Source organism: Rhodococcus sp. 05-2254-5 (genome assembly GCF_002258575.1).
GTDB lineage: Bacteria > Actinomycetota > Actinomycetes > Mycobacteriales > Mycobacteriaceae > Rhodococcoides > Rhodococcoides fascians.
This window is the reverse complement of the sequence record NZ_NOZG01000006.1, coordinates 1-115,343: the sequence shown is the minus strand read 5'-3', so window position 1 is coordinate 115,343 and position 115,343 is coordinate 1. Positions and strand designations below refer to the sequence as shown.

The 115,343-nt window shown below is 64.3% G+C and carries 99 protein-coding genes and 3 tRNA genes (1 of these 102 running past the window's edge); 44 read left to right on the top strand and 58 right to left on the bottom strand.

The features are described 5' to 3' along the window. Positions 1–433 carry the 5' portion of a response regulator transcription factor gene (locus CH278_RS04615; protein WP_094621295.1) on the bottom strand. Its footprint begins 251 nt before the window's first position, so 433 of the gene's 684 nt are visible here — the first part of the coding sequence; it begins with the start codon at positions 431–433; its stop codon lies off the left edge, out of view. Positions 434–560: 127 nt separating this feature from the next. Here CH278_RS04615 and CH278_RS04610 point away from each other — a divergent pair, with 127 nt between their 5' ends. Continuing rightward, on the top strand, positions 561–1,097 hold the full coding sequence (locus CH278_RS04610; protein ID WP_143536212.1) for a hypothetical protein: 537 nt from the start codon (positions 561–563) through the stop codon (positions 1,095–1,097). Between the two features lie 83 nt (positions 1,098–1,180). Here the strand turns inward: CH278_RS04610 and CH278_RS04605 are convergent, their stop codons facing one another. From CH278_RS04605 to CH278_RS04580, 6 genes are all read right to left on the bottom strand, one after another. Further along, complete coding sequence (locus tag CH278_RS04605) at positions 1,181–2,014, bottom strand: LLM class F420-dependent oxidoreductase (protein ID WP_027494828.1); 834 nt, start codon at positions 2,012–2,014, stop codon at positions 1,181–1,183. Between the two features lie 61 nt (positions 2,015–2,075). Further along, positions 2,076–2,534, bottom strand: a complete 459-nt coding sequence (locus CH278_RS04600; RefSeq protein WP_052053248.1) for a nitroreductase family deazaflavin-dependent oxidoreductase — start codon at positions 2,532–2,534, stop codon at positions 2,076–2,078. Positions 2,535–2,927: 393 nt separating this feature from the next. After that, complete coding sequence (locus tag CH278_RS04595) at positions 2,928–3,521, bottom strand: DinB family protein (protein WP_051365305.1); 594 nt, start codon at positions 3,519–3,521, stop codon at positions 2,928–2,930. A gap of 5 nt (positions 3,522–3,526) precedes the next feature. Then, positions 3,527–4,270, bottom strand: a complete 744-nt coding sequence (locus tag CH278_RS04590; RefSeq protein WP_027494825.1) for a CPBP family intramembrane glutamic endopeptidase — start codon at positions 4,268–4,270, stop codon at positions 3,527–3,529. 19 nt (positions 4,271–4,289) lie between these two features. Next, the gene (locus CH278_RS04585) at positions 4,290–5,588 is read right to left on the bottom strand and encodes a YhgE/Pip domain-containing protein (RefSeq protein WP_373557319.1); all 1,299 of its coding nucleotides are present in this window, start codon (positions 5,586–5,588) and stop codon (positions 4,290–4,292) included. Between the two features lie 51 nt (positions 5,589–5,639). Beyond that, positions 5,640–6,233 (bottom strand): TetR family transcriptional regulator, encoded by a 594-nt coding sequence (locus CH278_RS04580; protein WP_032366746.1) that lies wholly within the window; start codon positions 6,231–6,233, stop codon positions 5,640–5,642. Positions 6,234–6,327: 94 nt separating this feature from the next. Here CH278_RS04580 and CH278_RS04575 point away from each other — a divergent pair, with 94 nt between their 5' ends. Next, positions 6,328–7,374, top strand: a complete 1,047-nt coding sequence (locus CH278_RS04575; RefSeq protein ID WP_032366747.1) for an NAD(P)-dependent alcohol dehydrogenase — start codon at positions 6,328–6,330, stop codon at positions 7,372–7,374. Positions 7,375–7,427: 53 nt separating this feature from the next. Here the strand turns inward: CH278_RS04575 and msrA are convergent, their stop codons facing one another. Continuing rightward, entirely contained in the window at positions 7,428–7,940 is a 513-nt protein-coding gene (gene msrA, locus CH278_RS04570; RefSeq protein WP_027494823.1) for a peptide-methionine (S)-S-oxide reductase MsrA, read from the bottom strand. A gap of 55 nt (positions 7,941–7,995) precedes the next feature. Continuing rightward, on the bottom strand, positions 7,996–9,027 hold the full coding sequence (locus tag CH278_RS04565) for an NADP-dependent oxidoreductase (protein ID WP_032392963.1): 1,032 nt from the start codon (positions 9,025–9,027) through the stop codon (positions 7,996–7,998). 75 nt (positions 9,028–9,102) lie between these two features. On the opposite strand from CH278_RS04565, the gene CH278_RS04560 reads away from it, so the two are divergent. Further along, entirely contained in the window at positions 9,103–9,939 is an 837-nt protein-coding gene (locus tag CH278_RS04560) for a Cof-type HAD-IIB family hydrolase (protein WP_027494821.1), read from the top strand. Between the two features lie 78 nt (positions 9,940–10,017). Here CH278_RS04560 and CH278_RS04555 read toward each other — a convergent pair whose 3' ends face one another. Continuing rightward, positions 10,018–12,186, bottom strand: coding sequence for an N-acetylmuramoyl-L-alanine amidase (locus CH278_RS04555; RefSeq protein WP_094621293.1), 2,169 nt, complete (start codon positions 12,184–12,186; stop codon positions 10,018–10,020). Positions 12,187–12,435: 249 nt separating this feature from the next. On the opposite strand from CH278_RS04555, the gene cobM reads away from it, so the two are divergent. The 16 genes from cobM to CH278_RS04475 all read left to right on the top strand — a co-directional run bounded on the left by cobM (position 12,436) and on the right by CH278_RS04475 (position 36,668). After that, on the top strand, positions 12,436–13,179 hold the full coding sequence (cobM, locus tag CH278_RS04550; protein ID WP_094621292.1) for a precorrin-4 C(11)-methyltransferase: 744 nt from the start codon (positions 12,436–12,438) through the stop codon (positions 13,177–13,179). Next, complete coding sequence (gene cobF / locus CH278_RS04545; protein ID WP_027494818.1) at positions 13,176–13,925, top strand: precorrin-6A synthase (deacetylating); 750 nt, start codon at positions 13,176–13,178, stop codon at positions 13,923–13,925. The genes cobM and cobF overlap by 4 nt, the downstream gene beginning before the upstream one ends. Positions 13,926–13,992: 67 nt before the next feature. Further along, the gene (gene glf, locus CH278_RS04540; protein ID WP_027494817.1) at positions 13,993–15,222 is read left to right on the top strand and encodes a UDP-galactopyranose mutase; all 1,230 of its coding nucleotides are present in this window, start codon (positions 13,993–13,995) and stop codon (positions 15,220–15,222) included. After that, the gene (locus tag CH278_RS04535; RefSeq protein WP_094621291.1) at positions 15,219–17,126 is read left to right on the top strand and encodes a glycosyltransferase; all 1,908 of its coding nucleotides are present in this window, start codon (positions 15,219–15,221) and stop codon (positions 17,124–17,126) included. Before glf ends, CH278_RS04535 begins: the two co-directional genes overlap by 4 nt. Further along, entirely contained in the window at positions 17,104–17,640 is a 537-nt protein-coding gene (locus tag CH278_RS04530) for a phosphatase PAP2 family protein (protein ID WP_176456748.1), read from the top strand. The genes CH278_RS04535 and CH278_RS04530 overlap by 23 nt, the downstream gene beginning before the upstream one ends. After that, on the top strand, positions 17,637–18,542 hold the full coding sequence (locus CH278_RS04525) for a decaprenyl-phosphate phosphoribosyltransferase (RefSeq protein ID WP_027494814.1): 906 nt from the start codon (positions 17,637–17,639) through the stop codon (positions 18,540–18,542). Before CH278_RS04530 ends, CH278_RS04525 begins: the two co-directional genes overlap by 4 nt. Further along, positions 18,520–20,385, top strand: a complete 1,866-nt coding sequence (zomB, locus tag CH278_RS04520) for a flagellar motor control protein ZomB (protein WP_306436685.1) — start codon at positions 18,520–18,522, stop codon at positions 20,383–20,385. Before CH278_RS04525 ends, zomB begins: the two co-directional genes overlap by 23 nt. 213 nt (positions 20,386–20,598) lie before the next feature. Beyond that, on the top strand, positions 20,599–21,609 hold the full coding sequence (locus CH278_RS04515; protein WP_174557192.1) for an alpha/beta hydrolase: 1,011 nt from the start codon (positions 20,599–20,601) through the stop codon (positions 21,607–21,609). Between the two features lie 331 nt (positions 21,610–21,940). Further along, the gene (locus CH278_RS04510; protein WP_094621290.1) at positions 21,941–22,954 is read left to right on the top strand and encodes an alpha/beta hydrolase; all 1,014 of its coding nucleotides are present in this window, start codon (positions 21,941–21,943) and stop codon (positions 22,952–22,954) included. Between the two features lie 219 nt (positions 22,955–23,173). Continuing rightward, positions 23,174–25,075, top strand: coding sequence for an alpha/beta hydrolase-fold protein (locus CH278_RS04505; protein ID WP_052053692.1), 1,902 nt, complete (start codon positions 23,174–23,176; stop codon positions 25,073–25,075). A gap of 83 nt (positions 25,076–25,158) precedes the next feature. Beyond that, the gene (locus CH278_RS04500; protein WP_032374174.1) at positions 25,159–25,710 is read left to right on the top strand and encodes a DUF732 domain-containing protein; all 552 of its coding nucleotides are present in this window, start codon (positions 25,159–25,161) and stop codon (positions 25,708–25,710) included. 9 nt (positions 25,711–25,719) lie between these two features. Further along, the gene (locus CH278_RS04495; RefSeq protein WP_027494808.1) at positions 25,720–26,673 is read left to right on the top strand and encodes a cutinase family protein; all 954 of its coding nucleotides are present in this window, start codon (positions 25,720–25,722) and stop codon (positions 26,671–26,673) included. 288 nt (positions 26,674–26,961) lie between these two features. After that, a complete protein-coding gene (locus tag CH278_RS04490) occupies positions 26,962–27,960 on the top strand; it encodes an LLM class F420-dependent oxidoreductase (RefSeq protein ID WP_027494807.1) in 999 nt (332 codons plus the stop codon). A 179-nt stretch (positions 27,961–28,139) separates the two neighbouring features. Then, positions 28,140–30,038, top strand: a complete 1,899-nt coding sequence (fadD32, locus tag CH278_RS04485) for a long-chain-fatty-acid--AMP ligase FadD32 (protein WP_027494806.1) — start codon at positions 28,140–28,142, stop codon at positions 30,036–30,038. Positions 30,039–30,080: 42 nt separating this feature from the next. After that, entirely contained in the window at positions 30,081–35,120 is a 5,040-nt protein-coding gene (gene pks13, locus CH278_RS04480) for a polyketide synthase Pks13 (RefSeq protein ID WP_094621289.1), read from the top strand. Between the two features lie 3 nt (positions 35,121–35,123). After that, positions 35,124–36,668: an acyl-CoA carboxylase subunit beta gene (locus tag CH278_RS04475; protein WP_027494804.1), complete on the top strand. Its 1,545-nt coding sequence runs from the start codon at positions 35,124–35,126 to the stop codon at positions 36,666–36,668. Between the two features lie 164 nt (positions 36,669–36,832). Here the strand turns inward: CH278_RS04475 and CH278_RS04470 are convergent, their stop codons facing one another. The 5 genes from CH278_RS04470 to CH278_RS04450 all read right to left on the bottom strand — a co-directional run bounded on the left by CH278_RS04470 (position 36,833) and on the right by CH278_RS04450 (position 47,247). Then, entirely contained in the window at positions 36,833–37,804 is a 972-nt protein-coding gene (locus CH278_RS04470; RefSeq protein ID WP_032366761.1) for a hypothetical protein, read from the bottom strand. A gap of 304 nt (positions 37,805–38,108) precedes the next feature. Further along, positions 38,109–41,426 (bottom strand): arabinosyltransferase domain-containing protein, encoded by a 3,318-nt coding sequence (locus CH278_RS04465; protein ID WP_094621288.1) that lies wholly within the window; start codon positions 41,424–41,426, stop codon positions 38,109–38,111. 75 nt (positions 41,427–41,501) lie between these two features. After that, the gene (locus CH278_RS04460) at positions 41,502–44,672 is read right to left on the bottom strand and encodes an arabinosyltransferase domain-containing protein (protein WP_256991760.1); all 3,171 of its coding nucleotides are present in this window, start codon (positions 44,670–44,672) and stop codon (positions 41,502–41,504) included. A gap of 10 nt (positions 44,673–44,682) precedes the next feature. After that, positions 44,683–46,452: a glycosyl transferase gene (locus CH278_RS04455; protein ID WP_094621286.1), complete on the bottom strand. Its 1,770-nt coding sequence runs from the start codon at positions 46,450–46,452 to the stop codon at positions 44,683–44,685. Positions 46,453–46,548: 96 nt separating this feature from the next. Then, positions 46,549–47,247, bottom strand: coding sequence for a nitroreductase (locus CH278_RS04450; RefSeq protein WP_052053690.1), 699 nt, complete (start codon positions 47,245–47,247; stop codon positions 46,549–46,551). A gap of 79 nt (positions 47,248–47,326) precedes the next feature. Between CH278_RS04450 and CH278_RS04445 the strand changes: the two genes are divergently transcribed. Then, positions 47,327–47,779 carry a winged helix-turn-helix transcriptional regulator gene (locus tag CH278_RS04445; protein WP_032371687.1) on the top strand — a complete coding sequence of 151 codons (453 nt, stop codon included), beginning with the start codon at positions 47,327–47,329 and terminating at the stop codon, positions 47,777–47,779. Between the two features lie 45 nt (positions 47,780–47,824). Here the strand turns inward: CH278_RS04445 and CH278_RS04440 are convergent, their stop codons facing one another. Genes CH278_RS04440 through CH278_RS04430 form a run of 3 tightly spaced genes read right to left on the bottom strand, consistent with a single transcriptional unit; the run spans position 47,825 to position 52,001 of the window. Beyond that, on the bottom strand, positions 47,825–49,783 hold the full coding sequence (locus CH278_RS04440) for a galactan 5-O-arabinofuranosyltransferase (protein ID WP_094621285.1): 1,959 nt from the start codon (positions 49,781–49,783) through the stop codon (positions 47,825–47,827). Positions 49,784–49,788: 5 nt separating this feature from the next. Then, entirely contained in the window at positions 49,789–50,553 is a 765-nt protein-coding gene (locus tag CH278_RS04435) for a decaprenylphospho-beta-D-erythro-pentofuranosid-2-ulose 2-reductase (RefSeq protein ID WP_027494796.1), read from the bottom strand. Next, the gene (locus CH278_RS04430; protein ID WP_094621284.1) at positions 50,550–52,001 is read right to left on the bottom strand and encodes an FAD-binding oxidoreductase; all 1,452 of its coding nucleotides are present in this window, start codon (positions 51,999–52,001) and stop codon (positions 50,550–50,552) included. The genes CH278_RS04435 and CH278_RS04430 overlap by 4 nt, the downstream gene beginning before the upstream one ends. Positions 52,002–52,048: 47 nt before the next feature. Here CH278_RS04430 and CH278_RS04425 point away from each other — a divergent pair, with 47 nt between their 5' ends. Together CH278_RS04425 and CH278_RS04420 are read left to right on the top strand one after the other, a co-directional pair. After that, positions 52,049–52,567 carry a GtrA family protein gene (locus tag CH278_RS04425; protein WP_080729430.1) on the top strand — a complete coding sequence of 173 codons (519 nt, stop codon included), beginning with the start codon at positions 52,049–52,051 and terminating at the stop codon, positions 52,565–52,567. Between the two features lie 174 nt (positions 52,568–52,741). Next, positions 52,742–53,770, top strand: coding sequence for a TerC family protein (locus CH278_RS04420; protein WP_094621283.1), 1,029 nt, complete (start codon positions 52,742–52,744; stop codon positions 53,768–53,770). Positions 53,771–53,832: 62 nt separating this feature from the next. Here the strand turns inward: CH278_RS04420 and CH278_RS04415 are convergent, their stop codons facing one another. Together CH278_RS04415 and rfbA are read right to left on the bottom strand one after the other, a co-directional pair. Next, on the bottom strand, positions 53,833–54,414 hold the full coding sequence (locus CH278_RS04415; RefSeq protein ID WP_032385367.1) for a dTDP-4-dehydrorhamnose 3,5-epimerase family protein: 582 nt from the start codon (positions 54,412–54,414) through the stop codon (positions 53,833–53,835). Next, entirely contained in the window at positions 54,411–55,283 is an 873-nt protein-coding gene (rfbA, locus tag CH278_RS04410) for a glucose-1-phosphate thymidylyltransferase RfbA (protein ID WP_094621282.1), read from the bottom strand. The genes CH278_RS04415 and rfbA overlap by 4 nt, the downstream gene beginning before the upstream one ends. Positions 55,284–55,430: 147 nt before the next feature. Here rfbA and CH278_RS04405 point away from each other — a divergent pair, with 147 nt between their 5' ends. After that, positions 55,431–55,949 carry a maleylpyruvate isomerase family mycothiol-dependent enzyme gene (locus CH278_RS04405; protein WP_051364928.1) on the top strand — a complete coding sequence of 173 codons (519 nt, stop codon included), beginning with the start codon at positions 55,431–55,433 and terminating at the stop codon, positions 55,947–55,949. A gap of 15 nt (positions 55,950–55,964) precedes the next feature. On the opposite strand, the gene CH278_RS04400 is transcribed toward CH278_RS04405, so the two are convergent. Genes CH278_RS04400 through CH278_RS04390 form a run of 3 tightly spaced genes read right to left on the bottom strand, consistent with a single transcriptional unit; the run spans position 55,965 to position 58,299 of the window. Then, on the bottom strand, positions 55,965–56,321 hold the full coding sequence (locus tag CH278_RS04400) for a hypothetical protein (protein WP_143536211.1): 357 nt from the start codon (positions 56,319–56,321) through the stop codon (positions 55,965–55,967). Next, positions 56,318–57,526, bottom strand: coding sequence for a WXG100 family type VII secretion target (locus CH278_RS04395; RefSeq protein WP_094621280.1), 1,209 nt, complete (start codon positions 57,524–57,526; stop codon positions 56,318–56,320). The genes CH278_RS04400 and CH278_RS04395 overlap by 4 nt, the downstream gene beginning before the upstream one ends. Further along, on the bottom strand, positions 57,523–58,299 hold the full coding sequence (locus CH278_RS04390; protein ID WP_179274354.1) for a hypothetical protein: 777 nt from the start codon (positions 58,297–58,299) through the stop codon (positions 57,523–57,525). The genes CH278_RS04395 and CH278_RS04390 overlap by 4 nt, the downstream gene beginning before the upstream one ends. Before the next feature lie 90 nt (positions 58,300–58,389). Between CH278_RS04390 and rfbB the strand changes: the two genes are divergently transcribed. After that, a complete protein-coding gene (rfbB, locus tag CH278_RS04380) occupies positions 58,390–59,394 on the top strand; it encodes a dTDP-glucose 4,6-dehydratase (RefSeq protein ID WP_032407817.1) in 1,005 nt (334 codons plus the stop codon). 12 nt (positions 59,395–59,406) lie between these two features. Here rfbB and CH278_RS04375 read toward each other — a convergent pair whose 3' ends face one another. The 5 genes from CH278_RS04375 to CH278_RS04355 are packed head-to-tail and all read right to left on the bottom strand — an operon-like array spanning position 59,407 to position 64,931. Beyond that, on the bottom strand, positions 59,407–60,243 hold the full coding sequence (locus tag CH278_RS04375) for a glycosyltransferase family 2 protein (protein ID WP_032374163.1): 837 nt from the start codon (positions 60,241–60,243) through the stop codon (positions 59,407–59,409). Then, positions 60,240–60,707, bottom strand: coding sequence for a GtrA family protein (locus CH278_RS04370; RefSeq protein WP_032374162.1), 468 nt, complete (start codon positions 60,705–60,707; stop codon positions 60,240–60,242). The genes CH278_RS04375 and CH278_RS04370 overlap by 4 nt, the downstream gene beginning before the upstream one ends. Next, a complete protein-coding gene (locus CH278_RS04365; protein ID WP_094621277.1) occupies positions 60,704–61,645 on the bottom strand; it encodes an NAD-dependent epimerase/dehydratase family protein in 942 nt (313 codons plus the stop codon). Before CH278_RS04365 ends, CH278_RS04370 begins: the two co-directional genes overlap by 4 nt. Then, positions 61,642–62,637, bottom strand: coding sequence for a glycosyltransferase (locus tag CH278_RS04360; protein WP_032367283.1), 996 nt, complete (start codon positions 62,635–62,637; stop codon positions 61,642–61,644). Before CH278_RS04360 ends, CH278_RS04365 begins: the two co-directional genes overlap by 4 nt. A gap of 41 nt (positions 62,638–62,678) precedes the next feature. Further along, positions 62,679–64,931, bottom strand: coding sequence for a hypothetical protein (locus CH278_RS04355; RefSeq protein ID WP_094621276.1), 2,253 nt, complete (start codon positions 64,929–64,931; stop codon positions 62,679–62,681). A 163-nt stretch (positions 64,932–65,094) separates the two neighbouring features. Between CH278_RS04355 and CH278_RS04350 the strand changes: the two genes are divergently transcribed. From CH278_RS04350 to CH278_RS04335, 4 genes are all read left to right on the top strand, one after another. Next, on the top strand, positions 65,095–66,882 hold the full coding sequence (locus CH278_RS04350) for an N-acyl-D-amino-acid deacylase family protein (RefSeq protein ID WP_094621275.1): 1,788 nt from the start codon (positions 65,095–65,097) through the stop codon (positions 66,880–66,882). Further along, complete coding sequence (locus CH278_RS04345) at positions 66,883–67,485, top strand: TetR/AcrR family transcriptional regulator (RefSeq protein ID WP_032388090.1); 603 nt, start codon at positions 66,883–66,885, stop codon at positions 67,483–67,485. After that, positions 67,482–68,315 (top strand): alpha/beta fold hydrolase, encoded by an 834-nt coding sequence (locus CH278_RS04340; RefSeq protein ID WP_094621274.1) that lies wholly within the window; start codon positions 67,482–67,484, stop codon positions 68,313–68,315. Before CH278_RS04345 ends, CH278_RS04340 begins: the two co-directional genes overlap by 4 nt. Before the next feature lie 137 nt (positions 68,316–68,452). Continuing rightward, the gene (locus CH278_RS04335; RefSeq protein WP_094621273.1) at positions 68,453–70,342 is read left to right on the top strand and encodes a glycosyltransferase; all 1,890 of its coding nucleotides are present in this window, start codon (positions 68,453–68,455) and stop codon (positions 70,340–70,342) included. Here the strand turns inward: CH278_RS04335 and CH278_RS04330 are convergent, their stop codons facing one another. Genes CH278_RS04330 through CH278_RS04310 form a run of 5 tightly spaced genes read right to left on the bottom strand, consistent with a single transcriptional unit; the run spans position 70,343 to position 74,489 of the window. Next, positions 70,343–71,206: a TylF/MycF/NovP-related O-methyltransferase gene (locus CH278_RS04330; RefSeq protein WP_032366779.1), complete on the bottom strand. Its 864-nt coding sequence runs from the start codon at positions 71,204–71,206 to the stop codon at positions 70,343–70,345. Positions 71,207–71,245: 39 nt separating this feature from the next. Next, positions 71,246–72,160 (bottom strand): galactofuranosyltransferase GlfT1, encoded by a 915-nt coding sequence (glfT1, locus tag CH278_RS04325; RefSeq protein WP_179274353.1) that lies wholly within the window; start codon positions 72,158–72,160, stop codon positions 71,246–71,248. Continuing rightward, positions 72,141–72,953 carry a galactan export ABC transporter ATP-binding subunit Wzt/RfbE gene (wzt, locus tag CH278_RS04320; RefSeq protein ID WP_179274356.1) on the bottom strand — a complete coding sequence of 271 codons (813 nt, stop codon included), beginning with the start codon at positions 72,951–72,953 and terminating at the stop codon, positions 72,141–72,143. Before wzt ends, glfT1 begins: the two co-directional genes overlap by 20 nt. A gap of 16 nt (positions 72,954–72,969) precedes the next feature. Continuing rightward, complete coding sequence (gene wzm, locus CH278_RS04315; RefSeq protein ID WP_094621332.1) at positions 72,970–73,851, bottom strand: galactan export ABC transporter permease subunit Wzm/RfbD; 882 nt, start codon at positions 73,849–73,851, stop codon at positions 72,970–72,972. Between the two features lie 59 nt (positions 73,852–73,910). Further along, complete coding sequence (locus CH278_RS04310) at positions 73,911–74,489, bottom strand: bacterial proteasome activator family protein (RefSeq protein WP_032407822.1); 579 nt, start codon at positions 74,487–74,489, stop codon at positions 73,911–73,913. A 175-nt stretch (positions 74,490–74,664) separates the two neighbouring features. Between CH278_RS04310 and CH278_RS04305 the strand changes: the two genes are divergently transcribed. Continuing rightward, on the top strand, positions 74,665–75,870 hold the full coding sequence (locus CH278_RS04305; protein ID WP_094621271.1) for a cysteine desulfurase-like protein: 1,206 nt from the start codon (positions 74,665–74,667) through the stop codon (positions 75,868–75,870). Between the two features lie 71 nt (positions 75,871–75,941). Here the strand turns inward: CH278_RS04305 and CH278_RS04300 are convergent, their stop codons facing one another. Both CH278_RS04300 and mgrA read right to left on the bottom strand, forming a co-directional pair. After that, positions 75,942–76,931 (bottom strand): NAD(P)H-quinone oxidoreductase, encoded by a 990-nt coding sequence (locus tag CH278_RS04300; RefSeq protein ID WP_094621331.1) that lies wholly within the window; start codon positions 76,929–76,931, stop codon positions 75,942–75,944. Positions 76,932–76,965: 34 nt separating this feature from the next. Then, positions 76,966–78,000, bottom strand: a complete 1,035-nt coding sequence (mgrA, locus tag CH278_RS04295; RefSeq protein WP_094621270.1) for an L-glyceraldehyde 3-phosphate reductase — start codon at positions 77,998–78,000, stop codon at positions 76,966–76,968. Between the two features lie 77 nt (positions 78,001–78,077). On the opposite strand from mgrA, the gene CH278_RS04290 reads away from it, so the two are divergent. The 3 genes from CH278_RS04290 (at position 78,078) to CH278_RS04280 (ending at position 79,665) form a co-directional block, all read left to right on the top strand. Further along, on the top strand, positions 78,078–78,590 hold the full coding sequence (locus tag CH278_RS04290; protein ID WP_052073810.1) for a MarR family winged helix-turn-helix transcriptional regulator: 513 nt from the start codon (positions 78,078–78,080) through the stop codon (positions 78,588–78,590). A 58-nt stretch (positions 78,591–78,648) separates the two neighbouring features. Continuing rightward, positions 78,649–78,738, top strand: a tRNA-Ser gene (locus CH278_RS04285). 114 nt (positions 78,739–78,852) lie between these two features. Beyond that, positions 78,853–79,665, top strand: coding sequence for a formate/nitrite transporter family protein (locus CH278_RS04280; protein ID WP_027494769.1), 813 nt, complete (start codon positions 78,853–78,855; stop codon positions 79,663–79,665). 16 nt (positions 79,666–79,681) lie between these two features. Here CH278_RS04280 and CH278_RS04275 read toward each other — a convergent pair whose 3' ends face one another. Both CH278_RS04275 and CH278_RS04270 read right to left on the bottom strand, forming a co-directional pair. Next, entirely contained in the window at positions 79,682–80,605 is a 924-nt protein-coding gene (locus CH278_RS04275; protein WP_179274352.1) for a pseudouridine synthase, read from the bottom strand. Between the two features lie 78 nt (positions 80,606–80,683). Beyond that, entirely contained in the window at positions 80,684–81,019 is a 336-nt protein-coding gene (locus tag CH278_RS04270) for an excalibur calcium-binding domain-containing protein (protein ID WP_027494767.1), read from the bottom strand. 160 nt (positions 81,020–81,179) lie between these two features. Here CH278_RS04270 and CH278_RS04265 point away from each other — a divergent pair, with 160 nt between their 5' ends. Both CH278_RS04265 and CH278_RS04260 read left to right on the top strand, forming a co-directional pair. Further along, complete coding sequence (locus CH278_RS04265) at positions 81,180–81,383, top strand: DUF3072 domain-containing protein (protein WP_027494766.1); 204 nt, start codon at positions 81,180–81,182, stop codon at positions 81,381–81,383. Positions 81,384–81,675: 292 nt separating this feature from the next. Beyond that, positions 81,676–82,722 carry an alpha/beta hydrolase gene (locus tag CH278_RS04260; RefSeq protein WP_094621330.1) on the top strand — a complete coding sequence of 349 codons (1,047 nt, stop codon included), beginning with the start codon at positions 81,676–81,678 and terminating at the stop codon, positions 82,720–82,722. Here CH278_RS04260 and hisC read toward each other — a convergent pair. Continuing rightward, positions 82,711–83,766: a histidinol-phosphate transaminase gene (gene hisC / locus CH278_RS04255; protein ID WP_032393023.1), complete on the bottom strand. Its 1,056-nt coding sequence runs from the start codon at positions 83,764–83,766 to the stop codon at positions 82,711–82,713. The two genes, CH278_RS04260 and hisC, sit on opposite strands and share 12 nt — an antisense overlap. 96 nt (positions 83,767–83,862) lie before the next feature. Between hisC and CH278_RS04250 the strand changes: the two genes are divergently transcribed. The 4 genes from CH278_RS04250 (at position 83,863) to CH278_RS04235 (ending at position 85,657) form a co-directional block, all read left to right on the top strand. After that, positions 83,863–84,627 carry a dienelactone hydrolase family protein gene (locus CH278_RS04250; protein ID WP_027494763.1) on the top strand — a complete coding sequence of 255 codons (765 nt, stop codon included), beginning with the start codon at positions 83,863–83,865 and terminating at the stop codon, positions 84,625–84,627. 123 nt (positions 84,628–84,750) lie between these two features. Next, positions 84,751–84,840 (top strand) — tRNA-Ser (locus tag CH278_RS04245). A gap of 55 nt (positions 84,841–84,895) precedes the next feature. Then, positions 84,896–84,968, top strand: a tRNA-Arg gene (locus CH278_RS04240). Between the two features lie 101 nt (positions 84,969–85,069). Further along, positions 85,070–85,657 carry a hypothetical protein gene (locus tag CH278_RS04235; RefSeq protein WP_094621268.1) on the top strand — a complete coding sequence of 196 codons (588 nt, stop codon included), beginning with the start codon at positions 85,070–85,072 and terminating at the stop codon, positions 85,655–85,657. Between the two features lie 329 nt (positions 85,658–85,986). Here CH278_RS04235 and CH278_RS04230 read toward each other — a convergent pair whose 3' ends face one another. Then, positions 85,987–87,066: an ImmA/IrrE family metallo-endopeptidase gene (locus CH278_RS04230; RefSeq protein WP_094621267.1), complete on the bottom strand. Its 1,080-nt coding sequence runs from the start codon at positions 87,064–87,066 to the stop codon at positions 85,987–85,989. Then, entirely contained in the window at positions 87,053–87,364 is a 312-nt protein-coding gene (locus CH278_RS04225) for a hypothetical protein (protein ID WP_094621266.1), read from the bottom strand. Before CH278_RS04225 ends, CH278_RS04230 begins: the two co-directional genes overlap by 14 nt. Before the next feature lie 147 nt (positions 87,365–87,511). Here CH278_RS04225 and CH278_RS04220 point away from each other — a divergent pair, with 147 nt between their 5' ends. Next, positions 87,512–87,934 (top strand): hypothetical protein, encoded by a 423-nt coding sequence (locus CH278_RS04220; protein ID WP_143536208.1) that lies wholly within the window; start codon positions 87,512–87,514, stop codon positions 87,932–87,934. 440 nt (positions 87,935–88,374) lie between these two features. Then, on the top strand, positions 88,375–89,871 hold the full coding sequence (locus CH278_RS04215) for a ThiF family adenylyltransferase (protein ID WP_179274351.1): 1,497 nt from the start codon (positions 88,375–88,377) through the stop codon (positions 89,869–89,871). Between the two features lie 706 nt (positions 89,872–90,577). Here CH278_RS04215 and CH278_RS04210 read toward each other — a convergent pair. The 6 genes from CH278_RS04210 to CH278_RS04180 form a co-directional block, all read right to left on the bottom strand. Then, positions 90,578–92,344 (bottom strand): sigma-54-dependent Fis family transcriptional regulator, encoded by a 1,767-nt coding sequence (locus CH278_RS04210; RefSeq protein ID WP_094621263.1) that lies wholly within the window; start codon positions 92,342–92,344, stop codon positions 90,578–90,580. 307 nt (positions 92,345–92,651) lie between these two features. After that, positions 92,652–94,301: a chaperonin GroEL gene (gene groL, locus CH278_RS04205; RefSeq protein WP_032392919.1), complete on the bottom strand. Its 1,650-nt coding sequence runs from the start codon at positions 94,299–94,301 to the stop codon at positions 92,652–92,654. A 421-nt stretch (positions 94,302–94,722) separates the two neighbouring features. Continuing rightward, positions 94,723–95,067, bottom strand: coding sequence for a propane 2-monooxygenase effector subunit MimD (gene mimD / locus CH278_RS04195; RefSeq protein WP_027494759.1), 345 nt, complete (start codon positions 95,065–95,067; stop codon positions 94,723–94,725). After that, entirely contained in the window at positions 95,064–96,188 is a 1,125-nt protein-coding gene (locus CH278_RS04190; protein ID WP_094621261.1) for an aromatic/alkene monooxygenase hydroxylase subunit beta, read from the bottom strand. Before CH278_RS04190 ends, mimD begins: the two co-directional genes overlap by 4 nt. Before the next feature lie 65 nt (positions 96,189–96,253). Beyond that, positions 96,254–97,297 (bottom strand): FAD-binding oxidoreductase, encoded by a 1,044-nt coding sequence (locus CH278_RS04185; RefSeq protein ID WP_094621260.1) that lies wholly within the window; start codon positions 97,295–97,297, stop codon positions 96,254–96,256. Positions 97,298–97,384: 87 nt separating this feature from the next. Next, a complete protein-coding gene (locus CH278_RS04180; RefSeq protein ID WP_094621259.1) occupies positions 97,385–99,016 on the bottom strand; it encodes a methane monooxygenase in 1,632 nt (543 codons plus the stop codon). A gap of 214 nt (positions 99,017–99,230) precedes the next feature. Between CH278_RS04180 and CH278_RS04175 the strand changes: the two genes are divergently transcribed. Both CH278_RS04175 and CH278_RS04170 read left to right on the top strand, forming a co-directional pair. After that, positions 99,231–99,878, top strand: coding sequence for a hypothetical protein (locus CH278_RS04175; RefSeq protein WP_143536207.1), 648 nt, complete (start codon positions 99,231–99,233; stop codon positions 99,876–99,878). Between the two features lie 61 nt (positions 99,879–99,939). Continuing rightward, entirely contained in the window at positions 99,940–100,542 is a 603-nt protein-coding gene (locus CH278_RS04170) for a hypothetical protein (protein ID WP_094621257.1), read from the top strand. A 92-nt stretch (positions 100,543–100,634) separates the two neighbouring features. Here the strand turns inward: CH278_RS04170 and CH278_RS04165 are convergent, their stop codons facing one another. From CH278_RS04165 to CH278_RS04145, 5 genes are all read right to left on the bottom strand, one after another. Then, the gene (locus CH278_RS04165) at positions 100,635–101,192 is read right to left on the bottom strand and encodes a hypothetical protein (RefSeq protein WP_094621256.1); all 558 of its coding nucleotides are present in this window, start codon (positions 101,190–101,192) and stop codon (positions 100,635–100,637) included. A gap of 189 nt (positions 101,193–101,381) precedes the next feature. After that, positions 101,382–102,158: a glucose 1-dehydrogenase gene (locus CH278_RS04160; RefSeq protein WP_094621255.1), complete on the bottom strand. Its 777-nt coding sequence runs from the start codon at positions 102,156–102,158 to the stop codon at positions 101,382–101,384. A gap of 85 nt (positions 102,159–102,243) precedes the next feature. After that, on the bottom strand, positions 102,244–103,662 hold the full coding sequence (locus CH278_RS04155) for a phytoene desaturase family protein (protein ID WP_094621254.1): 1,419 nt from the start codon (positions 103,660–103,662) through the stop codon (positions 102,244–102,246). Next, a complete protein-coding gene (locus CH278_RS04150; protein WP_094621253.1) occupies positions 103,659–105,506 on the bottom strand; it encodes a DUF3556 domain-containing protein in 1,848 nt (615 codons plus the stop codon). Before CH278_RS04150 ends, CH278_RS04155 begins: the two co-directional genes overlap by 4 nt. A 197-nt stretch (positions 105,507–105,703) precedes the next feature. Then, positions 105,704–106,987 carry a PucR family transcriptional regulator gene (locus tag CH278_RS04145; protein WP_094621252.1) on the bottom strand — a complete coding sequence of 428 codons (1,284 nt, stop codon included), beginning with the start codon at positions 106,985–106,987 and terminating at the stop codon, positions 105,704–105,706. A 94-nt stretch (positions 106,988–107,081) separates the two neighbouring features. Here CH278_RS04145 and CH278_RS04140 point away from each other — a divergent pair, with 94 nt between their 5' ends. Further along, positions 107,082–108,572, top strand: coding sequence for a class I adenylate-forming enzyme family protein (locus CH278_RS04140; RefSeq protein WP_094621251.1), 1,491 nt, complete (start codon positions 107,082–107,084; stop codon positions 108,570–108,572). Positions 108,573–108,617: 45 nt separating this feature from the next. Here CH278_RS04140 and CH278_RS04135 read toward each other — a convergent pair whose 3' ends face one another. Continuing rightward, positions 108,618–108,893, bottom strand: a complete 276-nt coding sequence (locus CH278_RS04135; RefSeq protein WP_032366628.1) for a hypothetical protein — start codon at positions 108,891–108,893, stop codon at positions 108,618–108,620. 214 nt (positions 108,894–109,107) lie between these two features. Beyond that, positions 109,108–109,566 carry a hypothetical protein gene (locus CH278_RS04130; RefSeq protein ID WP_094621250.1) on the bottom strand — a complete coding sequence of 153 codons (459 nt, stop codon included), beginning with the start codon at positions 109,564–109,566 and terminating at the stop codon, positions 109,108–109,110. A 113-nt stretch (positions 109,567–109,679) separates the two neighbouring features. Between CH278_RS04130 and CH278_RS04125 the strand changes: the two genes are divergently transcribed. Then, a complete protein-coding gene (locus tag CH278_RS04125; protein WP_032382947.1) occupies positions 109,680–110,555 on the top strand; it encodes a bifunctional methylenetetrahydrofolate dehydrogenase/methenyltetrahydrofolate cyclohydrolase in 876 nt (291 codons plus the stop codon). Here the strand turns inward: CH278_RS04125 and CH278_RS04120 are convergent. The 5 genes from CH278_RS04120 to CH278_RS04100 form a co-directional block, all read right to left on the bottom strand. Further along, on the bottom strand, positions 110,525–111,328 hold the full coding sequence (locus tag CH278_RS04120) for an IclR family transcriptional regulator (protein ID WP_027494743.1): 804 nt from the start codon (positions 111,326–111,328) through the stop codon (positions 110,525–110,527). The genes CH278_RS04125 and CH278_RS04120 overlap by 31 nt on opposite strands. A 69-nt stretch (positions 111,329–111,397) precedes the next feature. Then, on the bottom strand, positions 111,398–112,090 hold the full coding sequence (locus CH278_RS04115; RefSeq protein ID WP_218828674.1) for a GntR family transcriptional regulator: 693 nt from the start codon (positions 112,088–112,090) through the stop codon (positions 111,398–111,400). 42 nt (positions 112,091–112,132) lie between these two features. Further along, on the bottom strand, positions 112,133–113,284 hold the full coding sequence (locus CH278_RS04110; protein ID WP_027494741.1) for an aromatic ring-hydroxylating oxygenase subunit alpha: 1,152 nt from the start codon (positions 113,282–113,284) through the stop codon (positions 112,133–112,135). A gap of 94 nt (positions 113,285–113,378) precedes the next feature. Continuing rightward, positions 113,379–114,542, bottom strand: coding sequence for an NAD(P)/FAD-dependent oxidoreductase (locus CH278_RS04105; RefSeq protein ID WP_179273872.1), 1,164 nt, complete (start codon positions 114,540–114,542; stop codon positions 113,379–113,381). Beyond that, positions 114,539–114,901 carry a bifunctional 3-phenylpropionate/cinnamic acid dioxygenase ferredoxin subunit gene (locus CH278_RS04100; RefSeq protein ID WP_027494739.1) on the bottom strand — a complete coding sequence of 121 codons (363 nt, stop codon included), beginning with the start codon at positions 114,899–114,901 and terminating at the stop codon, positions 114,539–114,541. Before CH278_RS04100 ends, CH278_RS04105 begins: the two co-directional genes overlap by 4 nt. Positions 114,902–115,343 lie beyond the last annotated feature (442 nt).

Genomic DNA, 115,343 nt, shown 5'->3' with positions numbered 1-115,343 from the left:
CTCCGGCGGGCTCGTCGACCAGTAGATCACCGACCTGGACCGCGTCGGAAGAACGACCACGACGCCGCAGCACGGATTTGGCGCGGGCGACCACCTCGTCGAGTTGGAAAGGCTTGACCACGTAGTCGTCAGCGCCGTCGCTTAGGCCCCGCAATCGGTCGGCCAGCTGATCTTTCGCGGTGACCATGATGATGCCCGCGTCGCTGCTCTGCCGGACTACGTCGATGAGATCGAACCCGTCCCGTGCACCGGGCAGCATGACGTCGAGGATCACCACATCGGGACGAAAGCCTGCCATCGTGGGCTCGAAGTCGTCGCCGTCGGGCAGGGACACGGCGGTGAAACCCGCGTCCTCGAACGCGGCCACCAGCGCTTCCCTGATGGGTAACGAATCCTCCACCACCATCACCCGGGGAGCGGAACTATAAGTCATGCCTCGATTGTCACCCACCAGCTGAAGTGATCCTGAAGATGCGCCCAGCTTCAGGGTGACTTCAGCTAACGGCGGCAGTGTCGGTGACAGACCGAAACGAACGACGCAGTCCGAACAAGGAGTGAACGTGAACGATCAGACCCAACCGATTCCCGCCGCATCGAACCCCGAGCCCACCCCGAGCGCCCAGGCAACTCGGGAGAGCAAGCCCAAGCGGTGGAAGGGACGGGTACCGCTGGCAGCGACCGCAGCAGCGGGTCTTGCCGTCGGAGCGCTGGTGACGGCGGCGGTGTTCGCAGCCGCCGGACCCGACGTCTCGCCAGGCGTGTCGACCGTGGCGTCGTCGTCTGCCCTCGGACAGCGAACCGATGGCGGCGGCGGGTCGGACGTGCCTGCTGTACCGGCAAGGCCCGAGGCGACGGATTCCGGTGACGGATCGACGGTTCCCGCAGTTCCGACCCCACCGGGTGATGGCGCAACACCACCGGCACCGGGTGACGGCGCAACTCCGCCTGCCCCGCCCGCGGGTGGTCCGGGCAAGGGCGGACCGGCCGATGGTGGTCCGGGTAAGGGTGGGCCGGGCGCAGGTGGCCCGGGAGCGGTGTGCGCACCAGAAGACGGAGCGACGCCTCCCGCACCGCCGGCAGCGCCGTCCGGTTCCTGAACGCAAGCTCGGTCGGTCCCCGCACCGGATCGGTGCGGGGACCGGTGCGGGCGGAGGCGCGACTTCCGAACGCGCCGAGGGTTTTATCTCCCGCGGTACGCGGACGCCAGCGCGGCGTACTCGTCGAGGATTTTCAACGATTCGTCGTGCGGCGCGGTGGGCAGCATGAGCGCAAGCTGCCCGAATCCCAACTCTTCGCAGGCGTGCCAGTACTCGGGATCCGCGGGGGTGCCGAACTGTAGCAACGGAACGTCGTGCCCGAGTCCTTCGCGCATCGCATCGATGCGCGCGGACATGACATCGACGGGCTGTGGGTTGGCTATCCACCCGGCGTCGTGCCGGATGACGCGCTTCACCGTCGCATCGGAGGCACCGCCGATGAATATCGGGGGGTGCGGTGTCTGCACCGGCTTGGGACGGAGGTAGGAGGGTTCGATATCGACGTGCTTGCCGTGATACTCGGCCGGCTCGTTCGTCCACAGGGCTTTGATTGCTTCGATCTGCTCGTCCAACAGTGCACCCCGTGTCTTCGGGTCGGTGCCGTGGTTGCGGATCTCCTCGAGGAGCCAACCCGCTCCCACGCCGAATACGAACCGGCCCCGTGAGATCAGGTCGATACTGGCGGATTCTTTTGCAGTGGTGATGGGATCACGCTGAATGAGCAAGGTGATACCGGTGACCAGCTCGATCTTCGATGTCACCGCTGCGGCCGCTGCCAGAGTGACGAAGGGGTCGAGCGTCCGATAGTAGAAGTCGGGCATCTCTTCGCCGGTGGGAAACGCCGTCTCCCTACTGGCTGGGATGTGAGTGTGCTCGGCAACAACCAGCGAGTCGAATCCACGCTCCTCGATGGCGCGAGCCAGCGACACCGGGTCGATCCCGTCGTCGGTGACGAAGGTGGAGATTCCGATTTTCAAGGCTGTTCCTAACGTCGGGTGTCGCCCGTGCACGGGGCGTGAAGTGGGATCACAGCCGGGGTCACTCCAGGATGAAGACGGGGAGTTGCCGGTCTGTCTGGGACTGGAATTCGGCGTACTGAGCGAAGGACTCGACGGCTAGCGTCCACCATTTCTCGCGCTCGGCCCCGTCGAGCTCGCGGGCCTGGAGGGTGAGAACCTTCGTCCCGTCTTGCACCGTGACGGTGGGGTTTGCCTTGATGTTGTAGTACCACGACGGGTTCGTGGCACCGGCACCGTTGGAACCGACCATGGCGTACTTGCCGTCGGCTTCGACGCGCATCAAGGGCACGTACCGCTTCTTGCCGGACTTCGCCCCGGTGATCGTGAACAGCACGACAGGCAGACCCTGATACTCGGCCCCCTCGGTGGTGCCCTGCTCGAGAATCTGCTCGGTCAGCTCGCGGACCCAGGACTTGGGGCTCAGCTCGGTTTCGGTGGCGGTCTCGTTGTTAAGCACGTGGGCGCCAACAATCGCCATGGCCGGAAATTCCTGACACGTCTCGCTCACCGAAACTTTGCCCCTCTCCTGGTAATTCCACCCCCTTCCACACCGGGGATCGTGGCATCGATGCGTGGGCAACGCGTGGTTGGCCGCGGGCGCAGATTATTGCCGAAGACATTTTGGGGTACATCCGTGTCGGACGTGCATCCGATGCGCGATCGGGCAGGCTGGGGTCTTCGCTTCGATAGCAGGGGCGACACCGGTATCGAAGCTGCGCTCCGGGAAGGCCGTGAGAATCGAGAAAAAGAACGGTAGACGGACAGTGATCACTGCCCGGGATTTCCGCGCAGGCTGTCGTCGCGCTGAATCGGGTCATCGATCGCGGTTGGACAGGTACACCGCGAAAATAGCCGTCGAGCCGAAAATGGCTCAGTCGGCGGGACGGGCTTGATCAGCCTCTAGAGCAACGGTTTCCAACTCGGATCGGTACTCTGCCCACCATGCTGCGTCGCCGTCGGCCATGTTCTCGTTGCCGAGGCGCAGTCCGACGGAGTTGTCGATCAATTCGCGCAGTATGTCTGCGTGTCCGGCATGTCGATTCGTTTCGATGCACAGATGCACCAGTACGCGATGCAACGTCACTTCTTGTTTGTCCGCAGGCCAGTGCAGGACGCGTCCCGCTGCATCCAGGTCGAGTGAATCGATGGTCTTGTCGGCATACGTCCACGCCTCGCGGTACAGGGCGACAATGGATTCCGACGATTCTTCGGCGGTGGCCCACATGTCGGAATTCAGCCGGGCCATGCCCTCTGCTTCCAATTCCGCGAAACGAGCTGGAAATTCGCGACCGAACGTGAGGCCGAAGTAGCCGTATTCGACGATGGCGAGGTGTTTGACCAACCCCAAGAGGTTGGTTCCCGTCGGCGTCATCGGTCGGCGCTTCTGGTATTCGGTGAGGCCGTCGAGCTTCCACAGCATGTTCTGGCGAGCGATCCGAAGGTATTGGTGCAGCTCGTCTTTCATGTCGTTCAGCTCGTCGATGCGTGCCACACGAGGGCTGCGGCCAGTGCGCCGAGTCCGTTCAACGACCAGTGCAGGGCGATGGGTGCGATGAGACTCCCGCTTCGGCTGCGCAGCCAGGTGAAGACGACCCCGGCGGCGGCGGTCGCGACGACTGCGAGCGCGATCCCGACGATTTGCCCGAACAGCCCGCCGCCGAGAAATCCGCTGAGTCCCACGTTCCCGGCGGTCAGGCCGAGCGAGGATGCGATGTGCCACAGACCGAAGAGCAGGGACCCTGCCGCGAAGACTCCGCGTGCACCGTAGATGCGGCCCAACGTGCCGTGTAGCACCCCACGGAACGCGAGTTCTTCCGGGATGACCGTCTGCAGCGGAATGACGATCATCGAGGCGACCAGCGCCGCAGAGATGGTGGCATAGCGATCGGCCATGAAGAAGGGCCGCGTCATCGGTAGCAATGCACCGATGGCGATGACGGTCAGGACGATGCCGACGGCACCGAGTGCGTAGAGCGAACCCGTCTTCCACTGCTTGGGTGACAGTCCCAGCTCGGCCCATCCGAGTCCGCGACGGTTCGACAGGATCACCAGGAGAACGGCGGCGATCGGAACCGTCGCGATACTCGCCCACACCGTGGTGAAGTGTGCGATGAGGTTGGTGCCCACGAGGACGAGAACGACGATGGCGACGTCGAGATAGGCGCGGACGGCCCGTCGGGGTGCCACGCTCCCGGCTGGATTGACGGCAAGCATTGGATCGAGTGTACCGGCGTCAGCTGATGACACCCGGAGAATCGAGGCTTCTGTCGAGGCCCTTACGGTCGTAGAGAAGGGTGAACACCAGGCCGAACACGAGCCCGATGAGCAGCCCGAGGGACGTCATACCCACCGAATGCAGCAGGCCGGCGTCGGGCGAGGCGTTGAAGTACAGGATCGATCGGGTGCCGAGGAAAATCTGATGCATCGGCTCGAACTGGGCCAGCCACGTGAAAATCGGCGGGCTCGCCTCGAGAGGAATCGTGCCACCCGAGGACGGCAGGGCCAGGATGATGAAGACGACCAAGTTGACCAGCAACCCTGCTGTGCCGAATGCGGACATCACCGCCAGCGCCGTGAATCCGACGGCGGTGATCGCGAACGCGCCGTACATCCACAGGGTCCACGCATGGGTGATGGGCATGCTCAGCAAGTGGCTGATCAGTAGGTACAGGGCGGATACGAGCATGGCCAGAACGAACATCACCAGCCACTTGACCAACAGCGTCTGGAACCGGCTGATCCGGGTGGGTCCGCGGTGGATGTACTTCGGGCCGATTTCGGTTGGAGTGAACCCCAACAAGCCGTCGACGAGGGTGCTGACGATGGTCGCACCGGTGAATCCCGCCAGGACGAGCAGTAGCGCGTAGTAGAACGCAGACAGGCCACCGCCGGTACCGTCGGGCAGTGGATCGTGCTGGGCAACAATCACATTGATCGGCTGCGCCAACGTCAGAGCGCTCGCGCCCGCCAGGGGAGTGTCGCCGAGCTGCTGGCGAACCTGATCGGTGATCTGTTGGCCCACGGTCTGATTCACCGATTCGAATGCAGGAGTGGCCACTCCGGTCACGAGCGACATTCCGAAGCTACCCGCCCGCGGATTGGTGTAGACGGTGATGATCGGCTTCTCGATATCACCGGGAACGATGCTGCCCTCGGCCAGGATTCCCATTCTCTTGGTGAAATCACTGGGGATGACGATGGAGCCGTAGACCTCGGCCGTGGACAGCAACGATTCGGCCTGCGCCGGGCCTACCTCGCGGAAAGCGACCTTCTCGGAATCGACGTTCTGAATCAATCCGTCGACGATGTCGTTGCCGATATTGCGTTGCTCACCCGCGAGGGTGTCGCCCTCGTCCTGGTTGACGATCGCAATGGGCAGATCGTGCAAGTTGCCCCGTGGATCGAGAACACCGCCCAGATACAGGGCCGCGAGAAACGACATGAGGGTCGAGACGACAAGGATCGGAGCGAGCCAGAAGCGCGGCGAACGAAGGACGTCGGCCATCGACCGAGGGGTTCTGTCGGGTGTCACCGGATCAGTGTCGCAAGTTCGGCTCCCATGTGCGCGGTAGTTCGACCCCTGCTAGGAAGTCCCGCCCTTCTGGACAGGTCGGCAGAATGCACGCCGGACGGTGGCGGCGAGGGCGGCCCGGCGTCGGTCGTGGTCCGTCTCGGGCTCACTACGGTCGGCGGTGTGAATGATCGCCGCCTGAGCCCACGTGCCGGCCAACGCGATCAGCATCGACCAGATATCCGCGGGGTCTACGTCGTCCACGAGCAGCCCGGCGCGTTGAGCCTCGGCGATCATGACGAATTTCTCATCGTCGTGTCCGGGTCTGCGGTCGAACAGCGGCCCGGTCGGGGTTCGCTCCAGCCGGGCCCACGTCAGCAGACGTACCAGCGTGGGGTCGCCGAGGTACATGTCGTAGAGCTTCATCGCGTACCCGGGCAGGTCGCCGGGAGTGAAGGCGATGTTCTCGATATCGGTGTCGACTCGCGTGTCGAAGGCGGTGTCGAACAAGGTGTCCTTGTTGCCGAAGTAGCTGTAGATCAACGATTTGTTCGATGCGGCCGTCGCCGCGATTCGGTCCACTCGTGCTCCGGCGATGCCGTGCGTCGCGAACTCCTCGGTGGCGGCGGCCAGCAGCCGAGCTCGGGTAGCCGTCGAATTGCCCATGCGAGAACCATACATTTCCAACTGGTTGGTTGAAAACTGTCCCACGACCCGCTACCGTTTCCAACCAGTTGGTTATTTCTGAAGGGATACGAACATGCGGACAGCTACCGGATACAGAGCCGTCGACGAGACCGCGGCACTCGAGCGGTGGACATTCGACCGGCGGGATCTTCGCGACGACGACGTTGCCGTTCGGGTGACGTACTGCGGGGTGTGCCACACCGATCTGCACTCGACGCGGAATCCCGGTGACTTCCCTGTGGTGCCCGGGCACGAGTTCGTCGGGGAGGTGACCGAGATCGGTCCCGGAGTCACGGATTTTGCCGTCGGCGATGCGGTGGCCGTCGGAAACATCGTCGACTCGTGCGGGCGGTGCGATATGTGCACGGTGGGTCAGGAAAATTTCTGTCGAGAGTTCCCGACCCTGACCTATGGAGGGCGCGACAGACACGATGGAATTACCACTCGCGGTGCGTATTCCGACGAATACGTGGTTCGCGATCGGTTCGTCTACCACCGCCCGGAGAACCTCGACCCAGCGGCAGTGGCACCCCTGATGTGTGCCGGCATCACCGTGTGGGAGCCGTTGCGCCGCTGGAACGTCGGCCCCGGCGTGAGGTTGGGGGTGGCCGGAATCGGCGGGCTCGGCCATCTGGCGGTCAAGCTGGGCCGCGCACTCGGGGCGGAGGTCACCGTATTCACCACCAGTGCAGGCAAAGCCGCCGACGCGAAGGAGCTGGGTGCTCATCACGTGGTCGTCTCGACCGACGACGCCGCGATGAACGCACTGGCAGGTGGTCTCGATCTGATCATCGACTGCGTGCCCGTCGAGCACGATCTCGCGCCGTACCTACGTTGCCTCGCACTCGACGGAACGCTCTGCACAGTGGGCTATCTCGGCTCGACGACGGTCGATTTCCTGGATTTACTGATCGGCCGGAAGAGTCTGGCGTCGGCGGGCAGTGGTGGACGCCGATACACCCAGGAATTGCTTGATTTTTGTGGCGAACACGGCATCGTCGCCGAGGTGGAGACGATGCCGTCCGCTCGAGTGAACGAGGCTTTCGATCGGTTGGCAGCCAACGACGTTCGGTACAGGTTCGTACTCGATATGTCGGACCTGGCTGCCCTACCCATGTGAGTGGAACTTCGTAGCAGGCTACGAAGTTCCATGCACATGCGGCGCAGCCGCTCCTAGGCGGTTGCGCGACGCGGCAGCTTCCAGTCCGGGCGAACCCAGTGGCAGGTGTAGCCCTCGGGGTACTTCTGCAGGTAGTCCTGGTGCTCGGGCTCGGCTTCCCAGAAATCTCCTGCCGGGGTCACCTCGGTGACGACCTTGCCCGGCCACAGGCCCGACGCGTCGACATCGGCGATCGTGTCCTCGGCCACGCGCTTCTGCTCGTCGTTCAGGTAGAAGATGGCCGAGCGATAGCTGGCTCCGATGTCGTTGCCCTGACGATTCTTCGTGGTCGGGTCGTGAATCTGGAAGAAGAACTCCAGCAGATCCCGGTACGACGTCTGGGTGGGGTCATAGATCACTTCGAGGCCCTCGGCATGGTTGCCGTGGTTGCGGTACGTCGCGTTGGGGACTTCGCCGCCGGTGTAGCCGACGCGAGTGGAGACCACCCCGGGCAGCTTGCGGACGAGCTCCTCGGCTCCCCAGAAGCATCCTCCGGCGAGAATGGCGGTTTCGGTGGCTGCAGACATGTGCTCTCCTAGTTCTCTATCGAGCGATACGTGGGGTTCAACGAACGAGTTGTCCTCATAATTCCGAATCGTGGGTGCGTTCGCCGACCTCCAGGACGAGTTTGCCGGTATTGGCACCGTCGAACAACAGGTTGAGCGTCGATCCGAACGCCGTGATTCCGCCGATCTCGATCTGCTCGCGCGCGGTCATCTTGCCGCTGGTGAGCAACTCCGACAGAGCGTCGACGCCTTCCTGGTAGCGATCGAGATAGTCGAAGATGATGAACCCGGTCATCGACGCACGGTTGATCAGCAGGGACAGGTAGTGCGCGGGTCCGGGCTGCGGTTCGGTGGCGTTGTAGCCGGAGATGGCCCCGCACAACACCACTCGCGCACCCTTACGCAGGCGCGAGAGCGCCGCATCGAGAATCTCGCCGCCGACGTTGTCGAAATAGACGTCGATGCCCTTCGGTGCAGCGGCCTTGAGGGCCTTGTACACCGACTCGTTCTTGTAGTCGATCGCCGCGTCGAAGCCCAGCTCCTCGGTGAGCCAGGCGCATTTCTCGGGTCCGCCGGCAATCCCGATCACGGTGGCCCCCTTGGCCTTCGCGATCTGACCGCCAATGCTGCCGACGGCTCCGGCAGCCCCGGAGATGACGACGGTATCGCCCTCGGTCAGCTTTCCGACGTCCATCAACCCGAAGTAGGCCGTCAATCCTGGGAAGCCGAGGGCACCGAGCCACGTGGGTGCCGGTGCGATCGATTCGTCGACCTTCTGCACTCCCGACCCGTCCGAGATCGCATGCTCGGTGACGCCGAACGAGCCCGAAACAACCTCGCCCACAGCGTAATCCGGATGCCGGGACTCGAGGACGCGGCCGACGGCATGAGCACGCATCACCTCACCGATGCCGACGGGAGGCACATACGAGCGCGCATCGTTGAGCCAACCGCGCATGGCGGGATCGAGGGAGACGTAGTCGACGGTGACGACGAATTCGCCGTCGCCCGGGGTGGGGATGGGTTCCTCGGTGAGATCCCACGTCGACTCGTCGGGACGCCCCACGGGCCGCTGAGCCAAGCGGATCTGACGGTTCACGGATGTCATCTACCGTTCCTTCCACATCGAAGACGTGCATGTCGAAAACAGGGTCCTTCGACACTAGGGCAGAATGACGTCACGATGACCAACGCGCCGAACACCACCCGCCTCGCCCCTCGCCTCGTCGCCAGCGATGTCGACGGGACCCTGCTCGACCAGCACGAACGTGTCAGTGAACGCACCAAGCGAGCTGTCGCAGCCGTCGTAGCGGACGGAGTGCCGTTCGTGCTGTCCACCGGTAGGCCGCCGCGGTGGATCCACCCCGTCGTCGACGGTCTCGGATACGCGCCGATGTCGGTGTGCGCCAACGGTGCGGTCATCTACGACGCGGCCACCGATCGCGTGCTCAGTGCGGAGACCCTCGATGTCGAGACGTTGCAGTGGCTGGCCGACGTCGCATACCGCGCGCTACCCGGCTGCGGTCTCGCCGCCGAGCGCGTCGGCCGATCGGCGCACGACGCGGCGACGCCGCAGTTCGTCAGCTCGCCCGGCTACGAGCACGCGTGGCTCAATCCCGACAACGTCGAGATGTCCGAGGACGACGTCGTCGACGTCCCCGCGGTGAAGCTGCTGATACGGCTGTCGGGATCGACCAGCGGCCATATGGCAAACATTCTCTCGCCGCTGATCTCCGGCCGCGCCGACCTGACCTTCTCCACCGACAACGGGCTCATCGAACTGTCGGCCCCGGGCGTCACGAAGGCGTCGGGCCTGGCGAAGGTCGCCGAGACCCTGTCCGTGGACGTCGCCGACATCGTCGCCTTCGGGGACATGCCCAACGACGTCCCGATGCTGTCGATGGTCGGCCTGGGCGTCGCCATGGGCAACGCGCATCCGGCTGCCGTCGCCGCCGCGGACGAAGTGACCGTCACCAACGCAGACGACGGAGTGGCGCAGGTACTCGAACGCTGGTGGTGATTCGCTGGTATAGCGGCGCATCGAACACGACAAGGGCCGAGTCACCACGGTGACTCGGCCCTTGTCGACTGTCGAAACTCAACCCGCCGGAGCGGGCTCGGCGACAGGTGCCGGCTCCACCGGCGCGGCGACCGGCTTCTGCATTTCTGCGTTGTAGGTGTCGTTGTACGTCTTGATCACCGTGGTCACGATGCCGGTGAGCTCATTGAAGATGAGCGAACCGTTCTCGAAGTCCGTTCGGAAGCCCTCCGGCACCTTGAACTCGTCGGTGAGCGGCAGACCGAGGACGCCGTCGACACCGCCCTGCTGCAGGTACTGCTGGAAGATCTTGCCGATGACGGCCACGGCCTGGCCGGCCATGTTGGTGATGATCTCGCCGTTCTGGAACTGAGCCTTCTCGCGGCCGCCGCTGACCTGAACCAGGCCGCTGACCGGTACGCCGAGAGCGCCGGTTTCGCCGCCCGAGGACAACCACTTCTGCGCGACGGGACTCGTCGACGCCAGGCGCTGCAATTCTGCGACCAGGGCCGGGATGTTCTCGCCCAGAGTCGAACTGACGTCCGTGCCCGGTCGTGACGGTGCCGGGTCGGTCACCGCGGTATCCGGTGCGGTGGCATCGGGCGCGGTCTCGGGTGCTGCCGGTGTGACGTCGCCGCCACCGCCGAGGTTCGCGGCCGCGATGTCGCGGATCTCCCCGAGCCTGGCGTATCCGGCGTCACCGGGGCATTCGGTGTTGCCGACGTCGCGGTGACCGAAGATCACCGGCAGGTCGACGCTCTTGCCTTTGCCGATGAACGTGAAATCCGTTCCCTCGGAGGTCATCGTCGTGGTCCCCTTGGGATCCAGACCGGCCTTGCCGAGTCGCCAGCCGAGGAACTTGCCGACCGAATCGACGGTCTCCTGCGACGGATCCTGAGTGGAGTAGTCGCCCATCATGGCCACTCCGACGGTGTTCTCGTTGAATCCACCGGCGTGCGCACCCTGGACCGGCTTGTCCAAGCCGCCGGCGCGACCCTCGAAGATCTGGCCGTACTTGTCGACGAGTGCGTTGTAGCCGATGTCGCACCAGCCCAGAGTCTGTGCGTGGTAGGCGTAGATGGCGCGGACGATCTCGGCCGATTCGGACTTCGAGTAGTCGTTGCTGCCTGCGGTGTGGTGCACGGTGGCACCGCCGATGAAATCGTCGATTGTCGGGTTGGCGCAACGGATCGACTCGTCAGCGCCCCACTGGGCGCGGGTGATGACGTTGGGACCTGCATCGCCTGCCACCGGAGTAGCGAGGTCGCTCAACGCCGAATCGGCGGGGGACGTGCCGGGGGTGATGAGCACGGCGCTGATGTCGCTCACTGCCGACGCCAACTGCTCGGCCGACACCTCAGGAGCGGCGTCGGGCGCAGCGGGCTCTATCGGTGCCGGATCCTGTTGGCGCAGCGGCTTGCTCGACGACGCGGGTGTGTAGCCCAAAGGCTGCTCCGCAACGGCGGGAGCAGGTGCAGGTGCCGTGGCATCGGAAGGCAGCGGAACCACCGGGACCTCCGGAACCGGCGGCGTTGCAAAGCTTTCGGGAGCAGCGCTGCTCGTCAGCGGAGTCAACAGCACCTGCACGGCCTTGGTGAGTCCCACGAAGATCGGTTCGGTGCCCTGCTTTTCCGCAGCGGGAACGGCGTCGCTCGCAGTGGTATCCACCGGTGCGGTCTGCAGCCACGGGCCCCAGGATCCGTCCTCGAGCTGACGTCGAACCTGTGCGCTCGCGCCGTTCAGCTGGTCGGAGGTCAACGCCACCATGCTGAACGGGGTGTCCTGCGAGATTTCCTTGACTGCGGCTCCGAGCGGCGGCCCGGTGGGGTCGGCCGCTTCAGGATTGACCGGTGCCGAGGCGTCCACCCTGGGGATCGGGGCCTGCGCGGTTGCGCCACCCGGAGCCGGCGTCGTGAGACCCGGGATGTCGGGAATCTCGATCGGCGGGATCACGATGGAATCCGGCAGCGGCAGGTATTTCAGATCGGAGAGCCGCAGATCGGGCAGCGGCAGGCCGGTGAGCTCCTGCAGCGGAATGACGATGTCCGGCGCAGCGCTCAGCGCGGTCTCGACGATCTTCGTCGGCACGGTGACCGGGGTTGTCTCGTTGGCCGGTCGAACTCCGGTGGTCGTGCTGTCTGTCAGCCCTGCGACCGCAAACGGGGTCGCGACGGCGAGTAGTGCGACAGCACCGAGAACGATCGACGGCTTCGTTCGACGGTTCGGCAAGGCGGTACTCCCTGGTTGGTGGTAGGTACGCGTCGTAGAATCTCCCACTGCTGAACAACAACATTCACATCAGCAACATGAGTCCCATCAGACACAAGGCTAAACCTTAGCTTGACAGTTAGCCACAGCCGGGAAGTTCCAGTGGCGCGGCGCGTCGGGGCTTGCATTCCTGGGTCATTCCGCAGGCTCCACTCCCGCCTTCATGGGTCATTCCGCAGGCTCCACTCCCGCCCCCTACGCTTTCCACCTGTGACTGTGCACTTCATCGGAGCCGGACCCGGAGCGGCAGACCTGCTCACGTTGCGGGCCGTCGAGTTCCTGCGATCCAGTCCGGTGTGTGTCTACGCCGGTACCTACATCGACGACGCGATCCTCGAACATTGCTCGGCAGGTACTCGCCTGGTCGACACCGCGAAGCTCGATCTCGATGCCATCACCGCCGAACTCGTCGCCGCCGACCAGCGCGAGGACGACGTCGCACGCCTGTGCTCGGGTGACCCTTCCCTCTACTCCGCGATCGCAGAACAGTCGGCTCGACTCGACGCCGCGGGTGTGCCGTGGGACGTCACCCCGGGAGTGCCCGCCTACGCGGCCGCCGCGGCCACGTTGGGCGTCGAGCTGACCGTTCCCGAGGTGACGCAATCGGTGGTCCTCACTCGCGCGCAGGCCCGCTCGACGGCGATGCCGGACACCGAGGCGCTGGCCAACTTCGCGGCCACTCGCGCGACGTTGGCTTTGCATCTGGCCATCACCCGCACCCGTGTCCTCGCCGACGAGTTGGCGCAGTTCTACGGCTCGGACTGCCCCGCCGCGGTCGTCTTCCATGCCAGCAAGCCCGACGAGATCGTTCTGCGCGGCACTCTGGCCGACATCGCCGACCAGGTCGAGGCCGCCGGCCTTCGTCAAGCTGCGGTGATCCTCGTCGGTCCTGCTCTGGCTCGTCGCGTCTTCGCCGAATCCCACCTGTACGACGCCTGCCGGGACCGCTCGTGAAAATCCATCTGATCGGCATCGGCGGTGGTCACCCGGACCAGGTGACGGTGCAAGCCGTCGAGAAGCTGCGGGCCGTGGACGTGTTCGTCGTGGCAGACAAGGGCGCGTCCGTCGGGGATCTCGCAGCAGCCAGGCAGGAGATCCTCGAACGCCACCACGGTGGAAGCTACCGGGTCATCGAGGTGCCCGACCCCCCACGCGACCGGTCACCTCGGCAGTACGAGACCGCGGTCCTCGATTGGCACGACGCCCGCGCCCGGGCGTACGCCGACGTGCTCGACGGTCTCGCCGACGGCACCGTCGTGGGGTTTCTCGTCTGGGGAGACCCCGCGCTCTACGACAGCACGATCCGCGTCGTCGAGCGGATCGCCCAACTGCGCGGCGACATCGAGTTCGATGTCACACCCGGCATCTCCAGCGTGTCCATGCTGGCGGCGAGTCATCGACTCGTCCTCAATCGCATCGGGGGCCCGATCGTCATCACCACCGGCAGGAACCTGGCCGGCGACGTCGCAGCCGGGCTGGACAACCTCGTCGTCATGCTCGACGGCAACCTGGCCTGCAGTGCGCTGACCGGCGCAGGCTGGGGCATCCACTGGGGAGCCAACCTGGGTACGACCGACGAGAAGCTCGTGGCCGGGCCGCTCGACGACGTGCTCGACGACATTCGCCGCGCCCGCGCCGAGGTCAAAGAGGCACACGGCTGGGTGATGGATACCTACCTGCTCCGACGCCTGCCAGGTTGACACCGGACCGGCCGGGCGGTGCCTGGCGGGGTGGAGCCGTCACGATCGTCGGATACCCTGGTTGCCCGTGACTGCTGTAAGCCCCGAGACCACCTCTTCCGACGCCACCGCGACCGGCCGCTACGACCTCATCGTCGTCGGATCCGGGTTCTTCGGTCTGACCGTGGCAGAACGGGCGGCGTCCCAGCTGGGCAAGCGTGTTCTCGTTCTCGATCGGCGGCACCACCTAGGCGGCAACGCGTACTCGGAAGCCGAGCCCGAGACGGGTATCGAGATCCACAAGTACGGTGCGCACCTGTTCCACACGTCCAACAAGCGCGTGTGGGACTACGTCAACCAGTTCACCGACTTCACGGGCTACCAGCACCGCGTCTTCGCGCTGCACAACGGTCAGTCGTACCAGTTCCCGATGGGCCTGGGGCTGATCTCGCAGTTCTTCGGGAAGTTCTTCTCCCCGGCCGAGGCGCGGGCCCTGATCGAGGATCAGTCCAGTGAGTTCGACTCCAAGGACGCGCAGAACTTCGAGGAGAAGGCAATCTCGCTGATCGGACGTCCGCTCTACGAGGCGTTCATCCGGGACTACACGGCCAAGCAGTGGCAGACCGATCCGAAGGAACTGCCCGCGGGCAACATCACCCGGTTGCCGGTGCGCTACACCTTCGACAACCGCTACTTCAACGACACCTACGAGGGGCTGCCGGTCGACGGCTACACCGCGTGGCTCGAGAACATGACACGCGACGAGAAAATCGACGTTCGCCTGAACACCGACTGGTTCGATGTTCGCGACGAGTTGGTCGCCGAGAGCCCGGACGCCCCGATCGTCTACACCGGGCCGCTGGACCGCTACTTCGACTACTCCGAGGGCGAATTGGGCTGGCGCACCATCGATTTCGAGACCGAGGTGCTCCCGGTCGGCGATTTCCAGGGAACGCCGGTGATGAACTACAACGACGGCGACGTGCCGTTCATTCGGATCCACGAGTTCCGCCACTTCCATCCCGAGCGTGAATACCCGACCGACAAGACGGTCATCATGCGCGAGTTCTCACGTTTCGCCGAGAGCGGCGACGAGCCGTACTACCCGATCAACACCCCCGACGACCGGCAGAAGCTCGAGGCGTACCGCAACCGCGCGAAGGCCGAGACGGCCTCCAACGGTGTGCTGTTCGGTGGTCGACTCGGCACGTACCAGTACCTCGACATGCACATGGCCATCGCGAGCGCACTGAACATGTACGACAACACCCTGGCCCCGCACTTCGAGACCGGCACCGCCCTGGCGGGGGACAAATGACCGCCAAGCATCTGCTCGAGGACGGGGTGGCAGACGTCGCGCCGGTCCTCGGAATATCGCTGTTGCAGCGTGTTCTGCTGCCCCGTTCGGGTGAGCCGCTCGACGTGCGCACGCTGTACCTCGAAGAAGCGACCACCAATGCCAAACGCGCGCACTCGCTCTCGCGTACCTCGCTCACCATCGGCGGCGAGTCCGAGGTGTCGTTCTGCACCTACTTCAACGCATTCCCGGCGAGCTACTGGCGGCGCTACAGCATCCTGAAGTCCGTGGTGCTGCGCGTCGAGGTGTCCGGCCACTGCCGAATCGACGTCTACCGGTCCAAGGCCGATGCGTCGCGCATCCACGTCGAGGGCCGCGAGGCCGTGGACGGCGATGCGGCGCAAGAGTTTCTGATCGACCTCGGCCCGTTCGAGGACGGCGGGTGGATCTGGTTCGACATCACCTCCGATTCCGAGGTGGTCCTCGAGAGTGCCGGTTGGTACGCGCCGATCGACGCTCCCGGTGAGGCGACCGTCGCCGTGGGTATCCCCACATTCAACCGACCGACCGACGCCGTCAAAGCGCTTGTCGCCCTTGGCTCGGACCCGTTGGTGCTCGACGTGATCCAGGCCGTGATCATGCCGGATCAGGGCACCCGCAAGGCGAAGGACGAACCCGGCTTCGACGAGGCCGCAGCTGCGCTCGGTGGCCGTCTCGCGATCCACGATCAGGCGAACCTCGGTGGGTCCGGCGGCTACAGCCGGATCATGTACGAGGCGCTGAACAACACTGCCTGCCAACACATTCTGTTCATGGACGACGACATCGAGATCGAGCCCGACTCGATTCTGCGGGCGTTGGCGATGTCGCGTTTCGCCAAGGTGCCCACGCTCGTCGGCGGCCAGATGCTGAATCTGCAGGCGCGTAGTCACCTGCACGTCATGGGTGAAGTGATCGACCGCGGGAACTTCATGTGGACCGGCGCGCAGAACGTCGAATACGACCACGACTTCTCCGAGGACCCGCTGCGCACCAGCAAGCTGCTGCACCGCCGCATCGACGTCGATTACAACGGCTGGTGGATGTGCATGATCCCGCGCGTCGTCGCCGAGGAACTCGGGCAGCCGTTGCCCCTGTTCATCAAGTGGGACGACGCTGAATACGGCTTGCGCGCACGCGAAGCCGGCTACCCGACGGTGACGCTGCCGGGTGCCGCGATCTGGCACATGGCGTGGAGCGACAAGGACGACGCCATCGACTGGCAGGCGTACTTCCACCTGCGCAACCGTCTCGTTGTCGCGTCGCTGCACATGCCCGGCGACGGCAAGGGCCTGGTGCTCGACACGATCAAGGCCACCGTCAAGCACTTGCTGTGCCTCGAGTACTCGACGGTCGCCATCCAGAACCTCGCGATTCGTGACTTCCTGGCCGGTCCCGAGCACATCCTGGAGATCCTGCCCACGGCATTGCCGACGGTGCACGCACTGCGCAAGGAATTCCCCGACGCCGTTGTTGTCGGCAGTTCCACGGAGTTGCCGCTCGCATCGGGTGAGGAAGTCGGAGCCGTCGGCCTGCCGACCAACCCGATCTCCAAGGTCCGTCGTCTGGCCAAGGGCTTGCTGCACAACGTCAAGCCTGCGCACCAGCAGCACCACGAGCGTCCGCAGCTCAACGTGCCGACTCTCGACGCACGCTGGTTCCTGCTGTCCCAGGTCGACGGCGTCACCGTCACCACCGCCGACGGCCGAGGCGTCGTCTACCGCAAGCGCGACCGCGCGCAGGCGGCGGCGTTGCTGAAGGAAGCGCTGTCGTTGCGCAAGCAGTTGGCAGCCGAATTCCCTGCGCTCAAGGCTCGATACCGTGATGCCGTGCCGCACCTGACCAGTAAGGAAACGTGGGAACGTGTCTTTCGTTACCAGGCGTAAGAGCCAGACCGAGGCACCGACCGAAGTGCGCATCCTCGAGAAGGTGCAGGCCACGGTCGGCAGCGCCCCCGGGGCGATCACCGTCGCGCGCGGGATGTCGCACTTCGGCGAACATGCCCTCGGCTGGGTGGCGATCGCAGGTATCGGCGCTGCGCTGGACGCGCCGCGGCGACGCCAGTGGGCGTCGGTGGCCGTCGGTGCCGTCGGATCGCATGCCGCGTCCATCGTCATCAAGCGCATCGTGCGCAGGCCGCGTCCCCACGATCCGGCCGTCCGGATCAATGTCTCGACGCCGAGCAAGCTGAGTTTCCCGTCGTCGCATGCGACATCCACCACAGCGGCTGCGGTTCTCCTCGGCCGCGTGACCGGGCTACCGTTACCGGCGGTCCTCGTCCCACCCATGTTGCTCTCGCGCTTGGTGCTCGGAGTCCATTACCCCACCGACGTGCTGGCCGGATCTGCACTCGGCGCGTTGACGGCTGCTGCCGTCGTGAAGTTCGAAGGAGACAAATGAGCGAGGATGCCGCACCCGTAGGCGCACCGCCGAAGAATCTGGCGGACGGCATCGTCAAGGCGCTTCGCCCGCGGCAGTGGGTCAAGAACGTGCTGGTCCTGGCCGCGCCGTTGGCGGCAGGCTCGGTCACCGATCGCGACGTGCTGCTGTCCGTCGCGCTCGCGTTCATCGTGTTCTGCTTCGCCGCCTCCGGCGTCTACCTGGTCAACGACGCCATGGACGTCGAGGCCGACCGCGCGCACCCCACCAAGCGGTTCCGGCCGATCGCTGCAGGAGTCCTGCCCGTCACGATCGCCTACGCGATGGCCGTGGTGTCGCTCGGACTCGCCGTCGGCCTGTCGTTCTTCGCGAACTGGAAGCTCGCGCTGGTCATCGGCGTCTACATCGTCATCCAGCTGGCGTACTGCTTCGGCCTCAAGCACCAGGCCGTGCTCGACATCTGCATCGTCTCCTCGGGCTTCCTGCTCCGCGCGATCGCCGGTGGCGTCGCTGCCTCGATCCCGCTCTCGCAGTGGTTCCTGCTGATCATGGCGTTCGGCTCGCTGTTCATGGCGGCAGGCAAGCGCTACGCCGAGCTGCAACTGGCCGAACGCACCGGGGCGAAGATCCGTAAGTCGCTCGAGAACTACACCACGACATATCTGCGCTTCGTGTGGACGCTGTCCGCGACGGCCGTCGTCATCTGCTACGGCCTGTGGGCTTTTCAGCAGGACGCCGAAACGGACTCCAACTGGTTCGCCATCTCGATGATTCCGTTTACTATCGCAATCCTGCGATACGCAGTGGACGTAGACGGCGGCGAGGCAGGCGAACCCGAAGAGATCGCGTTGGGAGACAGGGTTCTCCAGCTACTCGCCATAGCGTGGATCGGAGTGGTTGGTGTCGCTGTCTACCTCGCCTGACCAGCGAGACACGCGAGAAGACACCCCGGCACCGGCGGTCTCGACCAGGGCGGTCTTCTGGGTCGGGACCGTCGTCACCGGTGCCCTGTTTCTGTGGGGTGCCTGGGAACGTCGCTGGATCGCCGACGACGGCCTGATCGTCCTGCGCACCGTCCGCAACCTGTTGGCCGGCAACGGCCCGGTGTTCAACGCGGGCGAGCGGGTCGAGACCAACACGAGCACCATCTGGACGTACCTCGTCTACGCGGGTAGCTGGCTCAGCGACGGCCGGCTCGAGTACGTGGTCCTGACGATCGCGCTCGTGCTGTCCACAGCGGCCGTCGTCATCGCGATGATCGGCACGTTCTCCCTGCGTGGGCGCACTGCGTCACGCACTCTCTTCCTCCCCGCCGGTGTACTCGTGTACATCGCGGTACCGCCGGCCCGTGACTTCGCGACGTCCGGGCTGGAGACCTGCCTGGTCATCTTCTGGCTGGCGGTTTTGTGGCTGCTGATGGTTCGCTGGGGGCAGCGCCGCGGAGGTGGCGTCGAGCTGCTGCTGCTGGCCTTCTTCGCGGGCCTGGGCCCGCTGGTGCGCCCCGAGTTGTCCATCGTGTCGGTTCTGGCACTGGCGATGATCTTCCTCGCCCCACAGACGTGGTTGTCGAGGCTGCGCGTGTTCGCATTCGCGGGCGCGGTTCCCGTGCTGTACCAAATCTGGCGCATGGGCTACTACGGCCTTCCGTACCCCAACACCGCAGTGTCCAAGGACGCCGGCGGTGCCAAGTGGTCGCAAGGGTGGGCGTATCTGACCAACCTGACGGGACCGTACCTACTGTGGCTCCCGCTGGTGCTGCTCCTGCTCGGTGCCGCCCTGTCGGTGACACGAGTGCGCCCGACGCTGCCCAGAACAGTGGGCGGCCTGCTCGCCGCGTTGCGCACGCCGACTGCTGTCGTCGTATTCGTGCTCGTCAGTGGATTGTTGCTCGCGGTCTACGCAATTCGAGTCGGTGGCGATTTCATGCACGGGCGAACATTGTTGCCCGCCCTGTTCACGCTGCTGTTGCCCATTTCGATATTGCCCGTCGCGCTCCCGCAACGATGGTCCGGTAATCGTGCGACTGCTGTTTTCGTCGCAGATGTATTCGTCTGGGGTGGGATCGTCGTCTGGGCTGTGCTTGCGGCGAACACGACGGGAATGCCCCAGGGCTCGATCGTCGGACGAAGCGGAATCGTCGACGAACGAGCGTTCTATTCGCTCAACACCGGGCACGCTCATCCGATCCTGGCGTCGGACTATCTCGACTATCCGCGGATGCGGGCAATGGTTCAGGCGATCGACGACACCCCGGACGGCGGATTGCTGCTGCCGTCCGCGCAATTCACCTACTGGGATGTCGTCCCGCCGCCCCTCCCGATCCCCGAGGGTGGATTCGGTCACACCGTCTACTTCCTCAACCTGGGGATGACGAGCATGAACGTCGGCCTCGACGTGCGGGTCATCGACCAGATGGGGCTGGCGTACCCGTTGGCATCGCACACCGAACGCCTCGAGAACGGCCGTATCGGTCACGACAAGAACCTCTACCCGGACTGGGTCGTCGCCGATCTGGGACTGGTCGGCATCCATCCGTACCTGCCCTGGTACATGGACGAGGACTGGGTGACCGAAGCTCAGGTGGCGTTGACCTGCCCGGACACCCAGGAAATGCTGACGTCCTACCGAGCACCGTTGACGAAGGATCTGTTCGTCCGGAATGTGAAACGTTCGTTGTTCTATGCCGGTTATCGATTCGACCGGGTGCCGAAATACGAAATACAGCGATGTGATCTTCCGGCACCTGTATTGAAGGCGGATAATTAGCCGACAGAACACGAGAAGATCACCGGGTTGCGCCGATTCGGTCTCGACGCGAAGATGAGCTGTCTCGATCCTGTAACGGGCGACGTACTTCGTGCGATAAGTGCGGAGGATATGTATGCGCCAGACCCTGGGTCGGGCGCATACATGATGAACTTGCGAGATCAATCGTTGATTGCGTAACCGATGTGACGAAGCTGCTGAGAGGTCGAGTGCATGCTGGGTAGATGGAAGAGCCGGTCCGGGGACAAGCGAGCGGGCTCCTGGGGACGCCGCGCCGCAACATCCATGCTGATGGCAGTGGTGCTACCACTGGGCTTGGCCGTGGCGGGCGGTGGCGCAACTGCCAACGCAGCGTTCGACGGCAACGCCATCGACGTCTGGACGGACTCGAGCATGGGCCCGATCAAGAGCCGGGTGTGGCGGGCAGCGGACGGTAACACCAACCGCGTCGTCTACCTGCTCGACGGCCTGCGCGCCACGACGGACATCTCGGGCTGGGAGCACGAGACCGACGCCGGAGCAGTTCTCGCCTCGTGGAACATCAACGTCGTCGAGCCGGTCGGTGGACAGTCGAGCTTCTACTCCGACTGGTACGCACCGTCCAACTTCAACGGTCAGAAGACCACCTACAAATGGGAAACCTTCCTGACGCAGAACCTCCGCGAGAACCTGCGCGCGAACTACGGCTTCAACCCGAACCGCAACGGTGTCATCGGCATCTCGATGGGCGGCTCCGCAGCCCTCACGCTGGCTGCGTACCACCCGGACCAGTTCAGCTATGCCGGTTCGCTGTCGGGCTACCTGAACATCTCTGCACCCGGCATGCGCGAGGCGATGCGCCTGGCCCTGCTGGACTCCGGCCGCTACAACATCGACGCGATGTGGGGCCCGCCGTGGGATCCGGCGTGGCTGCGCAACGACCCGTTCGTCTTTGCGCCTCGCTTGCGTGACAACGGCACGCGCGTGTGGGTCTTCGCAGGCAGCGGTCTGCCCGGCGGTCTCGATCGCCCACAGAGCTTCATCGATTACTACAACACCGCGAACGGTATGGGCCTCGAGGCCATCGCCCTGGCGAACAGCCGTGCCTTCCAGATCCGCATGGCGAGCATCGGTGCCAACAACGTCACGTATGCGTTCCCGGCCGTCGGTACCCACCAGTGGGGCTACTGGGGCGAGCAGATCCGCGTCATGGCACCGGACCTGAGCGCCAACATCGGTAACTGATCCACCCGGCAGCGTTTGCTGTCGCAGTCCCCGCTTTCGGCCCTGTAGTGATATTTCACGACTTTTCAGGGCTGTTCAGCGGGGACCGCGCAGGATAGTCTCCTGTTTCAGAAACTCGCAGAGGCGAAACTGGGACGCTGATCACAGTTTTGCCTTGGAACCGCTCGATGGAATAACCTCCATCGAGCGGTTCGCCTGTTATGCAGCAGAACCTCGACGTTTCGACACACCACAGCTTCACCCCGGCCTCATGGGCCGTCAGTCAGCCCTGTTCGATTGCCGGGGGCCGCTACGACAGCGGAGACCGCGTAGATGAGAGAGAGCACGATTCATGCGATTTGCCGGCCTCAGCAGTAACCCGAAGGCGTCATCACGCTGGCGTCAGCGCCTGCTCGGCGTGGGTGCTGCCGCACTCGTTCTGCCGATCGCAGCCGGTGTCGTCGGCGGCGCAGTCGCAGTCGCTGCCCCGACTGCCGTCGTCCACCAGACCCCGGCCGGTGGCCGCGAGGATCTGATCGTCCCGTCCGAGATGGGTCCGATCAAGGTCCAGGTCCAGTGGGCGGCGCGCGGCGGAAACGCTGCTCTCTACCTACTCGACGGCCTGCGTGCCCGCGACGATCGCAACGCCTGGACCTTCGAGACCAACGCGCAGGATCAGTTCGCCAACGACGACGTGACGCTGGTCATGCCCGTCGGCGGACAGTCCAGCTTCTACAGCGACTGGTACACCTCGTCGAACTTCAACGGCCAGGAAGTCACCTACAAGTGGGAGACGTTCCTGACGCAGGAGCTCCCGGCGTTCCTGGAGAACTACGGCGTCTCGCGCAACAACAACGGTGTTCTCGGACTGTCGATGGGTGGTTCGGCTGCCCTGACGCTCGCCGCGTACCACCGCGACCAGTTCAAGTTCGCCGGCTCGCTCTCGGGTTACCTGAACATCTCGGCCCCGGGCATGCGTGAGGCGATTCGTATCGCGATGCTCGATGCCGGCCGCTTCAACGTCGACTCCATGTGGGGACCGCCCTGGAACCCGGCGTGGCTGCGCAACGACCCGTTCGTCTTCGCACCCAGGTTGCAGGGTCTGTCGCTGTACATCTCCGCAGCCAGTGGCCTGCCCGGCCAGTTCGACCGCCCGGCCGCCCCGATCGATTTCTACAACACCGCCAACGGCATGGCGCTCGAGGCACTCTCGCTCGCCAACACCCGTGCATTCCAGATCCGCATGCGCACCCTCGGTATCCCGGCAACCTACAGCTTCCCGGCCAACGGAATTCACGCCTGGCCGTACTGGGGTGCCGAGCTGTGGAAGGCACGCACCCAGATCCTGGACGCGCTGAACGCCTGATTCGGTTCCGTAACGTGCTCTCCGACAATGCCGCCCCACGCTCTCGCGTCGGGCGGCATTGTCGGTTCGAGCGCCGGCTCTCCGAGCCTCCCCAATTCACATTCGCACCACCAGTCACAGCGAGTCTGCTGTTCGTGGCCATCGGGCACGTGTAGAAAGACATACGAAGCATGTCTCGAGACGAGACCTTCGGTCGTCACAGGAAAGAGAGTCACCATCATGCGCACTGGGCTTGTTCGGTTCGGTCGTACCCCATCGGCCGGCACACGGGCTCGGCGAGCGGCAGCAGCAGTGACTGTCGCCTCCGCGCTGATGATTCCCTTCGCGACGACGACGTTGGCCACTGCAGCCCCGGTTGCTCATGCCGCCCCGATGGCGCAGACCGGCCCCGCCTACACCCAGACCGGTGGAGCAACCGTCACCTCGGTGGACTGGCTCTCCGATCGCCGCGTCGCGCTGTGGATCCAGTCGCCCTCGATGGGAACGCCCATCCAGGTGCAGCTGCTGCTCGCGCGTGACTGGAACATCAACCCGCAGGCCACGTTCCCGCAGGTGTACATGTTGGACGGACTCCGGGCGACCGACCAGGAGAACGGCTGGACGGCCGAGACCGACGCCGAGGCCTACTTCGCCGACAAGAACGTCAACGTCGTGCTGCCGATCGGCGGACAATCCAGCTTCTACTCCGACTGGGTCGATCAGGACAACGGCAAGAACTACCAGTGGGAGACGTTCCTGACCAAGGAGCTGCCGCCCATCCTGGCCAAGGACTGGCGCAGTACCGACAACCGCGGCGTCGTCGGGTTGTCGATGGGTGGCACGTCGGCGATGTTCCTCGCGGCCCGCAACCCCGGCTTCTTCAAGTTCGCCGGTTCGCTGTCGGGCATCCTGACCACCACTTCGCTCGGCATGCCGCAGGCCATCCAGTACGCGATGACCGACGCCGGCGGCTACAACTCCAAGGCCATGTGGGGCGCACCGTCCAACTCGCTGTGGGCTCAGCACGATCCGTACCTGCTGGCCGACAAGCTCAAGGGCGTCAGCCTGTACATCTCGAGCGGCAACGGCTCGACCGGCCCGTACGATCAGCCGTCGCCGATTCCGGGCGTCAGCACCAACTACGCGGGCATGGGCCTCGAGATCCTCTCGCGACTCACTTCCCAGACCTTCGCCACCAAGCTCAACCAGCTCGGAATCCCCGCGCAGGTCAACTACCGCCCCTCGGGAACGCACTCGTGGCCGTACTGGCAGTTCGAGTTGCACCAGCTGTGGCCGCAGCTCGCTACGGCACTCGGCGTCGAGGTCGACAAGCCCGCCTGCAGTGTCGCGGGCATGATCGGCAATGCGAGCGGCGCGAATTCGTGGCTGGGTCCCTGCCTCACCGCGGAGTACAACGTCGCAGGCGGACGAGCTCAGGACTTCACGTTCGGTCGGGTCTTCTTCACTCCCGACACCGGGGCGCAGGTGGTTGCCGGCGCTATCGGCGGTATCTACCAGGGCAACAAGGGCCCCGAGGGTGCGCTCGGCTTCCCGAAGACCGGCGAGATCGCCACTCCCGACGGCCGTGGCCGCTTCAACGCCTTCCAGAACGGCATGGTCTACTTCACGCCGCAGACCGGAGCCCATGTGGTCAAGGGTGCCGTGCTCGACGAGTGGGCAGCCCAGGGGTACGAGGGCGGTCCTCTGGGATACCCGGTGCTCGACGAGGTGGCAACACCCAACAAGCCCGGCTCGGTGCAGGGCTTCGAGATCGGCGCGATCTACACCTCTCCCGACGCCGGCGTGCATTCTGTGCAGGGCATGATTCTCGGTAAGTACGGCGAATTGGGTTGGGAGAGTGGACCTCTCGGGTTCCCCAAGTCCAACGAGATCGGCCCCATCCGGGACGGCGGACGGTTCAATCAGTTCGAGACCGGCAACATCTACTGGAGCCCGGTCAGCGGAGCCTGGTCCATGCCGTACGGCCCGATCTTCGACGCCTGGGGATCGGTGGGCTACGAAGGTGGCCGCCTCGGCTACCCCACCAGCGATCAGTTCGACATCGACGGTGGCGGTAAGCAACAGAACTTCCAGTTCGGCATCATCACCGTCAAGGACGGCAAGGCCACGATTGCTCCGTGACCGGAGGCGGTCACGGCTTCAGAGTTCTCTCAGAGCGTGGCTGTACTCTCGCCTGCGACCCGACGACCGAAGGATTTCGATCGATGACGCGTAACTCTCTGGCCAGAACTCTGTCACTCGGCGTGCTCGCCGTGGCGGCGAGCTCGATGCTGGTGGCGTGTGGAAGTGACGACTCGACGGCCACCGGCGCGCCGACGAGCACCACCACGGCAGCTGCGACGACGACCGAGGCGAGTTCGTCGACGTCGGCGGCCGAGAGCACCACCACGACTGTCGCTCCGACCACCAGCCCGGGCGAGGCTGCGACGGCACCGCCGGAGCAACCCCAGGCCGTGCCGGACGACTTCCCGGGGCCGACGGAGAGCCAGATCGACAACCGTGGCCAGCGTTTCCTCGACGAGCTGAAGAGCAAGGGCGTCACTCCGGCGGGCAACGGCGACATCGCGGTGTCGACGGCCAACTACATCTGTGCCGCGCAGGCGCAGGGCGTCGCAGCCGACGAAATCACGACCTACGTCACCGCGAACGTCGGCGTCGAGGCGAGTGCAGCCGGAACGCAGATGAACGAGACGCAGGCCCAGCAGGCAGCCCAGACCTACATCGCCGCCGCGCAGGCGACGTACTGCACGCCGTAGTTCGCGCTGATGGCCAAACGTAAACGCAGAGTTCTGCCGGTGATCGCCTTCGCGGTGATCATCGGGCTCGTCATCGTGGCCCTGTGGTACCTCCTCGCCGGGCGTCTCGGACCCGGACCGGGACCGGTGCCGCCGCCGGGGCCCGAGCAGCCGACCTCACAACCGGCGGACTGCCCGGACGTCCAGGTCATTGCCATCCCCGGTACGTGGGAGTCGTCGTCGACCGACGACCCGTACAACCCGACCGCCAATCCGGTGTCGCTGATGCTCAACGTCACCCGGCCGCTGCAGGAGCAGTTCCCCGGATCTCGCGCGGACGTCTACACGGTGCCCTACGTCGCACAGTTCTCGAACCCCATCGCGCTGCCGCCGGACGGCCAACAGTCGTACAACAACAGCCGTACCGAGGGTAAAAACGTTGCGGTACAGAAGATGTCGGACGTCGCGGCGCGATGCCCACTGACCAACTTCGTCATGGCCGGCTTCTCTCAGGGCGCAGTCATCTCCGGCGACATCGCGGCCGACATCGGCGCGGGTAACGGACCCATCTCCGCCGATCGTGTCCTCGGTGTCACCCTCATCGCCGACGGCCGCCGCGACGGAGTGTCGGGTACCGACGTGCCGGGACCGCTCGACGGCGTCGGAGCCGAGGTCGCCCTCGGGGGACTCGACCTCCCCGGCATCACCATGACGGGGCGTCGGGACGGCGGATTCGGCGCGCTCGACGACCGGACCAATCAGATCTGTGCACCCGGCGACCTGATCTGTGCGTCCCCGTCGGATGGACTGTCGCTGCGCAACATTCCGCAGAGCATCCAAATTCTGATCGGGGCGGCGGGCAATCCGGTGCACGCGTCGTACAACAGTTTCGTCGTCGACGGTTCCGGCACGACGGCCACCCAGTGGACGGCGGCGTGGGCGGCCGATCTGATCGAGAATGCGCCGACGCCTCCGCACTCGTGATCGGGTCGTGTGGACGACGGCGTGATCGGGGTCGTGGGTAGCGCAGTGACCGGTGTCATGGATAACGGACAGGTCACAACGCGGCGTGTCGCCAACTGGTGCAGGGCACAAACCTGTGGTCTGCGACCCCCAGTCGGTGGGATCCGCTCCCGCGAGCGGCTAGAGTGACGCCTTGGACCTGCGCGGATCGGCCCCGGCCGACTGCCCCGCACGGTGTGCCCAGACCCCGGTGCCGACCACCTCAGACCCCAGGTGCCGGCCGCTCCAGACCCCAGAGGAGAGCAATAGATGAGTTCCGCCGAGGCCGCGACCCCCGGGCCGCGCAAATTCCGCTTCGCTGCAGGCGGAGAGGGAAACGCGGAGGAGGGCGGGGCTCGGAAGTTCATCAAGCTGGCTCAGCAGGCCGAGGAACTGGGTTACGACAGCTTCATGATCCCCGATCATCTCGGTAATCAGGTCGGGCCGATCGCGGCGCTCGGAGCTCTCGCCGTCGCCACCGACAAGATTCGGCTCGGCACGGCGGTGCTCGCCAACGGCTTCCGCCATCCCGCGGTGCTCGCCAAGGACGCGGCGACCATCGATGTGCTCTCCGGCGGACGGCTCGAACTCGGACTCGGCGCGGGCTGGATGCGCGAGGAATACGACAAGGCCGGCATCACCTACGACCGTCCCGGCGTCCGCATCGAGAAGCTCGCGGAGACCCTCGACATTCTCGACGTGTTGCTGCGCGGTCAGGAATGCAACTACGAGGGCAAGCACTACACGATCACCGGTCTCAAGGGCAGCCCTCGTCCGCGTCAGGGACCGCGTCCGCCGATCTGCATCGGCGGCGGCGGCCCCAAGATGCTCGCGCTGGCGGCCAAGCACGCCGACATCATCTCCGTGGTGCCGAGCACCTCGAAGGAAGGCAAGTTGCTGCTGTCGGGCATGACCATCGAGAAGACTCTCGAGCGCGTCGAGCTCATCCGGGCTGCCGCAGGGGATCGGTTCGACGACATCGAGCTGAACTGGGCGATCACCACCATCGTGGTCACCGACGATCGCGAGCAGATGGCCGAGATGGCGTTGGCCGCGCTGGACAACGGTTATCCGCCCAACGTGGACGTCGACGTCAAGCTCACGGTCGAGGACATTCTGTCGTCGCCGTACCTCGCCTTCGGAACGTACGAGGAAATCGCCGATCAGATCCGTAACGTTCGCGCGCGGACGACGATGTCCTATGTCGGGGTTTTCCCCACACAAATGGAAGCATTCGCTCCGGTTGTCGACTTGCTGAAAGGCGAGTGACGCAGGCGCGTGTCGGTAGCATGGAGTCGGCCTCGAGGTCGACCGAAACCGCCACCGCTGGAGTTACCACTTAGTAACATAAAACGCTGTTCGGGGTCTGCATCGATGAACGTCGTCAATGCAAGGCCAGGTCACGCACGATGTGTGGCAGCGATTCGTGTCGGAGGAGATTGAAGCAAATGAGCCACACGTTCGATGATTTCATCGATGAGAACGGCCACATCACCATCGGTGAAGGGCAGACACTCGTCCGCCACGTCGAGGCGAACGTCGAAGAGAACGCCGACACGCTCGCGTACCGGTTCATGGACTACTCCCGGGAACGGGACGGTGAAGCGCACGAGTTGACCTGGTCACAGTTCGGCAAGCGGCTGCGCGCTGTCGCCGCCCGTCTGCAGCAGGTCACCGAGCCCGGTGACCGCGTGGCGATCCTCGCTCCCCAGGGCCTCGAGTACGTCATCGCGTTCTTCGGTGCGATCTACGCGGGCACCATCGCGGTGCCGTTGTTCGATCCCGACGAGCCCGGCCACACCGACCGCCTGCATGCCGTCCTCGGCGACTGCAAGCCCAGCGCGATCCTCACCGCCAGCAACTCCGCGGCGGGCGTTCGCGCGTTCTTCCGCGCGCTCCCCGCTGCCGAGCGGCCCCGCATCATCGCCGTCGACGCCGTTCCCGACAGCGTCGGCGAGACGTGGGTCGAGCCCAAGGCAGGGTTGGACGACATCGCCTACCTGCAGTACACGTCGGGTTCGACGCGGACCCCGGCCGGCGTCGAGATCACGCACCGCGCGGTCGGCGTCAATGCGCTGCAGATGGTCGACAGCATGGAGATCAACTACGACTCGCGCGGCGTCACCTGGCTGCCGATGTTCCACGACATGGGTCTGCTCACCGTCATCCTCCCGGCCCTGGGTGGCAAATACATCACGATCATGAGCCCGCGCGCGTTCGTGCAGCGGCCGTGGCGCTGGATCAAGGAACTCGCCGCTGTCTCCGACGGAGCAGGCACGTTCGCCGCGGCACCGAACTTCGCGTTCGAGCACGCCGCTCAGCGCGGACTGCCCAAGAACGGTGAAAGTCTCGACCTGTCGAACGTCATCGGCCTGATCAACGGCAGCGAGCCCGTCACCACGTCGTCGATGAAGAAGTTCAACGAGGCCTTCGGCCCGTACGGTTTGCCGAAGTCCGCGATCAAGCCGTCGTACGGCATGGCCGAGGCCACGCTGTTCGTCTCGACGAGCAAGCACGCCGACGAGGCCAAGGTCGTCTACGTCGACCGTGTCGAGCTGAACGCAGGCAACTTCGTCGTCGTCGCACCCGACGCTCCCGGAGCCATCCCGCAGGTATCGACCGGAACCGTCGCCCGGAGTCAGTGGGCCGCGATCGTCGACTCCGAAACCGCCACCGAGGTGCCCGACGAACACGTCGGCGAGATCTGGCTGCACGGCGAGAACATCGGCAAGGGCTACTGGGGTCGCGAGACCGAGACCAGCGAAACCTTCCACAACAAGCTCGTCCACCGCGTCGCCGACGGGTCGCACGCCACGGGTGCCCCCGAGGGTGCCAACTGGATGCGCACCGGAGACTTCGGCGTCTATCACGACGGCGAGCTCTACATCACCGGCCGCGTGAAGGACCTCGTCATCGTCGACGGCCGCAATCACTACCCGCAGGACATCGAGTTCTCGGCGCAGGAAGCAAGCAAGGCTCTGCGGCCGGGCTTCGTGGCAGCGTTCGCGGTGCCGCTCAACCAGCTGCCCGACGTCGTGTTCGAGTTCAGTGGTGCCGCGTTGACCAAGGATTCGGACGACAGCTCCGAGCAGCTCGTCATCGTTGCCGAGCGCGCTCCCGGCTCGGGCAAGGCGGACCCGGCTCCGATCGCCGACGAGGTGCGCACCGCAGTCTCGGCGCGGCACGGCGTCACGGTCCGCGACGTCCTGCTCGTCCCGGCCGGTTCCATCCCGCGTACGTCGAGCGGCAAGATCGCCCGACGCGCGTGCAAGGCCGCCTACATCGAGGGCACCCTGCGCGGCGGTTACCAGCAGACGGCATTCCCGGACGCCGAACTACCCGACTGATCTCTGGGCCTCCCGTTCCTTCGATACATAGCTTGGTGAGTAATGGCTGAACAAGAGACAGACAAGATTCAGAGTGCCGACGGGACGGACCTCACGGTCGCCCAACTGCGGGATTGGCTACGCAACTGGGTTGCGGACGCGACGGGTCAACCCGCGTCGGCCATCTCCGACGACCGTCCGATGGAGGAATTCGGTCTGTCCTCTCGCGATGCCGTCGCACTGAGCGGTGAGATCGAGGAGCTGGTGGGGGTCACGCTGACCGCGACCGTCGTCTACCAGCACCCCACCATCGCGTCTCTGGCCAAGATCATCATCGAGGGCGAACCCGACGAGCCGGTGGGTACCGTCGACGACGCGTTCTACACCAGCGGAGTGCAGTCGGGCGACGCCCACGACATCGCGATCGTCGGACTGTCGTCGCGCTTCCCCGGCACCGGTCACACCCCCGAGGAGATGTGGTCGCTGCTCATCGAGGGCCGCGACGGCATCACCGACCTGCCCGAGGGCCGGTGGAAGGAATTCACCTCCGATCCCGTCATCGCCGCAGCCGTCGACGCGACGGTCACCAAGGGTGGCTACCTCGACGACGTCAAGACCTTCGACGCTGAGTTCTTCGCGATGTCGCCCAACGAGGTCGTCAACGTCGACCCGCAGCAGCGCCTCGCGCTGGAACTGACCTGGGAAGCGCTCGAGCACGCGCACATCCCGGCCAGCTCGGTCAAGGGCAGCCAGGTCGGCGTCTTCATCGGCAGCTCCTCTAACGACTACCAGCTCATCGCCGTCAGCGACCCGGCCGTCCACCCGTACGCACTCACCGGCACGTCCACTGCCATCGTCGCCAACCGCGTGTCGTACTTCTACGACTTCCGCGGGCCGTCGATCGCCGTCGACACCGCCTGCTCGTCCTCGCTGGTTGCTGTGCACCAGGCAGTGCGCAGCCTGCGTACCGGCGAATCCGATCTGGCCGTGGCGGGTGGCGTCAACATGCTGCTCGCGCCGCCGATCACCGTGGGCTTCGGCCAGACCGGTGTGCTGGCACCCGACGGCCGGATCAAGGCGTTCTCGTCCGACGCGAACGGCATGATCCGCTCCGAGGGCGGCGGACTCGTCGTGCTCAAGCGACTCGAGGACGCCGAGCGAGACGGCGATCAGGTGCTCGCCGTCATCGCCGGATCCGCCATCAACCAGGACGGCCGCTCCAACGGACTGCTCGCGCCGAACCCCGATGCACAGGCCGACGCACTGCGATTCGCGTACCGCGACGCCGGCATCAACCCGTCGGGCGTGGACTACATCGAAGCGCACGGCACCGGAACCATTCTGGGCGATCCCATCGAGGCCGATGCGCTCGGCCGCGTGGTCGGCCGTGGCCGCGACGCGGACAAGCCGGCACTGCTCGGCTCGGCGAAGACGAACTTCGGACACCTCGAATCTGCCGCAGGCGCAGCAGGTTTGATCAAGGTCGTGCTGGCGATGCAGGAGAACAAACTCCCGGCGTCACTGAACTACGTGGGCCCCAACCCGTACATCGACTTCGACAAGGCGCACCTGAAGGTCATCCCGGAGGCCACCGACTGGCCGCGGTACACCGGCAAGGCCGTCGCCGGCATCTCCGGTTTCGGCTTCGGCGGCACCAACGCCCACGTCGTCGTACGCGAGTACGTACCGGGTGAGACCTCGGCCGAATTCGACCCCGCTGCCGTGGATCCCGAGGCCGCGGTGGTGGAGGGCGTCTACGAGGAGCAGCTCGACGCCGAGACGACCAGCCCGGTCGCCGAGGCCGAGACCATCCTGGCGGAGTCCGACAGTGCTCCGGAGACAGTGATTCTCGCGGTGTCGGCCGCGTTGCCGTCGCGTCGTAAACGCGCGGCGTCGGAACTGGCCGACTGGCTCGAGACCGAAGAGGGCAGCACGACGCCTCTCGTCGATGTCGGCCGCACGTTGGCTCGGCGTAACCACGGGCGTTCGCGCGCAGTGGTTCTCGCGTCCACCACAGCCGAGGCCATCGCCGGATTGCGCGCAATCGCAGCAGGCAAGCCCGGACCGGGCGTGTTCTCCGCGGACTCGCCCGCGTCCAACGGCGCAGTGTGGGTGTTCTCCGGATTCGGCTCGCAGCACCGCAAGATGGCATCGCGGCTGTACCGAACCAATGCCGTGTTCGCCGCCGAGGTGGACAAGGTGGACGAGCTGCTCGTCGACGAAGCCGGCTACTCCATCCGCGAGATCATCCTCGACGACTCGCAGACCTACGAGTTCGAGAACTCCCAGGTCGCCATCTTCGTCATCCAGATCGCCTTGGCCGCAACGCTTCGCGCGCACGGTGCCGAGCCGTCGGCCGTCATCGGCCACTCGATGGGTGAGGTCGCCGCCGCGTACGTGGCCGGAGGCCTGAACCTCGAAGACGCCGTCCGCATCATCTACGCCCGCTCGCGGCTGCTGGCCGAGGGCCAGGACGGCCTCGGTGCCGCCTCGCAGGGTGCCATGGCACTCGTCGAGTACACCCCCGACGAGGTCAAGACCCTCACCGATCAGTTCCCGAACGTGGAGCCCTGCGTGTACGCCGCGCCCACGCACACCACGGTCGGCGGGCCCCGCGCCGAGGTCGAAGCCCTCGTCGAAAAGGCCGAGGCCGCAGGCAAAATGGCCCGTCTGCTCGACGTCAAGGGAGCAGGACACACCGCGGCAGTCGACGTACTGCTCGGTGAGCTCGCAGCCGAGCTCGCCGGAATCGAACCGAGCAAGCTCACCGCCGGGGTCTACTCCTCGGTCGATCGTGAGGCGCACTACCGCGTCGGACATGCGGCGATTCACGGCGTCGACTACTGGACCAAGGGAATGCGTCACCCGGTCTGGTTCACCCAGGCCGTCAATGTTGCTGTGGGAGACGGGCACACGACGTTCGTGGAGCTCGCCCCGAACCCCGTCGCGCTGATGTCGGTTGCCGCTACCGCGTGGGCTGCCGGCCTGGCCGACGCCACGTTGATTCCGACGCTCAAGCGCAAGGAAGACGAGGCCGACACGTTCCTCGCCGCGCTGGCGCAGCTGTACGTGCACGGTCACGCGCTGGAACTGGCGACGCTGTTCGAGTCGGGTCCGTATGCCGCAATTCCGCGAACTGCGTACTTGCGCAAGGAGTTCTGGCTCAACTCGCAGGTCAGCTCCAGCGGTAACTCTCGCGTTCCCGGTGCCCGGGTGGCGCTGCCCGACGGCCGCCACGTCTGGGAAGTCCAGGCCTCGGCCGTCTCGGGATTCGATGCGTTGGTCACCGCCGCTGCCTCGCAGGTGTTTTCCGATGTGGCTCTGGGTGCTTCGGTCTCGCATGCATCGGTGCCCGCGGGCGGCACGGTCGTCACCACATTGACCTCGCACCTCGGTGGGGCGTCGGTCCAGGTCCATGCACACGAGGGCTCGGCGTTCACCCTGCTGCACGAGGCTGTCGTCACCTCGGGCGATGTGCGGCCGGAACCCGTTGTGGCGGTAGAAGAGCGATCCTCGTCTCCGATGGAAGAGTTGCCCGAGGTCGTCGAGACGTTCGGTGACCGCTGGGATCCCAACGGCAATCAGAAGCTCGAAGATCGGTTGGCGATCATCGTCGCCGAGTCGATGGGCTACGCACCCGAGGACCTACCTCCCGAGGTGCCGCTGATCGAACTGGGGCTCGATTCGCTCAGCGCCGTTCGGATCAAGAACCGCGTCGAGTACGAATTCGACATCCCCACAGTGCAATTGCAGGCCGTGCGTGATGCGAACCTGCGTGAGGTGGAGAAGTACCTGCGCTACGCGATCGAGAACCGCGACGAGGTGCAGGCGCTGGCAGACAAGCAGGCCGCCGAAAAGGCTGCCGAGCAAGCTGCCGAGAGTGGCGCGACTGCACGCGACGAAGCGTTGGAGACGGCCGTGGCCGCACCGGAGACCGCGGTGCCGAGTGCGGAATACCAACCCGCACCGGTGGTCGCAGCGCAGACCGACCTGGGCGGTAAGGAAGCGTTCGCCGAGGCTGCCGGATCCGATGTGCCCCCACGTGACAACGCCGAGCGGATGACGTTCGCAACGTGGGCAGTGGTGACGAAGGAATCGGCCAAGGGCATCTTCAACACCCTGCCGATCCTCGACGACGAGACGGCCGAAAAGTTGGCCGCTCGCCTGACCGAGCGGGCCGGCGGGGAGATCACCTTCGACGACGTACTGGACTCGGAGACCATCGAGCAGCTCGCCGACAAGGTACGCCCGCATCTCGAGGACGGCGAGATCGACGGTGTCGTGCGCAATCTTCGGGCCCGTCCCGAGGGCTCCACGGCCACACCGGTATTCGCGTTCCACTCGGCCGGTAGCTCCACCGTCGCCTACGAGCCGTTGCTGCGGAAGTTGCCGGCAGGCACGCCCATGTACGGCCTCGAGCGCGTCGAAGGACCCATTGCCAAGCGCGCCGCGGAGTACGTGCCGCTGATCAAGGCGATCCAGCCCGAAGGACCGTACGTGTTCGTCGGATGGTCGCTCGGCGGCATCCTCGCCTACGAGGTGGCGCGTCAGATGGAAGAGGAAGGCATCGAGGTCGCCTACGTGGGGCTGCTCGATACCGTCATGCCCGGCACCAAGATCCCCGACACCAAGGACGAAGTCCGCAAGCGTTGGGAGCGGTACGCCGCGTTCGCCAAGAAGACGTACAACGTCGACTACCCGATCCCGTACGACAAGTTGGTCGACTCCGACGACGAGGGTCAGATTCGGATCATCACCGATCTGGTCAAGCTCAGTGGGGCAAAGATTCCCGGCGGCATCATCGAGCATCAGCGGACGTCGTGGCTCGACAATCGGGCTATCCAGACAGCCGAGCTCAAGGAGTACGGCGGGCACGTCACGCTGTACCTCGCCGACAAGTACCACGACGACGCGATCGCCCTCGAGCCCGCATACGCCACCCGCGAAGACCACGGTGGTTGGGGACCGGTGGTCAAGGACCTCGAGATCGTCTACGTCGGAGGCGACCACCTCGCGGTCGTCGACGAGCCGTACATTGGAAAAATTGCGGCCCATCTGTCGAAGACGCTCGAGAACATCGAGTCTGCAAGAACCGGAGCGTAGATTTTGAGTGGCACCACTGCGGAGAAGCTGGCCGAGCTACGGGCGAGGCTGGAACTGGCCAAGGAACCGGCCGGCGAGATCGGCATCGCCAAGCGCGCAAAGAAGGGCATACCCAGCGCCCGAGATCGCGTGAACTCGCTGCTCGACCCCGGCAGTTTCGTTGAGATCGGCGCGCTGGTGAAGGCCCCGAACGATCCGGGTGCCCTCTACAGCGACGGCGTCGTCACCGGGCACGGAACCGTCGACGGCCGTCCGATCGCAGTGTTCTCGCACGATCAGACCGTGTTCGGCGGAACCGTCGGCGAGATGTTCGGCCGCAAGGTCGCCGGCATCATGGACTTCGCGATCAAGATGGGCTGCCCGGTCGTCGGCATCAACGACTCCGGTGGAGCTCGCGTGCAGGACGCCGTCACCTCCCTCGCGTGGTACGCCGAACTGGGTCGACGCCACGAGGCGCTCTCCGGCCTGTGCCCGCAGATCTCGCTGATCCTCGGCAAATGCGCCGGTGGCGCGGTGTACGCACCGATCAACACCGACATCGTCGTCGCCACCGAAGAGGCGTACATGTTCGTCACCGGGCCGGACGTCATCAAGTCCGTCACCGGCGAGGACGTCAGCCTCGACGAACTCGGTAGTGCCCGTGTCCAGGCCATCAACGGCAACGTGCACCACGTCGCTGCCGACGAGAAGGCCGCATTCGACTGGATTCGGAACTACCTGAGCTACCTGCCGTCGAGCTGCCAGGAAGAGGCACCGGTGATCAACCCGGGGCTCGAGCCGGAGATCACCGAATCCGATCGCACGCTCGACTCGTTCATGCCCGACGCCGACAACGCCGGTTACGACATGCACGACATCATCCTGCGCATCTTCGACGACGGCGAGTTCCACGAGATCGCCGCCCAAACTGCACAGAACGTCATCACCGGCTTCGCCCGCGTCGACGGTCGTCCGGTGGGAATCGTCGCCAATCAGCCGATGCACCTGTCCGGGGCACTCGACGCCAAGGCAGCGGACAAATGTGCGCGGTTCATTCGCCTCAGCGACGCCTACAACATTCCGATCATCTTCCTCGTCGACACACCCGGCTTCCTGCCCGGCGTCGACCAGGAAACCCTCGGCGTCATCCATCGCGGTGGCCGCTTCATCTTCTCGTTCGTCGAAGCGACGGTGCCGAAACTGACTGTGGTGATTCGTAAGTCGTATGGCGGCGGATACGCGGTGATGGGCTCGAAGCAGCTCGGATCCGACATCAACCTCGCCTGGCCGACAGCCCGCATCGCCGTCATGGGTGCCGAGGGCGCCATCAACATCATGAGTCGCAAGCAACTCGCCGAGGCGGGCGAGAACGCTCCGGCGTTGCGCAAGCAACTGATCAACTTCTACAACGAGCATGTCGCAACCCCGTGGATCGCCGCCGAGCGTGGCTACATCGACGCCGTCATCGAGCCCTCGCAGACGCGCCTCGAAATTCGCAAGGCCTTGCACATCCTGAAAGACAAGGAAGTGCACAAGAGTCCGCGTAAGCACTCTTTGCTGCCGATCTAGCCACGCGCGCCCGTCCCCACGTCGGGGTCGCTTCGCTCCCTTTTGGGATCAATGTGGGTTTCAGTCGCTCTGACTGCAACAAAGCCGCATTCATTCATCTGTCTCCTCGAGCCAGAAGCGAATGAATGTGGCTTTGTTGCAGTTGGAGTGCTTGCAAGAGACATTCATCCGGTCGACGTCGCGCTCCGTCGAAGAACGAGGTTCGGACGGGGCCGCGCCAGAGCCTGTTGATAGCCGGCCCGAAGATCCGCGAGCACGCGCTGGGGGTCGTCCCGGATGTCCTGCGGCAGATGTGACACCACGATCGCGCCGTGGCGTTGCAGGAGAGCTCGGCGAGCCATCGTGTTCGCATGATCGATCGGCGAGAGGTGATGAGCGAGGGAGTCGATCTCCCACCCGAAGCAGACTGTGTCGAGGAAGCCGTCGGGGCTACCGAGGAATGTACCGTCCGAGGTGAACAGCCGGGCATTGTGAATCATTGGTGGGAGTCCGCTCGATCGGTAGAGCCGTTGAGCGTCCGCCTCGGCGACGGAGTGAGCGTTTCCTTCCAGATCCCTGATCGCCAACCGTGTCGATGCGCTGTAGCGTCTCGGCCCCTCCGCCAATTCGATTGCCAGCTCTTCGAGTGATGCCGCACCCCGTCTGATGATCTCCGCAATCAGAGCCGTGCACTGAGATCGTCCGCGTAGTGCGCGGGTCGCGTCGACGACACTCCGGGATACCGGAGCGCAGCGCGGACCGTGGTCGAACACGGCTTCGGGCATGCGCCAGGTGCGTTCGGATCGGACGAATTTGACGGATGCTCGCTGCATCTCGTTCGGGACGAGAATGTGAACTTCATTCGACGGTGGATTCGGCCCCAAGCCATGCACACTCAATGCCGCGTTCCCAGTGAGGATGCTGTGTGGGCCGCCGTAAGCCAGGGCAGCAGCCATTCGCTGTCGGTGAGATGGGAAGCCGTTGTGCAACAGCACCACCCCTGGCAGCAAGTGCTGCCAGGGTCCGCCGGCTGCGCATCGGCCGGCTACCGTCCCGTCCGCGACACCGGCCGAGCGAAGCTGTGCCCTTGTCACGACGCCGTGATCGGCGACGTCCTCGAGCATCGATAGGTCTGTGGCCCAAACTCCCCGTTTCATGCCTCGACTGTCGAACGCGACACTGACACTTCGACGTCGAAAACGGCCGTTCAGGGGTTCCCTGTGGATGGTCGACGAGGTTGTGCACAAATGTCTCAAGGGCGTGTCTTGTCCACCGAAAACTGTCGGGGGTCGGTGGTAAGCCCCCGCTCCATCGATCGTGTGCCGAACCCCGCTCCATCGGCCGTACGCCAACCCCGTCCGAATGAATGCGGGATTCAGTCAGTCAGAGTGCAACAAAGGGACATTGATTCCAAAAAGGAGCGGGCGACACCACGCGGAGGGGCGGGTGGGGCTGGATGGACTATTTCTCGAAGACTCGCAGCTTTCCGTCTTCGTAGAATCCCGATCGCGTGGTTTCTCCGGTTTGCAGGTCGGCGGGCACGGCGTTGGGGTAGTACTGCTCGTAGCGCTCGAGTGAGCCCCAGTCCCTGGCCCAGTCGTTTTTGAGGTAGGTGGGGACGGCAACTGGTTTGGCGAGTAGTTCGGACCATCCGAGCGGTCCGCCGTTCTCGCCGGATTGCCAGGTGTCGGTGGAGCTGACGGCCAGTGGGCGGTCGGGGAGGATGCGGTAGCCCGGTACCTCGGCGACGCCGAAGCGGTGGTCGAACGGCCGTTGGCACGGGAACTGGAGTCCGACAGCCCAGTCGAGCAGAACGGGCTGCTCACTGCCGATCATGGTGTTCAGATTCTCCATCACCGGTACTCGCGGCGGGGTGAATGCGAGCCACTGGTCGCCGGTGAGGTTGGGGTCGTTGGCGACGATGCGGACTGCGTCGGCGTCGGGTGCGATGTCTGCCAACGGAACTCGCAGGTTGCGCCACGAGGGTGCGGGTCCGATGTCCCGAGGTAGGTAGGTGCCCTGCGCCTGGACGCTTCCGTCGGGCTGACGCTTGCCGTATTCGAGCAGCAACGACTGGCCGTAGGTGAGGGCACCGGTGTCGTCGTAGGACCAGATACGTCCGGCTGCGGAGAACACGACGAGTGGTGCGTCGTCGCTGCGGGCGGGTAGTTGGTACCAGCTCGAGGTGGCCTCGGCCGGTTCCTGGATTCCTTCTTGGTAGGAGCCGAGGACGGGTGTGGTGGCGGGGTCGAGTCCGAAGGGGAGGGCGGCGGTGGAGCCGTTGACGCCCAGTGCGCCGGTGCCTCCTGCTGTGCCCGAGCTCTGGCCTTCCTCGAAGGCGGGCCCGACGGCTTGTTGGTCGGTATTGCCTTGTCCTGGTTTGACTTCCACGGCGTCGGCGCTGAGGTCGCTGGGGATTCCGTTGGCGGTGAAGTTGCGTAGGGTGTCGCTGGCTCCGCCGAGGGGGCCTGCGACGGGATCGAATTCACCAGGCAGGGGGCTCAGTACATCAGCGTTGGGATCGGCTTCGACGAGCACGTCGTTGGCGAGTCCGCACGAATTGCCCAGTACCGATTGCACATTGGAGCGTGCGAGCGAGTAGGCGGGATATTGGGAGACGGCACCCTTGACGAGGGAGAGGACCTCGAACAGCACCATGATTCCGGCGATGACGGTCAGTGGTGCGGCAGCGAACGTGCGAATGCGTCTACCGCGGGCCGACGTCGGTTTCGGTTGTGGCGGTGCGTATCCCTCACGTAGGTATTGGAATGCCGCGACGGCGAGAACCAGTCCGAAGAGGACGAGGAACAGCGAGCCGGATTCGTTGCCGCCGAGCGAGACCGTCTTGTCGAACCACGGCACGCCGTAGCTCGAGACGTACCAGTAACCGTTGATTCCCGAGAACGACAGTGCCAGAACGAACATCAGGCCGGCCGTGAACAGGGATCGGTTTCGGCGTGAGCGCAGTGCACTGGCCGACACGGCCACTGCGGTCAGTGCGGCGAGCCCACCGGCGATTCCGGCGTAGGAACCGAAGTGGTGAGTCCACTTGGTGGGGTTGAACATCATGAAGAAGATGGTTCCGAGGACGACGCCGAGCAGTCGCCAGGCAGGCCCGTTCGCGATGCCGGGAATGCGCCGGCGTCGCAGGAGCACGAACAGCGTGGTGAACAGGCACAGGAGCATCGCGAGGAACGCGAAGCGGCGGGCCACGGAACCGTCGACGGTCTGGACGAAGAGGTAGTAGTACCGCAGGAAGTCTTGGTACCACGCCTCGTTGGGGCCGATGATGGTGCGCACTCGGGTGGACTCGATGACGGTCGCGAAGGTCTGGTCGGCGAACACGACGACGAGGACGAGGACTCCGGCAGCGGCCAACGGTGCCAGCATGGCGAGGGTGCCGACCTGCCGGTGGCGTCGGACCACGATGCGAGCGATGGGCCGGGCTCCGGCGAGAAGCGCTGCCACACACATCAATCCGGTGGGCGCAGCGGCCAGGGTGAAGGCACCGATGAGGCAGGCGGCTGCGGCGGGGAGCAGTCTGCCGGTGGCGATGGAGCGTTCGATCGAGCACCAGGTCAGCAATGCGCCGAGGGCGACGATCGGCTCGGGACGCAGTCCGTTGTTGTACGGGAGCCAGAAGGCGAGGAACACCAATCCGCCGGTCCACAACGCCACGTTCGATTTGCGCACCGCGCGTCCGAGTCGCGGCACCACCTCGCGGCTGATCACCATCCAGCACAGGACTCCGGCGATCAGGGCGGGCAGGCGCATCCACGGGCTTGCGGTCGAGATCTTGGCGAAGACGGCCAGGACGTCGTAGTACCAGCCGAACGGTGCCTCGGGGACGCCGAACCAGCGGAAGTAGTTGGCCATGTAGCCGGAATGTTCGGCCGCGCGGGCCATGGTGAGCAGGTAGCCGTCGTCGGAGGTGTTGGCTCCGACGAAGTGCCAGCCGACGAGGACTCCGAGAACCGTGACGTCGACGCCGGTGAACTTCCACCAGTGCGACGGGAAGAAGCGGCGGTGCGCGCGGCGATCGGTGCCGTCGAGCCGTGCGAGCGCGCCCATGGCCAGCAACGTGCAGGCGATCGCCAGCACCATGATCAACGACTTCAGGATGGTCGGAGTCGACGAGAAGCGGGAGTCGACGTCGACGGTGACCGACATGTCGGCCGGGGCCGCGCCACTGAGATCACTGAAGATGCCGACGACCTGCGGACGGAGATCGCCGTCGAGCCGACCCTGGACGGGTTGGCCGCTCTCGTCGGTCAGTCCGGTGAAGGCCGCGGAGGTGTACTGGTCGTTCGAGGTGATCTCGATGGCGGCGCAGCGCGTGCTCTGGACGTCGGCGCGCGGTGCCGTCGCGACGACGACGTTGCGGTCGAGGACATCGACGTTCGACTCGCCGACGCGAACGAACAGGCTGTTGAGGGCGGCACCCTCACCTTGCGGGGGTGCGGTCGCCAGCAACAGCCCGCCCGACGCGGGTAGTGCGGCCACAGCAGAGCACGGGAGGGTGGCGGACAGTCGCAGGGGTGCCTGGGAGACCAGTGGGGCGTCCACGTCCTGTAGGAGGCCGTTCTGGGGCCATTCGATGCTCGCGGTGGTCTGCGTGACGGGTGCGAACGGAGTGATCAGTGCGAACAGCACGCCGAGTATGCCGGCCACCATCGCGATCAGCCGGGGAATCCGTACCTGAGCACGAAGTTCGTCCGAGGCTCCGAGCGGAGCGGGGACGGGGGGACCAGCTGATGAATCTGTCACGACGTCGGGCACGATTGTCGATGTTATGCGAGCGTGACTTCGAGGTCACACAGGCGCCGTCCCCGGATCCGATGGAGAAACAGGGAATCAGCCGGTCTTCATCGGTCCGTCGCTGGACAGTCCCGACCGAGACTGTTGCTCGACGGTGATCCGGGCGGTCGCGGCAGCCGGATCGAGTGGCGTGTATCTCTCGATCGACCCCCAATCGCGGGCGTAGTCGTCGGCCAGATACGACGGCAGAGTCTGGGCACCGAGCAGCAGTTCGGTCCACCCCAGCGGGCCGCCACCGAATGAATCCTGCCAGGCGTTGGTGGATTCGGCTCCGGTTCGGTCGGGCAGGATGCGGTACTGCGGCACCTCGGCGACGCCGTCGCGATGATCGAACGGACGCTGGCACGGGAACGCCAGCCCGACCGCCCAGTCGAGCAGAACGGGGTCGGTGGACCCGACCAGAGAATTCAGCGTCTGAGTTTTCGGGACGCGTGGGGGAGTGACGGCGAGCCACTGATCTCCGGCCAGGTCGTTGTCCTCGGCGACGATGCGGACGGCGTTCGCGTCGGCGGGTAGGTCGTTCATCGGTACGCGCAGGTTGCGCCACGACGGTGCGGGGCCGATGTCGAGAGGCGTGACACGGCCGAGTGCCTGGACGTCGCCGCCGTCGCGGCGTCCGTATTCCAGTTCGACGCGTTGGCCCGGGGTGACGATGCCGTCCTTGTCCACCGAGCGAATTCGGCCTGCGGCGGCGATGGCGATCAGGTCGCCCTCTCCAGGCAGCGAATACCAACCGGAGGTCAGTGACGCGGGCTCGGTCGCTCCGAAGCTGCCGAGGACCGGGGTCGTTTCGGGGTTCAGTCCGAACGGCAGAGCGACTGTGCTGCCGTTGATTCCGACGTTCTCGTTGGTTCCGCCCGAGGTGCCTGCGGAGTTCGACGAGGTGGCCGACGCGCTCTCTTCGGAGTCTTCGGGGCGGATGGAGTTGGCACTGCCCTGGGCGGTGTCCTCGGAGTCGGCCGTGAGGTCTTCGGCGACGCCGTCCGGGGTGAATTCGGTGCTGCCACCTGCTCCCAGCGCGTCCGGGGCGGGGTCGATCGGTTGCAGGACGGACCCGTTGACGTCGGTCTCCACCTGCACGTCACCGGCGAGTCCGCACGAGTTGCCGGCGAGTGCGGAGAAGTTGGATCGCGCGATGGAGTACGCAGGGTATTGGGCCACAGCACCTTTGGCGAACGAGAGCACTTCGAATGCGACGACACCGCCTGCGACGATGGTCAATGCGGAGGGTGCGAAGCGTCGACGCGTGGTGGTTTCTGCTGTGCGATAAGGCAATCGGACATGTTGGTACGCGGCATACAGCAGGGTCAGCACGGTCAGGCCGAGCAGGATGGTCGAGAAGCCCTTGCCGGCAATGGACGGCGGCTTGTCGAACCACGGAATGCCGTAGCTCGAGACGTACCACCAACCGTTCGAGCTGGTGAACGCCACGGCCGTCAGGAACAGCACTGCGGCGGTGAACAGCGTTCTGTTTCGCGGGGATCGGACGGTGGCCGCGGTGACGGCCACCGCTGCCAGTGCGCCGAGAGACGCGGCGAGACCGGCGTACACACCGAAGTGGTGGGTCCACTTGGTGGGGGTGAACATCATCAAAGCCAGTGCGCCCAAGACGATTCCGAGTATCCGACGCGATGGCCCGGTGGCGGTACCGGGGATGCGTCCGTTCTTGCGGAGCATCACCGCGATGCAGACGACGATGCACAGCAGCATCGCGAACATGCCGAATCGTCGGGCGAGCGAGCCGTCGGGGGAGATGGTCATCAACGCGTCCCAGCGCACCCGTTCCTCGAACCAGGGTACGTTGGGTCCGAGAGCCGAGCGCACCCGGGTCGCTTCGAGCACGGTGCTCAGAGTTTGGTCGGCGAAGATCGCGATCACCACGGCCAGTCCCGACGCGATCAGCGGCGCGAGGACCGCGAGCAACCCCACCTGCCGAGCTCGTTTGACGATGATCATCACGATCGGGCGCAGTCCGGCGAGCAGCGCGGCGACGGCGATCAGTCCGGTGGGTCCGGCGGCGAGGGAGAAGGCGGCGATCAGTGTGCCGACCGCGGCGGGCAACAGTCGTCCGGTGGCGATGGCCCGCTCGATCGAGCACCACGTCAGCAGCGCGCCCAGGGCGATGACGGGTTCCGGGCGCAGTCCGTTGTCGTAGGGCAGCCAGAAGGCGAGGAACACCAGGCCTGCGGTCCACAGCGCGACGCGGTTGGTCAGTACCGCGCGCCCGAGGCGGGGGATGACCTCGCGGCTGATGACCAGCCAGCACAGCAGTGCGGCGATCGTGGCAGGCAGGCGCATCCAGATGCTGGCGGTGCTGACTTTGGCGAGGGCGGCCAGCATGTCGTAGTACGGCATGCCGAACGGTGCTTCGGGAACGCCGAACCAGCGGAAGTAGTTGGCCATGTATCCGGCGTGCTCGGAGACGCGTGCCATGTTGAGCAGGTAGCCGTCGTCGGAGGTGTTGGCACCGATGAAGTGCCACAACACCAGCACCCCGACGACGACGGCGTCGACGCCGGTCACCGTCTTCCAGCGCGACGGCAGGAAGCGGCGGTGACGTCGACCGTCCACGCTGTCGAGGCGATGCAATGCGAACAGGGAGGCGACGACGGCCAGCGCGCCGACGATCATCGCCAGCAGCTTGAACGTCGTCGGGGTCGAGGAGTAGCGGGAGTCGATGTCCACGCGCACGTTCAGACCGTCGACCGGCGCGGTGAGGTCGGTGAAGATGCCGACGACCTGGGGCCGAACGTCGCCGTCGACAGTCGTGGCCGCGCCGCCGAGGTCGACCACCGTGCGAGCGGCGTTCGAGGAGATCGTCAGCGCGCAATCGGAGGCGAGGTCGGATACGGGAGCCTCGGCGAGAACGCGATCGCGAAGCAGCACCTGCAGTCGATCGTCGTCGACCCGCACGGTCAGTGCTCGCTGCTCGGTTTTCGCCGCTGCGATCGGAGCGGTGGACATCACCGTGCCGCCGCCGTCGAGCCGAGTGGCAGTACTGCACGGGATCGTCGCGTTCAGTTCGAGCGGGGAGTAGCTCACCAGCGGAGCGTTGACGCTGCCGAACGAGTTCTGCGGCCACGACAGCGTGGAGACGTCCTGCTGCACCGGCAGCAGCGGAGTGGCGATGGCCAGGACGGCACCGACGATGCCGGTGACGATCGCTATCAGCCGGGCAGTCGTGATGTTCGGAGCGGTCGCAGGCACACCGGCGATGCTATTGGACGAGCGAGCGCACATCCCACACCCATACGCCGCCGGTGTATTGCGGCTGGACGTCGAGCAGCTCGGTGACCGTGCTGCGCAGGGCGACGGTGTTCTTGCTCGGCGGAAGTACCACGACGTCGGCTTCCCAGAAGCTCATGTCCTGCGCCGCCTGGCTGCGCTGATCGGCGGTAATTTCCGGAACGGTGCCGGAGTCGTAGACCGAGCCGAGCAGCAGCGCAGTCGGGCGATCGACGGCGCCGTACTTGGCGACCTTCTCTTCCTGATCGCTCGGTCCGACGAAGTATCCGGCGGCCAGCGTGAAGCCCATGTCCGCGTCCATCTGCCAACGCAGCGGCCGGGCGTCCTCGGGCCGTGGGAGTGGGACGGTGACGACGGAACCGTCGTCGACGTAGTTCTGCCAGTCGCCGTCGGCGAAGAACCGAGGTGTGGGGGATTTGTCGACGGTGAGCAGCGGCGTCGGGATCAGCGGAACGAGGGCGAGGGCGAGTCCGGCGATCCAGAACGCGGGCAACGGCCGTAGTCCGTTGCGGAACGTCCGATCGGTGGCCAGGACGAGCAACAGAGCCAGTGCGGGGACCGCGCCGAGGGCGAAGCGGGTCTCGAGGACGGATTCGACGAGTGGGTATTCGGCGAGTTTCGTCCACGGCAGGGTGATGCCGGTGTCGTTCTTGCCGATCATCAGCGTTGCGCCGAGCGAGAGCACGCTCATGACAATGGCCGTGGCAGCCGCGGCCCTGGCGCAGGCAACACGCCACATCCACACTGCCGCCACGAGGCACAGCACGAGCAGCGGCCAGCCGAAGTATGCGTTCTCCTCGGTGGCGTTGATCCGTACGTTCTGTCCCGGGGTGGCGACGCCACCGATGGATTGCGTCGGGAACTGGAAGAGGGCTTTGGCGTCGTTGCCCATCGGGCCGTGTTCGAGGAAGGAATACGACTGCGGTCCGAAGAACTGCCACCACAGCGGCAAGGCCACGATGACCAGCGCGATGCTCGCCGATACCGCGAGCCGGGGTACGGCATTGCGGACGGCCGGCCACAGCGATCGCGGCCGGGACAGGTAGTAGACGACGGCGAAGATGGCGAACGACATCGCGAAGATCAGCAGCGGTTCTTCGCCGAGCAGGATCTGCAGCGCGACGATCAGGCCGAGCCCGACGGTGTTCTTGGTGGTTCCGCCGCCGTGTGCGATGCGGGTGACCAGCATCGCGATGACCGGGAGCAGGAACAGCACCACGAAGTTGGGGTGGCCGTTGGCATGGGAGATGGCACCGGGCGCGAAGCCGCACAGTGCGCCGCCCATTGCGGCGGCACCCTTGGACGCGTTCAGCTGACGCGAGAACAGCCAGTACCAGGCGAACGAGGTGCCTGCGAGGCCGATTGTGAGGGCAATTGCCCAGGTCACCGTTGGTCCGAAAAGTAACGTGATCGGGGCCAGCGGAATGGAGATGCCGAACATCGCCGTGTTCGCCATCAGATTCACCCCGAGTGGGTAATTCTGCAGGTCACTGGACAGTGGATTGTCCAGATGCGCGACGGCATGGGCGGCGACGGAGAAGAACCACTCCCACATCGTCTGGTCCTGGCCGCTGTTGTAGAGGTAGCCACCGTTGAGATTGCGCCACTGACCCTGCAGGACGTACACGGCGGCGATCAGAAACCCGACGGCCGCCACGATGTCGCCTCGCCCGACGCCGGAGTGTCGAGCCGGTGCCGTGGTCGGCTGCCGCTCGAGAACGCTCTGGTCGTGGGTGGTCATCGCGTCGAGGTTACAGAAAGATCACGGTGGGCGAAAACTCGAACGTGCTGGGTCACACCGGCTGGAGTGCGACGCCGCCCCACCCCTATGTACGGATCAGTCACCGATCCAGGTGGCCACATTCGTCACGTCCGCCCGTTCGGTTCGGAACGAGTTGATCGGGTGCTCCAGGTCCGCGTATCCGAACGAGATGCCGAGCACGATGCGCCGGTGCTCCGGTATGTCGAAGTAGTCGTGCAGAAAATCGGAGTACGACGCGAGGGCGGCCTGTGGGGCGGTTGCGATGCCGAGGCTGTGTGCGCTGAGCAGAAAGGTGTTGACGTACAGACCGCAGTCGATCGCTCCGTACTCGCCGAGATCGGCCTCGGTGGTGATCACGGCGACGTGTGGCGCATCGAAGAAGTCGAAGTTGCGGAGCATCTGAGCAAGGGCGCGCGGATCCCCCTTCTCGATGCCGACACTGTCGTAGAGCTGCAGTCCGCACGCACGGCGACGGTCGCGATAGTCGCCGGCGTACTGGGTGGGGAAGGGGATGTCACTCTGCACGGGGCCGCCGCCGCGGACGTGGTCCTGGAGTGTCCGGCGGAAGCGGTCTGTCCCTTCCCCTTCCGTCACGATGACCTGCCACGGCTGGGTGTTGCACCACGACGGTGTGCGCTGGCTCAGCGCGAGCACACGCTCGATATCGCCGCGTGGCACTGCATCCGGCCGGAACTGTCGGCACGTCCAGCGTTCTTCGAGAATTCCGGCGAGTGCCGAGAATTGCTGCCCTCGATCGTCTGTCACAGCGTCCATGTACACCCCTGGTCTCATTTCGAGACTACAAAGTAGCAGCAATAGTCTCGTTTCGAGACTGCTGGGTAAGGTCGACGGTATGCGTCATGCGGAGCTGGCCGATGTGCCCTGCTCGATTTCGAGGTCTCTGTCCGTTCTGGGTGACCGGTGGACGCTGGTGATTCTGAAGTGGTCGTTCGCCGGGGTTCGCCGTTTCAACCACTTCCAGAGCGCCATGGGGATCTCACGAAGTCGGCTGCAGGATCGACTCGACCGCCTCGTCGAGCACGACATTCTCGCCAAGGTGCAGACCGATTCCACCTACGCGGAATACCGGCTGACCCGCAAGGGCCACGACATCTATCCGATTCTGATGGCCTTCAAAGACTGGGGCGACGCGTACATGGCACCCGACGGTGTCCCCGTGCACTACACGCACCGCGACTGTGGGGGCGACGCACACGTGAGGCTCGAGTGTGATTCGTGTGGGGATGAGATCACGGCTCGTCAGGTGCTGCCGACGCCTGCCGCGGGCAACCCGCTTGCGCCGTGACGTACTCGGCCTGCGGTCGCGGTCTCGATCCGGCGCGCACAGCGATTATGCAGTGCGTACGACCAGTGCGAAGGGCCCGATATCGGTCACCGTGAAGCGTGGACCCTCGAACAGTGACTCGGGGAAGGTGACGGTGTAGCGCCGCACATTCGGATCGTTCGGGTAGACGTCCTCCGCCAGTCTCAAGGTGTAGCCGTCGGCGCCGCGGCGGAACAGGAAGGCATCGGGGGCGCGCCACTGGCTGGTGTCGAGCGCCTCGATCATCTGGTCGGGGGTCTCGAGCTCGGTCCACCGCTCGATGGCGTCGGCCCGCTGATCGAACTGCGCCAGTGGATTGGCGTAGTGCGACGTCAGTCCTTGGAATCCGAAGTACGGGTAGTAGCTCAGGAACGAGGTGTCCGCAGTGAGCAAGACGGTTTCGTCGCGCGGTCGACCGGTCTGTTCGGTCAGGGCGTCGTCGACCTCGCGGTAGTACGAGACGGCGCTCGGCGGACGCATATCGGCACGGTTGCCATCACCGTCGGTGTCGGAGTACGCGACGGTGATCTCGCTCTGCAGTACCTGGGGGATGTTCTGCGCGAAGGCCATTGCGCCGATGGTCGCGACGACGACGGCAGCGATGCGGAACTTCGGTGGCTCGTTGATGGCCTGGTAGATCGCGTGGCTGCCTTCGAGGAATCCGAAAACGCCTGCGCTGCCGAGCAATACGATGAGAACCGCTTCGAGTCGGAACGAGAGCAGTGTGGTGCCCGCAGCCGTGGCCGCCATGGACAGCAACGTCCACAGGTAGACCGCGACGACGCCGACTCCGAGTGCCTGTGCTCGACGCGACGACGAGAAACGTACTGCGACCCATACCGTTCCGAAGAGGCACAGAATGCCCATCATCGAGAACTCGAACATCGGGAACGGAAGCGTTGCACCGGCCTCGGGCAGGTAGTGCAGTGCGGTGCCCGATGTGGACGGTGCGCCGCGGAGGAAGTCGACGAGATACGGCAGCCATACCGTCGCCGCTATGAGGCCCGAGATGACGGCGATCGCAGCCACTTTGAGTGCAATGGGAATCAGGGCCCGCCAGGTCTTGCGCTCGCGACAGGCGAGAACGGCGGCGAACAAGGCCATCAGCACGACGGTGAACGCGGCCAGACCCAGGTACAGGGTGTAGAACGTCGCGGCCAGGCCGAGGAACAGGCCGGTACCGATTACCGCTCCCCAGCCGCCTGCTGCGCGTCCCCCCGTGGGGATGAATGTCCCATTCTTGCCGTCTGACCGACTGGATGCCGCATTCATCCCGACGGGGCGATGCAACGCGCCCCAGGCCAGGAGCAATGCCGGGGCGAACAGCAGCACGATGACGGCGCTGTAGGCCTCGGGCGAGGCGTAGGCGACAACCAATGCAGTCGTGACAGCGCTGACGGCGACAGCCCAGTCACTGCGGATCAGGGCCTTCCACAGTACGAAAGCGACCACCGACGTGACAGCAAGCAGTCCGATTGCGTACGGCTTGAACACTTCCCAGCCGTCCATACCCAGCAGGTTGCCGACCCGTCCACCGAGCCAGAACCAACCGGCGGGGTAGAAGGGTGGGATGTCGGCGTACGTCATGTCGCGCAACGACGCCGAATCCGTCAGCCGCGTCAGGTATTCGGTGCGAAACTCCTGGTCGACGGAGATGCCGAACAGGTACAGCTTGGTTGCCGCCAAAGGCATTCCGAGGGTCACGGTAACGAAGCCGGACAGCCCGACCCACGCCGATAGTCGAGCGATCCACGGCCACTTACGGATTCGGTACAGGTAGATCGACGACGCGAACAGGGCCGCGGCTACCACCTGGCCCAGAGTTGTCAGAGCGCGAGTGACGTTGGACGAGTTGAACGCCGGCCACTGAACCAGTGAGAAGGCGTACAGCCCGACCGTCGCCACCACGACTGCGACGAGCGCACCGAGAACGATCTCCCCGACGGCAGAGGCGGTTCTGCGAGCCGGTGCAACCCCGTCAGCCATCGAGATCAGATGGGCAGCTTGCGGAAGATCGGCCGCGGCACGTGTCGCAGCACCATCATCACCAGACGCCACGGTGCGGGAGTCCAGATGAGCGGGGTGCCCTTGCGCGATGCATTCACCGCGAGCTTCGCGATGACCTCCTTGTCGACGGTCATCGGCGCTTCCTTGACGTGGGCGCTGAACTTGGTGCGCACCATGCCCGGACGAACGACCGTGACCCGAGGACCGAACTCGCGCAACGCTTCTCCGAGTCCGAGGTAGAAACCGTCGAGGCCGGCCTTGGTGGAGCCGTAGACGAAGTTCGAGCGACGGACCCGCTCGCCTGCCACCGAGGACATGACGATGATGCGGCCGTACGCCTGCGCCTTCATCTTCTCGCCCAGCAGTACGCCGACCGACACGGATGCGGTGTAGTTGATGTTCGCGGCGAGGACGGCCTTGCGCTGGTCCTGCCAGAGCTGCTCGGCATCGAAGTCGACGGCGAAGGCGACGATCGCGACGTCGACGTCACCCTTGGCCCAGGCCGCGTCGATGACCTTCGGATGCGACGCGGTGTCGAGTGCGTCGAAGTCGATGACGTCCACGGACTTCGCGCCCTTGGCGGTCAGCTGTGCAACGGCACTCTCACGCAGCGGATCGTTGGGCAGCGCAGCGAGAACGACGCGTGCCGGAGACTTCGAGAGGTACTCCTCGGTGATAGCGAGACCGATCTCGCTGGTGCCACCCAGAACGAGAATCGTCTGCGGGTTACCTACGGCGTCTATCGTCACAGCAGTTCCAGCCTTCTAGCCATATCGGAGGCGAAAACGCCTGTGGGGTCTACAGATCGACGAACCTTGATCCATTCGTCGATCCGCGGGTACATCGAGTGGAACGTCTCGGCGTCGGTGCGCGAATCCTTCGCGGTGTACAGACGACCGCCGAACTCGAGCACACGCTTGTCGAGTTCGCGGACCATCTCGTTCAGGCCCGCCTTGATGGGGAAGTCCATCGCGACATTCCAGCCGGCCATCGGAAAGCTCAGTGGAGCTTTGTTTCCCGGGCCGAACAGCTTGAACACGTTTAGTGCCGAGTACTGGCCGGAGCGTTGAATGAACCGGATGATGTCCTTGAACTCCTCGAGCGCCTCTGTCGGAACAAGGAACTGGTACTGCAGGAAACCCTTGGGCCCGTAGCCTCTGTTCCACTCACCGACGAGGTCGAGGGGGTGGTAGAACTGCGTCAGGTTCTGCACCTTGCCGGTGTAGTTTCCGCCCATGCGGTAGTACGCCTCGCCGATCATGCTCATCGACAGTTTGTTCAAGCCGCTGATCGGAAAGATGTCCGGCACAGTCAAGAGCTGGGGTGCGTCGAACTTCAGTGGATCCTTCTGCAGTTTCGCGGGAAGTTCGTCGAACTTGGCCAGCGATCCGCGAGTAATCGTTGCGCGCCCAAGCTTGGGTGGTGCGCTCATCACGTCGAACCACGCACTCGAGTACGTGTAGTTGTCCTCGGTGCCGTCCTGGTGAGCCGCGACGGTCTCGTCGAGGCTCTCGGTGCGGATGCCGTCGTTGATGAAATAAGCCGTTTCGGTCGGCGTCATCTCGATCGTCGCACGCAGGATGATGCCGGTCAGGCCGTTGCCGCCGACCGTCGCCCAGAAGAGCTTGGCGTTCTTGCCCGTCGGCGTCAGGTGGCGGATCTGACCATCGGCGGTGAGCAGTTCCATCGAGCGGACGTGGTTGCCGAAGCTGCCCGCGCTGTGGTGGTTCTTGCCGTGGATGTCCGTGCCGATCGCTCCGCCGATGGTGACCTGACGGGTACCAGGAAGCACCGGAACCCACAGACCGAACGGCAGTGCAGCACGCATCAGTTGGTCGAGGTTGACGCCACCGTCGACGTCGACGATGCGCGTCGACGCGTCGATGCTGTGAATGCCGTTGAGGGCATTCATGTCGATGACGAGTCCGCCGGAGTTCTGCGCGTTGTCACCGTAGGAGCGGCCGAGGCCGCGGGCGATGACGCCGCGTCGGAGGTAAGCCGGCTTGGAGTCGTTCTGCTCGGCGACCTGCTTGACCGCGTTCGCGATGAGCTCGGGGTCGGAGGTCGAGAGCACCTCGCCGGTGGAGGGCGCAGTGCGGCCCCAACCAGTGAGTGTGCGGGTCTGCGTGGGTAGCGGCGCAGTGTTCCCGGCCTGTGGTTCCAGGGGGAAGAGTGCGTCGTCGGCTGTCGTGGACATCGCTCAAGAGGGTACCCGCATTGTGATAGCAGCTAATGTCAGTCCTCGTGTCCACCCCTGATCGCTCCATCGAAGACGGCTCCGGGAACGACGACTGGTCGCCCGAGGACGACGAGCTGCAGCATCACGTCCCGCTGCCCGTCGAGCTGCCACTGACCGAGAACATCGCCGACGCGGCCCTCGATCTCAAGACGCAGGTAGTGCGGTTTTTGGCGACGGGTGTGCTGTCGGCGATCGTCGATCAGGGCGTCAATCTGATCCTGCATTTCGTGTTCGGCGTCGGGGTGACTCTGGCCAAGGCGATCGGGTTCGTGCTCGGCACCACCACGGCGTACCTGATCAACCGTCGGTGGACGTTCAACGCGGCACCGTCCCGGGCCCGGTTCCTCGCCGTCGTCGCACTGTACGGAGTCACCTTCGCCGTCCAGGTCGGGATCTACACCTGGCTCTACCAGGTTCTTCCCGACGGCTTCTGGTACGCCAACGTGGCATTCGTCGTCGCGCAGGGAACGGCGACGGTCATCAACTTCCTGGTGCAGCGGTTCGTGATCTTCAAAATTCGGTAACTGTTGTGGGGCGCTAAGTTTCCTTGATCCCGGGCCGAAGTCCTGGTTCAATATGGCCCCAGGAGGGGAGTATCCCCCAGCAGCTTCGTCGTCACCACGGCCCGGCAATCCGGGCCCGGCGAGCGGCCCGCATCGGGCGGGAGAGACCTCCAGTTCACCGAACTGGAGGTTGTCATGTCCGTTCCAATTTGGGCTTGGGTGGCAGTACTCGGCTTCATCGTCGCCATGCTTGCGGTCGATTTGTTCGCCCATCGGCGAGCACACGTCATCGGACTGCGCGAAGCGGCTGTCTGGTCTGGTATCTGGGTCGCTTTCGGCGTTGGATTCGGTGCACTGATCTGGGCCACCGCCGGTGCCGAGTTCGGCCAGCAGTACTTCGCCGGCTACCTGATCGAGAAGTCGCTGGCGGTCGACAATGTGTTCGTGTGGGCCATCATCTTCACGTATTTCGCGGTGCCCAGGGAGTTGCAACACCGCGTCCTGTTCTTCGGCGTACTCGGTGCGCTGGTCTTTCGTGGCATCTTCATCGCCGGGGGATCTGCCCTCATCGCCAGCTTCAGCGCGGTGCTCTACCTCTTCGCTGCCTTCTTGATCTTCACCGGATACCGCATGGTGCGTCAGCGCAACGAGCATCTCGATCCCGAACAGTCTCGTACGCTGCGGTTGTTCCGTCGCTACGTTCCCATGACCGACGCGTTCTACGGGCAGAAGTTCGTGGTGCGCATCGGGGGCGTTGCGTTGGCCACTCCGCTGTTGGCGGTGCTCGTACTCGTCGAGGTCACCGACATCGTCTTCGCTGTCGATTCCATCCCGGCGATCTTCGCCGTCACCGACATCCCCTTCCTGGTGTTCACCGCCAACGCATTCGCCATTCTCGGACTGCGCGCGATGTACTTTCTGCTCGCGGACCTGATGCACCGATTCGTGTATCTGAAGGTGGGACTGGCGTTGGTCCTCATCTGGGTCGGCATCAAGATGGCACTCAAGGTCGACGTGTTCTACATCCCCACCGCCGTCTCGCTCGGTGTCATCTCGTCGATTCTCGCGATCTCCGTGATACTCAGTTTGCGAGCCACCCGAGGGCAGGATGCGCACCCGGAGGTCGACCAGTCGGCGTCTCCGTTCCGGACGGCGACGGAAACGGAACTTGCTGCGGCTCAACCTTTGTGGAGCACGCGCGGTCGACGGAAAGACCGTCTGTAGCCTTCGCATCGGGTGTTGGGGCGACGCCGCACGACCGCGGTGTCGCCCCAGCAACGACTTACTCAGAAGGTGGGCAGGTTTCCTGCTTCGAGGGCTTCGGTGAGGGTGGGGGCGGCTTTGTCTTTGGCGGAGAGCTCGTAGGTCAGGGGCGATCCGTCGCGGCCGGTGGTGGGCCAGTCGATGCCCAGGGCGGGGTCGAGGGGGTTGATGTCGCGGTCCAGTGCCGGGGTGTATTCGAGGCCGCACAGGTACATGACGGTGGAGTTGTCTTCCAACGACAAGATGGCGTGGCCGAGGCCTTCGGAGAGGAACACTGCTTTGCGGTCGATGTCGTCGATCAGCACGCTGTCCCATTGCCCGAACGTCGGGGAGCCGACGCGCAGGTCGACGATGACGTCGAGGAACGCTCCGCGGGCGCAGGTGACGTATTTCGCTTGCCCGGGTGGGTTGGTGGTGAAGTGGATTCCGCGCAGCACTCCGGCGGCGGAGACCGAGCAGTTCGCCTGCTTCAGATCCAGGGCTCGCCCGGTCGTCTCTTCGAAGAGGCTGGCTTTGAACCATTCGAAGAACACGCCGCGGTCGTCGCCGAACTGGCGTGGGGTGTATTCGTAGGCACCGGATATTGTCAGTTCACGAAAGGTCATCGGTTTCCTCGGTCGATCAGATCGAGCAGGTAGCGGCCGTAGCCGGATTTGACGAGTGTCTCGGCGCGGGCGCGCAGTTCGTCGTCGGTGATGAATCCGCGTCGCCAGGCGACTTCTTCGGGGGATCCGATCTTGAGTCCTTGGCGTTGTTCGATGGTGCGCACGTAGTTGGAGGCGTCGAGCAGGGAGTCGAAGGTGCCGGTGTCGAGCCAGGCGGTGCCGCGGGGCAGGACTTCGACCTGGAGGCGGCCGGCGTCGAGGTAGTGGCGGTTGACGTCGGTGATCTCGTATTCGCCGCGGGCGGAGGGGGCGAGGTCGCGGGCGATGGCGATGACGTCGTTGTCGTAGAAGTACAGGCCCGGGACGGCGTAGTTCGATTTCGGGGCGGTGGGTTTTTCTTCCAACGAGATGGCTTTGCGGTTCGCATCGAATTCGATGACGCCGTAGGCGGTGGGGTCGGAGACCTCGTAGGCGAAGACGGCGCCGCCGTCGATGGTGTCGAAGCGTGAGAGTTGGGTGCCCAGGCCGGGGCCGTAGAAGATGTTGTCGCCGAGCACCAGGGCGGCGGAGTCGGTGCCGATGTGCTCGGCTCCCAGGACGAAGGCTTGGGCGAGGCCGTTGGGTTCGTGTTGGACCTTGTAGGTCAAGGAGATGCCGAATTGGGAGCCGTCGCCGAGCAGGCGCGTGAACTGGTCGGCGTCCTGGGGTGTGGTGATGATGAGGATCTCGCGGATGCCGGCGAGGATCAGGGTCGAGAGGGGGTAGTAGATCATCGGTTTGTCGTAGACCGGGACCAGCTGTTTGCTCACTCCCATCGTGATCGGATGAAGCCGTGAGCCCGTGCCGCCCGCCAGAATGATTCCCCGCATGAGCCCGAAGTCTTCCAGACCCTCCGATCACCCGCTCGGTCGTGCACCTTCGTTTCCGGCGCGCGAGGTGGCAACTGCCCATAGACTCCGGCCAGCCCTGCCCCGTTCCGACGGAACCGCCCGTCGACCGAACAAAGGACAAGCCACGTGACGACGAGTAGCCAGATCGCCACCGGTGCCACTCAGATCACCGAATTGATGGCCGGAATGACCGACGCCGAACGCGCGTCGGCCACGCCCTGCACGGAGTGGACAGTCGCTGACCTGACGGACCACCTGGTGCACACCGCGGCCAACCTGGTGACGATGGCGCGAGGCGGGGAGATCGACTGGTCGGCCGCACCCGAGCCCTCCTCGGATCCGGTTCCGCTGTGGACCGCCCGGACCCGCGAACTGCTGACCGAGCTCGACGCAGGTTCACCGCTGCCGGCCGGCATGGTCGCTGCTGAACTGTCGGTGCACGCGTGGGACCTTGCGACCGCGCTCGGGCGCGGTACCGACGACTTCGACCAGACCGTGGCGGAGGAGGGGATGGTGTTCATGTCGGCCAATATGACCGATGAGCGCAGGGGTGGTGCCTTCGATCCCGAGCAGCCTGCACCCGACGGAGCAAACGCGTACGAGCGCATCGCGGCTTTTGCCGGGCGCACTGTTCGACGGTCCTGACACGTCCAGCGGCGCTCACTCCCACGGGATTCGATAGGGCTGAGACTGGCCTTCGGTCGTCGATGTCGGCCATTCCGACGGCCACACGATCAGCGGATCGGCTGTGAGCTCGTCCACCTCCGGAGGCAGCGGATTCGCGTCCACCTGGATTCGTTCCCAACAGCATTCACCCGACGCGACGCGGCGTGCGTAGTGGATCAGGTCGGCCGACGCTCGCGGTGAGGACGCCACGCGGGCCAGTAGTTCCGTGGTGACGGTCCGGGTTTTAAGGTCTGCGTTCGAGGCGCGTGTACGCGTGGCTTCGAGCTCTCCGCAGGATGCCATCAGTCGGTCGTAGGCAGCGCGGGCGTGCGGAGGCAGTGACTCGATCATGCGTCCCGCCATGGTTCGTCGCCGGTGCCGACGGAGAAGTCCTCGTCCGGTGAGTCGAGTACCGGTCGGATATCCGCGGTCTTGCCCGCTTCGACGGCTTGCTTGCCGTAGTCGAGGAGGTCGTTCAGCGGTCGCAGTGTGTCGTCGATCTTCTGGCCCACCTGGCCTTCGGGGTCGCCGAGCGCGTCGAGGAACCCGCCGAAGTCGTCGACCACCTGCTCGATCTTCACAATGAGATCCTTGGTCAGATCCATTGCCGTCAAGCATATTTCGATGATGCTCTCCACCTGCCATGCAGTGCCGACCACCGGCACTTTCTTGAGCACGACCTTCAACGCACCGCGGGCGTTGTCGAGGGCCACTTCGGACTCGAGCAATTCGACGATCTTGCGGACCACTGCCAGCGCTGCGCCACGAAGTTGCTCGGCGATGGCCGTACAGATTGCGGCGATCGTTCGGCCGGCATGCCCTTCCCATCGCATTGCGGCGAGTTGTCGGTCGGCATAGTCGGTGAATGCCTGTGCGGCTGCACCGTTCCAGTGACCGTCGACGCGGCGTACTCCTGCAGCCAACGACTCGGCTGCGGCTTCCATGGCGTCGCCCGCAATCTGGTACGCCTGACCGATTCGACGGATTTCGTTCCAGTTGCCGGTGACAGGAATGGTCGCTTCGCGTAGCGGACTCCACCCGGAGAGTTCGAAGATCGTTCGGTCGATCTCGCCGAGCCACTCGGAGGCATCGGCGAGCACGTCGCGGATGTCGTCGATGGCGGGATTGGTTGGAGAACAATCGATTCCGTGAGGATGACCGTAGTCAGCGGCACCGTCGAATTCGTCTACATGCCCGGCCGCGGCGTGATCCGAACTCCCGCGGTCGCTGCCGGGTAGCGGTGGCACAGATGTGTGGGCGTTGAGCAGGTCGTAATTCTTTCGATCTTGATCGGCATACAACCAGGCAGCTTTGTTCAGCTCGGCCCCCATCTCGCCGCAGTTGGCCGACAGGTGAACGTGTCGGGTGCGGGTCATCTCTTGGAAGCGCGCGATATACGGACGCAGCTTCTTCAGAATCTCTCCGACCACGTTCTCGCCGAGGCCCGCGTTGTCGAGCAAGTAGTGGTGACTGGCCAGGGTATCGACACCGATGCGATCGAGAAGATTACCGAGACCGGCGATTTCGGATGTTTTCGCCGAGAGCTGTTCGGTCATTCCGTCGAGCTCTTCCGTAGTGAGGAGATGAGGCCTTCGACGTCTTCGTCGGTCAGTGCGTTCTCGACATCACGGTCGGCAAGCACGACGAAGACCGCGACCTCTGCGGTGGCGAAACCGGTAGTCGTGACGACGTCGAATGTCGCTCGGGGAGGAGGGCAGTACGGCGAATCCGGTATGTCTTCCACCAGGGCTGTGTAGTGGACAGCCGGAGCTCCGTCGATCTGCAGATACTTGGGGTCCCCGATCCGAACGGTGGGTTCCAGAGACCCATCTTCGTTGGTGAAGATCATCGACGCTTTCTGCACCTCTCGATAGGCGAGGACAGTCAAGTCACCGGCACGACGACCGGTCATTCCGCTGATTGCCGAAGACTCGAACTCACCGCCTTCGCAATCGAATCGTCCGTGGAGACCCATTGCGCCGTATGTTGCGGTCGATCCGTCCTCGCCGACCCACTCCGAGAATCCGTCGTTCCAATTCTCCCAGTCAGCCGGAATGTCGTAAGTCCAGCCGAATTTGGTGGCGATGGGCTGCGGCTGCCCGTCGGGCACGTCGATTTGCGGTGGCGGGCGTTCCATCGACGGAAAACCCGGCGGCAGGGGCGGCGGCACTGTCGTCGAGCCCGTGGGTCTGGGTGACACCGGTGGCAGAGTCCGTACACCCTCGTACGGTTCCGGCACTTGCGGAGCCAGCTGCGGAATTGCCCACATGAGCCCGAACAGCAGCGTTGTCAGTGCCGCGAGACGGACAAGAATTTTTCCCAGACCCATTGACGTACTCCCCCCGAAGTCGAACAGAAGCTAGCACGCGCGCCCGACAAGAACGGCCCACACGAGCATCCCCCGGTAAAGTGCCTGTTCATGAGAATTCTCGTCACGGGTGGGGCCGGGTTCATCGGCGCGAACTTCGTCCATCAGACCCTCGCGCAGCGCCCCGACTCCCAGGTCACCGTGCTCGACAAGCTCACCTACGCCGGCAACAAGGCCTCTCTGGACCCCGTCGCCGATCGCATCGACTTCGTGCACGGCGACATCGCCGACGCCGATCTCGTCGACCGCCTCGTCCGCGAGACCGATCTCGTCGTCCACTTCGCCGCCGAATCCCACAACGACAATTCGTTGACCGACCCGTGGCCGTTCGTGCACACCAACGTCATCGGCACCACCACGTTGCTCAACGCGGTCCGCGAGCACGACGTCCGCTACCACCACATCTCCACCGATGAGGTCTACGGCGACCTCGAACTCGACGATCCGGCGAGATTCACCGAATCGACCCCGTACAACCCGTCGAGCCCGTACTCGTCGACCAAGGCGTCGAGCGATCTGCTGGTCCGCGCGTGGACCCGCTCGTTCGGGGTCCGCTCCACCATCTCGAACTGCTCCAACAACTACGGCCCGTATCAGCACGTGGAGAAGTTCATCCCGCGTCAGATCACCAACATCCTCAGCGGCTCACGCCCCAAGCTCTACGGTGCCGGGCAGAACGTGCGCGACTGGATCCACGTCGACGACCACAACAGTGCCGTCTGGGCCATCATCGACGGTGGCCGCATCGGCGAGACCTACCTCATCGGAGCCGACGGCGAAGCCAACAACCGCACCGTCCTCGAAGCGATCCTCGAAGAAACCGGCAACGCACCCGACGCATTCGATTTCGTCACCGACCGCCCCGGCCACGATCTGCGCTACGCCATCGACTCGACCAAACTCCGCACCGAATTGGGTTGGACACCAACCTATGTCGACTTCCGAGCAGGGTTGAAGGCGACCGTCGACTGGTACCGCGACAACGAGCAGTGGTGGCGACCGCAGAAGGACGCCACCGAGGCCGTCTATGCGACGAAGGAATCCGTACTGCCCTGAAAATCCGAAACGCTAGCTGCTGCGCGACATCCGATGTCGCAGCAGCAGGTACACGGCGCGCCGCATGAACGAGGTCATGAGTGCCTTGGCGTTGCCGATGCGAACGTCACTGTCGGACAACAACGTCGGGTCGCTCGCCTGGAGGGAGCGGTGGAAGTCGGCGGCCTGACGGGCCTGCTGGGTGGCCAGCTCGACGCTCCACTGTCCCGAGTTGATGCGAAACGACGCCAGCGGCTGGGGAATGGCAACGATGTCGCCGCGCAGCGCTACGGCGATGAAGGTGGCCTGGTCGATCAGGTACGGATGACTGTTGTCCCACAGTCCGACTGCGCGCAGTTCCGAGAGCTTCATCATGACGCCGCCGGGTTCACCGAAGATGTTGGCTCCGGCCCGAACTGCTGTTCTCGCGGCCACTCGACCCGACGTCTTTCCCTGTAGTCCGCCGAGTCCGCGCGCGGCGATGACGGTTTTGCTGTTGGCGTCGATCAACGTGCGTTGCGCGGCGACGAGTACCGCGGTCGGATGGGCGTCGAAAGCCTGTACCTGGGCGGCGAGCGCGGTGCGGTGGATGGTGTCGTCACCGCACACGAGTTTGATCAGCTCGCCCGATGCTTCCTCGGTGACGCGATTCCAGTTGGCCTGTGCCCCGCCGCCCGCGGGTGTGGTGAGGAGGCGAATGCGTGGATCGTCGTACTTCTGGGCAACTGCCAGGGTGCCGTCGGTCGACGAGTGGTCGGCAATGACCAGCTCGAAGTCCGTGAACGTCTGGGCGAGAATCGAATCGATGGTCTCGGCCAGGTATTCGGCGTTGTTGTACGCCGGGACGACGACGGAAACTCGGGGTGTCATGGTGTGGGGTCCTGGCTCTTTCTGCGAAACGAGAAGTCGCGGTAGCCGAAGAAGCTGACGACTGCCATCACTGCTGTGACGACCAATTGGGAAGGGATGGGCGGGAAGTGGAACACCGAGACAGCGAGGGTCATCAGTGAGATGTTGGCGAGGAACGCTCCGAAGTTGACCACGAAGAACCGGAGCAGATCTCTGAAGAAGTGCCCGCGAACGCGAAACACGAGGTAGCGATACATCGCGAACGCGCACAGTACGTTGCAGAGATACCCGAGCACGATGGCGGCGTGGTATCCGTATCGCTCGCCGATCAGCAACTGCCACACGATGAACCATGCGGTGCCCAGTGCGGTGTTGACGCCGCCGACGAGCAGAAATGCGATCTTCTGATTCTTGACGATGCGCATCAGTGGTCCCGGTGCACCGTTCATGCCGGCCGGAGGCGCGGGAGTCTGCGGTTCGGTCATCGGCCCACCGCCAGTGCCTGACGCGTCGCGAACAGGGTCGAGGCGATACCCGCAGGCAGTGTGCGGTGGGTGCGTCGATCGATCTGTGGCCAGACGGTCGACCGCAGTCGTAGGTCGCGTCCTTGGAACGCCGCGAGGGGAGAGGCCGCCAGCACTACGTTGGGGCGTCGACGAAAGACCGTTCGGCAGGCACCGAGAATGGAACCGATGGTGACGGCCTCACCCGAGGCGAAGATCTTGACGGTCGGAGCGATACGTCGTTCGGCGGAGACGGTTAGGGCGTCGGCCACCATTTCGGCGGCGTCGCTGACGTAGAGGTAATCGCGCAGGGTGTCCATGGGGACGTAGATCGACACCGGTGAGGCCATCAGGTATCCGCGACACAGGTGCGAGATCAACCCCTGAGGTTTCGCGAGGTTCTGTCCCGGGCCGTAGAGGTTGGCGAATCGGCCGACGACAACGTTGACCCCGGTGCGGATGCCGAATTCGGTCGCGACCGACTCGGACTGCAGTTTCGCGAAACCGTAGTCGCCCAACGGGATCGGCGGTGTTTCTTCGTCGTGTGGGGCTCCCGGTGCGCCGGCGTAGACGCCTCCGGCAGACGACGCGAGAAACACCGTTCCGGTGTCCGCGCGGTCCGCAGCGACGGACTCGACCCGGGCCAGTACGGTCCGGATCAGATCGTTCTCTTCGGCGAATTGTGCTGCGCTGGTGCCGTTCACGCCGGCTCCGGCGGCCCAGACGACGTTCCACGCGCCGGTCCGGAACGAGTCGAAGAAGGCCGAACAGCGTTGCAGCAGAGTTTCTTCGGCCAGTGATCGGTCGGACCACGGGATTGCACTGGTGTGCACGTGATGTCCGCGTCGTCGAGCTTCCCGCGTCACCGATGCGCCGAGCAGTCCGCCGCTGCCGACGACCCAGGTGTGCGTCGCGTTCACGCCGGCGGTGCGGGATCGGTCGACGGTTCGGTGCGTCCGAGCGGCCCGTTTCCAGGGTCGGTCACGATCAGGTAGGGCGGCTTGCCCATGGCGGTCTTGACGTTGACGCCGACGTACTCGGCCACCACTCCGAGTGAGAACAGGGTGGCTCCGAAGCCGAACAGCAGGATCACCATCGTCGATGCCCAGCCTCGCACTTCGGCACCGGAATCGAAGACGAAGTACGACACCAGCACGTAGGCGACGAGAACGAGGCCCAGTAGCGCGAAGGCGATGCCGATGAAGGACACCAGTCGCAGACCTTTGGTGCCGCTGGAGAGCACCATTCGCCAGAAGTGCGACAGAAGCGTCCGCAGCCGGTATCCCGATCGACGGTCCACTTCTTCTCGCAGGGCCACCGGGCTCGTCGTGACGTCGCCTGCAATCCACCCGAGTGCGATGTCGAGGTATGCCTCGGAGCCGGCGTAGGCGGCAACGGATCGACCGACTTCGCCGAGGACCAGGCGGTAGCTCTGGTAGTCGACGGTGTTGTCCCCGGCCAGAGCCTTGGCGATGAGCCACTTCGCTCCGCGTGAGGCGGCGTTGCGCCAGAGTCCGTGCGGTGCGACGTTCGTCGGCTTGGCGTAGACGACGGTGGATTGCCGGTCGAGGGCGGTATCGAGCATGCCGCCGATCGCGGCCGGGTCGTGTTGGCCGTCCTCGTCCATCGTGACGATCCACTCGCCGCCGCTCGATGCCATGCCGGCGAGGGTGGCGGGGTGTTGGCCGAAGTTACGACTGAGCCACACGCCACGAACGAACGTATGCGCCTCGGTGAGCTGCCGGATCACGGCTGCGGAGTTGTCGGGTCCGTGGTCGAACACGAGGAGAACTTCTTCGACGATCATCGGCCGCCCGAGGGGCGTGTGGGTGACCTGCGTCAACGGGATGATCTCGTCCATCAGCGCGCTGAGCGTCCGCTCGCCCTGGTAGACCGGAACCACGATGGAGATGCGGTGCGGAGCAGCAGCGTCGGACGTCACGAGGTCTGACCCTATCTGCTGGACGTCGTACTGCCGAACTCCGGCGCGGAGGGGCGTCGACGTCGTCGAACATCGAGTACGACCAGGCCGATCAGCACCATCACCCCACCGGCCATGGCAGCGAGTCCGAGTCGTTCACCGGGCGGCCGGAAGGTGAGTTCCAGGTCCGCTGCGTCGGTGCCGGGCGGCAGGTCGACGTACAGGAAGATATCGGCCAGACCCTTCGTCTGCAGCGGCTCGCCGTTCAGAGTGGCGGTGTAGCCGGGCCAGGCCAACCGCGAGAAGACGACGCTGCCACCGGCGGGCGCGGAGACGGTGACGTGCTCGGAGTCCGCGTTGGACGAGATCGGGTCGGCGGAGGCGTTCACCGTCGCTACGACGCGTCCCGACGCGTCAGGAATCAATCCATCGACGCGTTCGAGGACGTAGACCTGCCGAGCGGAGTCGGGGGTGGGCGCGGTGACCCACTGCCAGCCTGCGGGCGCGGCCTCCCTCTCGGCCAGCGGATACTGCAATTTCTGCAGTACGACGCGGTCGAGCTGCATCAGATCGGCATAGGTCTTGCCGGTGTACGGCTCGATCTCGTAGAGCCGGTCGAAGGCGTCGGTGCAGGTCGAACCCTCGTGCTCGAAGCACAGCAGGTTTGCGAAATCGAGGTAGCCGACGGGGGTGTAGGCGTTGACGTAGTCCAGGCCCATCACCTTGGCGGAGTTGCCGTAGACCTGCGAGTGCCACGGCAGTTGCGGGTCGTCGGGCCCGTCGGCTTCGGTCTCGGTCAGCGCACGACTGCCGAGCTGCAGCGTCGAGCCCTGCCACTGCGGGAACTGGGCTTTGGCCTCGGACTGCGAGGTGGGGAGCCACCATTTGGCGAACGGCGGTTGGTATCCGGCCACCTGGTACATCGCGATCGGCGCGATCGTGACCAGGATGAGCGCGGCGGTGGCCCGGGTGGAGAAGCGGTGGGCGAGCAGCAGGGCGAGTGCGCCGACCAGCAGGATCGCGAGCGCAGCAACGATGTGGCGGCCGAAGAACTCCGGACCCGACGAGCCTGCACGCAGCAGCAACACCAGCGTGAGCAGGCCGGCGGCGAGCAGTCGGGGCCGCAGCTTGTCCAGAGTTCCGTATCGGCTGATCAGGGTGACGACGAGGATCAACGCGACGATGGCGACGAAGGGGAGGATGCGCGCGGGCCAGCGGATGGGGCCGATGTCGCTGGGGCCCGCGGTGAAGACCAGCGCGAACGCCAACAGAATCAGTGGTGCGGCCAGCTCACGCAAGGCCGCGGGCACCCGACGCCAGGCGATGAACGCGAGCGCAGGGACGAGGAACCAGGCGATGTAGGTGACCGGGGATTCGGTGGTCTCGCCTGCCCACGATTCGATGCTGGTCACGGCCGTCGGGATGCTGGCGGTCAACGATTCCGACCACGGTGCCGTCAGGAAGTTGTCGTTGAACGTTCCCTCGTCACCGCTGCGCCAGGTGACCGCGGAGGTCAGTACTCCCGGCAGGAAGGTGACGGCCCCGCAGGCGGCCGCGGCGATGCCGACGCTGCACACCTTCAGCGCCGGACGCCACAGGCGCTGGAACAACCGTTCACCGATGGCGACCGAGCCGATCATGACGCCGGCCATGACCGCGGCGTGGACGTATCCCACGCTGATGGCCAGGTAGAGGAACACGAACGGCACGACGGGGCCGCTGTGGCCGCGGGCGTACTTCACCGAGCTCGCCCATGCGTTGGTGATGTACGCGGTGCCGATGAGGGCCGTCACCCACGAGGTGTTCTCGAAGAACAGAGTGAAGCCGACGAACGGCGCGCTCGCGCCTGCGACGGCGGCCCAGTTGGCGCGTGCCCCGTAGACGAGCGCGACGCGGTACACACCCCAGGCCAGCAGGATCGAGAAGCCCAGTTTGACGACCGTCGCGAGCAGGACCAGGTTGTCGATCGAGGGCGAGACGTAGTTGATCGCCATCTGCACCGGGTTCCACAGTCCGCCCTGGCCTTCGACGGGATAGTTGCCCGCCATCCACTGATCGAGCACGAGGGACGGGAAGTGACCGTCGCGCATGATGCGCCCGAGTTGAAGCCAGTTGGGGATGGCACCGGATTCGGTGTCGTCGATGTAGAAGAAGCGAGGGTCGACGCTGAGCACCAAGAGATAGCCCAACACGACGACGGCCGCAATTGCCGCTCCCCATACGAGGCGCTCTCGTCTGCTGTCGGGCAGGGAGCTGCTCGCGATCTGGGTATCCGTGGTGGGCAAGGGTCAACTCCGTGAGTTCGGGCAAAGACACCCGACTGTAGCTGTCGTCTTGCTCCCGAGCCGAAACGCCGACGCATGCATCACGCAGATGTCCTCAGGAAAGCGGCTATTGCGAGTGACCACTCTCTAAGTTACTGTTTCGTCATTCTATGACGGAGGTCACATGAACCCGAACATTCCTTTCGATGTCGTCATCACCGGCGGAACCGTGTACGACGGATCCGGCGGCCCTGGAGTTCGGGCGGATGTGGGCATCGTCGACGGCGTCGTGCGGGCCGTGTCGTCCACTCCTCTCGAGCCGAGCGCGACGACCGAGGTGGTCGATGCCACCGGCAAGTGGGTCACGCCGGGCTTCGTGGACGTACACACCCATTACGACGCAGAGGTGTTGGTCGGGCCGGGTCTCGAAGAATCCGTCCGGCACGGGGTCACGACGGTTCTCCTGGGCAACTGTTCGTTGTCGACGCTCTATTCCACTCCGGTCGACATCGCGGACCTGTTCAGTCGGGTCGAGGCGCTGCCGCGCGATCATGTGCTCAAGGCCGTCGATGCGCACAAAAATTGGAACAGTCCCGACGAGTACATCGCAGCCCTCGAGCGCCTGCCTCTCGGGCCCAATATTGCTGCGTTGGTCGGTCATTCGGACCTCCGTGCGCACGTCATGGGTCTCGACCGCTCGACCGACCGAAGTCAGAAGCCCACCCGCGAAGAATGGCGCGCCATGTCCGACGCGCTCGAGAAGGCGCTCGATGCCGGGCTGCTCGGAATGTCGACCATGACGAACCCGTGGGACAAGTTGGACGGCGATCGATACCGGTCTCGTTCGTTACCGTCCTCGTATGCGCGGTGGAGCGAATTCCGTTCTCTGCACAAGATTCTGCGTCGACGCGGTCGGTTGTTGCAGAGCATTCCGAACCTGAACACCAAGTACGACATGTTGTTCTTCCTCGCCTCGGCCACCGGGGTCGGCCGCACTCCGCTCAAGATCTCGTTGCTGGCGGCGGCCGATGCCAAGGCGTCGCCGTGGATCCATCGCGTCTTCGGCCCGCTCGCCCGGATGGTCAACGGCCCGGGCAAGGGCCAGTTCCGCTGGCAGCACCTCCCCACCACGTTCGACGTGTATTCCGACGGCATCGATCTCGTGGTGTTCGAGGAGTTCGGCTCCGGCCGCGCCGCACTGCATCTTCGAGAAGAGTTGGGACGCAACGAGTTGCTGTCCGAAGAGGCCTACCGCCGCTGGTTCCGTGCCGACTTCGAGAAGAAGTTCAGCTCGCGCGTCTGGCATCGCGACTTCGCCGACGCCGAGATCACCGAATGCCCCGACGCGTCGGTCGTCGGAAAGAACATCGCGGAGGTCGCGGCCGAACGTGGTGTGCACGTGGTGGACGCGTTCCTCGATCTGGTGGTCGAGCACGGCCGAAAGTTGCGCTGGCACACGACGGTTGCCAATCATCGCAAGCGGCAGATGGACAAGCTGATCAATCAGCCCGGGGTGACCGTTGGGTTCTCCGATGCCGGCGCTCATCTGCGCAACATGGCGTTCTACAACTTCGGCATTCGGTTGCTGCACCGTGTGCACGACGCGCGGAACGATCGCCGGCCGTTCATGACCGTGGAGAAGGCAGTGCACAAGCTCAGCGGCGAACTGGCCGACTTCTACGGTGTCGACGCCGGTCACCTGCGGGTGGGGGACCGTGCCGATATCGTCGTGATCGACCCGGAGGGCCTGAACGAGGATGTCCTGGCCTATCGCGAGGAGACCATGCCGGAATTCGGTGGCCTGAGTCGCATGGTCAATCGCAACGACCGAGCAGTCACCGCCACTCTGGTCGCGGGCCGAGTGGTGTTCTCCGGCGGCACCTTTGCGCCCTGGTTCGGTGTGTCGGAGCGGGCCGGTAGCTTCCTGCGGGCAGGCACTCCCACGGCCCCGCGACGCCGGGAGCGTGTGTGAGTGGCGAGTCAACACCAGCGCCGAACCGAGACCATCGGAAAACTGCTCGACGCGACTATTGCATCGTTGTGCGAGAAGGGCTACGCCGCAACCAGTGTCAGTGAAATCGTCAGCCGGGCCGGGGTGTCGTCCGGGGCCATGTTTCGGCATTTCGACACCAGGCTCGACCTGATCGTCGCCGCAGCCGACGAGGTTCGTCGACGTCAGTTCGAGGAGTTTCGCCGCGGCCTGTCCGGTTTCGGGAGCGCGTCCATCGAGCACTGTCTCGAACTGCTCAGAGCAGCGTGCCGCGCCCCGATCAACGGGGCCTGGTACGAGCTGTTGACCGCCGCCCGCAGCGACGACGAGCTGCGAGAGAGACTGCAGCCGTTCACCGTTCGATATCACGAGCAGATCGCAGAACTTGCTCGTGCGCTTCCCGTTGCCGGCGTGATCGATCCGCAGCATCTGGAAACGGTGGTCTTCAGCGTCGTCCACCTGCTCGACGGCGAGGCGTTGGCAGCCGTGGTCCATCCGCAGCCCGAGCAGGAAGCCATGCGGCTGAAAATGATTGCCCACCTGTTGCGCGGTGGCGCACTGCATGCCCTGACCGACGCAGGATGACCCACTGGACGGTACGCACATCGGGGGCCGAGCTTCCCGTTTTCGAATACGGGGACCCGGCGGCTGAGTCCACAGTGTTGCTGGTGCACGGCTATCCCGACAACCATCACGTGTTCGATCCGCTGATCACCGCGCTCGGTGACACGGTCCGGGTGATCGCCTACGACACACGAGGCAGCGGAGCGTCCGTGCTGGAGCCTGCGGCAGACGTCGCCATCGAGCAGCTGGCGCGGGACGCCTTCGCGGTGGTCGAGTCGATTCCGGGCCTCACCGGCAAGGTGCACGTCTTCGCCCACGACTGGGGGTCGGTCCAGATGTGGGAGGCGATGGCCTCGCCTCGGGCGAGCACCGCATTCGCGTCGTACACGTCGGTGTCGGGGCCGAGTCTGGATCATCTGCGGCAGGTGGCACGGGCGCGGTCGGTCCGGCCGCATCGGTGGCCGTCACTGGTGGGGCAGTTGGCCAGGTCCTGGTACGTCTTCGGGTTTCACGTGCCCGTCCTGCGATCGCGAGTACCGGCTCTGCTGGCCCGATTGCAGGCCGCGGGCGAGCCGACCCCGACGGCGGCCGACCAGCAGCGCGGCATTGCGCTGTACCGGGCCAACGTGCTGCGGCGGGTGTTCCGTGGACCCGATCCGCGCTGCGTCGTCCCGACCACCGTGGTGGTTCCGACACACGACCCGATGCTGTCGACGAACCTCACCGAGGGTCTCGATCGGTGGATCCCCGACCTGCGCGTCGTTCACGTCGAGGCGGGCCACTGGTGGCCGTACACGCACCCGGCCGATGCCGCTCGTGTGCTGCTGGAGAGGGTGCGGGAAGGGGAGTAGGTGGCGGGCAGTGCGGCGAGCGTCGGACGGATCGGCCTCGGGCTGTGCAACCATGGTCAGTGGTCTTCTTCTCGGTACGGCCACACCTGTGATCGCTCGAACTGTCACTACTCGAACTGGATGGGGTATTTCTCGGTATGGACGGCACTGCTCTCGATCGTCTCGGTTCCTCGGACGTGCCGGCTGCCGCCGGCGGTGACGACACGGCCGAACTGACAGTTCAGAGGCTTCTGTTCGACGGCCCGTCGCCCCTGGTCAGCGCAGACATGTACAGCGAGGTCCGCAAGGGCAACGCCGAGCGCACCCGCACCGGTATCCGGATCGCCAAGCGCAGCGTCGTACATACCAACAGCTACTTCGGACGGTTCCCGGCCAGCTACTGGCAGCGGTGGACCACCGTCACCGAGGTGGTGTTCCGGGCGACCGTCGCCGGTGCCGGCCGGATCGATCTGGTGGCCACGGACTACAAGGGTCACGAGCGCACGATGGCCAGCACAACGGTCGATTCCGCGAACGCGTCGACTCAGTTGGCCGTTCCCGTCGCCACCACGCAGTTCCTCGACGGCGGGGCGCTGTACGTCCGCTTCACCACCACGTCCAGCGAGTTGTCTGTGCAGGACGCGGAATGGACCGTCGCCGCTCCCGAGAAGCTGCGTCCCACCTCGGTGGTGATCTGCACGTTCAACCGCGCCGACGACTGCGCCAACACCGTCGCAGCAATGGCCGACGACCCGATCGCTCTGCTCGGCGTCGACAACGTCTACGTCGTCGATCAGGGCACCGATCAGGTGCAGACGCGGGAGAAATTCCAGCGCGTGGCGGCCGAGCTCGGCGACAAACTCGTCTACATCACCCAGCCCAATCTCGGTGGTGCCGGCGGGTTCACCCGCGGCCTGTACGAGGTGCAGGGCAAGGGCGGCGATCCGGCCAACGTGATCTTCATGGACGACGACGTGCTGTGCGAGCCCGAGGCGATCGTGCGCATGAACTCGTTCGCGAACATGACCGTCGAGCCGGCGATCATCGGCGCCCAGATGCTGTACCTGCTGCACCCCGACCGCGTGCACGTCGGTGCTGAGGTGGCCAACCTGCAGAAGCTCGAGGCCGGAGTCCACGTCAAGAACGCGGTATCGGACAAGAGCGCATTCAAGCGCAAGCGTCAGCAGGACGTCCGCGTCGACGCCGGATACAACGGCTGGTGGTCGTGCCTCATCCCGTCGGAGATCGTCGGGCAGGTCGGCTACCCGTTGCCGCTGTTCTTCCAGTGGGACGACATCGAGTACGGATACCGTTCGCGCGCAAACGGATTCGCCACCGTCACGCTGCCGGGCGCAGCGGTGTGGCACGCCGACTTCGCGTGGAAGGACTGGGACGAGTGGCACCGCTACTTCAACCTGCGCAACGGTATGATCACCGCCGCCCTGCACATCGAACTCGACGGTAAGACGCTGGCCAAGCAGCTGTTCACCGACCTGCTTCGCTACCTGGTGTCGATGCAGTACGGCATGGCGTACACGCTGATCAAGTCCGTCGAGGACTTCCTGGCCGGTCCGGAACATCTGCTCGACGGCGGCATGGAAGCGGCGGGTTCCATCCGGCGCGAGCGCGCAGCGTACGGAGAAACCAAGCGGCACAACGCCAACGACGTACCGGGGGTGCGTCCGGCCGACATGTTCATCACCCCGGCCGGCCCGCACCCGAAGAAGAGCATGGAATTCGCCGTACTCGCCAAGCGCGTCCTCAACCAGTGGCGCGGCACGGTCGATCCGGGCCCCGTTTCCATCTCCGCCGACGACGCGCACTGGTGGCACGTCTCGCTGTTCTCCCACGCGATCGTCACCGACCGCTCGCAAGAGGGCGTCCGAGTTCGCAAGCGCAACAAGGCACATGCCGTCGAGCTGCTCAAGCGCGGTGTGTCGGCACTCAAGCGTCTGCGCACCGAGACACCCGCCGTGGCAGCGTCGTACCGCGCCGCCGTCCCGCAGCTGACGAGCCGCGAGAACTGGGCTCGTCTCTACGGGCAGTAGCTAGTTCGACCGGACCTTGGGTGCCGTGCGAATCCGTACGACGACCTGTTCGTTGTCGGCGGTGTACCCGAGGTAGTCGAATTCGGTGCCGGTGCGTGCGACGAATTCCGTCCACGCCCGGTACTCGTGGTTGCGCCAGCCGGGGAAGTTGAAGTACTCGTCGAACACGATGACGGTGCCCACTGCGAGTCGATCGGCCACGAGGTCCAGCACGGTGACCGTCGACGAGTACAGGTCGGCGTCGAGGTGCAGGAAGGCCAACTTCTCGTGGTGGCCCTTCAGGAAGCCCGGCAGAGAATCCTCGAACAGCCCCGGGACGATCTGTGCGCCGGGCACTTCGGGGATCGTGTCCTGCTCGAACAGTCCCTTCGGGAAGCCCGTACGCCAGGTCTCGGGTAGGCCGGAGAACACGTCGAATCCGGCGACGACGGTGATGTCCTTACGCGACGCCAATTCCTCGGCGATGATCTCGAGCGTCGTCCCGCTGGCCACTCCGAACTCGAGCGCCATGCCGCGAATGGAGACCTCACCGAGTGCGAATCGCAGCGTGGCGTGCGGCCGCAGGAAGGTCGGTGCCTCCGGCATCATCTCTTCGGCGAACTCTGCGCTCTGAGCGGCGGCTTCGACGTCGGAGGCGTACGGAATGTCGCGACGCATCCGCATCTCGAGACCGCGAATGAAGGCGTGCAGATCGTCGATCTCGCGCCGTTGGCGTTCGAGGACGTCGAGCAATTTCGCTTGCTGATCGCTGGTCTGCTCGGCCAGCTGCGCGGTCTGCTGCGCCAGAACCTCACCTATTGCTCGTTGAAGTTTTTCTCGAGCCGACGACTTGATGCGATCCGCGAGCTTCCGAGGTTCCGTCATGGGCACACGGTAGCCGGTGAGGACGCGTTCGCAAACACGTCAGGGCTTACGAAAGTGCTCTCGACGGCCGAGTCCGCGCAGCCGGAACCACTCGGCCAGACCGCGAGGATTCCTGGTGGTGATCAGGAAGAACCAAGTGAAGCGAATCCACTCCTGCGGCAACAGCTTTCGCATACCAGGCTGCGACATCAAGTAACCGCGGTTGCGGTAGGTGAAGTACCGCTTGGTCGCATCCTCCGGGTACTGCGTGTGCATCCGGCCACCGAGGATCGGCTTGAACTCCTCGGCCCCGTTCGGGTGCACGTACGCGGCCGTGAGGCACGTTCCGAACTTCAGGCCCGAGCGCTGCAATCGGCGGTGTACTTCCACCTCGTCGCCGCGCACGAACAGCCGCAGATCGGGCACGCCGACCGCATCGATGGTCGAGGCCTTGAACAGGGCACCGTTGAACAACGATGCGATGCCTTCGAGCAGATCGTCGTCCGGATTCTCGGGGTCGATCAACTCCGAGCGAAGACGACGCCACTCGACGCCGCGTCGCAGCGGAAACGCCAAGCGATCCGGATGCTCGATGTCACAGACGACGGGGGAGACCTCGTCCAGTCCGTGCGCGAGCGCGCAGTCGTAAAGGGTCTCGAGCACCTTCGGGCCCTCGGGGCGGCCGTCGTCGTCGGCGAGAAACACCCAGTCCGCACCGAGCGAGAGGGCGTACAGAATGCCCAGCGCGAATCCGCCTGCGCCGCCCAGGTTGTGCTGCGAGCCGAGGTACGTCGTCGGCAGGGCCGTCGAGTCCACCAATTCGCGGACGGCCGGCTCGTTCGCATTGTCGACGACGACCAGATGATCGAGCGGACGCGTCTGGGCACCGATGACGTCCAACGACAGAGCCAACAACTCCCGACGCTTGTGCGTGACGATGACCCCGATGATCCGGTCAGGCACCGGCTTGCCCATCAGGTCCGTCTTCCCGCTCGATCTCTTTCAGGATCTGCGCGACGTGGTCCCCGGCGTCGTCGCCGTCGTATGCCCGCACCACGTCCTCGATGCCGCCCTGCTGGCGAATCTGGCCGTGATCGATCCACATCGCGGTATCGCACAACTGAGCCAGGAATTCGTTGGAGTGGCTGGCGAACACCAGGATTCCCGAGCGCTTCACCAACTCCTGCAGCCGGTGCCGGGCTTTCTTCATGAATTCCGCGTCGACGGCACCGATGCCCTCGTCGAGCAGCAGGATCTCCGGGTCGATGCTGGTGACGACGCCCATCGCGACGCGCACCCGCATACCTGTGGAGTAGGTGCGCAGCGGCATGTCCAGATAGTCGCCGAGTTCGGTGAAGTCGGCGATCTCGTCCATCTTCGCGAGCATCTGCTTGCGCGTCTGGCCGAGGAACAGACCGCGGATGATGATGTTCTCGTAACCGGAGATCTCCGGGTCCATACCGACGCCCAGATCGAACACCGGCGCGACGCGGCCGCGGATGGTGGCGCTGCCGCGCGTCGGCTCGTAGATGCCCGAGAGCAGCCGCAGCAGCGTCGACTTGCCCGCGCCGTTGTGACCCACCAGGCCGACGCGATCGCCGTCCTTCAGGTTCATCGTGATGTTCTTGAGAGCTTCGACGACGACGACGTCGGAGGAGTTCCGGTCGATGGCACCGCCGGCTTTGCCGAGGAACGCCTTCTTCAAGGACCGCGTCTTGGCGTCGAAGATCGGGAAGTCGACGCATGCGTCATAAGTACTGATGCTGATGGACAACTGCTGACCCCTAAACCCAGTAGGGCACGCGGGCCCGGTACTTCTTGAGAGCGACGATGGCCAGCGCCCACCCGACGACGGTGAACCCGAGCACGATGTACCAGTGATACGCCTGCTGGTCCTCGCCGATCAGAGGGGCCCGGATGATGTCCAGGTAGTGGAACAGCGGGTTGATCTCGACGAGCTTCGCGCGATTCGCGGCCTCGCCGCCCATCTGCTGTAGGCCCGAGGTGGTCCACACGATCGGCGTCATGAAGAACATCAGCGTGACGAAGCTGCCGAGGATCGGGGCGATGTCGCGGTAGCGGGTGGCGATGATGCCGAAGAGGATCGACACCCACACCGCGTTGAGCAGAATCAGGACCAGCGCCGGAATCGCGAAAATCACGGTCCAGTGCAGTCCGCCGGGCGGCCAGAAGATCGCGATGATGATCACGTAGATCAGCAGGTTGTGGCCGAGCAGCAGGAGCTGACGCCACACCAGGCGATACACGTGCACGCTGAGCGCACTGGGCAGCTGCTTGATCAGACCCTCGTTGGCGACGAAGACGTCTCCGCCCTCGAGAATCGCGGCACTGATCAGGTTCCAGATGATCAGGCCGACCGTGACGTGCGGCAGGAACTCGCGCAGATCGATGTCGAGAAGCACCGAATACAGCAGGCCCATGGCGATGGCCTGCACGCCGGTGGCGATGGTGATCCAGAACGGGCCGATCACCGACCGTCGATAGCGCTGCTTGATGTCCTGCCAGCCGAGATGCAGCCACAGCTCACGCTGGTTGAAACCGGTCCGCAGATCGCCGAACGCGCGCCGATAAGTCTGTGAGTCCGAAACCGGAGCAGGCATCTGTTCTCCTGCCTCGCTCTCGGGATCCTTCGCTGGTGCCGACACGACGGTCGACACTACCTGCAATCGACCATGCAGCTCATTTTGCAAGCGTGTGTGTGGTGTTACAGGTACTGGCCGGTACCGCTGCCGTGGCCGCCGCCCGGTGTGGGCATGACACCGGGAGGCAATGCGCCCTGACGCATCTGCTCGAGTTGGGCCCGTGCGGCCATCTGCTGAGCGAAGAGTGCCGTCTGGATGCCGTGGAACAGTCCTTCGAGCCAGCCGACGAGCTGAGCCTGCGCGATCCGCAGTTCGGCGTCGGTGGGCACGACGTCCTCGCCGAACGGCAGCACCAGACGCTCGAGCTCGTCGCGCAGCTCCGGGGCCAAGCCCTGCTCGAGCTCCTGGATGGACGATTTGTGGATTTCCTTGAGCCGGTTGCGGCTGGCGTCGTCGAGAGGTGCCGCGCGCACTTCTTCGAGCAGCTGCTTGATCATCGTGCCGATGCGCATCACCTTGGCGGGCTGTTCCACCATCTCCGAGAGGTCCGATCCGTCGGACGACTCCTCGTTGGCCGCCGAGCCGGAAGCGCGGGCTGCAGCAGCGGTGGCTTCCTCGCGGCTCAGTGCGAGTGGCTCTCCGTTGGGGCCGATCACGACGACATGATCGCCGGGTGCATTGTTCGACTCGGATTGCGTCATGCATCCATCTTTACGCGTCGCCTGCCGTTGCGCGATCGACAGGGGCGATTATCCTGGTTCGGTCGTTCGCAACCGGGGTGTCAGGAGGATCGAAGCGTGCGTTGTTGGCTGCCTTTCCCTGGGGAAACAGGACGTGAAACACACCCTCGGCGGGTCGGCGCTTAGAGTGTCCGGCATGGGGTACGACGTCGCACGGGTCAGAGGGTCCATTCCCTCCCTCGGCGACGGGTGGATTCATTTGGACCCTCAGCTGGGAATGCTGATTCCGGATCGCGTGTCGACGGCCGTCTCCACGGCGTTCCGGCACAGTGCGTCCAATCATTCGGCCGGCAACATCGCCGCCAAGCGGAGTGCTGCTCTGCTCGAATCCGCCCGCGTCGCAATCGCAGATCTGGTCGGTGCCTATCCGTCCGGGGTGGTCATCGGACCGGACCGGGCGACGCTGCTGTCGTGGCTCGCCGATTCTCTGAGCTCCCGGCTCGGGCTGGGAACCGGCTTGGTGCTCTCGCGTCTGGACGAGGAAGCCAACGTTGCGCCGTGGCTGCGGGTCGCCAGCCGAACCGGAGCACACGTGCGCTGGGCCGAGGTCGAGATCGATACGTGCGAGCTGCCCACGTGGCAGTTCGAGGAACTCATCACCTCCACCACCCGGCTCGTCGCGGTCACCGCGGCGTCGCCGATCGTGGGTAGCGCTCCCGACGTTCGCGTCGCGGCGGATCTGGTCCACGAGGTCGGTGGACTCATCGTCGTCGATGCCGCCGGAGCAGCCCCCTACGCACACGTCGACATCAAGGAACTCGGAGCCGACGTCGTCGCGATCGATGCGGCTGCGTGGGGTGGGCCGTCGGTGGGTGCGCTGATCTTCCGCGATCCGACACTGCTCGACCAGTTGCCGTCGATGTCGCTGAACCCGTCGGCGAAGGGGCCCGAGCGGCTCGAGGTCAGTGGTCATCAGTACGCGCTGCTGGCCGGTGTCGTGTCGTCCATCGACTACCTGGCCAACCTCGACGACGCAGCGACGGGCACCCGACGTGAGCGGCTGGAGCTGTCCATCGGGTCGCTGCAGCACTATCAGGATCGGCTCTTCGAGTATCTGATGGCTGCGCTCGCCACCCTCGATCACGTCATGGTGCTCGGCACTGCGCCCACGCGTATCCCGACCGTCAGCTTCACCGTCGACGGTATGCCCGCGGTGAAGGTGTCCGAGCAACTCGCGCAGGCCCGAATCGGCAGCGTCAGTGGGGTCCACGGTGGCAGTCGTCTGCTCGACGCCCTAGGCGTCAACGACGAAGGTGGTGCCGTCACCATCGGACTCGCTCCCTACACCACCCGGTACGAGATCGATCAGCTCGTGAAAGCTCTCGCTGCGCTCGCCCTTTGAGCGGCTGCGCCGCACGTGCGTGGAACTTCGTAGCCCACTACGAAGTTCCACGCACGACCCTCGGACGCACATCACTGCACGCGCAGGATGACTTTCCCGATCGTCTCGGCGTCGTCGAGCATCCGATGGCCTTGTGCTGCTTCGGTTATCGGGATTTCGGCATGCACGACGGCGGTGACGCGGCCCTCGGAGATCATCGGCCACAGGTGTGCGGTCATGTCGGCGACGATGTCGGCTTTGCTCGACGGTCCGGTCTCGGGGCGTCCACGCAATCCGGCCGCGTGTACCGAGCCACGCTTGGCGAGGAGCTTGCCGAAGTTCAGCTCACCCTTCACGCCGCCCTGCATTCCGATGGTGACGACCGTGCCGTCCATGGCGAGGGCATCGAGGTTCCGGTCGAGGTACTTCGCGCCCATGTTGTCCAGGATCAGGTCGGCACCGTGATCGTTTGTCTGTGAACGGATTTCGGTGACGAAGTCTTGGTTCTTGTAGTCGATGAGGATGTCGGCACCGAGGTCCGCGCACATGTCCAGCTTGTACTTGGATCCGGCGGTCACGGCGACGGTGACGCCCATCTGTTTCGCGACCTGGATTGCGTGCGTACCGATTCCGCTGCCGCCGCCGTGGATCAGCAGTACTTGGCTCGAACGCATGTGCGCATCCATCACCAGGTTGGACCACACCGTGGACGCGACCTCCGGAAGTGCCGCTGCCACATGGAGATCGAGGCCCGCAGGGATCGGGAACAGCTGGGTGGCAGGCACGGCGACCTGCTCGGCGTACCCGCCACCGGCCAGCAGCGCGCAGACCCTGTCGCCGACGTTCCAACCACTGACGCCGTCACCGAGCTCGGAAATGATTCCCGAGCACTCGAGACCGAGGATCTCGCTGGCACCCGGGGGCGGCGGGTAGTTGCCCTGACGCTGCATCAGATCGGCACGGTTGACGGCGGTGGCGGAGACGTCGACGATCACCTGTCCGCGGGCCGGTCGTGGATCGGGAACCTCGGTCCACTCCATGACGTCGGGATCGCCGAATTCTCTCAGTGTGATTGCACGCATGTATCCATGATGCGCCACCACTGTCGCAGGCGCTTTACAGGTCCCAGAGGTTGATGCCGAAGTCGCCGGCGTGACTGTCGATCTGTTCGAGTTCGGCGTCGGAGAAGTTCAGATTGTCCAGCGCCGCGACGTTGTTCTCGAGCTGCTCGACGCTCGATGCGCCGATCAGTACCGACGTCACTCGCCGGCCGCGCAGAGCCCAACTCAGCGCGAGCTGCGCCAGGGACTGACCGCGGGCCGACGCGATGTCGTTCAATGCGCGAAGGTGCCCGATGTGGTCGTCGGTGAGCCAGTCCGGGTTCAGCGACTTGCCCTGTGCTGCGCGCGAATCCGCGGGAATGCCGTCGAGGTACTTGTCGGTGAGCATGCCTTGAGCGAGGGGAGAGAATGCAATGACGCCTGCGCCGATCGCGTCGAGGGTACCCAGCAGTTCGGGTTCGATCCACCGGTTGACCATCGAGTAGCTGGGCTGATGGATCAGCAGCGGAACGCCGGCGTCGGCGAGTAGATCCGCCATCTTCTGCGTGCCCTCGGGCTTGTACGAGCTGATGCCCGCGTACAGGGCCTTCCCCTGTTGAACGGCGCTGATCAGCGCGCCGGCTGTCTCTTCGATGGGAGTGTCGTGGTCGGGGCGGTGGCTGTAGAAGATGTCGACGTGGTCGAGTCGCATACGCGTCAACGACTGGTCGAGTGAGGACAGCAGGTACTTGCGGGAGCCACCGAAGCCGTACGGGCCGGGCCACATGTCCCATCCCGCTTTGCTGGAGATGATCAGTTCGTCGCGGTACCCGGCGAAGTCCTCGGAGAAGATGCGGCCGAAGTTCTTCTCGGCGCTTCCGTACGGCGGACCGTAGTTGTTCGCCAAGTCGAAGTGGTTGATTCCCAGATCGAAGGCGCGACGAAGAATCGAGCGCTGTTTCATCAGTGGAACGTCGTCGCCGAAGTTGTGCCACAGGCCCAGCGACACAGCCGGCAGTACCGGCCCACGCGATCCCACTCGGCGATACGACATGGATTCGTAGCGATCGGCGGCGGCAACGTACGGAGGGTCGATGTAGGGATCTGTCATAACTCGACCCTAGGTCGCATCGGCGAATCGGACCCCGAACCACGGCAAGCTACTCGTGAGTAGATTTCCTGCCTAAGATGACTCGCGTGACGGCCGAATTAGCCATTGGTCCCGGGGGGGACCCGCAGTGGCTCGACACTGCGGAAATGAGAGCTTGGCGTGCCTATGTCGACGGCGGTCAACGATTGATGGAGGTATTGAACAGGGATCTACAGGACAGGCACGACCTGTCGATGGCGGAGTACCGCATCCTGGTGATGCTGTCGGAGGCGGACGACGGCTCCATCCGCATGAGCGAGTTGGCCGACGGGGTTCTGTCCTCTCGAAGTCGCCTCACCCACCAGATCAGGCGGATGGAAGTCCAGGACATGGTGCGCCGCAGTACCTGTGCGCACGACGGCCGTGGCGTCCTCGCCGTCATCACCGAGGAAGGTCGACGACGACTGACGGAGGCAGCACCCACGCACGTCCGCAGCGTCCGGCAACATCTGGTCGATCTCCTCACCCCGGCCGAACTCGACGTCCTGGGCGACATCTTCCAGAAAGTGGATGCCGCAATGGACGCATCGGCAACCCGACCCCGACGCTGACAGACCGGCAACGAGGGGCGATTGGGCCGGTGCCGCCCCGGCCGTTAAGATCGCACACGGAAGCGTGGCAGAGCGGCCCAATGCACTCGCCTTGAAAGCGAGAGACGTGTAAAAGCGTCCGGGGGTTCAAATCCCTCCGCTTCCGCCATATGTCGATTGATCGAGCCCGGTCCGCCCGCGAGGGTGGACCGGGTTTGTTCGTTTGCGAAGCAGCGAATTCTCGGCGTGGCATCAATACCGGTTAGGTGGGTACTACCTGCCAATGAGCGAAGAAGCGCGGCGCAACGACGGCGACAACGAGGGGCCTCTGGAAGAAGAGCTCGAGGAGAGTTTCGACGCTGTCGTCACCGAAGGTGGCGAGCGCTTGCACCGCACCGTACGCACCGTGCTGATCACCGGACTCTTCGGCGGACTCGAGGTCGCTCTGGGGGTGATGGCGTACCTGGCGGTGCTGGACGAGACCGGCAGTCACCTGCTGGCGGGCCTGGCGTTCGGAATCGGCCTGGTGGCCATCTATCTCGCACACGGTGAGCTGTTCACCGAGGATTTCCTGATGCCGATCGCCGCGATTGTGGCCCGCAACGGCACGCCTGCACAGCTCGCGAAGTTATGGGTCGGGACGCTGCTCGCGAATCTGCTCGGCGGTTGGTTCGTGATGTGGTTGATCGCGCACGCGTTTCCGCAATGGCTCGAAGTGTTGTCCGAGTCGGCGCATCATTTCGTCTACGCACCCTTGGATCTTCAGTCGATCTGCCTCGCTGTTCTCGGTGGCAGCACGATGACACTGCTGACCCGCATGCAGCAGGGAACCGAATCCGACGTGGCGCGGATCATCGCCGCCATGGCGGCGGGTTTTCTGTTGGCCGGATTGCAGTTGTTCCACTCGGTCCTGGATTCCCTGCTGATCTTCGGGGCCATCCACGCAGGAGCGGATGTGAGCTACCGCGAGTGGATCGAATGGTTCGGCTACACAGTGCTGTTCAACATCATCGGCGGCGTCGTGTTGGTCACGGCGCTGCGCTTGGTGCGCACGAAGGAACTCGTGAAGTCCGAGCGTGACCAGAATTCTGAGTAGTCAGCGGAACCGGGAGTCACGGACTGCTGTTCGACACCCAACGCTCCAGGCTGCGCCGAGTCTCGAAGCGTCGTACAACTTTCGAGATCGGGTCGATGAATTCGATTGCACTGGCCAGCAATTGGAGTGGAGCAGTGAAATCGTCGACGGCTCGCCCGGATGCCGTCGGGTACAGATCGTCACCCAGGATGGGAATGCCCAACGAGTTCATGTGCAGACGTAGCTGGTGGGTTCGTCCCGTCGACGGTGTCAGTCGGTACCGTCCGATACCCTCGCGGTGTTCCAGAAGTTCGACGACGGTGTGCGCGTTGAGTTCTCCGGCCACTTCGCGTGCAGTGAACTGGCCCTTGTCCGAGACGATTCGACTGCGTACCTCGGTAGGCAGAGCGAGGGACGGTTCGTAAGCCGCGATGGCCTCGTACTCCTTGCGGACCTTTCGATCCTGAAACAACGTCTGATACGCCCCGCGGAGGGCAGGGTCGACGACGAACAGCACCAGGCCAGCGGTGACGCGGTCGAGTCGATGAGCGGGCACCAGTTGCGGCAGATCGAGTTCGAGGCGCAGTCGCACCAGCGCGGTCTGCAGAATGTGGCCGCCGCGCGGGATCGTCGGCAGAAAGTGCGGTTTGTCGATCACCAGTACGGCGTCGTCCCGGTGCACGATCGAGATGTCGAAGGGCACAACGGTTTCCGTCGGCAGGTCGCGGTGGAACCAGACAGCGTCGCCGGGGACGTACGGCGCATCAGCGGATACAGGCCCGCCCATGTCGACGACCTCACCCGCAGCGAGCATCTCGTCGATGCGTTCCGGCGAGATCCGTTGCTCGGTCGCCGTCAAGAACTCGCGGACGGTGGGCCATGAGCCGTCCTCGGGCATTCGGACGCGTGCGGGGTCGAGGCCGTAGCGCTTCGCCAGGGGCGGTTGCTGGCGTCGTCTCACCGACCGAGCGTATCCGTCCGCCGAGATCGCACTTGTGCAGACAATCGACAGCGATTCACCTACACAAGTGCGAACTCGCTACTCGCAGCCGATGCCGTCGTTGTCGCGGTCGAGGTGGGGGCCGTAGCCGTACTCGTCGCGATAGACCGGTGCAGCTCCGGCGTCGCGGGCGGCGTCGCAGTTCTGGTACTGGAACCCACCGTTGGGCCGAGGTGCGGGAGCGGGCGCACCCTGAGGTGCGGGCGGGGGAGCGAAAGCAGGCGGCGGCGGAAGGATGCAGAACTGAGCCGAGCCGGCACCGCACAGGAAATCGGTGATCGGATCCGCCGAAGCGAGGGCGGGGGTGGTGACCATGGCTGCCGCAGCGATCGCGCTTCCGATGCCGATTCTGACCAGCAGGTTCTTCGTCTTCATGTTGCTCCAATTCGAGGGGGTGCGATGGAGCTTCCTCGCCGGATCCTTGAACTGTCAACGAAGTCATTCGCGCGACCGACAGCCGTGCTGAGCAGGGCGGCGCCGTAATGCGCAGGGTCGACGCGTTTGGAAACCGTCACGAGGGCGTATTTACGAACGTATGAGCGAAAACGAGCAGGTCAACCAGAACCCCGAGAAGGATCCCGACGACTGGGTCACCGGCGACGAGCCGATGACCGGTCCGCAGAAGAGCTACCTGAGCACCCTCGCGCAGGAAGCAGGGGAGGAAGTCCCCGACGACCTGAACAAGGCGCAGGCGTCGGAAATGATCGACAAGTTGCAGGGCGAAACCGGCCGCGGTTGAGCCTGCGTTGCAGGAAGTCCACTCGATGTGACATCGACCCCCGAAAAGTCCACCGAATGTCACATTGAGTGCCTTCCGAAGCGCCTCCCGGCGGCAGCATCCGACCAGGTAGACCGTTATTTCTTCGGTACATGTAACAAAGGATTACGCAGACTTTTGTACCCGGGATTTCGCGGCTACTGTGAGCGGACCCACAGCCCTCGGCGTGTCTGCGTCGCGGTGGGTACGTTGTGGAACGGATGTTGTTTGTGTTGCGCCCGCGAGGGCGCGCCTGGGGAGGATGGCAGATCAGATGCACCGTCGTGTGTTGGCAGTAGCGGGGGCTGCGCTGGCTGTGTCCTTGCTGTCGTCGGGTATCGCCGGAGCGCAGCCGCTTCCGGGTACCGGCAGTGCCGATGGTGGCGGGGCGGCACCTGGCATACAGGCGCAGTCGTTGCCGACGGCAGCGGCTCGTATCGACCGAGTCGACATGTTGACTCCGCGTCGTGCGGCCGTGTGGGTCGATTCGCCGGCCATGGGTCGGGCGATTCAGGTGCAGGTTCTTCTTCCAGCCGCGCAGGCCGTGTCCCGTCCGACGCTCTACATGCTCGACGGGGTCAGTGCCGGCAAGGAATCCGATTACAAGGAAAGCACCTGGACGCAGAAGACCGACATCGTCGACTTCTTCGCCGACAAGCCGGTCAATGTGGTGTTGCCGGTCGGTGGATCGAGCAGCTACTACACCGACTGGAATGTGCCCGACCCCGTCTTGGGCGTCAACAAGTGGGAGACGTTCCTGACGGCGGAGTTGCCGCCGCTGATCGACGCGCGGTTCTCCGGTAACGGCACCAATGCCATCGGCGGTGTGTCGATGGGTGCCCAGGCCGCAATGGATCTGATCACGCGTCACCCCGGTCTCTACACCGGAGTAGCCGGTTTGAGCGGTTGCTACGACAACTCGCAGAACAACCTCAAGGACGCCGTGCGCGCCACGGTCGCCACCAACGGCGGCAACGCCACCAACATGTGGGGCGAGAACGCCGACGCGAAGTGGATCGAACACGATCCGTCACGCAACGCAGAAGCATTGCGCGGCAAGGACGTCTACGTGTCCGTCGGCACCGGCCTACCCGGCCCGTACGAGCTGGGCCCCGGCGGCGGTGGAGTGCAGGAAGCTGCGATGGGCGGACCGCTCGAAGCTGCAGCGCTGTACTGCACCACGCTCTTCGACACACGCCTGCGCTCGATCGACATACCGGCCACCTTCACCTACCGCCCGTACGGCATCCATCAGTGGCCGTACTGGCAGGACGATCTCCGGGAATCCTGGCCGACGCTCGAGCGCGCGCTAGGACTGTAGAGCGAACTTCAGAAACGCGTCGTTCTCGTGCGGGTCGCCGATGGTGACCCGCACTCCGTCGTTTCCGTAGGAACGCAACAGCACGCCCTGTTCGGCTGCGCCCGAGGCGAATTCACCCGAACGCTCGCCCAGCGGCAGCCAGATGAAATTGGACTGGGATACGCCCACGTCGTAGCCACCCGAGACCAGGGCGTCGCGTACTCGATCACGTTCGGCGATCAGCGCATCGGTCCGGGCCAGTAATTCAGCCGAGGCTTCGAGCGACGCGAGAGCCGCCTGCTGAGCAATCGTGCTGACGGCGAACGCAATTCGAACCTTCGACAGTGCCGTGATCACCTCGGGATCGGCCACCGCGTAGCCCACCCGCAGACCCGCGAGGCCGTACGCCTTCGAGAACGTCCGCAGCACGATCACGTTGCGCCGACCGCGAGCGATCTCCACCCCATCGGTGTGATTGCCTGCCGCGTCGGGGCGGGTGTACTCGAAGTAGGCCTCGTCGAGGACGACGAGGACGTGGGGCGGCACCGCATCGAGAAAGGCCACGAGCTTGTCGCGCTGAACGACGGTTCCGCTCGGGTTGTTCGGGTTGCAGACGAAGATGAGTCGGGTGCGCTCGGTGATGGCCTCGAGCATCGCGTCGAGATCGTGCACGTGGTCCGAGGTCAGCGGCACCTGAACGGGCGTCGCTCCCGTCACCCGGACGATGATCGGATAGGCCTCGAACGAGCGCCACGCGAAGACAACTTCGTCACCGGGACCACAGGTGATCTGGACGACCTCCTGGCACAACGCGACCGAGCCGTTTCCGGCGGCCACGTTCTCCGGAGCCACTCCGAGCTTCTTCGCCAACGACTCGACGAGCGCCGTCGCGCGGATGTCGGGGTAGCGATTGACGCCGCCGGCCGCTTCCGCGATCGCCTCACGGACACTCGGCAGAGGGCCCTGTGTCGTTTCGTTACTCGCCAGCTTGATCGCACCGGGAAAGCTTCGGCCGGGTACGTAAGCGGGGATGGCGTCGAGGTCGGGGCGGATGTGCACGGTCACGTCAGTCATTATGCGCCGACCCTGTCGGTAGTCGACTTCTGCCTGTCCGCGTCAAAGCTGTGCAGGACGGCCGGAATCGTCCTATCTTCGTACAGTATGTCGGGAACTTTCAGCGACTTCGCAGTCCTTCGGTCCGCCCCCGCGCCCACAGTCGGCGCGGACGACGAGGTGGATACGGCCGCATCGAAACCCGTCTCGCAGGAGAAAGTGCCGTTGACGGCCGTCGAGCCCGATGGGTCACCGCGCGGCGGGATCGTCGTGTTGCACGAGGCCAGGGAGATACCCGAGTCGCTGAAAGATCTCCTGCGCGCGCTCGCATTGGAAGGGTGGCTGGCGGTAGCGCCGGACCTGTTCCATCGGGGGCACGGCGACGACAAGGAAGTGTTCGGCGACGACCTCTTCGCCGATTTCGACGCCACCTCCGACTGGCTCGTCCAGCGCGGGGTGTACTCCGATTGCATCGGCGTCATCGGATTCGACGATGCGGGAACGGCCGCGTTGATCGTGGCTACCAGCCGTCCGGTCGGAGCGGCGGTCAGTGTCGCCGCAGCAGGGATCGTGGAGCCGCTCAATTCGGACGCCATCGCATTGGTCGACGCCGCGCCCAAGCTGCAGGCGCCGTGGCTCGGCCTCTACGGCGAGAACGACCCCCACACCCCACCCGAACACATCGAAGCCCTTCGCGACGCCGCCACGCGCGCCTCAGTGGCCACGAACGTCGTCAGCTACTCCGGTGTGGAGCATCGCGCCGATCATCCTCGGGAACAGCCGGGCAGCAGCGACGACACCGACCCTGCCGAGGCCGCTCTCGTCGATGCGCAGACGCGCATCTTCGACTGGTTCGACAGCTTCATGCGTTGACGAGCAACAAGCATCTTATACGCGAACGCCGCGCGAACCTGGGGCGTCGACCAGCCGTTTTGCCTTCTGGCCTCAGCCGTGTGTAATCTCTTTCCTCGGCGGTCCGAGAGGGCCGGCAGCCTAGGAGGCGTGCCAGAGCGGCCGAATGGGAGTCACTGCTAATGACTTGACCCTTCACCGGGTCCGGAGGTTCAAATCCTCTCGCCTCCGCCACGCTGATCCGCAAGGATCGGCACGTCGGTTCTTCGGAACCGACACAACTGAACATGCGCCCGTAGCTCAACGGATAGAGCACTTGACTACGGATCAAGAGGTTAGGGGTTCGAATCCCTTCGGGCGCACGCATTGACGTCCCCCCACCAGCAGAAATGCAGGTGGGGGGACGTTCTCGTTGTAGGGCGTTGACGCTTAAAGAGACGGAAACGACACGGATTGGAAGAAGATGAATGCTGAAACTGCCTCGGCATGGGCCGCCTGGGCGACGGTTGCGGTCGCTGCGCTGGCCGCGACCTTCGCATACTTCCAGGTTCGAGACGCCCGGAGGCTTCGGGAGGAGCAAGCAGCACCGTATGTGGTCGCCTACATGGAGGTCACCGGCCGCACGTTCGGAGTAATCGACTTTGTCATTAAGAATCTTGGCGCGACAGGTGCCCACGACATCACGGTGACTTTCAATCCCGAGCCGACCACAACTAAGGGCGGAGAAACACCCTCCCCCTTCCCGTATCCGAAGAAGCTCCCCTTTCTTGCACCTGGCCAAGAGTGGCGGGCACCATGGGACTTTGGGCCACAGCGACACAAGGCCGGACTGCACGAGCCTTTCGACGTAATTATCGGCTTTAAGGACAGCAAGAGGCGAGAGCAGGAAGGCACAGAGGCGAGATTGGACTGGGCTCTAATCTGGCACCAGGTAGCACCCAACCCGCGAACGCTTAAGCATGTCGTCACCGAGCTAAAGAAGATGGGTGCCGAAGTGAAAAAGATCCGACAGCAAGCCGATACTCCAGCGGACCCTAATCAGCTGAGCTAGCCGCCGGGCGGTCGCAAATTCCGGGGAAGCCTCGCAGCACTGCGCGCGGCCCTCCACCCGATCCGCAACCGCGGAGACAGCGCCCATCAAGTCCTTGTCGATCCACTCGTCTCCGGCGTGTGCTCCACGCCCGAGCGCGAAGTCGCCACAGCGTTCATCCCACGGATCGCCAAGGCGCACAGCTCCTACACTGCCGCCGTGGCCGGTGCTCCCGCGCGATCGGAGCGAGAGTTGCTACCAATCCAGCCGTATATACCGGGCATCGACAAACAGTTCGACGACTACGCCCGTGGGTCGCCCGCTGCTACTCCGCGGCCTAGGACGGCAGCTCATTCGTCGTCTACGATGGTTAGTGTTCTCTTCAATTTGTGGCCTAAGTTGTATGCCCAAATCTTGTCGTGTTGCATCCGTCCAACCACTATTCCAGGCGCTATTCCGATGTTGTTAGCGAATTCCTTGACGTCTGAGTCTGTGCGGAGCTGCTTTAGCTCGGATGCACGATCTGGTGGAATGAGGAAGTCTCTGGCAAATTTATTGGCCTCATCTTCTAGGCTGTCATCTTCGGAGCCGTCGTCAACAAATGTCTCTTTTTTGGAATGTAAGAGTACGTGCGCGGCCTCATGGAAAAAGGTAAACCAGAAGTGGTCATCTTTTTTAAATCGATCGCTTAACGCAATTACTGCCCTGTTGGGGGTATCCCACCAGGTAGCACCGTGTGTTCGGCAGCCTTTGACCTCAGGGACAAACACGACAACTACGCCGACTGAGGCGCACAAGTCCACCATCTCATTAGGGTCTCCGTCGAGTGTCAGGGCGCGAACAGTGTGCAGCACCTTACGGAATGCGGGAGCCGAGAAGCCGCTCGTGACCTCGATCGACAGCGCCTCGATCTGTGCGATTCGAATCCACGATATAACCGCACTCGAGTGGCTTCCTATGGTCTGCGATCGGCGGAACGAGGCTACGGGGCCGCGCCAAATACGGTAAAAAGCCTCGGTATTGGCGACTCCAAAGAATGTGAGGGCAGCGTCGAAGAGTCGACCGCGGTCGGATGTGGACGGAAGTAGCTTTCGCTTCTGTAATTCTTTTACGGGAAGCGATGTAAGCCACTGTTCGTCGTCTGGGCTCAGTGTCAGTGACTTAGCTCGAAGAAGGCCTTCGCGGTAATCGGCCTCACGTCGATTCCAAAACCGGGCAGGTATTCCGGTTATCCGTTCGAGTGCGAGGGCCGTTTCGGGCGTGATTGGCGCAAGGCCCTGCATTATCTGGTTTACATGTTTGGTCGAGAAGCCCGCGCGCCTCGCTAATTCTGATTGAGGGAGGTGTAATTCCGTCAGACGGTCGCGAAGCGTGTCTCCAGGCGGGCTGACGTAGTCCGGCGCAAAGGGGTGGCTCTCAGTTGTGCTCATGGTGGTCACTTCCGTGGACTTCGAGGCTGGTAATCAGTATGTGGCCAGACGCGCCAGGTTGGGCGCGCAGGACGCCTCGGATCGAAAATTCGCCGGAAAAGTCGATTGTCACGACACCGTCGTCCAGCGAGGTGATCTTGGCGTCGGGAATCAGGTCGACCGTCGCCGTAGTGATGGCCGACATATCGAAGAGACGCCGGCAGACCTTCGCAGCTGCGGGCATGCCCCAGCGCTGCGCAAGGGCTGATCTCGAATTGCACAGCGCGGCCAGCTCCGCGCTGGCGAAGTTCAGCTCCATTGACTCAGATCCATTTTGGTGTACCTTCGAGGTGTATCGATTCATATGTACCGGCGAGGTACATGGAAACTATACGCCCTTGGTTGGACGGCGTGGCTCAGGCTCGCCGCCCGGCTCGTGTGCAACTACCACTAAGGATCTGAAGCAATGACAGCATTGAGAATCACAATCGATGGCACGCCCCACGTGACCGAGGATGACGATCAGGAAGCGGCGGCGCTGCTACGTCTCTCAGGTCGCGATCCGCAAACCCACGACCTTTTTGTCGTCGATAAGCAAGGTGTCGAGACGCACATCAAGGACAACCAGATCGTGAATTTGCGCGACAACCAGAAGTTCCGCGCTCGGCCCAAGATTCGTTTCAGCATCGACGGGGAGCCTCACACCAGCTGGGACGACGACCAGACTGCCGCCGCTTTGCTTCGGCTGGCCGGTGTGAAGCCCGCCGAGTACGACCTCGCCCGCGTCAACGGAGCTAGTGGCCCTGAAATCTTCACTGGGGAGCAGATGGTGCGTCTTCGCGACGGTGACGAATTCGTAAGCGCGAAGCACACCGGGCCAGTCGCGTGACGGAGTTACTGCAGACAGGTACACCGGCTCGCCGATTTGTCGACGACATGTCGGCGGTCGGTGCGCTGGTGCGGGCCGAGCCGGGGCGGCTGGTTTACGAGGTCCTCGCTGTCGGCGGTGCGTTCAAAGGCCAAATGGTGACAACGGGAGTGAGCCTGTCCGAGGTGCAGGCATGGCCGCAAGTACCGCCACATTGGGTCCATCTACCAGACGTGGTTGTCTTCGAAACGACCAACAGTGACTGCACCGACTGCCCGCCGGGTTGGAAGCGTCATTCCAGAGAGTTTGCATTTAGCGACATGTCAGCCGCACCGGCGATTGTCTGGCTGCGTCACGTGCGTGGACTTCTTTCACTCGCAATATCGCCCTCGGCTTGAGCCGAAGCTTGCGGTCAAGGCCGCTCAAACTGAAGGGACTACTTCATGCGGTACTCAGTGGCTATGACCGGCGAAGTAAACACCGCTATGCGTGAGCACCTGCTACGGGACGACGGCCAAGAGGACGTTCTTGCCGCAACCTACGTGCTGTCGACTGGGGTTCACCGGACAACTGCGGTGCTGAAATCGCTGATCTTCCCGCAGGATGGTGAACGCTTGCTCCACGGCAACGCGTCTTTCACCAGTGCCTACGTGCTGCGTGCAGCCGCTGAAGCCCGCGGTCGAGGTGAAGGGTTGACGCTACTGCACTCCCACCCTCGAGGTCGCGGATGGCAGGGCTTAAGCGTCGTCGACGAAAAAACAGAAGCAGAATACGAGCGTGTGGCGCGGGCCTATACGAAGCTGCCTCTACTCGGTATGACGCTCGCCGGTCTCGACCACGGTTGGTCAGCCCGCCTATGGTTCGATCGAACCCGCCCGACCTGGGCTGAGTCGGTTCGCTGCGTGTCCGACAAACTGATCGTCACGTGGAACGACAAGCAAAAACCGCCCCCGCGATCCACTCGTTTCCAGCAACGAACCGTGTCAGCGTGGGGTGGCCGCACACAGGCTTCGATTGCCCGACTACGGGTTCTGGTCGTCGGGGTAGGCAGCGTTGGTCTTGACATCGCGCAACGACTGGCCGCCACAGGGCTAATGGAGGTCGGCGTGATGGATTTCGACTCCGTTGAACACAAGAACCTCGACAGGATGATCGGAGCGACGCGTCTGGACGCGGCACTCGAAAAGGCCAAAGTAGACGTTGCTGCTCGCCTGATGGATACGGCTGCCACCGCCGACGACTTTCAACCGGTACTGCATGAGACCAGCATCAGCGACCCAGAGGGGCGACGAGCCGCGCTGGACTACGACGTAATTTTCTCTTGCGTGGACCGCCCCTGGCCGCGGGCGGTGCTGAACGTGACGGCTTACGCCGACCTCATCCCGGTAATCGACGGCGGTATCGCGATTGACACCTTCGAGGATGGGCGATTGCGCAGCGCAATCTGGCGAGCCCACACCCTTGTGCCAGGTCGCCCGTGCATGGTCTGCTTGGGCCAACTAGATCTCGGTGAACTGAGCCTTGATATGCAGGGTCTTCTCGACGACCCGACCTACATCGCGCGAGCTGGTAGAAATGAGCCAGCTGGACAGAACGTTGCCGCCTTATCCGCGAACGTCAGTGCCGCATTGTTGGCCCAGTTCGTCAGCTTGGTAGCGCATCCCGGGGGCCGCGGCGTTCCACCACCGCTCCGCTATCTACTCGCCCCACACATGCTGGATCGTTCAGCTGCAATAACGGGCGCGTACTGCAGCTACGAAACAGAGACTGCCACTGGTGATCTCCGACCAGATCTCACGAGGTATCAAGATTCATGGCGAGATATCGTTTCTGATCGGCAGGGGCAGAAGCGGCCGCTGCGTCTACTGGCTGTCGACTTAGCTGGTCGCAGATTGGAAAAATTGGCACGCACCGTTGTCGACAGGCTGGTGTCGCGAGACTATCCGGTCGGCTTGTAGTTCTCGGTGGTTTTGTCGTATCGCCATCGTGCGTCATCGATGATGACGGCGGTTGAGTCGCCGACGGAATCTCCTACGGCAGCGCGGTCGGTTTCGATCAGGCCGATGACCTCATCAATCGTCAGTTTTGAGCGGGTCGTAGTGTCAACGTCCTCGTGGTCAGAAGTCGGCTCAGTCGGTTCACCATCGGCCGGGGAGCTTGGTCGTTTGACGCTTCGCGTCCGCCGTGATCGGCAATTTCGCCCTGTTCGTACGCCTCGCGGTGCGCGAACATTGCTGCGGCCAGCTATTCGGCCACCGGGCCATGCTTGAGTCAACATGGCGGAATGAGGCGACCGAGTTCGAGTCAGTCGCGTAGCCATTCCGACCGAGGTGCCGAGCACGATGCACAGTCGGGCGGCGCTGTCCTCGTCGAGGCACTGCCAGTCGATCGAGCGGGGATTGAGGTCAGGGGCAAAAGGCCAGAGGTGTTTCTGAGCCCACCGTAGTCATGGGATCATCTGGACCATTACAAGAATTAGGGTTCGAATTCCTTCGAGTGCACAGAAGAAGTACCCCGAGCTACAGCCTTGCGGCTGTGGGCTTTTCCTATGATCGCCCAAATTGCGGCTGGTGAACAAGTGCTCAATGCGTCGTCGGCGACGGACAGGTTGTCGCGGCCGTGGACCGGTGTTCGCAACACTTGTCCCGTCGGCATCTGGTCTGTCTAGAACTCGATCCCGAATTCTCGGATTTTTCGGTAGATCGTGGCCCGTGACATTCCGAGGGCATCGGCGGCGGCCTGTTTGTTCCCACCGTTTTCCTCGAGGCTGCGCACTATTGCGTCTCGGTTCATTGCCTCTATCGGGGTGAGGGTTCTGCGGCTTACCGCCCGAACGGACGGTGGCAGCTTGTCTGCCTCGACGACCCCTGAACGTTGACTCTGCACGACCTGCTGGAGCACGTCGCGGAGCTGTCCGACATTGCCGGGCCAGCTGTATTTGGTCAGCTGACGGACCGCAGCCGCGGACAGTGACAGCTCCTGGCCGCGACTGACTTGGCGCAGTAGGTAGGGAATCAACTTGTGGAGGTCTTCGATGCGGTGTCGAAGGGCGGGTACGTGCACGGTGTGGCCGAAGAAGGGCAGTATCAGTGCCTCGCTTCCGGCGCTCTGCGTACCGGTTCCGATGGTGGCTCCCATCCATCCGGCGTGTTCGCGCCCTTGAATCAGGCTCGCGATATCTTGCTGGACGGAGTTCGGAACCAGGTCGAGGTCGCGAATGATGACGCTGAATTCGTCCTGTTCGATCTCGGTTTCGAGCGCCCGCATCCCTGCGTCCCCGTCGGCGAGTTCGGCTGCGGTGACGAAGTGCGTGCGACTGGAAATATGCTGTTGTGCTGCAGCTTTGAGGACCGCGAATCGGCCCGAGCCGGATTCGCCTGCCACCACGGCCCATTCGTGCCTGCGGACGCACTGCGACACGTCTCGGGTCGCGCGCCTCCACGATGCGCTGTCTCCCACGATGCCGGGCAGCGACCTGATGCCCTCGATGGCTATCGCCGCCGGCCCGGCTGTGTCGTTGAGGTAGGCGTGGTACACCGCCACGCCGTGTCGAGGCGCAAGGGCGTCGTCGTGGAACGGCGACAACCTGACGGTCTGCCCACCGGGCAGGGTCAGCAGATACTTGCTGTTGTCGGTGTGGACGCTCAGATCGACTGCGTGCTCGAGCAACGCGGCTTGGTCTTGCGGGGTGAGGGCATTGCGTAGCTTGCGATTGAGCAGGACGATGTCGTCGCCGAGTGCCAGAACTCCGACCTGTTGGGATCGCCTGCACGCTTTGAGATAGGTGTTGAGCAGAGCGGTCTGCTCCTGACTCGATTGAGACAGCAGTCGACCTTCGATCTGTGCCGTCGCCGATTGCGCGAGTGTCACCAGGAGTGGAGCTCCGTCGTCGATCCACCCGGTCACGTCGAGAACTCCGACGACGAGGCCGGATATGGGATGAACGATGGGGACGCCGGCGCACACCAACCCGCCCAAGCTCTCGACGTAGTGTTCGGCTCCGTAGACCAAAGTCGGTTTGCGAGTCTCGAGCGCTGTGCCGATGCCGTTGGTGCCGGCATATTCTTCCGAGTAGCTGAAGCCCGGTGCGAGATTGACGTTGTCCAAGTTGTCCAGCAGTGGCTTGCTACCGGCCACGCGGTCCAACACCACACCGTCGGCCGAGGTGAGGATCACCGAGATCGGCTCGTCCACCAAACCTGTTGCGAGCTGGCGAAGTACGGGCGCTGCGGCGACGACGAGAGGGCTGTCCAAGTCGGGTTCGCGAACGAAGGGCAGGTGCAGAATGTCGGGTTGGATGTTCAGTGCGCGCGATCGTTCCCACGAGAACGAGATCTGGTCTCGGACCGCGTCGTCGAACTCGTTCTCTACGAAGAACTTGTCACGCGCTCTCGAGAGATCGCGTGCGCCCTGTCTTGCCAAAGCCGCCACCTACCCACAACAATCGAGGAAACTCAATTACCGCCTGCGCGTGAATGATTCGGCGTAGGTGTTCTGCGGGGATCGAGTCTACCCGTCGAAAAGCGTGGCGTCTGCGGTTTTTGGCACTCGGCTGCGGCAGGCACCTCGGGGCCGATATGAATGCCGGTCAGAACTCGCAGCACGACTCGGAGGTCGTGATCGGTCAGCTCGCGTCGCGGATTCGATGAGGACATCGTGGTTATCTCCTTGGTGCCGCTCGGGGATCGGCGTCCGCACTGCGATGCCGACCCCCGAGTAGCGTGAAACTTGTTAGGTTTCAGTAGATGTTCGAGGGGCGGACCATTCCTTCGGCGAGATCGCCGAATCCGGGGGCCATGATCGCGCCCGGATTGCCGAATACCTCTTCCACCACTGCGGTTTCGGTGGTGATCAGCAGCGCTGCAATGGAAGCCGCACTTTCGAGCGCCGCACGCGTCACTTTGAAGGGATCGATCACTCCGTCGTCGAACATGTCTCCGTATTCGCCGGTGAGCGCATTGAAGCCATGGCCCAGTGGCAGTCCGGACACGATCTCCACGACGTCGTCGCCTTCGTAGCCGGCGTTGATGGCGATCCATCGAAGTGGTTCGGTGAGCGCTTTGCGGACCACTTCGGCACCGATCGCCTGGTCTCCGGTCAGCTCCAACTCGCCGAGGGCGCGATGGGACTGCGCCAACGCGGTACCCCCGCCGGAGACGATCCCGGATTCCAGAGCTGCTCGAGACGCTGCCAGGGCGTCCTCGACACGCAGCATGCGTTCCTTGAGCTCGACACTGGTGGCCCCGCCTACCTTGACCACGGCCACCCGGCCGGTCAGTCGTGCGATCCTCTGCTCGAGGCTGTCCCGGTCGCCGTCGATCTTGGAGCGCTCGAATTGCGACTCGAGCTGAGCCACGCGCGCGTCGAGCAGCTTGGGATCGCCCCGGCCGCCGACAATGGTGGTCGAGTGCTCGGTGACGGTGATGCGGTCGCACGAGCCCAGTTGGTCGAGCGAGACCTCGAACAGTTCGAGGCCGGTGTCCTTGGCGATGACCTGACCCCCGAGCGACACGGCGAGGTCCTGGAGTTCTGCGACGCGGCGATGTCCGAAGCCCGGTGCTCGCACCACGACGGACTGCATCGTGTTGTGCATGTTTCCACCGACCAACAGCTGCAGCGCCGGTCCATCCACGTCCTCGGCGATGACCACCAGGGGACGATCTGCTCGCTTCGCGGCTTCGATGCTCGGCATGATGTCCTGGACCTGGTTGATCTTCTTGTTGGTCAACAGAATGACCGGATTTTCGTGGACGGCTTCTGCTCGCTCGTGATCGGTGATCATGTAGCCGGAGATGAACCCGTGATCGAACTCGATGCCGTCGACCACGTCGACCGACATCCCGAGAGTGTCGCTTTCCTCGGTGGTGACGATGCCCGACTTGCCCACGTACTCCACGGCTTTGGCCACGCACTGGCCGATGGCGTCGTCGTCGCTGGCCGCCAGTGTCGCGATGCGCTCGAGGTCTGCATTGCCGACCACCTCGACGGCTTGAACGCGCAAGGAATCGACGACGGCCGAGACGGCGGTCTCGATGCCTCGGCGCAGACGCATCGGGTTGGCACCGGCGTCCACTGCTCGCAGCCCCTCCCGCACCATCGCTTGGGCGAGCACGGTGGCAGTGGTGGTTCCGTCGCCGACCACTCCGTTCGTCTTCATCGCCACCTCTTTGACCAGCTGCGCACCCATGTTCGCAAACGGGTTGCTGAGCTGAATCTCTTTCGCGATCGTGACGCCGTCGTTGGTGATAGTCGGTGGGCCCGTGAGCTTCTCGAGCACGGCGTTGCGCCCCTTCGGGCCCAGAGTCACCTTGACCGCGTCGGCGAGTGCGTTGACGCCTTGCTCCAGTAAAGCGCGCGCCTCGGTGTTGAACCGTAGTTCTTTGGCCATGACGTATTCCCTTCGAGTGGTGTGATGTGCGGTCGGTTCGGTTCACGGGGTCAGAGCGTGGACTGTCCGGACGAATGTCGAAGCCCTCTTCGTTCTTCCGGCATCATGGGTTTGCCGCTCTCGTCCACGAAGACGCGACTGTTGGGACAGATGCTCAGCCCGAGTGCGCTCCGCCGTCGCAACAAGGCTGTGGTGTGTGTTTCGCCCCTGATATCGCGGAGTGTCAGGGAACGAACACGATCGGTACCTTCTCCGGTGCGCGCCAGATGCGCAGCGATCGAACGATCCAGAACCGCGAAGTATGCTTCGAGACAGGCAGTCTCGTGTTGGTCGACGTCGGTTTCGTACATCTTCGAATCTCCCACTCGTGTCGGTTCGGGGCTGCGCATCGATGGCCGGCGCTCGATCGGCCGAAGCGAGGTCAGGGCCGTTCGGCGAGATCGAACCCGATGTACTTGGCGGCGTCCTCGGGGCTGGCGAAGAGCATCGTCTTGTCGTCGAGGTGCACCATGCGGCCGTAATGCGTCGAGCTGATCTCCTCGAAGACCGACCCGTCGAATTCCTGGCCGAGTGCATCGGTCAGCTCGTCGTAGTCGAAGGAGAGGAGTTTGGTGCCGTCGACGCGGATCATCGAGGGATATTCGGTGAGCTCGACGCCGTCCTTGTCACCCATGACCTCGGCAACCACACGTCCGACCGGCGTGTTCATCAGCGTCACGCCGCACTTGTTGGAGAACTCCGTGTCCGATCCGAAATGCATGGTCATAGTGCCAACTCCTGCGGGATGTCGAGGCCGAGTGATTCGAGCAGAACGGTGAATTTGGCGATCGCCGCGTCCAAGCTGGTCGCGAACGTCACAGCCTTGTCCGCGGGCTGCGACCAGATGGGTTGCAGGGCGCGCGCGGCGGCCAGACATCTCGGTACCCACAGCGACATCCATTCGCCGAACAGTGCGCGATTGGCTTCGCCGTGTTCTGGATCGTGTGTGAGCAGCTGGAACAGCGTCCGGGTGTAGTTGAGGTCGCGGTCGTAATCGTGCTCGCCGGTACCGACGATGGTCGGGGTGATGTAGTCGCCGTTGCGGGCGGAAATCTGCATCACCAGTTCGGTGCGGAACAGGGAGCCGACGAGTTGCTCGAAGACGATGTTGGTTGCGAAGAGCAGTTCGCACCAATCCGGCACAGCCGTCAGCTGTTCCACGACCTCACGTGTCGGCTGCCACTCGGGTGCGCTCTTCCACACCTCCATGTGGGCCGAACCGTCGAAGGAGACATCGGCTTCGGACAGATCGAGATTGAACAATGCGAGATCCTGTGCGAACCGCATCTTGTGGGCGGCGTTCACCGCAACGGCCGTGTTGATCATGTTCGTCGGCCCCGAACGCTGAATGGACGTGAACACATGCAGTGCCAGTCCGTTTTCCGCGTGCATCCACGCACCGACGTTGCGCTCGATGAACTTCAGCCACGGAGTGTTCCAGCCGGCGTAGGCACGGGCTCGCTTGGCGTTGCTCAGACACAGCTCGACCTGATGCACGACTGCGGAGTTGTTGCGGAAGATCGTCTGGTCCCATTCTTCGTTGGGATCGAGAAATTGGTGCCAGTTCGAGGATTTCGCGACCGTCCACTCCTGTGGGTAACCGCCCGGGCCGTCGCCGAAGCCGTAGATCCACCCTTGCGTGAGGTGCCGATCCGGGTCCGGCTGAACGTCGACGGTCACGTCCTCGTACATCGTGGCCCGACGTTTTGCCGGTGTGTAGTAGCTGTACGCACGGCTTCTCGAACTGGGGAACTCCTTTGCTCCGGCCTCGGAGTCGGTGAATTCGATTGTGGGGAAGCTGCGTTGCTTCGGCTCCGTCGTGGCAGTCGAGTCTGTCGTGGCAGTCATGTCTGGCCTCTCGGTTGAGGTAGGGGCTGATGTTCGTGGTGCGCGTGCCCGGTCTCGGCGGTGAACTAGTCGAAGGCAGGGCTGGTGAACTTGTCGAAGAAGATCTGGTCCGTCGGCGTTCCGCACACGTCGAGGAGGTCCAACGCAGCGTCGACCATCGGGGGAGGTCCGCACAGGTAGACCTCGGCTCTGGCGATGTCGGGTTCGAGACGACGTACGACGTCGGTGACGTTTCCCTCTTCGATCGACAAGGATCCCGAGGATGCGACTCCCGCTGCGTCGGATACGCACGCCACGAAGGTGAAGTCGACCAAACCTGCACCGAGGGAGATGATCTCGTCGACGTAGAACAAGTCGGCCGGGGTTCTCGCGCCGTAGTAGAAGTGCACGGGACGGGTGTTGCCGGACTCGCTCATGTGCCGGACCAGCGACAGGACGGGTGCCATGCCGGCACCACCGCCGATGCAGACCACCGGCAGTACGTGACCGTCCTTGAGGGTCGAGGAGCCGTACGGGCCGGTCAGAGAAATGCTGTCGCCGACCGAAATTCCGTCGTCCAGCAAGGCCGCGAATACGCCGCCCGGATATTTCTTGATGAGGAATTCGACCTGGTTCGGCGTCGACGGTGTCGACGCCATGGAGAAGGATCTGAACTCGTCGGTGCCGGGGATCTGCAGATCGGCGTACTGGCCCGGTTTGAACTCGAACACCTCGGGCTCGATCGGTTCGAGGCGTAGGGCCACGATGTCGGCGGTGACCGACTCGGCCGAGACTACGCGGGTGGTGACGTTCTGAATCGGAATTCCACCGAGTAGTTCGTCTTCGTCGAAATTGAGCAGCTCGATGGTGCAATCACTGTAAGCCTTTGTGCGACAGAGTAGTACGAAACCCTCGTCCTGTTCTGCCTCGTTGCACGCGAAAGTGGAGTGGCCCTCCATCTGAATGTCTCCGTCGAGAACGAACGACTTGCACGCCGAGCAACGTCCTTCGCGACAGCCGTGCATCAGGTGGATTCCTTGTCGGAAGGCCGCGTCGAGAATGTGTTCGTCCTCTCGGACCTCCATCTCGATGTCGACCGGGTCGAACGTGATTCGGTGTGTGTCGGCCACGAGGGGTTCTCCTGAATCGAAAGAAAGTGATCGTGCTGGATGCGGTGGGCAGCGCCCGTGATCGGCCGCTGCCCACCGAGTCTGTGATCAGGCAGGCATGGTCGCGCCGGCTCGGTACGCGGCGATGTGTGCGTTCCGCTCCGATTCGGTCATCTGGTTCAGCAACACGTTCGGGCTCTGGAAGGTGTTCCCGCGGACATCGTCGAGTGTCCACATCTTCTTCGGATCCAGATCGAGGTGTGGCTGACCGACGAGCGTCTTGCCGTCGTCGCGGACGTAGCCGAGATCGGAGACGATGTCGGCGAGATCCTTGCCGTGGTGCAGCGTCTCCCATTCACGGAAACCTGTGAGACGACCCATGTTCGGCGTGTCCTTGCCCTCGTACTCGCCGCGGAAGGCAACTGCGTCGGTCCAGTAGCACGTCTCCGAACAGTAAGTGCGCCACTGGTTGTCGACCTTCTCGACCACCATGTCCTCGCGGATGAGGGCCGGCACCATGCACGTCCAGCAGCGGTGCGGATACTGGTAGCCGACGTCCTCGAATGCAATCGGCTTGTTGATCCCCGGGTACGCGAGCCGGTTGTACTCCTCCCACCACTTGCCGTACTTGCTGTACCAGCCGGGGTACTTGTGCTCGAACCACTCGAAGTCCGTGTCGGTCATGGTGTCGATGCGCCAGTAGTTGACCGGCCAACCGGTGGCGAAGAATCGCGCGACCTCGTGCACGTAGCCCTTGTTCGTGATCCGGTTCCACGCTTCTTCGACCAAGTCGTGGGGGATCGTCAGGCCGTACTTCTCGAGCGGGATCAGGTAGCTGCGGTAGTAGTCGTCGTAGATCCACCGCTGCCACATCTCGGCGTAGCTTTCGCGGTCCTTGCGTCGATCCTTGGTGCCGTACTCGATGAAGGTGCCGATGGCCGCGTCGACAACGCAGTGGTTGTTCCACCAGGCGTAACGCAGATCGCGTTCCAGTAGAGGACGATTCCGCTCGTCGGCGAGGGCCATGAGCAGAATCGAGTACCCGTTCGAGATGTGCCGTGATTCGTCGGATTGCACCGAGTGGAACACCGTCGGCAACAGGTAGTCGCCGTTGGCGGCGGCCTCGTCCGGCATGGCCACGAACAAGGTGTTGGTGAACGCCGTCTCCGCCACCACGGTCAGATAGATGTTTGCGGCCGTGATGGCATCACCGGTGATGAAGCCCTCGCCGAACTGCCTGCCGATAGTGCCCGCGTAGTTGTTCGCGAACGCTTTCTCGGTCATATCGAAGCCGGCCGGGTCGATGTAGTTGTTCATGTACAGCTTCTTGAGATTCATCTGAATCGTCGAGTGACGCACCTCGTCGATCATCTGAACGGCAAGGCCGTTGTGGATCTCGGGGTTCGGCACGGCATCGATCGCCATCGGCATCGCACGGGCCGCCGAAATCTCGGGGAACGGAATGATCGAGAGGAACAACTTCTGCCACTCGAGCCAGCGTTGCTGGACCTGGCGGAACATGTTGCCGCGAATGGCACCGTCCATCGCGCCGTACACGCGGTTGTCCTTCTCCTCCTCCATGGGGAAGTAGGACCGCATGATCTGCTTGAGTGGGTCCTTCTTGGGTGCTTTCTCGAACGTGTAGTCCGTGCCGAAGCGAGTAGCAGGGGTAGCGAACGTGGGTTCCCACGTCAGCTCCGAAATCTTCGCGTGTGCCTTGGTAAGGCTTTGCCTACTCAATGTGCGCCTCCTGGATGCGAGGTCGGCAGGGGTTGTCGACCTTCTCGGGAAGATGTGCACATGATTGAACACCGTGACTTACGTCTCATCCGTCTCAGTTTGAGATTTGTGGCACTCGATGTGCGGCCTGGTAGACGGCGTATAGATCGGTCGAAAGTGCACCCATTGGAAACAAACCGAACGTAAGGTGTGATTGTCTCGCCGAGGAGGGCACGTGAGTTTTGGATCAGGCAGAACGGCGACTGTGAGCGAGTCGGATGCTCAGGCTTCGCCGTTGTTTATCCCGCTGTTGTTCATCTCGGTGCTCTTCGTCGGTGCGTTGCCGTTCTACGTTCGGCAACCGGTCGTCAGCGGTGAGTCGGTGTCGGGTCCGGCGTGGTTCGGTGGTGCGCACCTCGGAGAACCAGCAGCCGATGTGTACTGGCTGTGCGCTCTGCCGGTGTGCATCGGGGCCGTCGCGGTCTACTGCGTGTGGAGCGAACGTCGATCGGGCGTCGCCATGCATGTTCGGCTGTGGCTCGTTGCGAGTCTCGGATTGTCGAGTGCAATAGCAGTTTTCGTGCAGAACGGAATGATGTTCTACGTGGGTAACATGACGATTCGAGGATTGTTGCCCTTACTGGCGATATCGATCGCGGTCCTGGTGTGGGGTGTCGGCCTGCGGTCGCGGTTGCTGGTGGCAATCGGTGTTGTCGCCGTTGCTGCGAGTCTGGTGTCCAACCTCTACAACGTCGAGAATCTCGTGCCGCGGGAGTGGGCACTGGACCCCCGCTTCGGTCTGTGGCCGAACATCGTGCTGACCGCAGCGGTGTTCGCGGTCGGAGCAGTGGGGTCGGGGTTTGCCGAACGGTCCCGGCGGTAAAGCCTGCAACGCAGCGTGACCCGGACGATGGGGGTCGTCGCCGGCGGTGGACACTGGCAGGATGGCCAGCCCAGGTGACCCGAAGTCGGTGTGGACAACAGTCTCGGTGATCGTCGGCACCGTGGCAGCGGGCGTCGTAGTCGCCGGTCTTCTCCACGATCCGCAACCCGACGCCGTGTCGATACCTGGCTGTGCGGAGGTCATTCAGCCCGAGGACATGCAGAGAATCAACTACGCCATTGTCGGACCGGATTCCGCCCCGGCGGGGTTCGACGCAGCAGCCAAGTCGGCCGCTTTGGCGCGAGCCCTTCCCGCCGGGACCACGGTAGAACCCGATGCCATGTTCCCCCCGCTGACATTCGACTTCAGCGCCTCTGCGTACGGGCGTATCTCGCTGGGCGGAGCCGTGGGTGACCTGAACGTGAGGCTGTCGACATCCGACCAATCTGCCGGTCCATGTTTTGCCGGGCAGGTCGATGAGCGTCGGACACTGAGTGACGGCACAGTCGTCGATCTGAAATCATCCGAAAGACGTAGTCGCGTAGAGGTATACGGGACCGACGGCAGCATCGTCGATGTATCCGCCGACCCTGTGTTGACGGTCCAGCAAGTGACCGACATCGCGATGACGCCCTGTCCTCGCTGGAATCCTAGGCCCCCTTGACCGCCGTACCTTGCACGCCGGTGTCGGCACTGCCCCAACATGTCCGACCCCGCCGCAATGTCTGCGACGGGGTAGGGCACATTCGCGTGCTTCTACGCGCGGGCGACCAGCTTTCCTGCGATTCCCGACAAGATTTCGGTCGGCCTCTGCTGCTCACCCTGCTGAGCACCCAGCACCACGAGGGTTCCGGTCAGAACCGGCAATGCCCACTGGAGGTACTTCAGTTGCTTCTGTGCTGCGGCGGCCTCGCGTGGGGTACCTGCTGACGGCTCGGTTGCCGAATCGATCGAATGACCCTGAGCCTTGGTCGTTTTCGCGCCGAGGACACGGCTGTATGCAGTGGCGACGAGGGCGGCACCGGTAACGGCGATCTTGAAGTTGGTGTTGGCGGTGACACCCTGCTGATGACGAGCACGACCGCGGTTGGCCATGAGTATGCCTGCGCCGCCGATGAGATGTGCACCGATGGCCGCGGCGTTGACCGGAGCCCATTTCGCCCACCCCGCCGCGGCAACCTGTGCGCGGTCTCGCGGATCCTGCACCGCAGTGGCAGCACCGTTCACGCCGACGGCACCCATGAGCGAGCCGCCGAACCAGGCAGCAGCACCGAGATCGTGTAGCGAACGGATGAGGGTATTTCTGTTGGACATTTGAGGATCCTTCGGTTGTGTGCGCTGCTCCGATCGCGAAACGCGCGATATAACAGAGGTTTTGGCGGCCGCGTGAACTGCTCCTTGTCCATCGGTTACCCGCGTGAGCGGTTTCCACACCTGGGCCCCACGCCGACTCGAACCGGAACGCCACGGATGCGCCCTCGCTCCTCGAACCCCGTCAGGCGTTCAGAGCAGTGAGCCGACCAGTCCGCCGTCCAGGACGAGGCTGCTCCCCGTGCACCACGACGACTGTTGCGATGCGAAGAACGCGACCGCTGCTGCTACTTCCTCCGGTGTGCCGTAGCGCCCTTGTTTGTCGGCGATGAGGGTGTCGAACCCTCCTTCCGGTAGCCCCAGAGCTGCCTCGAATTCGGGGGCTGCCTTGGTGACCAGAGCGGTATCGATGAACCCTGGCAGCACAGCGTTGACTCGAACACCCTGCGCTCTGAACTCCGTTGCGGCGGTTTCGGTCAGATTTCTCACCGCGGCCTTGCTGGCGGCGTAGGGCGCGAGCAGCGCCGAACCTGCCGTCGCGGTGATCGAGCTGATGGTGACGATGGAGCCGCCGCCGGATGCTGCGATCGCGGGTGCGGCGTAGCGGATGGTCAGGAACACGCCGTCCAGGTTGACTGCGGTGGTACGCCGCCAATCGGCGTACGACATCTGTGCGATCGCTCTGACTTCGCCGACACCGGCGTTGGGAATTGCTATGTGCAGGTTGCCGAAGTGTTCGACGGTCTGCTCGACGAGAGATCGAACCTGATCCTCGTCGGTGACGTCTGTCGCGACAGCGATCGCACCGTCGATCGAAGACGCCACTTGGCGAGCGGCGTCGAGATCGATGTCGGAGACGACCACCTGTGCACCGTCGGAGGCCAGTCGCCGCGCGATGGCGGCACCGAGGCCTGCCCCGGCACCGGTGACGAGTGCGACCTTGCCGTGGAGAGATTCGTCGATTGGCATTGTGTTCGGTCCTTCCGTGGGAAAGCAGAGGTGGTGCCTTCTCGCTGACGACAGAGAAGGCGAAAGGTATTGCTGTGTCGTTGTTTCAGCGCTTCAGCAGGTCATCCAGAGCTCGTCGCGCTGCGTTCAATCCCGCCATGCCGTGTGCACCGGGTCCGGGGGGAGTTGCCGCAGAGCACAGATAGAACCCCGGCGTTCCCGTGCGGTACGGGTCTCGGCCGGGCCGTGGTCCGAGGAGCAATTGTGTCGGTGACGACGTACCGCACAGAATGTCGCCGCCGACGAAATTCGCGTTTCCTTCGGCGAAGCTCTGCGGAGACGTGCTGACTGTCTCCACAATTCGCGAACGCAGACCCGGTGCGAACTGTTCGATGCGGTCGATCACGACGTCGGTGACATCGTGATCGAGGCCGGAGGGAACATGGGCGTATGCGTACAGCGGTACGACGTCTCCGTCCGCGCGCTGTGAATCAGCGACGAACTGCTGCCCGACGAGGACGAACGGCCGATCGGGCATTCGTCCTGCAGCGACGGCCGCCTCTGCTGCGATGGTGTCCTCGGCGCTACCTCCCACGTGCACAGTGCCGGCCTGCGCGACCCGGGGGTCGGTCCATGGGACTCCACCGCGCACCGCGAGGTCGACCTTGAACGCAGCCGGTCCGTGCCGAAACCTGTTGTAGGAGCGACGTGTACGCGTCGTCAAATCCTGGCCGAGTACGTCGGCCACCACGGACGGCGTCGTGTCGAAGATCGTGATGTCCGACGACGGCAGATCGGCTCGCGAGGCAACCCGCGTCGAGGTCTGCACGGTTGCTCCGAGTTCGATGAGCGCGGAGTGCATCGCCCGTGAGATCGCCGCGGTTCCGCCCTCCGCCACCGGCCATCCGTTGTGGTGTCCCGCGGTCAGGATTCCCACCCCGATGGCGGAGGAGAACACTTCGGTCAACGGCCGCATCGCGTGTGCCGCTGCTCCGACGAACAGTGCCCGCGCCTGCGGTGTGGTGAACACCCGTGACAACATCGCAGCGGGCAGAGCAGTCGGCGCACCGAATCGCGCCAGCAGCAGTGGATGTCGGGGCAGGTGCACGACCGGTCCGAGAAGGTCTTCGGACAGTCTGTCGTACGACGACGACGGTTGCCCGAACAGTGCCTTCCATCGTTTGCCGTCCGCACCCAGGCCAACAGCAGTCTCGTTTATCGATCGATGGAGCAGCGCTGCCGCGTCGTCGAGAAGCGGATGGGCGCAATCGATCTCGGGCCACCGCCACGTCAGTCCGTGTTGCTCGAGACCGGCGAGGGCAGGTGAACCCACCGCCATCGGATGGAAACCGGCACAGTGATCGACGAGCAGATCGACGGTGGTGAAAGGCCGGTGGCTACGGGTGCCGCCGCCGATCTCGCTCTCCGCCTCCAGCACGGTGACGTGTATGCCGTCGCGTGCCAGAGCAAGTGCAGCGGCAAGCCCGTTCGGGCCGCTGCCCACTATCGTCGCGGATCGCGTCATGATGTCGATTCTCCAGCACCGGCCGTCGCTGACGACGCCTCTGGTGCCGAGTGTCGAGCGGTTGTCGAGTCTGCGCGACGCCGCCACGTCACCGACATGGGGATGGGGCCGTCGGGTAGCCACGGCTGGGCGGACACCGCGTCGTCGACGTTCCACGTACCGGTTTCGATCACGCCGAGGGCGGCATCGATGAGCTTGTAGGACTGCGTCTTTCGATGGATGGGCTGCGATTCGACCCACGCCACCACGAACTCGCCCGGCTCGAAGTTGCAGCGTCGCTGAATCGCTGCGATGAGGGAGGCGTCGTGCAGGTGGCCGTCGCCGAAGTTGAAGCCGAGAATTGAGTTGCAGGCGAATTCGCCTTCACGCACCGTCCATCGGTCGATGTCGGGAACGTTGCGGATCAGAAGCGAGAACAATCCGCGGCCCTGACTGTGCATCGAGCGCCATGCGATGGTCTGTTGCATCGTGATCTCGGCGACGGCAGGCGGGTAACCCATGGCTTCGAGCTGTCGTACCTGATTGCGGGTGGGGCGCACGATCTGATCGAGCTTGTCCTCAGCACCCGGTGCGAACGCCCAGAGACCGGAGGCCCAGTTGCCCGCGTACTGGCGCATCGAGGGCGTGAAGGCCACGAGGTCCGGTCGTAGGTTGCCCAGCACCGGGAAGAAGAACAAGCACACCAGCGCTGTCGCCACGAACCACGGGGAGGCGTCGAAGATCGAGAATCCCTGTCCTGCAGGATGTCCGACGAAGAGGAACACCGCTGCGTAGGCGAACAACAGATTCCACTCGAGCGGGACCGCCAGCGGGAACGTCGAGATGATGAACAGGTGGAATGCCACCATGAGAAGTGCTCCGGCGAGTGCGACGGTCGTGTTGGTGGTGAGCAGCAACACGACCGGTACCGCGATCTCGACGGTGGTGCCCAATACGTGCGCGATCAATTTGGCCGTTGCCGAGGGGCGAATGTCGTCCGGGAAATTCCGGTAGTGCTTGCGCCTGGCCCAGCGCGTGGGAATGCAGGGGCTGTTCGAGACCATGGGCGGAACGACGTTGGCGAAATGTGCACCGAATTTCGAGATGCCGGCCCCGACCCACACCGAGAAGATGAGCAGCTTCAGTCCGACGACGAGGTCCACGATGGCGTTGTCACCGAGAATTCCCACGAGACCGAACAGGACTATCGCAGGACCGTACTGCTCGGCGCGGGCAGCGATGAAGATCGTCTTGTCACGAAGGCCCACAACGATGGTGAGCAAGACCGGCGCGATGGCCCAGCGTGGATCGACGAGGTTGCCGATGCCCTCGGGCAGGATCGAGGCAAATGCACCGGGCGGTGTTCCGGGCGCGATGACGGGGACGAACAGACTCGCCAGGAGCGCGAGATACAGCACGACGTCCAGCGGCGTCCTGGTGTCACCCGAGGTGAACGGCACCTTGCCCGGCCACGGAGGCATCCGAACGGTCCCCGGTTTCGCCCAGAACAGGATTCCGCCTGTCATCGGCTTGAACTTGCCGGCGATCGGTCCCCATGACCCCGCGAGTCCGACGGTTTCGAGCAGCATCGTCCAGTAGACCAACTTCTGGTAGACGATCATGTCGTCCCACCACGAGCTGACGTCCCACGGCATCCCGACGCCGGAAGTCAGTGTCGCCAGAGTCAGGCCGATCCCGATGTAGAGCACCAGGAGCTTGACGACGTAGGTGGTGGGGATGACCTTCGGCGAGCCGAAGCCGTAGTCGACCCAATGCAGTGCAAGGGTTTTCACTCGTTCCAGCAGGGGCCGGTCGAGGAAGGTTTCGAGGTCGACAGGTGGAAACTGTCCGTTCTTGAATCCCATGAGTGAGCTTTCTGTAGCGAGCGCTGAGGATGAAGGAGCAGGAGTCAGCCCTTTCGCCCGAGGCTCGGGTCGCGGTGACGCAACCATCGGACTGTGTCCTGCACCACAGAAAGCTACGGGGTTCCTATCGGCGGTCCCAATGGTTCGCCGACCCGAGGCTCACCTTCGTTTTTGTGACGCCGACCCAAAGTGCACTCTCAGGAGAGGATCCGAGCCCCGAGCCACTGACATGCGGTGAGGGCAACCTCGACGGCGAGTCGGTCGTCGGACAGTGGCCGGGGGAGCAGCTTCTCGGCATTGTCGACGCGGTAGCGAATCGAGTTCTTGTGCATCGTCATCACCGCAGCCGCCGCGGAGAGGCTCCGTTCGCACGCAAGGTAGATCCGCAACGTGGTGCGCAATCGTTCGGCATGTGTGGTGTCGGCGGCCAACTGCGGTCCCAGCACGGTCAGGACCCAGGCCTGCAATGCCGACGGGTCGCGAGCGCACAGGTCCACCACGGCCAACCCGGGGTCGTCGTAGCGTTCGATCGTTCGGCCTCGGCCACCCAGAACGGCCACGTGATGGGCGCGCTGAGCCTGCCGGTGGGATGTGACGAACCCGGCCGCGTCGAGTCCGATGGCCCCGGCCGCCAACAGGGGTGCGTCCTCGGTCCGCGGTCGAGTGTTGATGCGATCGAGAACGACGGCGAGATCTGTGTCGTTCGATGGAACCTGAATCCATCCCCACGCGGTAGCGCCGTCGCGTCCGACCACCAGGGGAGGGGCCGGACTGTCCAAGTCCGCCGCCAGAGCGCGGATGGTCGTGGTGAACCTGCGCATCCGGTCGCCGCGAACGGCGGACTCGCCGACCCAGGCCACGACGGCCAGGTGTCGTCCGCGCAGTCGATACCCGGTCACTCGCTCGACGACATCCAGCGACCTCTTGCCGTTCAGGAGATCGAGTACCGCATCGAGTCGAGCATTCTCGCGGTCCGCCAGCCAGGACTCCCGCTCGGTCTCGTACACCGCGGCCACCCGTTGCGAGATCCAGTCGATGTAGTCGAACACCGAATCGACGATCACGCGGTGCGCTTCCATCCGGACCGGGTCCGGCGCGGCCAGCGACATCGAGGTCTCGAACGCTCGATCGAGCAGAAATTGCTGTCCGAGTCGATAGGCGCGAACCAAGGCATTGACCGGCACGCCCCACTGAGCCAGGCGGCGCGCATATTCGATGGCCGCCGCCGGCGGCTCGAATCCGGCACCGCCGATGTCGTGCTGCAGAGCGTGCAGGATCGTGTCGACGTTGCCCTCGATACTCGATCCCAGCAGCTCGATCAGCGATGGTTCGTTGTTCAGTTCCGTGATGCGCGACGCGAGTGTCGTGCGCATCTGCGCCACGACATCTGCCAGCCGGGCATTGAGGTGCGCGGCAACCGCAGCCACGTGAGTGCGCACCGCCTCGGCGGAGGCGGGCGAGATGTCGGCAGGTGTCGGCACGGGTGTTCCTTTACGTTTCGGGCTACAAATAATCCGCGGTTTTTGTGCTGCTGGACCGAAGTCTTTCAAATGGCCAATCCGTAACCTACGTCACATGCTGCCAATTCTCGACGCCTCCTCGCCGGTTCTGCAGGCCATGTACCGCCGGATCGACAACGACCCGTACGGCGCGTGTCTGTCCGACGACTCCACTCGGTTGAGCAATGCCGAGTTCGGGCTCGAAGTCGACTCGGTTGCCGCCGAACTCGTCGACGCGGGGGTGGGAGCGGGTGATGTCGTTGCAGTCTTGCTTCCGAATCGCATCGACATCATCACCACGATGTTCGCGGCATGGGTGCTGGGAGCAACGTTGACTCCCGTCAATCCCGCACTCACCGACGACGAGGTGCGCTACCAGCTCGAGGACTCGACCGCCCGCGTGCTCGCCGGTAGCGAGCGAGCCTGCATTCTCGCACGCGCACAGGGTATTTCGTTCATCGACGTGGACTCCCGCGATCGTCGTCCCCGCACGCCTCAGTTGGACGGCACGCATCGTGGATCGGGGCCTGCCGACAGCTCGGCACCGGCCTTGATCGTCTACACCTCGGGAACGACGGGGCGGCCGAAAGGCTGTGTGCTGACTCATCGCAACGTCGACCGGATGAGCGCCGCGATCGTGACGGCCTGCGAATTGACCGAGGCCGATACGAGCCTGCTGGTGCTTCCACTCTTTCACTGCAACGGACTCGTCGTCGGCTCGGTCGCTCCGCTGCGAGCCGGCGGGCGTGTGCACATCGCGCCTCGTTTCTCGCCGGACACGTTCTGGGACAACGTGGAGACCGTCCGGCCCACCTACTTCTCCGCAGTGCCCACCATGTACTCGCTGCTTGCCGACCGTGGATCGACCGACCGCGACATCTCGTCGCTTCGATTCGTCATCTGTGGAGCAGCGCCCATGCCTGCCGGCCTGATCGCGTCGTTCGAATCGATCTTCGGCGTGCCGGTCGTCGAAGGGTACGGCCTGTCGGAATGCACTGTGGCGGCAACGATCAACCCGCCGAACGGGATTCGAAAGCCGGGCACGGTCGGCATCGCGCTACCCGGTATCGACATTGCGATCGATACACCCGACGGTCCGAGCTCCCTTCCTGGCCGGACCGGTGAAGTATTGGTGAGCGGCGAGACGGTCATGCAGGGATATCTGGGTCTGCCGGACGTGACCGCTAAGACCATTCGAGAGGGGTGGTTGCACACCGGCGACATCGGAGTCCTCGACGAGGACGGCTATCTCGTCTTGGTGAATCGACTAAAGGACATGATCATTCGCGGCGGCGAGAACATCGCGCCGAGCGAAATCGAACATGTCCTGCAATCCCATCCCGACGTCCTGGAAGTGGCCGTCGTGGGCGAAGCGCATCCGGTCTACGGGGAGGTGCCCGTCGCGCACGTCGTGGCACGAGCCGGTCGCAGTATCTCGGTCGACGAGCTGGACGCGCACTGCGCGCGGAGCCTGGCCAAGTTCAAGCGACCGACTCGGACAGTCGTCCACGACGCTCTACCGAAGAACTCCGTCGGAAAGATCGTGAAGAAGGAGCTCGGCGCGTAGTCCGATCCGACCTGCCCTGTCGCTACCGGGTCAGGACGGTCGCGGTCACATGGACGAGGCCGCGAAGGTCAGGAACACGACGAACAATCCGATGCCACCGAGCGCCGCACCGATCACGGCGTCGCGACCGTTGGACGCGTCGCCCTCGACTGCGCGGCCGAGACCGATCCAGCCACTGACCACCGCGATCACTCCGGCCGGGATGGTCACGAAGTCTCCGACGAACGGCACGAATGCGCAGACGACCGCGACGATGCCCGCAATCAACGCCAGGTTCCCGGCACCGTCTCGGAACATCGACCGAGAAGGGGACTTGCGCATCACCGGCACTCCTTCTCGCATGCAGTGCGGCAGCACCGCCCCGACCTGTTCTTCTGCAGGTAACCGGCAACGACGCCTCCATAGTAGAGACTCGATCATCTCTTCATCGGCGACGGTCAGTCGGATTTCATCGGAACGTGGTGGGAGTCGCGGCCAGTTGTATGCGCTGTGCCGTCGGGCAATCGCCGTCGAGCTTCCCACCTGACCCGAGCGGTCAGGGGGTGGGCGTGCTTCTGCGGACTCGGTGGTTGTGCCATGCCTGCGCCGCCAGAGGCATCCCGACAGCGCCGATGCAGACGACCGGCAACGCGAAAAACCACGGTACGGATGCGCTCTTCGCGGCCACTGCAACACCGAAGACGACCATCGGAAATCCGAAGGTGTCCAGTAGGTCTACCTGCCGGGGTTCGATCGGCGGCCGACCGTTCCAGGGAATTCGGCGGCCCGCGTTCTCGCGCATCCTTCGGCGCGTCGACGCAACGGTCGGCGCCGCGCCTATCGCTGTCGTGCATATCCCTGCGACGACCATCCATGACTGTCCGTCCTCGAACAGAATCGCGGTCAGAACAAGTCCTACAAGGACGATGCGCGCACCCCACACCTTCCATCGAGGTGCAGCTTCGCGCTCGTCCCGTTGCACGTCGACCGGCCGCATCGGCTGCAGGGGCGCCATGTCTCGACCCTCCCATACTGCGGCTCTTGACCGGTCGCTGCGACTCACCGTACCCTGACCGACAGTTGATATATCAGGACTTCAGCGGCCCGCCGAATCGAGGAATCGAAAGTATGACCACAGCGCTCAAGATCGACGGAACGGCGGTCAGCGCGATCGTCAAGGACGATCTGCGATACCGCGTCGAACGGCTCGCCCAGCAGGGGATTCGGCCCGGCCTGGGCACGATTCTGGTGGGCGACGATCCGGGGAGCCGTTCCTATGTCGCGGCGAAGCATCGCGACTGCGCCGAGGTGGGACTGCATTCGATTCAGGTCCGGTTGCCTGCGTCCGCGAGTCAGCAAGAAATCGAAGATGCCGTGCACGCTCTCAACGAGGATCCCGAATGCACCGGTTTCATCGTTCAGTTGCCGCTGCCCTCGCACATCGACACCCATCGGGTGATCGAGCTGATCGATCCTCGCAAGGATGCCGACGGGCTGCATCCGACCAATTTGGGTCGGCTCGTACTCGGCATGGACGGGCCGCTGCCCTGCACCCCACGCGGGATATTGGAACTGCTTCGGCACCACGATGTTCCGATCACCGGTGCTCGCTTCTGCATCATCGGATGTGGAATCACGGTGGGTCGTCCGCTCGGCTTGATGCTGACGCGTCGCAGCGAACACGCCACCGTGACGATGTGTCACGAGGCGACGGTGGACACCGCCGCGCACACTCGGGCCGCCGACGTGGTCATCGCGGCAGCGGGTGTTGCGCATCTGGTGCAACCGGACTGGATCAGTGCCGGGGCCACGGTGTTGTCGGTGGGAATCACCCGTACCGTCGAGGGCATTCTCGGCGACGTGCACCCCGGCGTCGAGCACATTGCGGGGCGGCTCAGTGGAGCGACCGGCGGGGTCGGGCCGATGACCAGGGCGATGCTGTTGACGAACGTGGTGGAGTGCGCGGAGGCCGCTCAGGCCGAGGGGATGAAGGACTCCCGGTAGCCCATCTTCTCGCTGATCTCGGCGGCGGCGGCCAGTACGTCGGGGACGATGGCCCGCATTCTGGTTTCGTCGAAGCGGTATACCGGTCCCGAGATGCTCAGCGCGGCGGTCGTCTTGCCGGTGTAGTCGAGAATCGGGGCTGCGATGGCGTTGAGTCCGGTCTCGAACTCTTCGACGACGACGGCATATCCGAGGGATACCGCGGCATCGAGTTCGGCAGTGAGACCGGCTTTGGTGGTGAGTGTGTGCTCGGTGTACCGGTGGAGGTCGAGTCCGTCCACGACGTCCTGACGCGTATCGGAGTCGAGGGCAGCCAGCAACACCTTGCCGCTCGCGGTGGCGTGCAGCGGTGTCTGCTCCCCGATCCAGTTGTGGGTTCCCACCGAACTCGGCCCGCGGGCCTGATCCAGGTGGACCGCTGTATTGGACCGCAGCACAGCGATATTGACCGTTTCGCCGAGCTTGCCGGCGAGGCGTTCGCAGACCGCGTGGCCGTATTCGGTGATCTCCAGACGCTCGGGCACGGCCGCCGCGAGCCGGAGGACTCCGAGGCTGAGCCGGTACTTGCCGCGATTGTGCGTCTGCATCACCATGTCGTGTTCTTCGAGCGACGCCAGCAGCCTCGACACCGTGGATTTGTGCACACCGATCTCGGTGGCGATGGCGCTCACGCCGGCCTCTCCGAGCCGTGCCACGACCTCGAGCACCCGAAATGCGCGGTCGACGGACTGGACGCCACCCTCGGGGGCACGTGTCGAATCGTCGCTGGCCACCCCCGCGACTATACGTAACAGGCACTTGGCCGTGGTGTTGCCCCTCGGAGCGTGGCCCGAGCCGGCGATCTAGATGACGGCGCGCACCGCGTCGTCGAACTCGGTCACGTGTGCTCGGGCGATGGTCGCGGCCTTCTCGGCATCCCCGGCCGCGATGGCGCGCAGCAGCTCGGTGTGCGTTCCCACATGGTCGGCCAGCGGAGGCAGACGATCCATGAACAACCAGAAGATTCGCGTCGCGAGATTGTTGTAGCGAATCAATGCGTCTTCGAGAACCGGGTTCGCCGCCAGCCGGTAGACGGTGCGATGCACTTCGGCATCCCAGTTGATCAGGTCGTGTTGGCTCGGCGGCGTCGCCTCGAACTTCTCGGTGCGGTCGGCCATGCCCAGCAGAACTTGGCGTTGGGTTGCGGTGGCCGCGGTGGCTGCCTTGGCGGCGGCCAGTGGCTCGAGCCGCTGGCGGATTTCGGAGATGTCGCCCAGATCGGCGACGTCGACGGCCGTGGCAAAAGTGCCGCGGCGGGCGTGCGAGATGACGAGGCGCTCGTACTCGAGCCGTTTGAGAGCTTCCCGTACCGGCGTGCGTCCCACCCCCAGCTCGGCGGACAACGCCGATTCGACGACGGCCTCACCCGGCTTGATGGTCAGCATGATCAGTTTGTCGCGGATAGCCGAGTAAGCGACGTCGGCCATCGTCGCTCCGGGTTCGCCCGGCACCCCCGACGATCCGGGGGCGCCCGGCGATGCGACCTCGACACTCATGGTTACCGATCCTATCGGCACCGAGTGCGGGGCAGCGTGCGGTCAGGCCTCGATGCGGTTCTTCAGCCAGTCGTGGAAGATGCCGATGTGGTGTTCGCTGCCCACCAGCACTCCGCCGTCGCGGTACTTCCGTGAGCTCATGGCGGGCTGGCAGCGTTCGCACGCCTCGAAGTCCTGCAGATTGACGCGGTGGAACAACTCCACCGATTTCTGCAGATCCCGTCCCGATGCGACGACGCCGGGCAGGTACAGCCAATCGCATTCCACCAGAGTGCGATCGGCGGCAAGCGGATACATCCGATGGATGATCACGTGATCCGGGACGAGGTTGACGAACACCTGTGGCCGGACGGTGATGGCGTAGTAGCGCCGGTCCTGTTCGGGTGCGATTCCGGGAATGGAGTCGTGTCCCTCGGAACCGTCGAGCGTGAATCCCTTGACGGATTCCCCGAATTCGGCCCCGTGGCCCACGTAGTACTGGGCGGCGTAACCGTCGGCGAATTCGGGGAGTACCTCGGTCAGCTCGGGGTGGATGGTGGCGCAGTGGTAGCACTCCATGAAGTTCTCGATGATGAGCTTCCAGTTGGCCTTGACGTCGTAGCTCACGCGGCGGCCGAGACCGAGGTCTTCGATCTTGTAGCGGTCGATCGACTCGACGTCGCCGAGTCGATCACGGATGTCCTGCACCACAGTGGTGTCGAAGGAGGCCGGATTGTCGCTCAGATTGACCCAGACGTACCCGAGCCATTCCTCGACCGACACCGACGCCAGGCCGTAGCGAACTCGGTCGATGTCGGGCATCTTGGTGAGATTCGGTGCTGCGATGAGCTTTCCGTCGAGATCGTAGGTCCAGGCGTGGTACGGACACTGGAACGATCGCTTGACTTCGCCCTTGTCCTCCATGCAGATTCGAGCACCGCGGTGCGCGCACACGTTCAGGTAGGCCTTGATCGCCCCGGTTCGGGTGCGCGTCACGATGACGCTTTCGCGGCCGATCTGCACGGTGCGGAAGGCGCCGGGCTTGTCCAGGTCAGCGGCACGGACCGCGCAGATCCACAGTTCCTCGAAGATCTTCTCCTGCTCGAGCTCGAAGATGGCCGGGTCGGTGTAATAGCGACCGGGCAGGGTGGAGATGAGGCTTTCGGGCAGGGGAAGGGAGGTTGCGGGCGGCGTGGTGTCGGGAATGGTGGTCAAGGGGTCCTCCGTACGTGGCCGATCTTGTGGATCGGTGACGAGACGTCAACTGGGGTAATGGAATACGACGGGTGGAGCAGCGGCCTGGGTGATTTCAGACCGCGCGAGCGGGAGCCGAGAGCTGTCGGCGCCAGCGGGTGAACAATCGAACTTGATTGACACCGAGTACACCGACCGGAAGTCCGTCGGATCGATACACGGCGAGGAAACTCCCGAGTTCGGGCGAACCCTCTTCGATGGTGCATTCACTGTCCGGTCCGGCGGTGCCGGCGAACTGAATACGTGACCCGTACTGGTCGGACCAGAAATACGGAGGTTTGACGTGTTGGCCGCCGTAACTGCCCGAGAGCAGGGTGGCCACTGCAACGGTGGGTCGTTCGGACGCCCCGGCCCAATGCTCGACGCGTCGGTGGACGCCGGTCGCATCCAGCCATGCGGCGCAGTCGCCGACTGCGACCACTCCTGGTACGGCAGTCGCGCCGCCGCCGTCGCACAGGATTCCGTTGCCCAGCGCGAGTCCGCTGGTGCCGAGCCAGTCGATGTTCGGAATGCCGCCGATGCCCACAACCACGACGTCGGCGTCGAGGAGTCGACCGTCCGCGAGGCGAACGCCTGTCACTCGGTCGGTGCCGGTCAGGCCGTCGACGGCGGTTCCGCAGATCAACGTGGTGCCGTTGTCGCGGTGCAGATTGCCCACCGCGCTACCCAATCGTGCACCGAGTGGCCCGGCAAGCGGTGACGGGGCGGCTTCGACGACGGTGACCTCGAGGCCCAACTTCCTTGCAGTGGAAGCTACTTCGGCTCCGATGAAGCCTGCGCCGATGACGACGAGTCGTGCGCCGGGCGTGAGATCTGCACGCAGCCGGTCGGCGTCGTCGATCGTACGCAATACGTGCACACCGGCGAGGTGATCGGTACCGGGAAGCGATCGCGCGCGTGAGCCGGTGGCGAGGACGACGCCGTCGGAGGTCAGCTCGGCACCGTCGTCGAGGGTGACGGTGCGACGCGATGGATCGAGGGCGGTGGCCGTGCGGCCCAGAATCCAGGTGGCGTCGAGGTTTTCGTCGTCGGGTTCGAGGGCGAGAGTGCTCACGTCCACGTCGCCGGCGAGGTATTCCTTCGACAGGGGAGGGCGGTCGTAGGGTCGATGGCTCTCGGCACCGACGATGGTGACGGAGCCGTCGAACCCGGCCGCCCGCAGTGCACGCGCGGAGCACAGGCCTGCCAGGGAGGCTCCGACGATGGTGACGCTCTTCATGAATGTCCCTCGGCGGCCAACCGGCTGCGAACGTCGGGCGGAAGATTGGGGGCCGCGGTGCTCAGCTCGACATAGACGACGCCGTCCTCGACGACGACGGTGTGCGTGCGGACAGGCAACTTGGCGGGCGGAGCGTCGACAGCACCGGTACGCAGGTCGAAGGTGGACGCGTGGAGCGGGCATTCGACCGCGCACCCTTCGAGCCAGCCGTCGGCGAGCGACGCGTCCTGATGCGTACAGGTGTCATCGATCGCGAACAGCTCACCGTCCTCGGTGTGGAACACCGCCACCGGAGGGGTGGTGTCGACGCGCAGAGCTTCGCCGCCGGGGAGATCGGCCAAGGAACACACCTTGAGCATTCGGATCCTTTCTGTATCGCTATGCGGAACACGTCTTACTTCCCGCAACAACAGTGTGAACATCGCCACAAGAGTGTGTCAATAGGTGACGGCACTTTTCATACACGCGAAACACGACGTAACCGGAACCGGACAAACCACGCGTTGTACCAGCTGAGCAGGTGGTTAGCCCGTGCAATGACATGCGTGGCCGGTGTCGCATCCGCCCGACTCGATGATGCCCCCGACGTCGGAATACGTCGAGGGCACCATGAAACAAAACGCTACCGACGGGTAAAAAGGCCCATTTTGATATATCAGACGTGCCGAGCCGCAGCGCACGGGCTCGAGTCACCGGAAGCGGCCACCTTCTCGACCCGCAACTGCCCGCTCACAGGACCACCACCGAACGCAGCACCGTGCCCTGATGCATCTTCTCGAACGCCGCCTCGATATCACCGAG

Bases quoted from the DNA above. Each gene is read 5' to 3' on its own strand.
- CH278_RS04565 (WP_032392963.1), bottom strand. From the start codon at position 9,027: ATGACATCCGTGAACCGTCAGATCCGCTTGGCTCAGCGGCCCGTGGGG.
- CH278_RS04100 (WP_027494739.1), bottom strand. From the start codon at position 114,901: ATGCTCAAGGTGTGTTCCTTGGCCGATCTCCCCGGCGGCGAAGCTCTG.
- groL (WP_032392919.1), bottom strand. From the start codon at position 94,301: ATGGCCAAAGAACTACGGTTCAACACCGAGGCGCGCGCTTTACTGGAG.
- CH278_RS04105 (WP_179273872.1), bottom strand. From the start codon at position 114,542: ATGAAGAGCGTCACCATCGTCGGAGCCTCCCTGGCAGGCCTGTGCTCC.
- CH278_RS04595 (WP_051365305.1), bottom strand. From the start codon at position 3,521: ATGAAAGACGAGCTGCACCAATACCTTCGGATCGCTCGCCAGAACATG.
- CH278_RS04340 (WP_094621274.1), top strand. From the start codon at position 67,482: ATGACCCACTGGACGGTACGCACATCGGGGGCCGAGCTTCCCGTTTTC.
- CH278_RS04500 (WP_032374174.1), top strand. From the start codon at position 25,159: ATGACGCGTAACTCTCTGGCCAGAACTCTGTCACTCGGCGTGCTCGCC.
- CH278_RS04220 (WP_143536208.1), top strand. From the start codon at position 87,512: ATGACAGCATTGAGAATCACAATCGATGGCACGCCCCACGTGACCGAG.
- CH278_RS04395 (WP_094621280.1), bottom strand. From the start codon at position 57,526: ATGACCGAACAGCTCTCGGCGAAAACATCCGAAATCGCCGGTCTCGGT.
- CH278_RS04235 (WP_094621268.1), top strand. From the start codon at position 85,070: ATGAATGCTGAAACTGCCTCGGCATGGGCCGCCTGGGCGACGGTTGCG.
- rfbB (WP_032407817.1), top strand. From the start codon at position 58,390: ATGAGAATTCTCGTCACGGGTGGGGCCGGGTTCATCGGCGCGAACTTC.
- CH278_RS04420 (WP_094621283.1), top strand. From the start codon at position 52,742: ATGTCCGTTCCAATTTGGGCTTGGGTGGCAGTACTCGGCTTCATCGTC.
- CH278_RS04505 (WP_052053692.1), top strand. From the start codon at position 23,174: ATGCGCACTGGGCTTGTTCGGTTCGGTCGTACCCCATCGGCCGGCACA.
- CH278_RS04370 (WP_032374162.1), bottom strand. From the start codon at position 60,707: ATGACCGAACCGCAGACTCCCGCGCCTCCGGCCGGCATGAACGGTGCA.
- CH278_RS04330 (WP_032366779.1), bottom strand. From the start codon at position 71,206: ATGACGGAACCTCGGAAGCTCGCGGATCGCATCAAGTCGTCGGCTCGA.
- CH278_RS04495 (WP_027494808.1), top strand. From the start codon at position 25,720: ATGGCCAAACGTAAACGCAGAGTTCTGCCGGTGATCGCCTTCGCGGTG.
- CH278_RS04305 (WP_094621271.1), top strand. From the start codon at position 74,665: ATGGGGTACGACGTCGCACGGGTCAGAGGGTCCATTCCCTCCCTCGGC.
- CH278_RS04440 (WP_094621285.1), bottom strand. From the start codon at position 49,783: ATGGCTGACGGGGTTGCACCGGCTCGCAGAACCGCCTCTGCCGTCGGG.
- CH278_RS04600 (WP_052053248.1), bottom strand. From the start codon at position 2,534: ATGGCGATTGTTGGCGCCCACGTGCTTAACAACGAGACCGCCACCGAA.
- CH278_RS04160 (WP_094621255.1), bottom strand. From the start codon at position 102,158: ATGCCAATCGACGAATCTCTCCACGGCAAGGTCGCACTCGTCACCGGT.
- pks13 (WP_094621289.1), top strand. From the start codon at position 30,081: ATGGCTGAACAAGAGACAGACAAGATTCAGAGTGCCGACGGGACGGAC.
- CH278_RS04575 (WP_032366747.1), top strand. From the start codon at position 6,328: ATGCGGACAGCTACCGGATACAGAGCCGTCGACGAGACCGCGGCACTC.
- CH278_RS04155 (WP_094621254.1), bottom strand. From the start codon at position 103,662: ATGACGCGATCCGCGACGATAGTGGGCAGCGGCCCGAACGGGCTTGCC.
- CH278_RS04375 (WP_032374163.1), bottom strand. From the start codon at position 60,243: ATGACACCCCGAGTTTCCGTCGTCGTCCCGGCGTACAACAACGCCGAA.
- CH278_RS04490 (WP_027494807.1), top strand. From the start codon at position 26,962: ATGAGTTCCGCCGAGGCCGCGACCCCCGGGCCGCGCAAATTCCGCTTC.
- CH278_RS04400 (WP_143536211.1), bottom strand. From the start codon at position 56,321: ATGATCGAGTCACTGCCTCCGCACGCCCGCGCTGCCTACGACCGACTG.
- CH278_RS04230 (WP_094621267.1), bottom strand. From the start codon at position 87,066: ATGAGCACAACTGAGAGCCACCCCTTTGCGCCGGACTACGTCAGCCCG.
- CH278_RS04290 (WP_052073810.1), top strand. From the start codon at position 78,078: ATGACTCGCGTGACGGCCGAATTAGCCATTGGTCCCGGGGGGGACCCG.
- CH278_RS04390 (WP_179274354.1), bottom strand. From the start codon at position 58,299: ATGGGTCTGGGAAAAATTCTTGTCCGTCTCGCGGCACTGACAACGCTG.
- rfbA (WP_094621282.1), bottom strand. From the start codon at position 55,283: ATGCGGGGAATCATTCTGGCGGGCGGCACGGGCTCACGGCTTCATCCG.
- CH278_RS04135 (WP_032366628.1), bottom strand. From the start codon at position 108,893: ATGCGCAAGTCCCCTTCTCGGTCGATGTTCCGAGACGGTGCCGGGAAC.
- CH278_RS04165 (WP_094621256.1), bottom strand. From the start codon at position 101,192: ATGTCCAACAGAAATACCCTCATCCGTTCGCTACACGATCTCGGTGCT.
- CH278_RS04415 (WP_032385367.1), bottom strand. From the start codon at position 54,414: ATGACCTTTCGTGAACTGACAATATCCGGTGCCTACGAATACACCCCA.
- CH278_RS04560 (WP_027494821.1), top strand. From the start codon at position 9,103: ATGACCAACGCGCCGAACACCACCCGCCTCGCCCCTCGCCTCGTCGCC.
- CH278_RS04580 (WP_032366746.1), bottom strand. From the start codon at position 6,233: ATGGGCAATTCGACGGCTACCCGAGCTCGGCTGCTGGCCGCCGCCACC.
- CH278_RS04190 (WP_094621261.1), bottom strand. From the start codon at position 96,188: ATGACTGCCACGACAGACTCGACTGCCACGACGGAGCCGAAGCAACGC.
- CH278_RS04335 (WP_094621273.1), top strand. From the start codon at position 68,453: ATGGACGGCACTGCTCTCGATCGTCTCGGTTCCTCGGACGTGCCGGCT.
- CH278_RS04470 (WP_032366761.1), bottom strand. From the start codon at position 37,804: ATGAAACGGGGAGTTTGGGCCACAGACCTATCGATGCTCGAGGACGTC.
- CH278_RS04310 (WP_032407822.1), bottom strand. From the start codon at position 74,489: ATGACGCAATCCGAGTCGAACAATGCACCCGGCGATCATGTCGTCGTG.
- CH278_RS04125 (WP_032382947.1), top strand. From the start codon at position 109,680: ATGACCACAGCGCTCAAGATCGACGGAACGGCGGTCAGCGCGATCGTC.
- CH278_RS04130 (WP_094621250.1), bottom strand. From the start codon at position 109,566: ATGGCGCCCCTGCAGCCGATGCGGCCGGTCGACGTGCAACGGGACGAG.
- CH278_RS04525 (WP_027494814.1), top strand. From the start codon at position 17,637: ATGAGCGAGGATGCCGCACCCGTAGGCGCACCGCCGAAGAATCTGGCG.
- msrA (WP_027494823.1), bottom strand. From the start codon at position 7,940: ATGTCTGCAGCCACCGAAACCGCCATTCTCGCCGGAGGATGCTTCTGG.
- CH278_RS04150 (WP_094621253.1), bottom strand. From the start codon at position 105,506: ATGGGATTCAAGAACGGACAGTTTCCACCTGTCGACCTCGAAACCTTC.
- CH278_RS04115 (WP_218828674.1), bottom strand. From the start codon at position 112,090: ATGAGTGTCGAGGTCGCATCGCCGGGCGCCCCCGGATCGTCGGGGGTG.
- CH278_RS04590 (WP_027494825.1), bottom strand. From the start codon at position 4,270: ATGCTTGCCGTCAATCCAGCCGGGAGCGTGGCACCCCGACGGGCCGTC.
- CH278_RS04225 (WP_094621266.1), bottom strand. From the start codon at position 87,364: ATGGAGCTGAACTTCGCCAGCGCGGAGCTGGCCGCGCTGTGCAATTCG.
- CH278_RS04350 (WP_094621275.1), top strand. From the start codon at position 65,095: ATGAACCCGAACATTCCTTTCGATGTCGTCATCACCGGCGGAACCGTG.
- fadD32 (WP_027494806.1), top strand. From the start codon at position 28,140: ATGAGCCACACGTTCGATGATTTCATCGATGAGAACGGCCACATCACC.
- CH278_RS04270 (WP_027494767.1), bottom strand. From the start codon at position 81,019: ATGAAGACGAAGAACCTGCTGGTCAGAATCGGCATCGGAAGCGCGATC.
- CH278_RS04450 (WP_052053690.1), bottom strand. From the start codon at position 47,247: ATGGACGCTGTGACAGACGATCGAGGGCAGCAATTCTCGGCACTCGCC.
- CH278_RS04250 (WP_027494763.1), top strand. From the start codon at position 83,863: ATGTCGGGAACTTTCAGCGACTTCGCAGTCCTTCGGTCCGCCCCCGCG.
- CH278_RS04215 (WP_179274351.1), top strand. From the start codon at position 88,375: ATGACCGGCGAAGTAAACACCGCTATGCGTGAGCACCTGCTACGGGAC.
- glfT1 (WP_179274353.1), bottom strand. From the start codon at position 72,160: ATGGGCAAGCCGGTGCCTGACCGGATCATCGGGGTCATCGTCACGCAC.
- CH278_RS04430 (WP_094621284.1), bottom strand. From the start codon at position 52,001: ATGTCCACGACAGCCGACGACGCACTCTTCCCCCTGGAACCACAGGCC.
- mgrA (WP_094621270.1), bottom strand. From the start codon at position 78,000: ATGACAGATCCCTACATCGACCCTCCGTACGTTGCCGCCGCCGATCGC.
- CH278_RS04445 (WP_032371687.1), top strand. From the start codon at position 47,327: ATGCGTCATGCGGAGCTGGCCGATGTGCCCTGCTCGATTTCGAGGTCT.
- CH278_RS04280 (WP_027494769.1), top strand. From the start codon at position 78,853: ATGAGCGAAGAAGCGCGGCGCAACGACGGCGACAACGAGGGGCCTCTG.
- CH278_RS04515 (WP_174557192.1), top strand. From the start codon at position 20,599: ATGCTGGGTAGATGGAAGAGCCGGTCCGGGGACAAGCGAGCGGGCTCC.
- CH278_RS04170 (WP_094621257.1), top strand. From the start codon at position 99,940: ATGGCCAGCCCAGGTGACCCGAAGTCGGTGTGGACAACAGTCTCGGTG.
- CH278_RS04535 (WP_094621291.1), top strand. From the start codon at position 15,219: ATGACCGCCAAGCATCTGCTCGAGGACGGGGTGGCAGACGTCGCGCCG.
- CH278_RS04455 (WP_094621286.1), bottom strand. From the start codon at position 46,452: ATGACCACCCACGACCAGAGCGTTCTCGAGCGGCAGCCGACCACGGCA.
- CH278_RS04265 (WP_027494766.1), top strand. From the start codon at position 81,180: ATGAGCGAAAACGAGCAGGTCAACCAGAACCCCGAGAAGGATCCCGAC.
- CH278_RS04300 (WP_094621331.1), bottom strand. From the start codon at position 76,931: ATGCGTGCAATCACACTGAGAGAATTCGGCGATCCCGACGTCATGGAG.
- CH278_RS04510 (WP_094621290.1), top strand. From the start codon at position 21,941: ATGCGATTTGCCGGCCTCAGCAGTAACCCGAAGGCGTCATCACGCTGG.
- mimD (WP_027494759.1), bottom strand. From the start codon at position 95,067: ATGACCATGCATTTCGGATCGGACACGGAGTTCTCCAACAAGTGCGGC.
- CH278_RS04260 (WP_094621330.1), top strand. From the start codon at position 81,676: ATGCACCGTCGTGTGTTGGCAGTAGCGGGGGCTGCGCTGGCTGTGTCC.
- CH278_RS04140 (WP_094621251.1), top strand. From the start codon at position 107,082: ATGCTGCCAATTCTCGACGCCTCCTCGCCGGTTCTGCAGGCCATGTAC.